We start from the raw sequence: 107,388 nt of genomic DNA, 5'->3' as shown, positions 1-107,388 counted from the left end.
AGCCGCTTAATTGATTTTTATTTTTTGTACTGTCTACTTGACGGGGTGCAGTTCACTTTTGGAACAGCCTCTCTATTTTTTTTCTATTTTTTTATAGGAATGGTCACTTCCAGATCTTTCAGATATGTTCTATTCTTGTCATTGCCGCCGACAACCTTCCAATCCTTGGTCTTCACAGTAAGTGTAAACGGCTTGATCGTGATCGATTTCGTATTGCCGTCAAAAGGGGAATACAGCTTATCAATGTGATATTCTGTTTTGGGTTCGCTCCAGAAGTACTCGACCCCATCTGGTTGCAGGACATTTCCTTTGTCGTCCACAAGCTCATAATAGACCATGCTGGCGCTGTAATCGCCCGTTTGCTCCGGAGATTTTGGAACCGGGCCCTTACTGTCCAGAACGAGACGGGTAGACACTGGCGAACTAACCAGTTCCTTGACGGTATAACTGAACTGTCCGTCCGATTTGGAGACCTCCGGCTTCAACACAAGCGAGTTATTCTCTATCTTCACGGGAGTTTTGAATTCAAAGGTTTCATTCACCTGTGTGACATCCGCCTGAATCGTGAGCTCGAATTGGTCAGGCAATTTCAAGCCATGTGTCAATTCAACTTTATAAGCAACATCGTCCTCTACAGAATAATCCCCGAAGCTGCCGCTGTCATATTCAATTTCTTGTCCGTTAACAAGAATGGTTGGCCTTTTAATATACCCTTTAAGATGAATCGGTTGTTTCTCAAAGTCAGAATCGATAATTTCGCCCTTGAACCCCTCTTCAGATAGATATGAATAAGCAGCAGTTGGCGGCAAATCTGCCCCTTCACGCTCCAACACGAAGGATAAACGGGTTCCATCGTAGAGCAAACTAGCTAACTTCAGCGTTACTCCATCATGGGTTACACTCAGGTTGGGATCAGATACGATTCCCTGGTTAATGGCAGTATCCAGAGCTTCTTTGCTTAATCCTTTAAAAAGATCGCCAAACATTGGAATATTTTGTAATGTTGCAGCCATTGCCGGCGATACAAATCCCGTACCAATCACACCTCCACCTAGTATTGCTGCGACAGATGCGACCAAGACGGTTCTTCTCATTATATTTGGTTTTCGTTTCGAAGATCTTCTTGTCAGTTCACTCTCTCCAATTTTATTCATAATTTGATCACTCCTGCTTTTGTTTGGTAATGACGATTCACGAATCATTTGTTCTATTGCATCCATTTCAGCGAATTCCGTTTGTTTCGGCCAATGTCCCATGTGCCATCTCTCCTTTTTGGCTTGTACGTTCCATCAGTTTTCGACGCAATCGTTCATATTTTTTCCGTATTGTGGCGGGCTTGAGGCCCATAATTTCGCTTATTTCCTCAAAGGTGTACTGTTCTACCGCCTTAAGGAGTAAAATATGCCGCTCTTCCGTTGTAAGATAAGTCAAAAGCTCATAGACCACTGACTCGTGGCGTGAGATTTGCAGCGCAGGCTGCTGCTCTTTATAATGTTCGATCAGCTTGAGCCAGCGGCTCTGCTTTTTCTTTATATTAATCAAATGATGGTAGGCTATCTTATACAGCCAAGCAGAGAAGGATACTTGTCTGCTATACTGATGAAGATTTTCATAGGCGCGAATAAAGATCTCCTGAACGGCATCTTCCGTCTCCGTATGATCCTTCAGAATATAGTAGCAGTAAGTATACATTTGCCGTTCAAACTGGATAATGATCGCTTGGTATGTCTGTGTGTCTCCTGCTTGGACCTGTTCTACAACCGCTTCAATTGCATTCCTTTTTCCTTCCGCTTCCCCGGGGATGGTAGGCTGCAAGAGATCACCTCCTTTCTCGTATACCTATATAACAATCTCAAAATGCGATTTTGTGACACTATCTTTTTATTGTGGCGAATTATAGTAGCTTTACTCATCTCCAATTGGAAAAAACCGCCAAAATTTCATTATGGTATTATCCCCTTTAAGTAGACACTCAAAAAAAAACCTTGTGCTATCATGAGGAACAAGAGTGAACTTGGAGGGGATAATACCACCACTTTCCGAGATCGCTTGGGCTTTAATGAAGTTGATACAAAATGAGTTTACTACTCTATGATGCTATGAGTTGTAACTCTTTTTCGTTAATGCTAAGAATTAACCTTATATAAAAAGAAAAAGCGTCGTCATTAGACGGCGCTTGCATCTATAGTTCCGGAAATAATGAACTTGTTTTGCGCATATTGTTCGTTCAGGAAGATCGGTGCCCATCCAAATGCACATCCACTTCTGTCATCGGCTTCGTAGAGGTTAATTCAACGACGTACATCTTGCTCACTCCCGACTATCGTATGTATGAAGGAGTATGTTCCCTCCTCCTGCGTTTCGTTATATATGTGACCTCTATTAAGTATCAGGGATTGTCTTCTTAGAAGTCAACAACCGCCAATATCACATGGAATGCGACATTGACGGTTGCGTATAGATGGTATATACATTAATCAGGTTGCGGTTCGCCTGACAACAGCCCTTTATACTCGTGCCAGCGTCTGCAGCCCGACCGTGTTCAAGAAGTTCCACGGCTTATTGAAATGAGGCTGGAAGAAGAAGTCGACAACTGCCAGCCCATCCATCGTCATCTTGTTCTGAATGCAGAGTGACAGCGTATTGACGGCAGCCGTCAAGTCGATTTTCGATGCCAGCTGCGCGCCGACGATGCGTTCGCCATCCGCTTCGCACACCACTTTGAGCATGACTTCCTCATGAGTCGGCATGAACTCGGGCCGGTAGCTGTCTGTTATTGTGCTCACTTTCACATTCATTCCGGCAGCAAGTGCCGCTTGCTCCGTTAAGCCTGTAGAAGCGATGTGATGATCATAAATCTTAATCCCAGACGTCCCTTGCGTGCCAAGCGAGCGGATACGCGGCTCCACCAGGTTGCATGCGGCAATCGTGCCCATGCGGACGGCATTCGTCGCCAGTGGAATGTACGCGGCTTGACCCGTCGGATTGTACTGTACGGCACAGCAGTCCCCTGCGGCAAATACATCAGGCTGGCTCGTGCGCATATATTCATCGACTACGATGGCTCCATTATCCAGCATGTCAAGCTGGCCGCGGAACAGCTCCGTGCTCGGCTTGAAGCCGATGCAGAGAATCACGAGTTCCGTTTCATACTCGCCCTGATTGGTAACCACCTTCGAGACGCGCCCGTCGGTTCCTTCAAATCGAGCTACCGTTTCTCCAAGCGCCAGCCGCACGCCTTTTGCCCGCAATGTCTCTTCTACGGGAGCCGTAAATTCAGCATCCAAGTATTTCGACATCACCTGATCGCTCATGTCGATAAGCGTCACTTCTTTACCGTTCTCCTCGAACGCTTCAACAAGCTCGATGCCGATATAACCTGCACCAATGACGACGACACGGCGGGCATCCTGAGCTTTTTCAATAATGGCATTGGAATGATTATAATTTTTGCAGAGCATAATATTGTCAAGGTCGATACCTTCGAACGGCGGCACAACCGGCCATGAACCCGTCGTAATAATCAACTTATCGAATGTATCCTCAAGCTCTTCTCCCGTCTCCAGATTGCGTACGCGGAGCGTCTTATTGGCTGTGTCTGCATCAAGCACATCGTGGCGCATCTTCGTGACGACTCCAAGGTCGGCAAGCTGATTCGGCGAAGAATAGAACAGTCCTTGCGGGTCTTTCACGACGCCGCCCACATATAAGGCGATGCCGCAGGACAAGAAGGAGATATTGTCGTTTCGTTCATATACGGTAATTTGAGCTTCAGGGTAACGCTTGGCCGTTTGGACGATAGCGGCGGTGCCTGCATGTGTACAACCGATGACTGCAACTTTCATAGTAAGTTCCTCCCTTATGTTCAAATCAGAATTGTATTGAAAAGGTGAAAAATAATAATCCATGTGAATGTGAATACCTTCACTTACTAAACTAAAAAATATTGCGTCCTGTGCTCGTTGTATGACATTGTTCATTGCATCAACCGAACATACTTTTATTATATTCGTTTCTTTAGCCACGACAACCTCGCGCAAACGCTATCATTTGTCTAATTTGTGAAAATAATAACATTCACAATGTATAGCGAAAAAAATGTGATAAATATTATAGAACGTTCTTTCGATTCGTTCGCTCGCAGCTAGGTGTATTCATATATTTACCATTTTTGATCATGGTCCAAATCCTTGGTTTTTATATAGGTTTGTATTAAAGTATACGGGGTCTGCATAATTATACTTTCAACTCGAAGGAGATTATATACATGACACCAACGAACGACCCACAGTCATCCGCTCCCGTACGGGGCGAAGGCTGGACAGGGATTTTGCGATTTGCCATCCCCTCCTTGCTAGGGCTTTTGCTCTTCGTCGTGCCCCTGCAATGGAATGGGGAAGTAACGGTTCCCATTGCATTTTTGGCCAAAGCAATTCAGCATGCATTAGCGCCATGGCTGCCGCTGGCCGCCGCTATCGTCATCGTGCTTGCTTGGATCGGGACGGCTTACACCCGCTGGTTCGCGCCGAAGCGCCTGCTTGCGCTTCCATTATGGAAATCCATGTTTCACATTACCCCCTTCTGGTTCGTCACCCGAACGTTGGGGATGATATTTGCGCTGTTGACATACTTTCAGATCGGTCCTGACTGGATAGGGTCGGAGAATACGGGCGGAATGCTGCTAAGCAGCTTGATTCCCGGCCTGTTCGTCGTCTTTCTGTTGGCGGGTCTGCTGCTCCCGCTGCTTGTTGATTTCGGGTTGCTCGAATTTTTCGGAACGCTGATGACGAAAATTATGCGCCCGATATTCACCTTGCCCGGTCGTTCATCCATTAACTGCATGGCCTCTTGGCTCGGTGATGGCACGATCGGAGTCATGATGACGAGCAAGCAATATGAGTCGGGTTATTATACGAAACGGGAAGCGGCTGTTATTGGAACGACCTTTACGGCCGTCTCGATTACGTTCAGCTTTATCGTGCTGTCCAACGTGAATATGGCGCATCTGTTTCTGCCGTTCTACGCCACAGTGACGTTCGCGGGTATGGTCGCAGCCATCATCATGCCGCGCATCCCGCCGCTCTCGCGCAAGCCGGATACGTATTACGGCGAAGTGCAACAAGCCGAAGAAGAAGTGATACCTCCTTCGTGGAAGCCATGGCGCTGGGCGCTCCATCAAGCGGTCGGCAAGGCGAAGCAGCATGAGGGGACGAGATCCTTCCTGCAGAACGGAAGCAAAAACATCATTGACCTGTGGATTGGCGTCATCCCGGTCGTTATGGCTATCGGCACGCTCGCGGTGGCGATTGCCGAGTTCACGCCGTTGTTCAAATGGCTCGGCTGGCCGTTCATTCCGCTCCTGAATCTATTAGGTGTGCCAGAAGCGAATGCGGCTTCACAGACGATTCTCGTCGGCTTTGCCGATATGTTCTTGCCTACTGTGCTCGCCTCCAATATAACAAGCGAGCTGACCCGCTTCGTCGTCGCGGCGCTGTCCGTAACGCAGCTCATTTATATGTCAGAGGTGGGTGGTCTCTTGCTCGGCTCCAAAATACCGGTCAATCTGAAGGATCTTTTAATTATATTTGTGCTGCGCACCCTTATTACGCTGCCGATTATTACATTGATTGGGCATCTGCTGTTCTAATAGAGGTTGTTCAAAAACCCCCTATTGATCACGAAATAACCCAAGATGTGATTCGACATCGAATCTTGCAATTCACTCTTGAGTCCGGTGCTCATGTAGTCTCGCCTACACTGCGCTGCTCCTTACAAGTTTTGCGGAGCAAAACTCGCTTCGGGAGCATACGCTTCGAGTTCTTGCTACCTTCTCGGTGCTGAACAGTGACTTTTTCAATTCGCACTAATGCGAAATCGCTCGAAAGGCCCCTATCCGGTGACGGGAATCCCCGTTTTTTGCTTGGATATGGGCTTTTTTATATATTGCTTCCCTTCCTAAAAACGATTATCGTTACATCATTCATTTCGAAAGGGTTGTTCAAGGTAAACGGCGCTCAATACTCCATTAACCTGCACTTTTGCAGTTTGCCGTCACTTTATCACCAGTCTTCTAGAAGTGCTGCGAAAACAGCCTCTTTACCGTCAGTCATCACGCATCCCGCTGCGCTATCTCTACTTCATTCGCTCGCTCCTTCTTCCGCTATCATCCCATGGCGGCAACGGGAAGCACGCTGTACCTATCACGAACTGACTCCTGTATAGATGATATCATATACATATTACCGCCAGAGAGAAAGGAGCTTGTCCATGAACGGCAAAGATGCCGCTAGCACGAGCCCTGCATCCGCAGCGCTTCGGCCGCAAGCTAGCCCGCAGCAGACGACCGTGTTCCGCATTCTGCTCGCCATCAGCTTCGTACACTTGTTCAACGATTCGATTCAAGCCGTCATCCCGGCCATATTCCCGATTCTGAAGGACACGATGAACCTGTCCTTCACGCAGATTGGCTGGATTTCATTCGCTATCAACTTTACGGCATCGCTCATGCAGCCTGTCGTCGGCTATGCGGCGGATCGCAGACCTACGCCGGTCCTCCTGCCGATTGGGATGGGATTTACCTTTACCGGTGTGCTCCTGCTCGCCTATGCGCCGAATTATTGGATGGTGCTGCTTGCCGTTATCTTCGTCGGCCTCGGTTCCGCTGCCTTTCATCCAGAGGGCAGCCGGGTTGCCCATATGGCCGCCGGAATGCGCAAAGGTCTGGCGCAGTCCATCTTTCAAGTCGGCGGGAATGCCGGGCAGTCCTTGGCGCCGATGCTGACGAAATGGGTGTTCATTCCGTTCGGTCAGATTGGGGCACTCGGCTTCACGATTATTGCAGCCGCCGGAATCGCTGTGCAGATGTATGTAGCCAAGTGGTATCGCAGCATGCTCGATGCCGGCTACACGTTCAAAAAGCGCCATCAGGCAAGAGCGATGGACCCTGCGAAGCGCAAAAGCATCCTCTGGGCGACAATCATTTTGGTCGTGCTCGTCTTTGTCCGCTCGTGGTACGGGGCTGCTATCGGGAGCTACTATGCATTCTATCTGATGGATGCCTATAAGCTTAGTCTCGATAATGCGCAAATTTATATTTTTCTGTTCCTCGCCGCTGGTGCGGTTGGAACGTTCTTCGGCGGTCCGCTTGCCGACCGCTTCGGCAGACGCAATCTGATTCTCGTCTCCATCGTCGGCACGGTGCCGATCGCGCTGGCGCTGCCGTTCGTCACTCCATTCTGGGCTGCCGTCCTGTTGACCTTGAACGGGTTCATCCTGCTCTCCAGCTTCTCGGTGACGGTTGTTTATGCTCAGATGCTTCATCCAGGCAATATCGGGACCGTATCGGGGCTCATTACAGGCTTCGCATTCGGTATGGGCGGTATTGGCGCACTCGTGCTTGGTTACTTCATCGACGGCTGGGGCATCACAAACGTGATGATCGCATGCGGCTTCCTGCCGATTCTCGGCCTGTTAACGTGGCTGCTGCCTAACGATGCGACGCTGGATGAGTGGGCGAAGGAATTGCCTGAGGATTAATTATTAATGGACGCAAGCGAATAACGCAAAAAACTGGCACCGCTATCTAAAGAGACGCTTGCTCTCCGATAGCGGTTCTTTTATATGTCATATATATATATTTGTTCATGCATCTGATGACATTCATATGCCGTGTATGGTAACGTAACACATACCATTATTTAGACACATTTTAACAAACAGCCCCACTGGGGACTTGCGGCGGTAGCCGCTGAGATCTACAATATTGTCAACTTCCCTAACTGATATATTTTACAGCACACCTTATTGGTTATCGAATAAATATATTCATTGGCAACAGGATGGAAGACAGATGATTTCAACACGGAGGTGACGGAGGATGTCGCAAGAGCAAGACGGGAAACAAGCGATCGAAGCGGTCGAAGAGCATCAGGCTTGCCAGGAACAGCAGGAAGAAGAGGCGGAAGAGTCTGAAGACCGCGAGACGATCAAACACCTCCAAATGGCGATTCAACAAATTAATGAGCTGTATCAGCGGCAACGATATAAAGAGGCGCTGCTGGGGACCGCCCGGCTGCAGCAGCAATATCCGGAGCATCCAACGGTTATGTCGCTCGCTGCGATGGTCCACAAGCCGGTAGCGCCGGACAAAGCGCTGCATTGGGCTGCGGAAGCGCTGAAGCGCGATATTTATCAACCGGATGCCTGGCGGGTGAGAATGTCGGTGTATTACGACCGCGGGGAATGGAGCGCATTCGAGACCGCCGCTCGGCAGCTCGCCCTCGTGGCTCCAGACGACCCGACGCCCCATTTGCTCCTGGCGCAGTACCAAATGCGAAGAGGCGCGCTAGAGCAAGCGCTGCTGTCGCTGGAACGCTGCATTGCCATCGAGCCTGCCGGAATTGCCTATGCCACTTACAGCTATGTACTCGCCCAATTGGAACGTGTTCCGGAATCTAAAGAAGCTGAGCGCAAAGCGCTCGAAATGAACGAAGAACATGCGTATACGTTCATGCAGCTGGCATGGGCGGCAGACCAGCGCGGGGAACATGAGCATTCCCTCAAATTCATGGGAGAGGCGGTTCGCCTTGATCCTGGCGATCAGCAGGTGCGGGAAGAATATATGGATGCGCTGCAGAAGACGCACCTGTGGTTTCGCCTAGTGTGGTGGCCGGCACAACTATTTCAGAAGCTTCAGCCCTTCATTCTCCTTATCATTTGGGTCATTTTCGCCATCATTCAGCCTGCTTTGCTTATCGGCTTCATTGTGCTTCATATTGCAACGTATTGGCTTAGCCGCTTTGTCGTGAATTGGAAAGTATACGGTCGGCCGTGGGTGTCATAAGGCACCCTCTCGGCCTGCGCGGGTGGAACCGTTCAGCTTATGCAATCGTCGTCAGAATGACGCCTACGGCAATCAGCACGACCCCCATCGTTCCCCAGATCGACAGCTTCTCCCCCAGAAACAGAAATGCAAATCCGACAGCCAGCACGACGCTGAGCTTGTCGATGGGAGCGACCTTCGCCACATCCCCTTTTTGAATGGCTAAAAAATAGAACAACCACGACAACGCTCCCGCCACACCGCTTAACACGATGAATAGCAGCGCCTTGCGGTTCGCCAACACTTCGCCGATTTGCGTCAGCTTTCCTTGAACGGCTATGACGCCGATCAGAAACAACGCCATAATGACGGCACGGATCGCCGTGGCCGTGTTTGAATCCACCTGCTGCAAGCCAATTTTGCCAAAAATAGACACGAACGCAGCCATTACGGCAGAGGCCAAAGCAAACCAAAACCAACTTCCCATAGAATTCCCTCCCCTCTTCACCAAATAATAGTATCATGCTCAAGTCGGCAATGATTTACGTACATCGAACTGATGCCGAACTTATCGCAATATATTGAGAACAATTATCAATTATAACAAAAGAGTGAGGTTCCCAACACCCTTTTGAAATAGGAAAATGTTAATAAGTTAAAAACGGTCATTTACATACGTTGCTGGAAACGATATACTAGTGAACGTTTTGGTTCAGGTTCGGGCAAAAGCATTTCATAAAGCATACACCAGTAAAGTTGAAATTAGGAGCCGTTCCTTCATGATAAGTTCTATAAAAAGGAGACGTTCACATGACTGCTTGGCGAAAGCGAACGTTGCACTGGACTCCGGCACGCGTGCTGGTGACCGGGTTTCTGTTTATTATTACGATAGGCACAATTTTATTGAAATTACCGATTTCCACCGCACCGGGACATTCCCTCTCGATCGTTGACGCTTTGTTCACGGCAACGTCCGCCGTGTGCGTTACAGGGCTAGTGGTGGTCGATATCGGGACGACCTTCTCTGCGTTCGGACAAGGGGTCATTATTTCACTCGTTCAAATTGGCGGCATCGGCTTCATGTCCGTGGCGCTGCTCTTCTACTTGATGCTCGGTAAGCGGATATCGCTGCGCGAACGATTGATCCTACAGGAATCGATTAACGCGAACAGCATGGAAGGCATCGTGCGCACGATTAAGCGCGTCATCATCTTTGTATTTGTCATTCAAGGCACCGCAACCGTTATTCTCATGCTGCATTGGTCCAGCCATATGTCGTGGACACAAGCGTTCTACTACGCCCTGTTCCATTCCGTGTCCCTCTTTAACAATGGGGGCTTCGATCTGTTTGGGTCAAGCTTTCAGCAGTATGCGGGAGACTTCTTAACGAACTTAGTCGCTTTTCTGCTCGTCTTGTCTGGCGGGCTCGGCTTCATCGTGTTGGCGGAGCTGTACGATTATCCGAAGTCGCGCCGGCTGTCGCTCCATTCGAAAGTCGTGCTGTCCATGTCAGCGCTTCTAGTCGTTGTCGGAGCCATATTTATATTCATCTTTGAAGTAACGAACCCGAATACGCTCGGATCGTTAACATGGGACGGCAAGCTGTATGCGTCGTTCTTCCAATCCATTTCCGCGAGATCGTCCGGGACAGCGACGCTTGAAATTGCCGATATGCGGCAAGTGACGCAATTCTTCCTCATCATATTGATGTTTATCGGAGCATCGCCGGGATCGGCCGGCGGCGGAATTAAGACGACGACGTTCGCCATTCTGCTGGCGGCCGTGTATGCCATGCTGCGCGGGCGTGAAGATGCGGTATTGTTCCGCCATCGCCTCGCCAAAGACCAAATCGTGAAGGCGTTGACGATTATTTTCCTAGCGCTGTTCATGGTGCTGTCCGTGTCCATGCTGCTTGCCGTAACAGAGGACGAGCCGTTCATCAGCATATTGTTCGATACAGTGTCCGCCGTAGCCACCGTCGGAATGTCCATGGGATTAACGCCGGAGATGACGCCTTTCGGCAAGCTGGTCATCTGCATGACGATGTTCATCGGACGGATCGGCCCGATGACGCTCGCCTATGCGCTCGGCAACCGCAAGGAGCAATCCTTGTTCCGTTATCCGGAAGGCAAGATTATGATTGGGTAAGGAAAAAATGAAGAGGCAGCAAGCGCCGGTGCGCTGCTGCCTTTTTTCGTGCTTTTTGCATATATGGAAATACAGAACGATTAGGAAGCCGTCGGAGCATCGCTCGATAGCACGGACTCTTGTTGCGCTTTTTGCTTGCTTGAAGGAATGAGCAGATTCAGAATCAGAGCGGCGAGCGCGCCGACTGTAATGCCGGAAGACAGGACGTAGACAGCGAAGTCCGGCAATCCGTCCAATGCGCCTTGCGGCAGCACCGTCACCGCCATCGTGAGCAGAATCGGCACGCCGATAATCATCATGGCCCGCTCATCCAAATCGACGAACTGGATGACCTTCAGCCCGTTCACGACAATCGCTACGCAGACGACGCCGAAGATGCCGTTAATGACAGGCTCTGGAATGCAAGTAATCGCAGCCGACAGCTTCGGCATGAGACCCAGGGCGATAAGAATTCCCCCTCCGGCCATAATCGCCATCCGGCTTCCTACACCCGTCACCGCGATAAGCCCTGCATTGGAGGAATAGCCGGTCATCGGCGTGCCCCCGAACAATGCGCCGACGAAGCAGCCCAAGCCTTCTCCGGCTGCCGCGCGATTCAAGCGCTCATCCGTCAGCTCCTTCCCCGTAATGGAGGAAATGACGAACCATGTTCCCGTCGTTTCAATCAAAATAATAAAATAGACAAACATCATCGTCAGAATGGCACTTAAATCAAACACGGGTGCGCCAAACGGAAAGAAGCTCGGCAAGGAAACCCAGTCTGCGTCGGCTACCGGCGCAAAATCAACCGTTCCTAAGAAAGATGCCACCACAGTGCCGACAACGATCGCGACAATGACCGAAATGAGGCGCGATACAGTACCTAGACCTCTGGATTGACGTCCCAGCAGCATGCATGCGATAAGCACACCTGCAGATATAGCGGCGATGAGGATGTTCGTCCACAGATCCCCTGGCGCTCTATAAATATTATTCATGCCGGTCGGCATGAGCGAAATGCCTACAATTAGAATGACCGTACCGCCTACAAGCGGAGGGATCACACGGCGTACCGCCTTGGCGAACCATTTCAGCGGCATGCCTAGCAGAATCATCAGCAGCGCGCCGGGAATGAGACTTCCTGTCATCGCGCCCAGCCCAAGCTTGCTTCCGATAGCGCCAATAGCGCCGATTGGCACATACGATGGTCCTTGTACGACAGGCAGCCGTAAGCCGAAGCCCGTCTGAATCAACGTCGCAATTCCAGTTCCAAGAAAGCACATTTGAATAAAAAATGAAGTGTCAGCTGCGCTTAACGAAAGCAATCCGGCAATGATAATGGGCGCAATGTATAAATCCATCGCCAAGACGTGCTGAAGCCCGAGAATGAAAGCTTTCCCCATACTGATCTTATCGTCGACGCCGACGACAAGCGTATTTGTCTTCGCTGGTTGTTCCATGAGTGATATCAGCTCCCAATTTTCTGTATCGTTCCGTATATGATTTTTATCACAACCTGATTATAGTGCGAAGTTTTATTTTTGTATAGGAAAATTACGAATATTTTTTAGTTTTATATTTAAATTGTTCGTCTTTAAGGTTGACTGCAACGTCTATTTTCCCTAAAATGAGCTTATGTAACGCTTGAAAAACGAAAGTACCAGTAAGGAGTCATTTAGAGTATTCACTTCCAAATAAAGGGGACTAATGAAATCATGATCGTCAACGACGCCGTATTGCACAATGAATGGATAGTGGCCTGCCGTGCTCAGGACCTTCAGGAGAAGCCGATGCAGGTGCTGATTATGGGAGAACGTGTCGTCTTGTTCCGCACAGAAGAAGGGGTGCATGCCTTTAAAGATTTGTGCGTGCATCGTGGTGCGGCGCTGTCGCAAGGCTGCGTAAAGGATGGAAAGCTGGTCTGTGCCTACCATGCATGGGAATTCGACGCTTCCGGCGCCTGCGTAGGCATTCCGCAGCTCCCGAAAGAGCAGGCTATTCCTACCAAAGCGCATGCAATCACATACGGGTGTGAAGAACGTTATGGCTTCATTTGGGTCAACCTTGGCCAAGCGGACGCGCCATGGTTCCCATTCCCGGAATACGGTGCCGCCGGATGGCGCAACGTCATCTGGGGACCGCAGACCGTGGCGGCGAAGCCACCGCGCATCGTCGAGAACTTCTTGGATGTCGGCCATCTGGCTATCGTCCATGAAGGCTATTTGGGGGTTGAAACGCATACGGAAATCGGAGATTATCGTGTACACCGCGTACCGGAAGGCATCCGTTCCGAGGAAATCGCTATATTCCAGCCAGATCCGGATGGTTCGGGGCAAGCGAAGCACGTGTATTACACTTATGAGATCGCACGTCCGTTAACGGTGAAATTCACGAAGCGCGACAACGAGACCGATCATCTCATGTCCATCGTGCTGACGGTGCAGCCGAAGGATGCGGACACCTCAATTGCATATGGAGTGCTCTCTTTCAATTACGATACCGGCATGGCTGATGAGGAAATAACGAGCTTCCAGGATATGATTTTCGCGCAGGACAAGCCAGTGGTTGAGAATCAGAAGCCAGAGGATTTGCCGCTTGACCTGCAGGTGGAGCTGTCGCTCAAATGCGACCGTGTCAGCATTGCCTACCGCCAATATCTGAAGGAGCTCGGCGTCGTCTGGGGAACGGCCTGAGACAGCGATGACCGATCACTTAGTCTGGGGCCTGGAAAGGTGCCCAGGCTTTTTTGCATGCAATGTGATCGACTTCGTCTCCAGCACGGCACCGACGTCCAACCTTTACCCCATATAACGGATGAATTCCGCAGCGGGTTTTCGTGGAGACGCAGCACTCGCTTTTTCTATTCCGCGGTGGAGCCCGGAGTAAGTTCCATTGGAAAATATACATTGAAATGTACGGACTCGGCGGCTAAACGGCATGTAGACTGTAATTTGTCCAATGGATCCGGCTGTTTTTCAGCCATTAGTGAGGATGGAGTGTCGAATCATTGGAAGAATTCCAATGAAACCTACCATAAAGGGATATACGCTGCTGTTTCACTGGACACAATCCAATGGATGAGCAAGTAAATAACTAGTTACTAAGATGTCATCCAACCTGAGCAATATGGAGTATAGTAAGAAACATGTGATGGACATGATCATTCATTCTATGAAAAATTACGGCTAAACACTCATCGGCTTCCCTCACGGGAGCCGATGAGCCTAGCGCACGGCTATATTACCGCCAACTTACTCCTAAGATTAACTCAAGTTGCCCGGTACCGATTTGGATACGCGTCCGGTCTTCACGCATGCAGCTTGCGCTGCGGGACGGATAATTTTCATGCCTGTCACCTCCTTGCAATGAGTGGAGCGGTACGTACATTCAGCCTCGCTAGAGCAGAACGGCCGCATTCGCTCTGTGCAATTCGTTCTATACATCCACCGCCGCTGCCGCTTCCTCGGCCTGCGTCTGCAGCCAAATCGTGCGCAGCACCTTCTTAATTTGGCGCTTCTCGTAGGAGCAAGGACGGTTGCCCGAACGCATCCGATAGAGCGGACAGTGATTGCCTTGGCATGCCGGGCGGAAGAAGCAAGCCCGACACTTCTCATCCGTTTCTTCTCCAGACGTCGTCCACAACGCCAGCTTGTCCATATCCAACTCCAGTTGGCCATCTGCATGAATGCGACCGAGTTGATTGTTCACTTGGTCGATGGCGACCGAGCATTTGTACAGCTTGCCGTCCGAACCGACAATCATCGAGTTCGGCTTCGCCGCGTAGCAGACCGCCCCGGTCGGCAGCAAAATGTCAGAGATGAAGGAACTTACGTTCAAGCCTTCTTCTATCGCCCGCTCGTTGAATTCCCAAATCTTCTTATCCTTAGTCCGATCATCGCAGACCGGCAGCGTAAGATCGTTCTCGCCGCCCATGCAGCCGACCGGACGAAAATACACTTTAAAGCGTGGATCGTCCGCGAACAAATCGCGCAGCATCGGAATGAACCGGTCGACCGCCTCCAAGTTGCTGTTGTCGAAATTGACCCGCAAATTGATCTCGAACGGCCGTTCCACAGACTTGAGCGACAGCAGATTGTCTACAATCCGCTGATACGTTCCGCCCCCGCCATGCAGGCCGCGGCGCACATCATGCGCCTCCTCCGGCCCGTCCAGCGTAACCATCAGGCGTTCCACACGCCAGTCGAGGAGCTGCTCGAACCGTTCCCGCGTCAAGAAATAGCCGTTGGTCGACATTTCCGCGTTGTAAGTCACGCCGTACTTTTCACACGTCGATATAAACGACTTGGACAGCTGCTCAATAATTTGCGGAACTAATAGCGGCTCGCCTCCATGCCAACTAATCGTCAGCAGATTAAGCGTCTTCGCACGCTGCTCGATATATGCTTCCAGACCGGCAATGACCTCTTCGTGCATTCGGCCGCGCGGAAAAGATTCATAGCAGTAATGGCAGCGGAAATTGCATGCCTCCGTCACGAGCAGCACTAAATGCATCGAATCCAACTGGTGCATCGCGTGATGAAGGAACTCGGCCCGGCGCAGCTCGTCCGTGTCCGCCTGCACGAGAAATCCATGCTCGATCAGTTGGTCATGCAGCCCATCCTCCGATTGATGCGCCGACTGGTTCGGCCGCAGCCACCCTAACACGCGCTCCCGCTCTTCCGGCGAGAAAGAAGCTAGGGCACCAGAGTAGCTATTGTATAGTACGAGACCCCCATCATCCACTTGCGTTTGCGCATTGAAGCGCGACGGGCGCCATTGTTTCACTTCTTGATTCATCAAACGTTCCCTCACTTGTTCTGTCTAGATCTGTAGTATCGACAACTATATATCATGCCGTGATACGAGGCGGCTCACAATGACACCTGTCACGTTTCTTGTGAATCAATGCACGCATACTCGATAGGCAAGTACAAAAAAGAACCCTGATCCTCTTCGTATGAAGAAGCCGGGTTCCCGACACGCGCTCGCGCTATTTCAGCTTAATGCTGGCACTATCCGCCTCATTTCCTCTCGTCAGCTTCTGGAACTGCATCAGCATGGCTGCACGCCATGGGAGCAGCATACCGAACGCAAGGATGAAGAAGATGGAGGCGCTTTGCGAGATAGACACGTGCTGTTCCACCACATCATGCAAAATGAGCCGTAAAATCAATAAGGCAATAATCACAATGATAAACATGTTGGAACGTTTCAAATATATCTCGCCGCCGTTCATCTCGAACTTGGAAGTGCGTATCAGCGGATACGAGAAGCAGATCGCACCGACTAGAAAAGCGGCAATTCCCCACGTCCACGGAATGCGCATCGCTGGAACGACAAACATTAAAAAGCCGGTAGCCATTCCTATAGGCGGCATAATTATTTTCTTGGCGGACGTCGGCTTATTGGATGCGCGCAAACGCAGCACAATGACGGCCGTTCCAGCAAACAGCGAAACAATTAACGATAGAAGCTGCGACGACACCATGGCTTGTGACATGGCAATTCACCTCGGTATGTTAAATAATAAAAATAATCGATAGGCACGTCTTGCAATCTTTTGTCTATGATTTATTTTACATGATTATGTCCTTTCTTACAAAAGGTTCGCCTGTGCTCAACACTCCCACAGATCCAATATCATACAGAATAGAGATGCCAACTAATTTCTCACACGAGGAACACACAAGAAACGTATCCTAAAAAAGAAGGCGACCTCTCTCCGATTAAACCGGGAGTGATCGCCGCTTCACAAAATGATAAGGTTATATCCGCTTTCTTTTGTAGCGGGTCACAATTACGCAAGCCAGGCCAAGCACCGCCAAAGAGACGACAGTCGTGACGGCTTCCTGCATGCTGCCTTGCGTCGTGCTGCCGCCTTGTCCGGGTGGCCCGCCCGGGCCTCCGCCAAAGCCGCCGGCTCCTCCTGGTCCGCCTTGGCCTCTTCCAGTACCAGCGGCGCCTCCCGCTCCACCTAGGAATCCGCCGGGTGGCTCCATTCCACCTTGCCCATTGCCCAATCCATTGGCGCCCTCCGGCACCACTTGCTCAGCCTGTCCGTTTGGAGCGCCAGCGCTCTGATTATTCTGAGCAGCGTTGTTGCCTTTATTTGCTTGATCATTCCGGCCGTTCTGGGCAATTGCCTCCCCAGCTGCGGCAGCATCGTTATTGCCAGCGTTATTCACTCCCGGCATCCGTTCTCCTCTGCCTCCTCCCGGACCGCCGAAGCCACCGCCGCTTCCACTCCCGTCGCCAGAGGATGCAACTGTACCGTCAAGCTGCTGGGCGATATTTTCGACCGTGCTGGCATTTGTATCAGTCAACTGCTCTACAGCTTTTTGATACTGCTCAAATGTGTAGAAAGCAGTCGGATCCTGTTCGACACTGGCAGATATCATGTCCGCTACTTGCTGTACCCGCGCCGCAAATGACTCGGAAGACAGATACCCCTCGATCGAAGTGCTGATCATTTCATGATACATATCCTTGTATTCATCTACGGCGAGAAGCTTCGCGATAAGCGGCCGTTCTGACAGAGCACCTTGAGTAGGCTCATCTATCAGCACACTCGCCCCTCCCGGTCCTCCCCCGAAAGCCATATTATAGTCCCATGGCAGGATCGAAAAAACACCGTCATTTTCATACAAATAATAGTTTTGTTTGTTGGATCCAAGGTAACTGTCCCAATTGACGGTAACCACATTGAGAGCGATGTATTTCAGCACTTCCTCCACATCGAGCACCTGTTCATAATCGGAACCGTTGTTCAGTTCATTTAGCATGTCGATTAAAGCTTTGCCGTTAGAAGCTTTGGATTTCAATACAAGCCCGGAATAGGAAGCGGCATTATCACCCAACCACGACAATTCGGTTCCGCTGCCGTTGAACTCTGCTTTGTACAGATCCCCATACGTATTGCCGAAATTCCGTTCCAGATAAGCGTCACCCACTTGTTCCACCGACAAATAACACCCTCTCAGTTCCCCATTCACATATACATTTACGAAGGAGAATCCAGGCGTGGGCAGCCCCATTTTCTCAGCAAGCTCATAGGTTAGAAATTCCTTCATATAAGAGGCATCACTGTAATTGTTGTTTAAGTTAATTTTGCTGATACCGTACAATGTCTGATTCGATAAATATTCGTCAAACGACAGCTTAAAGCTGTATCTGTCAGAATCGGAGTTGACCACGCTTCTTAAGCTTAGATTTCCTTTGGTCCTTATGCCCACATTGTCGAGATGAATACCGTTATAATCGACAGCAGCTATCTTCATCTCTTCTGCCGAGGCATTGTCCAACATATCTTGAAAATCATCTTCGTCTAATGTAATTTTCACGTCGACGACTTTATCCTTTGGAAATACATTTTGATTGATCTCGGCGATTTTATCGGATGAAGAAGGACTATCCATAACTTCCATTGCTCCATCCTTAAAAAAGGTCATCATTCCGGCTGTGATAATGATGAGCAGTGCAACGCCTGCGCACAACATAATTGGTAAGGCGGATTTGAATCTCATGTTCCCACCTCCTGTCATTGAGATACATAATCGCCGCTGTAGCTGATTAACACAGCATTGCTCACTCCGGATAGCTTCGTAATTTCATTAACGAAACGTGGATCATCCTGACCCAAGCGAACCTCCACTGTCATTTCGACGCCAGAGTCCGTGACCGTTTTTTGCTTCACGTTAAAGCGTTTGACCAGCGAATTAAGCTTCTGCAGGATAGCCTGTTCACTTTCAGCAGAATCACAGTTGACTACGAGCAGATAAGGCGTCTCAAAAGAAGCACTTTTAATGAAAATAAATAACACCATGCCAACAATAACGGAGCCGATAACGGCCAGTGTATAAAATCCTGCACCAGTGACAATGCCAGCCACGGCCGCCCAGAACAGGAATATCAGATCCGTAGGATCCTTAATCGGCGTTCGAAAGCGGACGATACTCAATGCGCCTACCATCCCTAGCGACAGCACCAAGTTAGAATTTATCGCGATGATGACAAGTGCGGTTATTAAGGTCATGCCAATCAGCGATACGTTAAAGCTCTTGGAATACAGCACGCCGCTGAACACCCGCTTATATAACAAATAAATAAAGAGTCCGATGACGAATGCGATAGACATCGTCAGCAAAATGGTGATGATACTAATGTCCGAGTTGAAATTTTCAAGCACCGATTTTTTGATAAGATCGGAGAAGTTGGTCGATGTATTCTGATCCATTATTGATCCTCCCATGTGTTGAATTTTAAATATTTGCGGCAAATCACATACTTAGAGTTAGATTGCCGAATCAATCCTTCGGTCTGAATTGCGGTTCGAATGTATTCAGGCAGAAATTCGTCATACTTTACCTCGAATACGATGGCATTGTTATCATAGGCATCAATCGTGTTCAAGTCTGGGTTGAAAATGTGGATGGCGTTTAATCCTGTTTTTAGATGCTTGTCGAACGTAATTCTTACATTTCCCGCCCTGGATACATACGCCTCACGCACGTAATCGACGATAACTTTGGGTCTTAGCAGCCTGTTCTTTATCTCGCGGTATACCTCAAACAGCAGCGGTCTTTCCGGAATGTTGAGCACCTCGTAATGTCCTGCCAAGATGGAGTCCACCATTTCTCTGGTTAGCGGTTCTTTCACTTTGGCAATGTAATCGTTAAATTTGATTTTTTTCTCCAAGTGAATGACACGATCCGAGAAGTTGTAAATCCGGATCCGATATTTCTCCCGATCCCGGACTCCGCCCAGCTTCTCATGCAGCGCTTTGTTGTCGATATCATCGAAATAGAGGCTGCGGATATGATACTCGCCACTCACTTCAGCATGCTTGTCCCTTTGCAGCACATTGATCAACTGTTGACGGATGATGTGATACTGATGATGGTTCATGTGATATTTTAATTCGTGACGGAACTTTAATGACGGATTCAATGGATACACCTCTTTCTGCTAAATGGATAATTCCGCATGGGCGAGGCCTGGTACGGCAAGGTACAATGGTGTACGGGACATAGGTGCATACTTGCTGCATCTGCTGCTTTACAAACACTTTACAATGCGTAACCAATTTTTCGCTGAATAGAACCTGAATGCAAACTGAAAGTTTTCAGCATATTTCATTTTGGGGTTGAATAAAGTGCACCGTTACGATTTGATAAAGAGAACAGCATATTTAAATGAGAGGAGCGAGGAGCATGGGTGGAAAAAAGAGAATTTGGGTACTCGGAGCGATGCTAATCATGTTCATTGCAGCAGCTTGCGACTCAGAATTGTTGCAGGCGGAGGAAGCCGCTTCGGTGAAGCCTAAGTCGCTTGTGACCACGTTCAAGGGCGATCCCCGCGCGAGCCGGTCCTTCACGTGGCATACGAACAACCCCGATACGGCAGCCATCTTACAAATAGCCAAAGGGACGCACCCCGAAGCATTAGAGGGGCAACAGGTTATTACGATAAAGGGGACGACGACTACAATAGATATTGGCAAGGGTCGTCTTCAAGGGGTTCATAAAGTAAATGCGGATAATCTTGAGTCGGGAACCGACTATACGTATCGTGTCGGAAACGGCGATCCTGACGGATGGAGTGAACCAGCCACGTTCACGACCGAAGCGGAAGGATTGACCGATTTTACCTTCATTAACGTTACCGATTCTCAAGGTGTGACGGACAGCGATTTCAAGCTTTGGGGACATACATTAAATCAGGCATTCGGGAAGTTTCCAGATGCGCGGTTTATCGTGCATAATGGCGATCTGACAGAGAATCCCGAAGACGAATCGGGGTGGGACTATTTTTTCAAGGAAGCGAAAGCGTGGTTGACGCGGTTCCCTCTCATGCCGGCGACAGGCAATCACGACGAAGTAGACGAGAATGCGGACCGTTATGTATCGCATTTCAACGTTCCTGACAATGGGGCAGATGGCTCTATTCCAGGGACAACCTACTCGTTCGATTACGGGCCCGTCCATTTCGTTTTTTTAAATACAGAATCGAATATAAAAGGGCAAACCAAATGGCTGCGCCAAGATTTATCTGCCACAGATAAGTCGTGGATTATCGTAGCTCTGCATCGCGGTCCGTACGGCGGCAATCAGGATAAATCCATACTTAAGCGATGGGTTCCCGTGTTCGACGAGTTCGGCGTCGATCTGGTGCTGCAAGGACATAACCATGAATATTCTCGATCGTATCCTTTGAAAGACGACCAAATCGTTGCAGAAGGAAAAGGAACGGTCTATGTCGTGACCAATGCTTCAGGAGCAAAATTAAATGTGAAGAAGAAGGATAAATATTATCATCAAGTCCATTTTCAGCCTGACAAGCAAATGTTCGCGGGCATTCGCATCAATGGCGACACCCTGACCTACCAAGCATACGATATTGACGGAACGAAGCTGGACGAATTCGTGCTCAAGCATTAAACTGCAGCCAACACGATGACATCCCACTTGAAAAAGCTGAGGCGACCAAGTTCGCCTCTCTAACTCCGATGCTCGCGCTCCCCTTCAGTCAGAGCAGCTGCCTGCGATGGTGTTTGCGACTTCACCCTTCTGCTCGTTCTCCCCCTGAGTCAGGACATCTGACCGGGGACGGTGTTGCTCACTTTACTCTTCTGCTCATTCTCCCCTTCAGTCAGAATATCTGTCCTGCCACGGGGTTCAACTCTGCTCTTCTGCTCACTCTCCCCTTCAGTCAGAACAACATCTGGCCTGCCACGGGGTTCAACTCTACTCTTCGCTCACTCTCCCCTTCAGTCAGAACATCTGTCCTGCCACGGGGTTCAACTCTACTCTTCCGCTCACTCTCCCCTTCAGTCAGAGCAACTGCCTGCGATTGTGTTCGCGACTTCACCCTTCTGCTCGTTCTCCCCCTGAGTCAGGACATCTGGCCGGGGACGGTGTTGCTCACATTACTCTTCTGCTCATTCTCCCAATCAGTCAGAACATCTGGCCTGCCACGGGGTTCAACTCTACTCTTCCGCTCACTCTCCCCTTCAGTCATGACATATACCGGCAAGTGAGTGTTCTTTTTGCTGCTCTCCCGGTGAATCAGAAAGGATAACGGACACAAATCGTGAAATTAGTAATCTACATTGCGAGAAAAGGCAGAGATTTGGTTGGCTCACATGGTGAAGCATTTCTGAACATTGGGGAGAGTGGAGCTAAGGGCATAATAGCCAGCAGTTCACCGAGGCAAAAATTAAATATAGAAACCAGGGGGGGCGTTCAACAAATCATATGATTGTTCAAAAAGCGCACTTTTCCTAAATTGTTGCTTCATGAGTTAGAGCACTTGCCTCTCAATTAGTAACGTTCCTGAGCATTGAGGAGAGACCACACCAACACACTAAAAAAAAGACAGACCGTCAGACCATAAGTTCTGACGGTTCTGTCCCTTCAAACATGGATCAGTGATGGCACATTGTATCTACTGAAATGCTTCTCTCGTCTCAACACTATCAGCCGATCGCCTACTGTCCTTGAGGCCTCGTTCTGCGCGTCGCTACCGCTTCATGCGGGTCATCTGGCCAATAGTGCTTTGGATATCGTCCTTTTAAGTCCTTTTTGACGTCAAAGTACGTCGTCTGCCAGAAGCTTGCCAAGTCCTGCGTCACCTGCACCGGGCGCTGTGCCGGCGAGAGCAGATGCAGCGTCAGCGGCACCTTGCCCATCGCGATGCGCGGCGTCTCCTTCAGGCCGAACACTTCCTGCAGTCGCACGGCCAATACGGGCCGCTCTGGATCGCTATAATCAATCGCGATGCGTGATCCGCTCGGCACGGCAAGATGCGTAGGCGCCTCTTGCTCAAGCTGCTGCCGCATGTCCCAGGGCAGCATGGATTCGAGCACGGCGCTGACGTTCAGCTTCTGCAGATCGTCACGGCTCTTCATGCCGTAGACATGTGGGCCGAGCCACTCCTCCAGCGTCGCGAGGAGGGTCTCGTCACGGGCATCGGGCCAATCAGGCCAATGCCCGTGCATGAATTGAAGCCGCGCCTGCAACTGATGCGCGTGCTTCGTCCATGGCAGCAGGGCAAGCCCCTCTTGGGCGATGCCCTGCTGAAGGGCGCGCAGCACCGCGTCCGCGTCTGGCGCGGGGTGCTGCGCGTCTTTGAGCATGAGCGCACCAAGGCGAACACGCTCGCGGGCACGAACGGACTTCGTCGTCCGGTCCCACGCGATGTGCGCTTCGCGCGTCATGTCAGCGGCGAAGTGCTGTTCCAGCGTGGAGCGCTCTAGCGGCGTCGCAAGCAGGATGCGGCTGTCAGCGCCCTGATCGTCCAGATGCAACGCGACCAAGTAAGGAGACTGCGCCAATGGAGAATTCGCAGCCGCTGCTTGCGAGAATGCCGCACCGCGACCGTTCCGCAGCAGATAGCGCCCGTCCGCGCGCCGCTCGGCTATTCGGTCCGGATAAGCGAACGCGGCCAGCAGACTCCATGCCTGTGCTTCATCCTGCACGGCCTCCGGTCTGGACATCTGCACCGGATCGGTGCAAATTTGCTTCCCCGTGCCAATCCCAAAAACACGCATATACTGCTCCGCCTGCTCACGTATGCGGTGAATCGCTGCTGTATCTATCTGCTCCACTCGCCCGGCGAGGCGCTGCTTTCCGCCCGCGGCGTGAATGAGCGCCTCCATACGAAGGCGCACATCCGGGTCTGGCGGCCCAGCACCGGGGCCGCTGCGAACAATGTCGCGCTCACCAAGCAGCGCGGCCAGCTGGCATGCCGTCTGCCCCAGCCCGAGCGGCACGGCCTGCACGATCATATGCGCGAACCGTGGGTGCAGGCCGGAACGGGCCAGTGTGCGGCCGTGCGGCGTGAGCGCCCCGGCAGCAGTCAATGCCCCGAGCTGCTGCAGCAGCTCTGCAGCCTGATTCAGCGCCGGGACCGGCGGCGGCGTCAGCCACTGCAGTTCAGCGGCTTCGGCACCCCACACCGCAAGCTCCAACGCCAGCGGCGTCAAGTCGGCGTCAAGCAGCTCCGGTGTGCCATGCGCTGGAAGCTGTGCCTGATCCTGCTCCGTCCAGAGCCGGTAGCAGACGCCGGGGCCCAGACGCCCCGCCCGCCCACGCCGCTGATCCGCGGATGACCTGGAGACAGGCACCGTCTCCAGCCGAGTCATCCCCGTTCGCGGCGAGAAGCGCGGCACCCGCATCAGGCCGCTGTCGACGACGACGCGAACGCCTTCCACGGTCAAGCTCGTCTCCGCGATCGCGGTGGCAAGCACTACCTTGCGGCTGCCTTTTCGGCTTGGAGCGATCGCTGCGTCTTGCGCCTGCGGTGAGAGCTGCCCAAATAGCGGTGCAATATTTACCTGCGCCCCTGGCGATTGCGCCCGCAGCGCCTCGGACAGCGCCTCTTCTACACGCCGGATCTCACCCGCTCCCGGCAGGAATACCATAACGTCGCCGTCATGGCGGGAAAGGGCCATCATGACGGCACGCACAGCCTTCTGCTCCAAGCGGGCATCGTCCCGACGGGTTAAATAATGCGTATCCACCGGGTAACTGCGCCCACGGCTTTCTACAATCGGCGCTCCACCCAGCATGTCGGATACAGGTTCCGCTTCCAATGTGGCCGACATGACCAAGATGCGGAGATCGTCACGCAGTACTGCCTGTGATTCAATTGCGAGCGCAAGCCCTAGATCCGCATGCAAATGACGCTCGTGGAATTCGTCGAAAATAAGGAGACCGACCCCATCTAGTGAAGGGTCGTCCTGAAGCATACGCGTCAGAATCCCTTCCGTAATGACTTCTACTCGGGTTTTGGCGCTAACCTGCGTATCTAAGCGCACGCGATAACCGACTGTGTCCCCGACATTCTCTTCGAGCGCCTGCGCCATGAAGCGCGCAGCCGAACGCGCAGCGATACGCCTTGGCTCAAGCATCAGGATCCGCTGTCCTTGCAGCCACGGCTCCTCCAGCAGCGCAAGCGGCACTCGCGTCGTCTTCCCTGCGCCCGGCTCGGCCACAAGAACCGCCCCTGTGCGCTCCGACAACGCCTGCTTCAGTGCCGACAGCACTTCATCTATAGGTAAATGCGTATGCATCACAATCACTCCAACCATAGAAAACTGCACTTTTGTCCATTATACCCCTGTCCATCATAGACAAGATAGCTTTGTAATTCCAGTAGCGACAGATAGCTCGCAGCTCACAAAATGCAAGAAAGCCGCTCCAAAGAGCGGCATCTAGCCAGAAGGTCTGGCAGCTTGGTCAGAGAGCGATGTTACGATTGCGTTCCTACCTTGGCTTGCATACCAAGCGAGTAGGTGCTCGGATGACGGCGCATCAATACAGAGAAGCTGATCATGACCGCAAGGATGACGGTACTGACGATGACAAGCGAAGTGGTGACAGACAGTGTATCGGTCAATACCCCACTTACGACAGGACCAAGCATCATGCCGACGGCATGTATCATATTGAACAGCGCGTACGCAGCACCGTAATCTCCGCCCGCGTCATCTTTGTCGACAATACTGCCGAGCGTTGGCAGCGTCGGCGATAACGTGAAGCCGACCGCAGCACCGATAAGGCATCCTGCAAGCATCATAAGCGGCACGGTGCTCGCCATGACGATAAGCGGCAGGGTGATTGCCAATCCGGCCAGGCCGAACAACATGAGCCGGAACGGATTATAACGCACGGCAAGCGAACCGGAAATCGGCGCGATCAAGCCGTAGCATAAGGTCATCGCACCGAAGAGCAGGCCAAGCGTCAGCGGGGAGAGCTGGAACCGTTCCGTCACATACACGGGAAGAAGCGGCTCAAGCATCGTCAATGTTGTCTCCGCCAATAGAATGACGCATGCAATGAACAGCACGGTGCGATGGCGCAGGAGAGAAAAGGTTCCCCCTTCCGCAGGGCGGTCCATCCGCTTCGGCTCACGCAGCAGAACAAAGACTAATATAGAGATAAGCGTCGTTAATCCCATTGCAAACCAGAACGGCGTATGATGGTCCCCCACTTCGAACAGCCAGCCTCCGATGGGAGCGCCGAGCAAGGAACCGGAGGAAATGCCAGTCATGGCAATCCCCATGACCGCTCCGCGCATCGGGCCCGGGAACAGATCCGCCAGCAAGGCCAATGCCGCCGTCCAGGACGCTGCCGCTGCCAGACCCTGAATGAAACGGGCCAAGATGAGCGTCATTGTCGTCTGAGAGAAGACGAACAACAGCGTGGCAGCAACCATGCAGATGAGTCCCAAAATAATCGTCTTGCGCCGCCCGAGACGATCGGTAATACGACCGAATATCGGCGTGGTCAAGAACAACGCCGCCGCATAGCTTCCGAATAAAATACCCAGCGTCGTTGAAGACATCTGGTATTGTTCCGTGAAATAAGGTACGACAGGAATGAATAAGCTGTACAGCAACATGTCAACGAACAAAATACTAATAACCAATACAAGGCCAACCCACTGCGTACGTGTCAGTTGTCGCAGTAACGACATAAATCCCACTCCTAAAACTATTTCGTTTTTTTAAGTTTTATTACACCGAACCAGCTCTTATCGGATTGGCTCAGCAGAGACGGCACCGTCGCCCTTTTAGAGCTAGGCACACCGTCTCTGCTGAGCACGTCCTCACATGCATCATCTCTCAGTCAATTCATTATCACGCGGAACGAGTCCGTACATAATGACATCGGCAATGGCTTCCAATGCTTCAGGCAGCGAGATGTTCTGCTGCGCGAAAAACCGCTGATCCAAAGTCGAATTCACTGCATCCAGAATGACCTTCATAATAAAGGCCGCGTTTTGCCTGCGAATCGTCCCTTCTTCCATCCCTTGTTCAATAAGAACACGCAGCGTATCCCAATCATCCTTCAGCGCCTCGTCAATCTTCACCCACTGTTCCGGGTAGACGCGCTTCATCTGTTCCAAGATGCGAATATCGTATAGTTCAAAGTGATTCGGCAGAACGGTCATCACGGCTTTCATCTTATCCATTAAAGATAACGATTTGTCCTCAATAATCTCGTTCGTCTTCGCGTCGCTCTCTTGCAGCGTCTGCTCGATGATCGTATCGAGCACTTCCGCCTTCGAAGAGAAATGCTCGTACAGCGTACGCTTGCTAACGCCCAGTCTCCGAGCCAAATCGTCCATCGTAAACTTGATGCCTTTGTCCTGAAGCTCTTCCATAAAAGCCTTCATAATACGTTCGCGCATGGATATGAGTACCACCTCCAAAACGGTAGTGTTAATGGATTGTCAACAAAACTAATAAAACATTAGTAGTTTTCCTAGTTATTATATTATGCATTATAGCTTATGACGAGCTTTGGCTGCAAGCTAAAAAAGGACTCCCCTAAGGCTTATCAGCCTTCAGGAAAGTCCCTTCTCCTATCGTTTATTATTCGTGATGCCGCTGCAAGAACTCGACCATGGCGCGATATACGCGCATTTCATTTACCTTCTTGGAGAATCCGTGCCCCTCATCATCCAGTACAATGTACTCGACATCACGGCCCTTGTCCTTGAGCGCCTGAACAATCTGATCCGACTCCGCCTTGACGACGCGCGGGTCGTTCGCTCCTTGAATGACGAGCATCGGGTTGGTCATGCCGTCCAGGTACGTAATCGGCGAATCGTAAATAAAACGCTCCTTGTCCCGCTCCGGATCGCCGACCCAGCGCTCCATCAGCGGCTTCCAATGATCCGGCACGGAATTATAGAACGTGAACAGGTTGCTCACGCCAAAAATATCGACTGCCGCCCGGAAATAGTCGGCATGCCGGCCATGAAGCAGCAGCGTCATGTAGCCGCCGTAGCTGCCGCCGACGACGAACAGGCGCTCCTTGCTCGAAATGCCCTGCTCGAACAGCCAATCCATCGCAGCGACGCAGTCGAGGCGCGGTCCTTCGCCCCAGTCGCATTCCACCATCTTCGTGAAGGCGCTGCCATATCCGGTGCTGCCGCGGAAGTTCGGCGCGAATACGTGGTAGCCCTGTGCCAGGAAATATTGGAACATGCTGCGGAATTGCTTGCGCTCCGCCGCCTGAGGTCCGCCGTGCGGCCAAAATATCGTATAGCCGTTCGCCTGCTCCTCCTTCGCCCGGAAGAGAAGCGCTTCTATCTCCATGCCGTCATAAGAGCGGTACGTCACCACGACCGGCTCGACGAGCTGCTCATGGGCAAGCCCCGTCACAACGTTGCGGGTAAGCGACTTCCAAGCTCCCTGCTCATATTTATAAATGTTCGCCGGAGAAGAAGCGCTCCGTCCTAGCACATACAGATTGCCAGAACGCGCGGACTGCAGCTGATCGACGACTGCGACCGGAAGCGGCAGCTGCGTACACTGTCTGGAATCGTAGTGAATGAGATATAAGCGGTCTTCCACTCCTTTTTCCGTAACGAGGTACAAGCTCCGGTTCTTTTTATTCCATTTCAGAATCTTGGCGCTTTCTTGCGGAATCCGGCATACTTCTGTAAATTGGCGGGTCGGAATATGATACTGCGCGACATAAGCGTAATCCGCATCATAATCCGTCAGGAACACAATCGTATCGTCATCGATGAACGACGCATCGCCGGAAATGTGAACGGCATCGGCCGACGGGGTCAGGCACAGATCCTCCGTTTCCGTACGCACGTAGTTAACGCGGTATGTATTGCCGTAAGATTTGGCATACACGAAGCGCTGGCCATTCGGGCTGATGTCGTCGAGATCGGTCAATGTGCCGGTCCCCTCGAGAATAAGCTCGTCTTCCTGCGTAAGCAAGTTGTAGCAGCGGCTGTTCAAGAAATTGGGATTGCCGCGGCTAGTCGAATAATACATGCGCTCTCCGTCTTCGGATAGACGAACGAAGAACATCTTATCATTCTCGCCCGCTTCGATGAGCGCAAGCGGCGCACCGCCGGATGGAAGAAGCGCATGGATATGATAGTTCTCGTTCCCGTCATGATCGAATCCGGTCAAAATATAGCGTTCTTCCGGATCAACGGCGATAAAGTCGCTCGCTTGATTGCAATATGTGAGCGGGTACGGAAACAGAGTATCCCCATTTAAATCCACTGCCCATAGGTTAAAGTGCCCGTTCATGTTGCTGCTGAACACGATGCGGCTTTCATCCGCACTTACTGTAAACTGCCGAATCACATACGTCTGGAAATATTGCTCTACATCCGGCTTCGGAAAACGTATCATATCAGTTCCTCCTTTGCGCCAAATCGCTAATCGGGATGAAAATTCATCCCAAAGTTTGGCATTCAATCTTTTTTATCATAGCTTGTAATTGAGTGTCCTGTAAAGTGGCGGCCTAACGCACAAACAGCCGCAGCGACCGCACTGCGGTTGCTGCGGCCCGTAAAGAAGCATGTCATTTATCGGCCGGTCTATTATGATATCCGTTCTCTTCGTACGGCTGCAATTTATTCAACCACTGTTCTTCTAACTTTTTCAGCCGTGACACATATTTCTTCCGATCCTCGTCATTTGCGACATACTCTTCTTCCGGCTTCAATTCTTCTAACAGATGGAACTCGAAGGCATCCTCCCCATCGCGCTTCCAGTCTTCACTCAGTCTCTTATTGATATGGCCGCCCATATTTAACGTGAAGTAGAGACCGTTCCGCTTTCCTTCTACATTCATGGCACTTGCTATGAACCATTTTCCGCTTTGTTTATGCTTCAGGCCGTATACTCCCATCAGCCGATGGGAATGGGCGTACAAATTACCCGCCTGCTTTCTCTCTTCTGGTTTCATTGTATTGCACCTCTTTCATATCTATTACACTGACTTCAACGCGTTTACTTCATCACCCAATACGCGCTGCCATCGGGAAGACGATCCATGAAGCCGTACTCGATCAAATACCGACGCAGCGTGACGTAATCGTCGTCATGTACCGTCTTCAGGATTTCGTTCACTTCCTTCTCCGTATACCGCTTCTGCGCATCGAACCGCTGCATCAAGTGAGTCAAAATGACGATCTTGCGCTTCTCCTTCTTCGGAAATTCGGAAATCGGCCCATCCAATCCCTCCGTGAAGTACTGATGCAAAATTTTTACCCGCTCCTCCTCCGTCACCGCATAGCGCTCGTCGACCATCGTGGCCGTCCGGTGCGCATGCACGAACTTCGGCCGCTGGTCTGATTTTGAGTCGGCCAGCTCCATCAACGCCAGGAACAGCTTCGCTTGCTTCATCTTCTCGCGCAGCGTGAACCGGTGATTCCGAATCGTGGAAGCGCTGCCCCCGCCCATCAGCTTCAAAATCTCGTTGTCGCTCCGGCCCTCATGGAAATGGAACAGCAGCTCCTTCTGCAGATCGGTAAGTCCGGTCAGCTTCTTATCCAGCGTGAGCAAATAATGGAGCATGGACGTATGCTGCTCCGCAATGTGCAGCTCTGTATATTTTTTCGCTTCATATAACACGTTCTCGTGTTGATAAACGATACCATTCGTGAACCGTTCTCCGCAGACGAGACACACGTACTCTTCAGCTTGCGCATCATACATATACCCCTTCTTCAATTCATCGATCGATGCGTTCCAAAATAGATCCGATATCGATTTATCCATAAACATTCACCCTTATTGTTTGGTTAATATATAAACATTATATTTTATTGTTTGTTATTATGCAATCCCACTTATCCTGAATGCAAAAAACACACGCCCCGCCCTAAAGCGATCGCATGCGTTTTGTATGCTCCAACGAGCTTCTAATTTATATGTATGTACGCGGGTGATGATGCTCAGCTCTGCCTACAGCACGCAACGCCATAAAAGCAAGCATATGAATACCGAGATCCAGGACACCAATCCGAACATGACGACGATTTTATTTTCGCTCCACCCGTATTTCAGACTGAAATGATAATAGATGGGCGCCATGCGGAAGATGCGCAACTTCGTCCTTTTGTAATACCACACCTGCAGAATGACCGATAACTGCTCCGCCAAGCTGCATATATAGTTGAATATACAGTTTGCACGCGCTACTATTGTTTATTGCTCCACCGCGCAACCAGCGGCAGAATAAGACCGAGGCCGAGCAGAATGAATGGCGTCAAAATATTTAGCGCAAATTGGAAATACCATTCGCCTGTGAACGTCTCGACCTTCGGGAACATGCCCATAATGCAGGCGAACGCCGTAAACACAAAGCACCACAAGCCGATCGCAAAGCCGACTTTGCGGTTTTTCACGAACTGGTAGTCCGATTGGAACTTGTCTGCCAGCTTCATTAAAGCCATGAAGGCCGCGAATACGAACAAGTAACGCAGAGGCATGACGATCGAGTTCAGATCGAGCAGCCAGTTGAAAAGCGAGTTCATGTTGCCGATACCGAGCGCCGGAATGACAATAAGAATGCCGACGAGCACGGCCGTCATGATGTAGCCATTAATCGGCGTATTGCGATCGTTCGTTTTCAATAGACTTTTTGGAACGAACTTCGCATCCGCATCCAGCAGCAGCATCTTCAACGGCGCATCGATCGAGAACGCCAGCGACGATTGCGGCTTCTGCGCCAAATACGGAACGTGCACAACCCAATACGTCCATGCGGCAAAGTAAGCGATCGTCGGCCCCATCGTCTCTTTAATCCACGAGCTGACGCCGCCTTTGCCGTCCTTGAAGGTGGACCCCAATTGGCCGACCATGAGCGCATAAGGCACAAAATAGAGCGCGATGATAAGCACCCATGAGGTGATAACCGTCAGACCTTGGTTCGCATAATTATTGACAACATTGCCAAAGCCCCATACGGACACAAAAGCCATCAAGGCAATGTTATACCAACGAAGCTTTTTGCTTTCGTCGCTGCGGTTCATGATGTAAAGCCCCTTTCACGAAATTAACAACTTTAACCATACATGTAAACACATGTTTCATCAGTATACAATCTGGGTTTCATCGGAACATGCTATATTTTTTTCCTTTTCTTCTTACTTTTAGAGGTATTCCTGAGTTTTATTATCCGATGATCGTATGGATCGCATTCATAGGACATTCATTGGCACGTAAATGATCAGGAAGCAAGAATGGCATGGCAAAAAGCCCTAAGGCTCAACCTTAGGGCTCATGCATCCAATTCCTATGTTGTCATATACCTGATAGTCCCATCAGCGCATCAATGTGCCGGGAAAAACACCATTTGAATGGCGAAGATGACGCCGAACACGTACAGAATGGGGTGAACTTCCTTGCCTTTGCCGCTGAACAGCTTCATCAACGGGTATGTAATGAAGCCAATCGCAATGCCTGTCGCGATGCTGGAAGTGAGCGGCATGCTGATCAGGATGGCGAACGCCGGGAATGCTTCATCGAATTGCTTCCATTGAATCCGCGCCAAGCCGTCCATCATGAAGCAGCCGACGATAATAAGCACCGGAGCCGTAATAGCCGGAAGCGACGATATGCCCTCAATAATCGGCGAGAAAAAAAGCGACAAGAAGAACAACCCTGCTACGACAGCAGAGGTCAGTCCTGTCCGTCCCCCCGCAGCCACGCCCGCAGTGGATTCCACATAAGCGCTTGACGGCGTCGTGCCCATTAATGATCCGGCCGTCGTCGCGAGCGCGTCAGCCATCAACGCCTGCTTCGCGCGCGGGAACGTATTGCCCTTCATCAGACCTGCTTGCTCGGCTACGCCGATCATGGTCCCTGTCGTATCGAAGATCGTTACGAGCAGGAACGCGAATACAACTGTATACAATCCGTGCGTAAATACGCCCGCAATATCCAAATCAAATAATACCGGAGCCGCAGGCAATGACACGAAGCCTTTGAACTCCATCATGCCCATGAAATAACCGATAACCGCTGTTGCAGCCATGCCGATAAATAAAGCGCCGTGCACTTTACGAGCCATTAGTATCAATGTAATGAACAAGCCTGCCAAGGTCAGCGCCGTGATCGGCTGCTGTAAATCGCCGAACGCGACCATCGTTGATTCATTCGCTACGACGATGCCGGATGATTTGAGCCCGATAAAGGCGATAAACAAGCCGATACCTGCTGTAATCCCGAACTTGAGCGATACCGGAATCGATTCAATCAATGTCTCGCGCAGCTTGGTGAACGTCAGCAGCAAGAAGATAACCCCTGCCAAGAACACTGTTCCGAACACGACTTGATAGCTCACGCCCTGAGAAGCGACGACTGACGCAAAATAAGCGTTCATGCCCATACCAGGAGCGACGGCAATCGGGTGATTCGCAAATAGTGCCATATATAACGTACCGATAATGGCCGAGATAACCGTAGCCGTGAACACTTGCTGGAACGGAACGCCGGCGCTCGACAAAATCGCGGGATTGACGACGACAATATATACCATGGTCAGGAACGTCGTAATGCCCGCCGTGACCTCGGTACGCGCATTCGTACCGTTCTCTTTCAACTTAAACCATTTTTCCATGACAATCATGCTGCCCCTTTCACACCATATTCATTGCATATGGCAGAAAATTGGTCGTTCCGCCTTGGCGAAAGTCACCTTACGTATCCTAGTCGAAAGCCGATTTTTTGTCAATGATATTGTCGATTTATTCGTTTTTAGGTCAATTAATTCCCCGGGAAATGCAGTTTTGAAGATATTCGTGTCGATTATGCGAACAATATCGCATATTCAGAAAGAACCGAGAAGTACAAGTTCCACAAGAAAACTGCATCGGAATCGTAAGCTCTTCAAGAGGGAATGCAAGATTCGATCTCGAGAAGGTACCCGAACATCTTCATGATCAAAAGAGTCCATTTTGAACATCCTCTCTTAGTATTCCTTTACGGAGTAGAAGCTCATTCATGCCTTTCCTCGACCTTGTCACCTCTATACTGCATTATTTCTACCCTTTATTCGGACATATTCATCCGTCTAGGTGCTCCATTCAGCCTCCGTATTGCTCCACTCATAGAAAATATGAGGACGTACGGGCCTTAACCGGGTTATGATGGATTCATCGAGAACGACGAAAGGTTGGATGTTGATGAACAAAACAGCGAAGATGGCGCTGCAGACGGCGCTCGCCTTCGGACTAGGACTGCTGGCAGTCATGGTTTTTAAGAACATGATTCAATAACGAGATATTATCTAAATATTTCATTATTTTATAAAAAATTATAAATTCCAGGGAGAGATGTTACATTGAATTCATCATTCGCAATTTGGAAACGACGCACGGTTCAAGTGATGCTGGCATCCGTCATTTCATTGGGCGCCATGCTGTCATGGGGACCGACTGTATACGGGGAAGCTGCACATGAAAATAAGACCTCGGCAGCTTCCGTAAGCGGCACGACATCCACAGATTTCAGACAGAAATGGGAGAATTGGATTCGCGAGAATGCGTACGCCCTAGATACGATTCAGCCTGCTGAGATGAAAGACGGACAAATACAGCAAGACAGCTTCGCTGATTTGGACATGCTGAAGCCGTTGCTGTTGGACAAAAGCATCGTTTACTTAGGAGAAAGCTCGCATGGCGTCGCCGAATTCAGCTCGGCTAAGGCGCGGCTCATTCAATTTTTGCACGAAGAACTGGGATTCAATGTCGTAGCCTTCGAATCTCCACTCGGGAATGCGGCATCCGCATTCGGCAACGTGAAGACGAAGACGCCGGAAGAGTCGTTGAAGAAATCGATTTTCCCGCAATGGTGGACGGAAGAGACGCTGCCGTTGTTTCAATACATAAAGGACACGCAAGCAACGGACAAGCCAATGCAGTTGGCGGGCATCGACATGCAGCCGATGGGACCGACCCTGGCTGGCGAATGGATGGGCGACGAGAATCTCGCGACTCGTTATATCGAAACAGAGAAGTCGCTGTGGAAGTGGATGAGCGAGGAAGATATGGCATCTTATAAGATAGTAAAGCCTGAAATGCTTAAGGTGTACAAGGATGTCAAGGCGAAGGTCGCCGAGCGCGAGGCGCAGCTTGCGAAGCTGTACCCGGACAACCCCCATTTTATTGCCATGGCGAACCGGATGCTGGACGACCGTATCCGCATCGTGGACGAATACATTGAACTCAGCATCACAGCAAACCAAGCAGTGAAGACCGGGGATTATGCCGCAATGACGAAGATGATGGAGTGGCGCGACCAAGCGATGGCGGACAACCTCCTCTGGCTGGCAACGGAAATCTATCCAATGGAGCGAATCGTCGTCTGGGGCCACAACGCGCATATCAGCAAGGCAGAATCAAAAATGAAGCAATCGTTCCTGCCCGTTTCAGGCCGCTTCATGGGTGAAATCATGCAGGAGACGATGTTCGGCCCTTACAGCTATACGATTGGATTATATATGGGCAGCGGAACGAACGCGGATAACTTAGGCGAGTCGATGGAAGTGCAGCCGCTTCCGATAGATTCGATGGAATCGATTATGAAAGCCACGAATCGTCCGTACACATTCGTGGATATGCGATACCACGACATCACCCCGGGCAACTCATGGATGGCCGAGCCGCGTTCCGCGCTCTACTTCGGCTTGCTGCCGGAAGTTTTCGTGCCGCGCGAGCAGTATGACGGCATCCTGTACATCGACAACGTGAAGTCGCCGACATTCCTTAAATAGGGACAAGCATGACATATAGAATCTTATACTAAAAGCACATGTTCAAAAAGGCCTTTTTCGACACCGAGAAGCACAGGTTTTCTCAATTCGAGCGAGTCTCTCTGAACAACTTCAACAACATATGGGGAGGTTTCATCATTGAATTCATATAAAAAGGATTGGAAACGCCGGGGAACGTCCTTGTTCCTCGCGTCGGTCATGGCATTCGGCACCCTGCTGTCATTCGGAACATCGGCGCACGGGCAAGAGGTATCGAAAGAGGGAGCGGCAGCCGGCACGACACTGGCGGCAACCTCGCCCGAACGGGCACGCACAAGCACGGAAGCGCGTCAGGAGTGGAAGGAATGGATGCAGCAGAACACTATTGCGCTCGACTCTATTCAGCCGGAGACGGCGAAGGACACGGTTGTGCCGGCGGAACGGTTTACAGACTTGGAAGCTTTAAAGCCGCTGCTGCAGGATAAGCGAATCGTATATTTGGGCGAAAGCTCGCATGGCGCAGCGGAATACAATTCGGCCAAAACCCGCCTGATTCAATACTTGCATCAAGAGCTCGGCTTCAATGTGGTTGCATTCGAGACGAATTTGGGCAATGCCGCCTCGGCATACGGCAGCATGACGACGAGAGAGCCGATCGCCACGATGAAGGATTCCATCTTCCGCATCTGGCGGGTGCAGGAGAATGTGCCATTGTTCCAATATATGAAGGATACGCAGAAGACGAACACGCCGTTGGCGCTTGCCGGCTTCGACATGCAGCCGCAAGGGCAGCTCATCTCCGGAGAGTGGATGGGCGATGAGAAGCTTGCCAAGCGTTTCCAAGAAGCAGAGTTAGAGTTGGATAAGTGGCAGCAGTCCGAAGATGTCGACGCTTACCGCCAAGCGAAGCCGAAGCTGCTGGACGTGTACAAGCAGGTGCGCCAGCTCTTGCCGAAGCGCGCGGAAGCGTTGCGCAGCCAATATCCGGACAATCCGCACATTGTGAAGCTAACGGAACGGGCTTTGGACAACCGGATTGAAGTGGTCGATCAATATATGGAAATTTCGATTCCCTCCACCTCGTTCCTGAATGGGAAATCGGCTGATTACATGACCATTATCCGTTCTTCGGAGTACCGTGATCGCATGATGGCAGACAATCTGATCTGGCTGGCCGCGAACGTCTATCCGAACGAGAAGATTATCGTATGGGCGCATAACGGCCATATTGCCAAGAACTATTCCAAAGAGATGAACTCGCTCCCGCGCCGCCATATGGGCGAGCTGATGCAGAGCACGAAGTTCAAGGACGAGAGCTACGTCATCGGCCTGTTCATGGGCGGAGGCGCAAACGCGCACGTCGCCGGGGGATTCTCCGATGTGCTGCCTCCGATGGCGCATTCCGTGGAAGAAGTGATGAAGAGCGCAGGCCATCCTTACACCTTCGTCGACATGCGCTATCAATCGCGCGTCCCGGGCAACACTTGGATGACGCAGCCGAACATTTCGTATTACGACGGCGTCATGCCGGTCAGCAGCATCCCGTTGGAGCAATTCGACGGCATGCTCCTTATCGATAAGGTCCATTCACCGGATTATTTGAAATAATCCGCATCATTCAAAAAGGCTGCACCTTCAAGCAGGCAATCTGCTTGAGCGTGCAGCCTTTCTCCATTTACAAATAAGAAATCGTAGAACCGCAATACTCGCAAGTCACTGTCGCTCCTGGCGGCACGCTGTTCTGTGCGCCGCAGCCAGAGCAGGCAATCATTTTCGGAAGCCGGGACGGCGGGACACTAGCGGCTGCCTCGGCCGCAGCCTGGCGCGCTGACTGCCCCCGGTCTTCTTCCCGATCGTCATCATCCCAATCCCCATCTTCCTCCTTATGTGATAGAAGCGGATTGTGCATGAATTCCATAAATGCCGCTTGCTGCAACGCATCTTGTTCTGCCGCCTTTTTGTTAAGCTTCCCGCCTGCCCGATACATCATCACGCCGGGAGTAAAGACCAGAACCAAAAATAATAGAAATAATTCCAGTTTATCCTTCTGCGTAGACCAATATAATGTTATCACCATCACTATTATCCCGAACAAGAACAGGAATATCCCGCCGAATACGCGCAGCACATTGCCGAGACTGGATGTTTTTCGCCGCACGACGATCCCCTGCTGATGCATTGCTTTGATTGCATCCGCTTTTCTCTTCATGTTCTCCCCGGCCTTGAACAACAATACTCCGGGTACACTTATTGCAAACACGGACATTAGCATTGTCTCAATCTTATATGCGCCATCAAATGATGACCAGTTTATGATTAAAGATAAGATGATCAGCACTTGGATGAATAGCATCATTCCGCCTATTCTTTGCAATATGGTGCCGTTGCGTCCCTGCATGCCGATTCTCCTCCCCTCTAAGAATACGAAATAATGGAGCCGCAATATGGGCAGGCTGCCTGCACCTTGGTTCCTCCTCACCCTATTTCATAATGGTCAATTGCTCATTGCGGAGCCGGATCGCATTCGACAAATCCTGAATCATGCCGCGCAATTCCTCTGCAGAATAAAGCGTATGCCGCTCCCGCACGGCCGAGCGCACGCCAGCTTCCAGCCGGTTGGCTTTCTCCATCAACTGCGCCTCCTCCAGCACCATGGCAGGAAGAGATACCGGATCGCTATATTTGACTTGGTCTTCCAGCTTGCGCAGCAGTTCCAGCATCGTCTCACGTTCCGCATGCTCCCAGCCCTCCAGCTCCAGCCGTGCTCCATGCACGACGAGCTGCAGCTGCTTCATCGATTGCAGGCGCATCCGCTCATCCGTTACCAAACGTCCACCGAACACTTTAGAGAGGCCCAACAACAGCGCAATCACGAGCGCCACCGCAAACGTAAGCAACTGAATCCAGAGATACGCTTGCGCAGGTACGTCTAAAATGATCCAAAATAAAACGATATGTATCAGTACGGCCAAATCATAGAAAAACAGTACGGTGCCTAAGGACAAATACGCCGGAACGGCAGCCTTGAACTCAGGTCCGCCCTTAAGCAGCTTGAAGGAGAACAGATAGCTAAGCAATTCCGCCAATACAAGTGTGCCTAGCGACAGCCACCAGGAGAAATCCCGGGTGTCGATTTCACTGAAAGTGAAAAACAAAGCAACCGTGACGGTTAATATCGTCAGAAAAATCGCCGTCGTTATCCAATTGTACTGCGTGTCTTGTTTCAATGTGGACCCTCCCTTCTACGTGAGCTTGTTGCCGCATTCCACGCAAAATTTTTGCCCCGGTTGCACTTCGAGGTTGCACTGGCTGCACGTCAATGCCGTCTCACCGCCGCAATGCGGACAGAAATTGACCTCGTCCGGCACCGCTTTGCCGCAATGGCGGCACGGGACAGGCATGGCTTGCCCGCATTCCACGCAATGGGTCTGCTCCGGCTGATTGTCGGCACCGCATTGCGGGCACGGATTATATGGATCACCGCAATTCGGGCAGAACTTGGTGTGGCGCGGCATCCATTCATCGCACGCTTGGCACTTCACCTCCGCTGGCCGCCCTGTCCCACCCGATGCTGCGAGTGATGTGCCGCACCCCGTGCAGAAAGAGGCATCCTGCCGGTTTTCCCGGTGACACTTGGAACAGACCTTATCGTAAGCTTCAACCTGAAGCTCATCGGCCAGCCGCGACACCGCGCCTCCGATTGAGCCGCCAACGCCGTATCCCATGCTGAGCCCAATCCCGGCCCCCATAAGATCCGATTGGATGCCGCCCTCATTCTTCGCCGCCTGCCCGAGCGTATCGAACGTGCGCTCCTGTTGGTAGGTGAATCCGATGATATCCATTTCCGCCCTCTTCGCTAGCGCTTCCCGCAGACGTATCGTGGCCGGGTCATCCTCCGGCGTATTGACGGAATCAACGTAGAAATTAAGCAGGCGAATGCCGTACTCCTCGAATGCCGGCGCCACCCGTTCTTGAATATGCTTTGAAATGTCAGATATGTACGCATTGATTTCCAAGATGCTAATTTTTCGATGCACGAAATAGGAAGAAATAAGCTCGTGAATGTTCATCATCAACACGCCGCGGAAATAGTCCGTAAGCGTCTCTTGATTGAACTCCGGCAGCGTTCCGACGAGCTTGCCAAGAAATTTGCGGGCGTCATCGACTTGAATCCCGAATTGGCCGAAAGAACGCACCTTTACAAATAGTTGATATTTCGGGTCCTGCAACTGAAGGGGTGCGCGCGTACCCCACTTAATATTGAGAGAATGAAGCTTGTTGACATACCATACCTCCGCCGTGAAGGGTGAGTCCCCGCCAAAAGGCAAATTGACGATATGATTGAGAATCGGAATATTGGCCGTACTTAACGTATGTCTGCCGGCTGTATACCGATCGAGCGCCTGCCCGCCTTTATATAAAATCGCTTCCTGTGATTCGTTAACAATAAGCTGCGTCCACGTTCCGAGCTCATGGTTCGGATATTTCCACGCGAACACATCAGGTGAACCGTCATATTTGATAACATCAATGATTGCCATGCCCGATTATACCTCCGTCACAAAAATGTATTATGGAGCAACACGCCCCTCTATAAGTTCATCCATTACTTTTATACTAAGAAGAAGGAAGCAAAAAGCATCCGCGATGCGCCCGCATTCCTAATCTCTTACATTGCGGCGCCCGTTTCTATTATAAATGACAGCCGTATCGGAGCCCATCCTAATACTGGAAAACATAAAAATAGTTCAAAACAACTATCTTCATGTTTTTCCAATACTATGATAATACATCAACCCCCTGCTCGTTTTCATACAAATAAGTTACAGTTTTCTAATAGAAATCATATAAAAAAAGACTTACCTCCCTTGCGGATGAAAGGAAGGAATAAGCCTTTACACGTTTCACGCACCAAATAACTAAGCTTCATCTGAGCTTGGCCACACATTAACATCTTCAGCGTCCAGAACCGCTTCAATCTCATCGCCGTCGTACACGGCCATATACCCCCGGGGCAGCGCCAGCACTTGCAGAAGCGACGGCCGAAGGTGCAGCAGCTGATAAATATAATACGCCTCTAAGTCTTCATCTTTGACTGCTCCATCAACAGGTCCAATATACCAGCCTGAATCTCCATCCCCGCCATTTTGAGTCCGTTCGAGATATACGCGTTCTGTATCCATTACACCTTTGGCAGCAATGATTTTATCTTGGAAGCATGCCGCTTCTCCTTCAAGCTGCAGCCTCTGCAGACAATAGTTCTGCTGCAATTGTACAAACAGCGAAGCAGTCAGATCGTCGGTTTTATCCACGAATGGATTTTTGTCATACGCAGGCGCCATAACGGCAACATCTTCACCACGCTGGGACAGATGAAGAATGGTCCAACCCACCTGAATATTTGCACCGTCTTTTAAATGCCCTTCCTCCTGCTCCAACTCCTCAAATATTTGCAGGAGCGAATCCGCTGCCACGGCTAATTCCTCTTTGCATGTGACATGAAATGTCCGCGTGCCTATCCTTTTTGACCTCACAATCATTGTTATAATCTCCTTTTAGACGCATAAAGGTTAATTCTGAGTTAAGTATGTAATTGTATTAGAATTTATTCTACAAATATCTCATAAGCCCTTTAATTTTCAATTTACTGGTGAAGTTAGGGCCTGACCATCCCCACTGATCTGTAGACGAGTTCTACCCTCGTTCATTCCCCCTCTAACTTTTTTATCTGTTAGGAGTTTGTCCAGGCGCTCCTAGTTGGTTACTCCAAACCTTTAAAATATTTTAATTCCGCTCTATTGTAATCAATCATAGATAGAAAAAATTCAGTAACGTTCTTTGTATGCTTATCATCGTGATCCACTTCTTCAAGTACAAAATTCTGTTGGGTTATAGCCTATACACCAATTCTATTATTTACTTTAGGATTATTTAGATTGTCTACTTGTTTTCTTTACCTCTTGCTTGCTGGTAGTACATTCAAATCTGTTCTTGAGTGGCTTCATGCCTGAGTGAGCGATTTGGCCTGCCTTTCCTTCTATTGCCTTGACCTGTTTTGTCATTGTCTTTCTTCCTCCTTTAATTTTGGTATGCAAAAAAGCTCATCCCTACTCATAATTCAAGTTGGAATAAGCTTTTGAAGATTCATTAGGTATTTGTTAAGTTGTTTTGTGTATGGCGCTAGGATTGTAAATCGAGTTTACACAAAATCGTTGACAGACCCTCTAGTATAACTCTAATTGTTTCTTCTGACTTTCTGCAATTTGCCTAAACGGTTCAAATAAATCGTTAATTTTTTTAGTAAATGAAATTTCTGCTAATAAGCACTCATTTGAATTTATTTCATTTAGTATACTGTAAAAATCCTCATACTCATTTATTGATGATGCCGTTGATATATCATCTTCGTCACTTAATTTATCAATTAAATCACGTAGACTTATTTTATTCTCTAGAAATTGGATATAGTAATAGCCAACTATTGCATCACTTGGTGAAGATTTGTTTTCTTCATAATAGCATTCTTCGAGCTTTTTATAACTTACCGCCGAACTCAATTCTTCTATATCTTTGGCTAACGAAACTTTACATATCCAATCTTCAACCTCGTTTTTCTTTAATATTTGTCTATCAGCCCACCCCTGCCAATCTGATTTAGAATAGTATCCGCTTACACAGGCTATATATAAATAGTGCCCTATAGTCATTTAATACCTCCTTGGAGTCTCTGGATGCAATCCTGGGATGCCTTTTCCATGTTGAGCTGGGTCTGTAGCTGGGTTTGCATGATAATGAGGATTTGTATGTGTTGGAATATCTGGCCTTCCATGGTCTGTAAAATCATTATACCCGAGACGATTGAATTGCCTACACCTTTGGCTAGCCCGTTCCAGTCCTCGGTATCTATCATATGTTGAATTCTTTGTCCATCGGCTTCTGCCTCTGCAACCAGTTCATCCCATGCCTTTTCAGGATTGCTTACCCATTTCCATGCTTCTGCGGCGGTGCCAGTTACTACATTCGCCGTAACCCCGATTGGGTCGTTAATGACGGCCTTTGCCGTATCCAGCGTCGATTTGACCGCTTCGGTACCTCCAGCCCACGCCCCTTTCGCCGCATCAAGCGATTTGTCGAGAGCCGTAGGCTGATATACGACTTCACCTTTTTTCAGGGGTACATATATCCGTTGCCCATTGAACATGGTTATCGTTTTATAACGCATCCGGTTCTTTATCCGCTGAGTCATTTCTTCTTGCGATTTTGTGCGTGCTCGTATTTAGAACCATTCCTAATGGCTTAGACAGTACATTTTGAGCAAAAAAGGCTTACTCCTACTCATATTTCAAGTGGAATAAGCCTTCTATGTTTATCAAGTTGGCCAAAAGTGTCTGGTTTGTTTGTTGTATTGTACTATTTTGCTGTTGGAGTTGTAAACCCGAGAGTTGATTAATCGTAAATAATAAACACTCTATCCCCACTGTCATTTGCCTGTTCTAAAAAAGTAATGATGTCACTTGTAAGCGCCGGAAGCATAGAAACTATATTTTCCGATGCCTTAATCCCATCTTCCGTTAATCTAATCACATCAAACGATCTGAACAATTGTATTGCTTCCTTAATATTTTTTATTTCCCAAGGGCTTTCCTCATACCATCCTTCGTGAATATAATATTCATGTAAAATTCCATTTTGAATTGGAACTTGTTGCTCAATCATGAAATTTAATAAGGTTTCAAAGTATCCGTTCCACACCCTTAACTCGAGCCTTTCAGTAATATTTTCATACATAAATACTAACTCAGGCTCTCCCTCAAATCCAACATAATAGGAATCGTTTATAACTGTCGCTTTCATAAAGTTACTCCTTCCAATGTCCTTGATCCAAAATTCTTACTTGCTCAGGGGTGGCAGTTCCTGCTTTTCTAGCAGCTATAGCATCATACCATTTGTATCCTTCCACCCACTCATTTTCCCCTATCTTAAAAAATGACTGTGGCTTCTTACCGCCACTCCCCGGGATGGTTCGCTGAATAACCCAAGTATTTCCTTGATCAACAGGAGCACCAGGAGTCCTAGAATGCCATCTCACTTCGTACTTATATGTTCCGTCATTCCAATTATAGGTTATTTGTTCATACCCATTATTCATTGATTTAGCTTTCATATTTGTATTCTCTGGAATTTCGACAGGTGCTTTTTGAGCATACTGCTTTGATATTTTTAATTGTTCTTCTGTACTCATTTCAGAAAATTTTCTATCGGCAGCATTTGGCGTCCCCTTATTCGAACTTTTCTCGTTCTTTCCGCTGTTTCCTTTTCCGCCACTGCCGCTCTTTAATTTAACTACCTTGCCGATTCCCTTGTCCGTTATCCCCGAGACGATTGAATTGCCTACACCTTTAGCTATCCCGTTCCAGTCTTCGGTATCTATCATATGTTGAATTCTTCGACCATCGGCTTCTGCCTCTGCAACCAGTTCATCCCATGCCTTTTCAGGATTGCTTACCCATTTCCATGCTTCTGCGGCGGTGCCAGTTACTACATTCGCCGTAACCCCGATTGGGTCGTTAAGGACGGCCTTTGCCGTATCCAGTGTCGATTTGACCGCCTCGGTACCTCCAGCCCATGCCCCTTTCGCCGCATCAAGCGATTTGTCGAGGGCCGTAGGCTGATATACGACTTCACCTTTTTTCAGGGGTACATATATCCGTTGCCCATTGAACATGGTTATCGTTTTATAACGCATCCGGTTCTTTATCCGCTGAGTCATTTCTTCTTGCGAGTGGTTACTCTGCATTTTCCGGGCAGCCGTAAGCACTTTGCCAATTAGGAAATTCGAGCCTAGTCCTATCTCTCCTGCTTGAGCAAGTCCGCTTCCTATTGCTTGCATGCCCTTCGGCGCAAATTTCCCTCCTGTGGCTGCCAATCCCACGTATGGCACGCTCGCAGCCAAAGATAGCCCAGCTCGCGTATAATCACCACGGGCAGCCGATATTCCAGCGTTCGCCACACTGGCTGCCTTTCCTACGACCGGTATCATCCCGACGACATCCAGCGCAAGCTGGACCCCGTCAAGAAACTTATCCAAGAGGCCCTTCTTCGGCCCCTCCGCAGCTTCCCCATTTTCCCCGGACTCCGGTTCCAAGTCCTTCACATAGACGGGTGCTTTTGTCAGTCCTTCGATTCGAAGGCTTGTCCCTTGGATATCCGTCTCCCCGTCCAGCACGATACTGCTGCTGCCACACAGCAGATACACAGCCTCTCTCGCTTGAATATCCAGTTTCTTGTCGAGCTTGAGCTCCAAATCCTTCTCTGTATGGAACACGATCGCTTGTTTACTGTGAATCTCAATGCCCTCATGTTCATCCATCTTGACGAAAACATGGTTCTCATTGGCCGTCAACACAAGGTCATTGCTTCCGAATTTCACTTCCTTGCCGAAGTTGGTTCCCCAATACTTTACGCCCGGGTTTGCCATCTTGGGTGAATCCTGTCCACCTCTGCGGACGGAATTCAATGCAACCACTTCTTCCTCCTGACGGCTCGGAAAGTACACCTGCACTGCATCTCCAACCTGAGGCATGCAGTAGAACCCGCTGTTTCCTTCCGCCGTGTATACGGAAGAGTACGGGAACCAGTATGCTTCTTGCTTGGCTTGAGCCGAGTCGATGTTCAAATGCACCTGAACTTTATCTTTCGTGACGTCAATGATTTTTCCTTCCAGAGACGCCCCACAAATATCGGGATTGGTCATCGGATTCTGCCGGATACCCGTTGCCGGCCGCAGAAGGTATTCGTAGATGAAGGCCCCTTCGTTGAACCGTGCTGTTGACTCCATCACGGTTAATTCCTTGTCCCTGAATGCAATGCGGTCCCCGATGGAATAGTAACGTTCGGTTTCGATAGAGTAATTCGTAACGTCCGTTTCTTGCAGAACGTCGTTATTGTGCCAATCAATTAGCGTTCGCATGACGCTGTAATGAGCATTCGTCAGGGAATCAGCCTTGCCGTCTGGCACGCCTATCCAAAACTTTGGGGAATCCGCCGCCGCTTCGGGGATGAGGACCGCTCCGAAGCGGGAAGCCATTCGTTTCAGAAACTGCCAATCCGTTTCCTGATACTGCAAGATGAATTGGTTTAATGAGGCGTTGTCAAAGGCAAGATCAATATAATCAGAGCCTGGGTATTCAGAAAGGATATGATGGACGAGCTCCTGGTACAACATGTTTCGATTCTGGAAGGAACGCGTTTTCAGCTTGATATCCATACGCGATGTATGAGATATCCCTTCTAGTTCCAAATAGTAAACGCCCCTAACCGCTTTAACCGCCATGTCAGAGACTACACCGTGGAACAACGTTTTGACCGCATTTCCTTCATCGATCTCTTGAATTTGGATCGTGTCCGAACCACTGGACATATCTATGTATCTATCTTTTTTCTCTTCCGGAATAATTGCCGTAAGATGCAGATGTGCATGCTCGTTTACCTTTTTTTCAATTTGAACGCTGCTGAGGGTCTGTATTTCGTAAGGTGACACAAGCCGGATGTGTTCATACCCGATCAGCTTGCTTGCTGTGCTCACATAATCCCCCCTTCACTTGGGTGGTAAAGCAGTTCAGAATAGATACCTTACAGTCGCGATAAACAACTGAAACTCATTTGGTATCAGAGCCAGAGGCCACAACCTTCTCACGGTATTCTTGCAGTACTTGGTTGTAAGCTGTTTCCTCCATATCTTGATAGCCAGTGAAGAATACTTTTTCGATTTGGCTGTGATCAAACAAAAACGATTGGTTAGGATCAATATTTCCTTCTGGATAGAAGCAAGCAATATAATCCCACAGCTTTTCGCTGTCCCCCGTCTTTTGCAGCCTTCCATAAATCATAACTCTTTTCTCTCCGCCCTTTAGCAGAACAACAGAACCGTTGGGCAGCAATCTCATCGTTTCATCACGCTCCAATCGATCCATATTAATCATTTAAGTGAAATTAGCTAATATACCTATTACTCCAACCATCAACAATACAGCTACAACAATAAAGATACAGGCAAGTACCATTTTATGTTTATCGGGGTCATTTTTTGTTTTGATATATGCACCAGCTAAAATACATACACCTGCTACTAAGCTGCAGAAAATGGCTATCATTTCCACCATCCACAATTTATCTGACATCAAATTATAGTTTTTTAATATTTTATTTATGCCCAATAGGATACCGCCTACACCCACAAGCACCATACCTAAAACAGCAACTTTTGGATAGCGATTTGGTTCTTTTACAACAAGTCTTATTGTAATGAAGGCACAACTGAAAACCAGTATAACGAACAATGGCCACGGTAAATAGCTAAAACTCATCCCGTCCACCTCTCCTCATTTTCCAAACCATTTTTCCTTAAGATAGCTTACACCTGCACTTACTCCCACGCCCACAACAACACCTATCCCTATTACTCCTATAACAGGAGCTCCAAGTGCAGCAGCTCCTGCACCGACAGCTCCCGCCACAACCGTACCGCCAATTGATAAACTAGCAGCACCCACCAGATCACTGCCTTCATATTTCTGAAAGTCTTCATAAACGTCCCACCCAGTTGATAAAACAGCAGCTGGACCTGCAAATTTAGATACTCCTTTAATCACACCTGCGCCTCTTCTAAATTTAACACTCTCAAATTCAGCAGCTGGCCCAAGCCCCGGAGCTTTTGTTACATAATGGGTTCGGTCACTGATTTTATCGATTACTTGTTTTCCGGCTATAGCATCCGCAACTCCAATACCAGAGTTTTTTATAAAATCCTTTTTCAATTGCTCCTGCCAGGTTTGAGCCGCTTCTTGCTCGTTTATGTCTTCTAACAGAGAAGCTCCCTCTAGATTCTGTCCATCATCCTCAACTCGGATTTGCCCGCAATACATGCACATATTCGTTGAATCATTCAACAATGCCGGGAAATTGTCAACCGCCTTGTCTGACTTCCCGCCAATCCACGGCATGGTAACCATTGGCATACAAGGCATTCGCGTCAAGACGCCATTACTCGCTGCCGTCGCCGAAGCAACAGCTGGATTCATTCGACTGCCGCAAGTTCCAAATGGCATAATATTGATGTTCGGGACGTGGTCCATCACATTCATAATGGGCTTGCCCTTCACGTACACGCCATGGCTCATCTGCATTTTCAGTCTGCTCTTCTGGGAACCGAAGCTGCAGCTCAGTATTGCCCCCGCAACGACATAGCTTTTTTTGTCGTCGCTGCCCGACTGGGGTATCATCCCCATCATATCTTTTTCCGCACTCATTGCCGTTCACCTCCTGCTCCAATAGAAGCTAGGCTTCATTTTCAATTTTCTTTAGCTTCAGCCCATTGAAGTCTCGTCGCAGAATGCTCTCTGCTAGAGCCAAATTCACCACGATGATCGTCTCCCTTATACCATCTAATTGGAATAAAGGCGCTTTCCCCGCCCTCGTTCTATCAATGACGAGCCTCTTTAGCGTGTCGTTTCGATAAAATTCGCTCTGCGGCGAGAGGCAATTGAGACGCTGCGGAATCATGAGCCAGTACACATCCTGCCTCATCTGAATCATGTCGAAGATTCCAACCGGGCGATATTTTTGCCTTGGCAAGAACTTGGCTATCAACTGCTTTAGCTTGTCCGACAAGAGTGGAATTGGCCTCTCGATGAAATCTACATATTCGATGTGATCACGTTGTTGAACCTGAAACTGCAGTGTCAGACGATCCAATTCACTTGCTCTCGCCTCGGTTAGCATGTCTTTATGGACTATCTTCGAAATTCCCGCTGGTACAATGGCATCCGGGATGCGTTCATCCTGCGAGAGGATAAAATAGCTCATCTCCCGCCTCCTTTCCCTTCACATTTTCCATAGCACCTGTGCCTGTTGAATCTCGTTCAAGCGAACGCTCTCTCTCTGTTTTACAGAAAACACCGCATTTTTTATGTTCGCTCCGTCAAAGACGGCATCAATTACATTGGCATCGGAGAAATCTGCACCATACAGCCGCGCTCCTGTGAAATCGGCTCCTTCTACATTTGATCCGGCAAAGCTTAATGCCGATATACCGGGCATATAGAGAAAACGCGATTCCTCCCAACCGTTCGATCCTTCAATATCACGGAAAACGGCTCCCTTGAGATCGCAATCGCGGAATTCAGCGCCATGAATCTTGCAGCGGGAGAAATCTGCCCCCTTCAAGTCGGAGCCAATCCACCTTGTTCCAATAAGCACACAGTCTCGCAACAGGCTATGCGACAGGTTGCTGTCAATGAAATCGGAATAACGAAAGTCGAGTTCCCCGTAGTCCCCATCTGTCAATTTAAGATTCCGAAATGACTCGTATGCATACTCACCATCGCTTTTCTCGTCCAGCCATGCCTTGACGGCTTGCGGTGCCTGCTCCCGTTCGTCCCGTTTGAACACTGCCTCACTAATATCCATATATTCTCCTACCCGGATCTCGAACACGGGCTCCTTGACGATATCCTGGTACTCCTTCAGTTGTACCGTTCTTGGCAAGGCATATCTCGCCAATGCAATGACGTAGCGATGAATGAAAAGCGCTTCGTGGAGCAGAATTCTTTCCAGAACAGGGATAGTCACTGCTCCCCCATACAGCTGACGGCTTGCAGTCAATCTCTTAGCCAATATATCCAGATGGCGGAACGCCCACGTGGCATCATAGCTCCCTGCACACGGCGCACCGTCAAATAACCAGTTGGTATCCATGGCCTCGACGAGGTAAGTGTACCTTCCTTCTGCAATTTCAGTACGCAGCATGGAATACATCAAATATCCGATGGCACCTTTGTCTCCCTGATCCTGCGCATCCGTTATCGTTCGGCACATATCCGTGAAGGAAGAAATAAACTCTTCGACAAGCTGCTCCTTATGCAACTGAAAATCCCTCTCCAATATAAGCAGCATGTTCATCCGTTCCCGCCGTACGACATGCTCCCGGAAATGGGCAATTGACTCGGCCTTGTCCACTTCATCCCCCCTTAGTTCGTCTTCAATTCCTTCCCAATAATCGTGGCATTTCCGTCCAGCTTAATGCTGCTCTCCTTGCACGACATGCTGATTTCGTTTTTGGCCGATATGACGACTTTCTTCCCTGAATCCATGAGAATACTATCTTCTGACGTAATTTTGATGTTTTTCTTGCTGAAAATCTCAATTCCGTTTTTCTCATTCAACCTGATAAAAATCTCGCCGTCTTTTGCAGTAATCACAATCTCGTCCGGGCTCATCATCAATTCCTTGCCGGAAGCTGTTCGGAAATATTTGATGTTCGGGTTGCCGAGCTTGTTGGTCCCGCCCTCCGTCGAGTCTTGGCGGACTGAGCTGCTTGCCACGCCCTCTTCCTCTTTGTCGCTTTGGAAATATATGCGCACGGTATCGCCAAGTTCAGGCATGACGTACCAGCCGCTATGCCCTTCTGCCGTGTACACCGAAGTATACGGAAACCAATGGGCCTCGCCCTTGTTCTGCTTCTCATCGATATCCAAGTGCACCCTTACCTTATCTTTGGCGACGTCGATGACCTTGCCTTGCAGCGAAGCGCCGACAATCTGACGATTGTAAAGCACCTTCTGACGCAGGCCTTTGTGCAAACATAGCACGTACATATGCGTCAGCAGACCGTTCTTCACTTCGGTCCGCGCCTCACATACGTACAAGCTCTTGCCTTTGAACCCAATCCAACTGCCAAGCTCCAGCACCCTGTCCGTCTCCACCTCATAGTAGATAAAGTCATTCTCATCCACATTCGGAGAATCGTTTTCGGCAAAATAACGATATGTCGTCATTCGCTTTCTGACCGTATAATGGTAGTCTTCCAAACGGGTTTGGGAGCTGCTCTCGAAAATGCCAAAGTAGAACTTGGGGCGATCGAACACCGCAGCCGGCATTAAGCTCGTATGGTAGCGGGACGCCATTCTTTTGAGAAACTGCCAATCGGTTTCCTGATATTGCACCGTGAACCGTCCCAATCTGGCATTGTCAGTAGCCTCATCCACCACATCCATGCCCGGATAATCCAATGCAATCTCATCCAGCAGCTTCGGGATCGTCATGGCCTTGTTCTGGAAGGATCGGCTCTTTCGTTTCACATCCAGCTTATAAGAATGAGACACGGCTTCCACCTCAAGATAATAGATGTCACGTACGACCTTGATCCCGATATGGAGCACGATACCGCTGAACAACGGTTTGCTGCCGCCTTCCTCATCAATTTGACTGATCTCGATGGTTGTGTCGGCGTCGGTCATCTCCACATAGCTGTCCTTCAGTTCCTCGGGCACAATGCCTGTAAAAGTAAGCCGCGTATGCTCGTTAATTTTTTTCGTCAGCTTCAGCTCCTGCAGATTGACGAGCCGATAGGGGGCCACCTGCAAATTGTGATAAGTCAGAGCGGATTGACTCATTGTTCCGTCCTCCCTTCCTCCGATTCGCCGATGACGAGGGAATCCATGAGGCCCCGGGCAATCGGCTTCCAATGCTTCATTTCCTCTTCTGTGCAATTGAACGTGCAGAGCAGCGCCTTATGCTCCAACTCGGCAAAGAACATCAAATTATACAAATTGACGTTCAGGGCAGGAGCCAGAAATTCGCAATACCCTACATGCTTCCCACTAATCTCACGAATGCCGTCTTCGTACCACTGGAGAATGGGCTGCGTTCGCCGCAGGATCTGAATCATGGCCATCGTAAACTCTTCCATTTCTTCTTCCGTCAAGGCATGATCCGTATGGTTGAATGCGATATTAATGGAGGTGCTGTCATTCGTATATATTAAGTCAGGCCTTCGTTCTGACGGGTATTTCATGGCTGCGGCTTGGGGTGGCATCGGGTGAAACGTCTTGGGCAGCGGCACACGTATTTTTCCGTCCAATATCCATTCTTCCGTAAACGGTATCGTCGCCCCGTCTATCTTCAGTACAGTCTGGTGGACAAGGATGGGTTGATCCGGTTGTATTAAATATTTAGTATCCTTATCCGCAGCCTGCTCTTCACGCCCTTGGTCTCCATATAACATGGAAATGATTTGTTCATCCATATGCTCCATATCGCTCATTTCCTCACCTCTCGTTCATTGCCCCCCTATTGCTGGCATCTTCTTGCATCAATCCACTATAACCCGCTGTCTTCCGCCGTGCCGGACATCCGGCGCCAGCGCTCTGCCGCCCCCCGCTTCGCCGAGAATCCGCCGCAGGCCCGCAAATATCCTTTCATTGGTCAGCTCCCTGTAGCTCGTTCCGAGCCGGTGCCCGAGATAATGCTGGATGACATCCCGCTCCACGGCCCCGCCGTTCAGGCACAGCATGGCGAACCCCGCGTCATAAGCGTGATCCGTTCCGCTCTTCAACAGTTCATTCGCGAAGTAACGCGTGATGAACGGAGACAGCGTGCTGCGCCCCAAGCCCGCATACGGCACATGGATGACGTTGAACGTATTGTATTCCGTCGCCAAATCAACGAAGCTTTGGTAGTCCGAACGCAGCCGAGCGCCTTCCTTCAGCTTGAAGCGCCCCAGCTCCAGCTCGTCCGGCCGGACATGGACGTTGTCTTCATCGAGCATGATCTCCCCTGGAAGCGTGGTGAAGTCACTCAATACCTGTTCCGCACGAAACTGAATTTTGAGCACCGTCTCCTTCCCGTTCGACTGGTAGGGAAGCTCGAAGTCGCGCTCCAGCGTGTATAAGCGGCCATCATGCTTGACGATGCCCCTTGCAATCGTCAGGCTGCTTTTATTAACCTGAACCTCGGCCCCCGTTACAATCCCATCGGAGTGCCGCTGATAGGCGATGTCGACGAACTGTCTCGGGTAATCCCGCAGATTCTCGAGCATGCCGGTCTTCAGAATCCGCCCTTTATGGAAGTGTGGAACCTGATGTGTAAACAAGACGCTCCCCCCTTTCCCTCACACTCCGTTATTTCAAGCCATCGAAGAAATCCAGCTCCGACAAATCATTTTCAAAGGCATTGAACTGCTTCCTGCCCATGTACAGCTGCTCGTTGAGCCGCGCAACCGGTACCGTATCGAAGCCCCAGCTGCCATCGCCTGCGAACACGAACCACTTCGCCTCCCCGTTGGCGATGGAGTCGGTATCATCCTGAGGAATACTATCGCCGAACTGCGCGGCAATCTCCTCATACAGCACGGGACGATAGCTCGCGAAATCATTCTGGTATACTGCCGTATGCCGCAACTGTCCGTCGCCCCCGCGAATATGGAACTCGATCTCGTGCGCGCCAAGCGGCCGCGAGATCGAGCCCTGCGCCTGATCCAGCCGTTCGTAGCCGGAGATGAGCATCTTCTCCCGGCCGGTATGGGTCCAGGCGCTGACCGAATACGGAACGACAGGCGCATGATTCGTCAGCCTGGCTTCAATGAGCCCCGACTTCCGGGCGCTCAAGTATCGCAAGGCGCCCCGCAGGCAGGCCAGCTTCAGATCCGGCACCTTCCCCGAATCCTCCGCCTTCTGCCGGAACTCGATCGCCCGCCCGGGCACGAATTCCTTCAGCGCTTCCCGGAATACGTCAATCCGGCACGATTGGCCCGTCAGCTTGATGATAGAATAATCCTGCAGTCGGCCGTCGCGGTAGAACTCATCCAGGAACTTGCGGACGATGGCGTAAATGTCCCCCCGGATAAGCTGGTTCATCTCCTGAATGTTGAACACGACGTCCGGCGGCTCGTGCACATCCCGGAATTGTCCGTTCTCCCGCAGCGACAGGCACCACCGATCTACGGCGGTAAGGTTCAAGTCGCTCTCCTGCCGGCAGCCGTGCCCCGAATGGAAACGGCTGCGCAGAATGCCCGTCTTGCGGAAAAACTCCTTCTTCATGCCGTCGGCCATCTCCCACAGGACATAGAAATTGTTCCGCACCCGTTGGTATTCATCGCGGGCCCGGTTCTCGTATTCCTTGAACCGGGTCGGCAGGAAGGCCTCCGCCTCGCGGTAGCGTGCGTCGAACTGCGCATAGACCGCTTCTGCGCCAAATTCGTCCACGTGGCGGTAGATGTCCGTGGCCGGTATATCGATTAAGTCATCGATATCCGGCAGGATACCCCCGCTGCCGTAGAATCCGGCGAATGCGATCTTCATGAATTGCATAATGCGGTATGTAATGTTGTTGCCGCCGAAGTTCGTATCCCCGTTCTCGTAAGACGTATGGATATCGAGCTTGTAGGCGATATGCCCATCCTCGATGCGGAAGCGGCATGACGACAGGTCGGTCGTTCCCCCGCCGCAGTCGATAACGAGCGCTTTGTATTCCTCTCCGTCCATGAAGCGATGATGCTCCATCTGATCGGCGATCGTGTTGTATAGCACGGCCAAGCCTTCATCGAGCGCATCGCCCGTCTCAATGTTGTATTCAGGCAGGATATCGGCGAACATGTCGATGAACTGCGCCTTCAGCTTGACCGGCCCGGATAGATGCAGATGCTTGAAGCGGCACTTGAACTGATGCTCGGCCATACGCACCACGTGCCGCATATACGCCCGCAGCATGTCGCTTCTCGTCACGGGGGCCGCATTCCCTTGACTATCCGTCACTTCCTCCAGCCGCTTGTAGTTGTTCACCCAGCGCTTCATGCCGTGAAAGACGGACGCGCTGCCGCTGTACCCGCTCTTCTTCTTGTCCTGCAGCGCGTCGTAGCCGAAGTTGAATCGGATACGCTCCGGATCGGAGCAATCGGCGACTCCGATAACCGTCGGCAGCACCTCGATCCATTCCGCATCCTTGGACATCGTGTCGGGGAACGACACATAGTTGATGCGATCCAGCCGGATGCGTCCGTTCAACAGATCGGTCGCGTTGGGCGAAGTCACATATCCGCTGTCCAAATACGCTCCAGCCGTCGTATTGGACGTTCCGAAATCAATCGCCAATACGGCATCCGTCTCTTCCAGCTCGCGGATGTCCAAGTCCGCGACCGGAACCTTGTAATAGTACAGGTTGGCGGGCGGCAGCGGCTTGTCGCGATAATACGTGTGATACATATATTCCGACACCTGCTTCTGGAAGAAGAGCAAGCTGTATTGACGGTTCGCCGTTTTCTTCACTTCCGCGTCTTCGCCCATCAAGAGGCAATACACCCCTGGCTTCGCTCCGTCCTTCACCAGATTGAGGATAGCGCACAGCTCCAGATTTTCGTTGACGAGCAGAACGTTAGATTCCGTAATCGCCTGCCCGGCTTCGACCTGATATCCGTCGAATCGATCCAGCTTCAAGCCGGAGTATAGTGTAATCTTCGCCGGAATGCGGATGCCGCCGCCATCGGGAAGAGGCGTGCCCAAATAAGTCCTTAGCGCCGCCTCGACCCGGGCAAATCCGCCCGGCTGTATGTGACTGATAAGCAGACTTTCATCCGCGCCCCGGTATTTCATAACGGTCGCGATCAGTCCTTCGCGATCCAGCGTATGAATAAGCCCTTCGACCAGCTTTTCTTGATGGCAAATGTTCCGGAGCTGGAACGTCGTCATTTCCGACAGTTCCTCCCGGTTATATTCCGCATGCTTCCGGCCGTCTTCCCTGCTTGCCGGCTGCGTATAAAGCCTGTATGAGTATCCGCCCATCATTGCCCCCCTCCCAGCCTCGCTTCAAGAGGCTGCTGTGCTGAACGGTTCACTTTTTGTCCGCACTTCGCTTTTTGACCACGCTTAATAGAGCGAAATGCCGCCCAATCGCATCGTGTCATCCACATCGATGATGCCGAAATGGTCTCGCCAATACACTTCCGTATGGAACCGCGCCGGCAGGAACAGCTCCTTAATCAATTCGAGCTTGGCCCGAGCCGTATCGGTCTCCTCCTGTCCGACATAGAACAGCAGCTCATCCTTGTCTTCGCAGTTCGCATAAATCGTCGAGCGCCGGAATATGTCCCGCAGCGTATCCTTGAGCAGGTACACCGCCTCGCCCGTTTCGTACAGACGCAGCACATTGCCGGCGATAGCCTCCCGCTCCTCGCGATCGAACAGCTTGATGCCCTCGCTAACGCGAGCGCCGAATCGGCCCTCCTCCATGTCACGCAGCACGAACTTGATATAATATTCCCGTCTGTTCATGCCCTGGACACGGTCGATGCCCGTCAGGAAGTGCAGCACGATGTCGAACAGCGTGTTCCGCAGCTCCACATCCTCTTCGTTGTTAATATCGAACATGTCCTTGAACAGGTCATAGAACCGATAATACGGGTTGACCTCGACCTGCTGCTCGACCGTCCGTGCGTTGAGGTCCTCCAAGCTTAGCTCCATATAGGGCGAATACACTTTGGCGGGAGCGAACCGGATATTGTTCACGTTCAGACCGGATTGCTCCGCCTTGATGACCAGATCCCATATATAATTCACGCCCATTCCCCTTCGCACTTGTATTCCGGAAAGTACATCTGCACTTCGGACACGAGAAAGCTCATCAGGTCATGCAGTATGAATTGCTCGCCTTCTACCGCATTCAGCGCCCGGAAGCCGAGCCGCATCACTTTCTTGTCTCGTTCTGTACGCACATTGTCACTAATGAACGGGTTCATCTCGTACGTCTGCTCTGTTCCGCCCACCCGTTCCCTGATATCCACATGCTCCAGCTGGAGCATGCGGGCAGCATCGAAGGAGTGCACGATCCGCAGGATTTCACCCTTGGCCCGCACGATCTGCGCTTGCCTGCGCGCATACTTGCCAATAAAGCCGTCCGTTCTCCGATTGGAGACCAGCTCGTATTCAAGGCTGCCGATGCGTGAAGCGACCGGTTGTGAAATTTTCAGAACATTCCACACGCCCGCCCGCTCCTGCGGCGAGACAATCGTCAGCTCGTCCCGCGTGCGCTTGATGTAGCGAATGTTGTCTTCATTGCCTTCCACGAGATAGCCATGCTCGCTGCCCGTCTTGTGCAGCGACAGCACATGCTCGAAGTTGACGCGGTCGGATGCGGGAACCGGGAATCCGCTGTTTTTGATGGCGAGCTGTTCAATGTTCCAGAGCGGAACGACATCGACCCGCTTATGCGGCTCGAATTCCTCCAGATCGACCGTAATCTCGTAAATCTCGTCTTCTTCCCGCAGCGTATCCTCGCAGTCCGTGAGCAGAACGTCGAAAAACTTGTGCGCATACGGATGATTGACCGTTTTCCATGGAATGCTATTTTGCTGAAATACATGGTATAGCTTTTCAATCTCATTGATGTATAGCCGGCTTTGCGACAGCCGCACCTGAATGGCGCAGCTGCCTCCGGACGTCTTCATTTCCCCACGGAACGTTCTCTTTCCAGCCAACAGATCTCGCAGCGCCGCGAAATCACATTGCAAAAACAGCGTAAACAGCAGCGCTTCCTCCTGCCGTTGGACATGTGCCACTAGGCTGCTCATATCGATGTGCTTCCGCGCCGCATCTTCCGGCAGCATCGGGTGCAGAAAGTCGTGAATCGGGTCCAGGTCGTCACGGCGGCACATCGAGACGAAGATGTCATGCTTGTCCTCGCCGTCCTCCACCTCGTCGAACACCTTGCGCTCCATATTCCGGTTCATCTCTTCCTGATATTCCACCAGATTCAAGAACAATCCGGTCATCAACTGCTTCAGCAGCTTACGCTGCTCGAGATCCTCCATCTTGCTTAACCGATCGTGTACGATGTCCTTCATGGCGATTGACGAGTTCCCTCCTTCTGCGGTTATTCCCCGCTGTCTTTGCCATCCGCCGCCTCCACTTCCACAGCAGAGGCCGCACCTCCGACGTCCGCAGAAGTCGCCCCGGCGGCGGAGCCGAAGGAGCCCGAGGAGCCCGAGGATGACCCGCCAGCAGACGACTGCTTGGCACTCCCGGCTCCATCTCCCGCTCCTCCTCCGTTGCCAGAGGCTTGTCCTGCGCCAGCAGTGCCAGAGCTGGAACCGCCCGCTGCGGGCTGCGCTTGCCCGGCGCCCGATACCGGACCACCAGCGGCGTTACCGGCTGCAGCGGCTCCACCACCATCCAAGCCAGCAGCCGGTTGACCCGGTGGCTGCACAGGATTGAGCTTATCGACCGCCTTGTCAATCTTCCGCTCCATGCCCAGCACCCGTTCCAGCATGTCGATTTCTTGATAGATCTGCTGGGCGGCAGAGTAAGCGTCAATAGCTCCTACATAATCCTGCGCGGCAAACTGCTGATCGCCCTTCTTCTCGTACTTGTCGCCTTCCAACAGCCGCTTCTCCTTCTTCAGCCCGGAGACCTTGTCCTCCGCTGCATCGAGCTTCGCGCGAATATCCTTCTCGCCGTCCGCATAGCCTTCCTCGATAGCCGCCTTACGCGCCTTCTGGTAAGAGCTGCGGGCGCCGACGTAATCCTGACTTTCGAACTTCATGTCCCCCTCCTGCACCCAGCTCATAATCTGCATGTACGTGAGGGAGCGATCCATCTTGTCCTCCAGCTCCTTATGATTGAACTCCTTGTACGGCTTCGCTTCCTCCTGCGCCTTCCCATATTTGTCCAGCGCCTTGGCGAAGTCGCCTTCCTTAAAGAAGCCATCCCCGTCCACCATAAGCTGCATCAAGCGCTGCCTTTTGCCGAACATATCGCGATGAATCCGATCCTTCAGCCGGATGGCCATATTGCGCGCTTCGCTGTATTCCTTGACGGCCTTCGGATAATCGCCGTCCTTCATGTACATGTCCGCATTCTGCGAGAATTCGAGCATGTTCGCTGCGTTCTCCGCCTTGCGCGCGGCCTCCTTCACGAAGAAGAAGGTCGCGCCTCCTCCCGCAATGAGCAGCACGATCAGCGCCAGCAGCCACTTCTTCAGCAGCCGCCATTTCCGCTTCGGATCTTCCTTGAACACCTTGTTCGCATACACGGCGACGGCGGTATAATTGTGCACCGTTCTCCGTTGCTTGCTAAGCAGCACGTCCTCCAGCGTATCGGTGAAATCCTCCGGCTCCTTCGCTTCCGCGAGCGCATCGATCATTTCCGTGCCGTTGACGTCCTCCCACAGCCCCGGCGTGCAGAGCAGCAGGGCATCGCCCTCGGAGAGCGGAACCTTCTTGGAGACGAACGGCTCGAAGCCATCGGGCTGACCCATATAGTGGATCAGGTTGTGACGCTCTTCATGAACTTCCATTGCTTCTTCCGAGATTTCCCCGGCATCCGCCATCATCTGCGCCAGACTCTGATCTTTGCTGCGCGCGAACAGACGCCCGCCGCGGAAATGATACAGCCGAGCATTACCCGCCACCGCCCAGACGATCTTCGCATAGTCGGTCACGACCAGTATCAAGCTCGCCTTGAGCCGTACTCTCCGGCTCTCCACCTTCAACCATTCGTGCGCCTCCTGCATATATTGCTTCAGCCGCAGTGGAGACATCGTCGGCTTCTCAGTGAATCGCCTGAGGATGCTCTTGACGACCATCTCGGCGCTGTCCGCTTCCCGGTCCGCATCCAAGCCGTCAGCGATAACCCAGCAAGCCATATCATCAAGCTCAACGTAAGCAAAATAGTCCTTATTATGTAGAAAAGAACCGGCTTCTGAGACGAAGCTGGTCTTGAATTCGCTGTTCTCCTTTCTCATTCGTACCCCCGCTTCTCCTGTTATCCGCATGCACGCTCATTCATGGAAATCCCCCGAAGCCAGGAACAGCCGCTTCAGACGTTGTCCACAATGATAACGGTCGCGTTATCCTGATTCGCCAATCTCTTCTGTTCGATCGCTTCGATGATCTCCTCGGCGGCATCGTGGGGCGGGAGCGGCTTGGACAAAATATGCTCCATTTCCACTTCCGTCAGCGTATTGTATACTCCGTCGCTGCACAGGATGACCCGGTCTCCCGGCTGCAGCTCAAAGGGATCGCTCCCGATTTCGATACTTTTGAAGTTCTCGTAGCCCAAGTAATTGATGAGCCGCCTCTTCATCGGGTGCTCCAACGCTTCCTCCCGCGTCATCTCTCCCGTTAAATACCGTTCCTGCAGCACCGACTCCAAAGTGTGCTTCTCGTTCATCCGGATGAACTCCCCGTTCCGGAACACCATAATGATGCTGTCGCCCACGGCTCCCCAGTGTAGACGATCGTCCGCAATGACGGCAGCCACAAGCGTCGTTCCTCCAGTTGCCCCCTTCAAATTCCGCAAAATTTCCGTATTGCTCACCTTGGCCGCCTTTGTGAAATAGTGCTGGACATCCCGGATGTCTTCCAGCTTCAAGAATTCGCGGATGAATACCGTCACGGCAAGCGTGCTCGCCATTCTGCCGTGCGCAAGGCCGCTGATGCCATCTGCCAACACGGCCGCCGTACCGTGCACAGTGGTGACGCTGGAGAAATAATCATCCTGCTCCTCCCGGGCACCGATGGTCTGGCCGTTCCCAATCGGTATGCCCGCTGGCTCGCTGCTTGCCGCTTCCGTCATCAGGCGGCGCCGTGCCCCGAACAGCAGCAGGATCGCTGCAACGGAACCCAGCACGATCAAATACGGCACCCAATCCTGTACTTCCATCGTGGTCATCATCCCTAACCCATATCGTTATTCCATTCAAAATGGACGCCGCAGAGCGCAATAAAGATGAACTTGCTGCGGCCGAGCTGTATGACGTCATAGGCGGCCAGCTCTACTGGCGAATAGACGGCCTCGTTGTTGTGGTAGGCAAGACCCGACGCATCCCCTGGCAGGAGGTAGAAGTTGCGCTTCTTCGGGTCATAGACGATGACCGCATGGTTCCGCCGCGAAATGGCATTGTCCCCAAGGATGCGAATGTGCATTTCTTCGGAGCGGCCAATAAAGTTTTTCTCCGCCATAATCCGATAATCCTGACCGAGCTGCGGTCCTTCGATGCAGACGAGCCATCCGGTTACCGGCTCGATGCCAGTCGTCTCGCCCAAATAAGGCATCGTCTTCTCTTCTTCTTCCGCCCGCGCCGGCTTCTTCACGTCACCGCTCGGCGCTTGTTCCACCGAAATGCTGCAATAAGGGCATATGCTGCCATGTTTTCTTGTGCTGAACATGTGTCCGTTTGCGCATCTTGTCAGACTCATCCTGTTCATTCCTCCGTTACTTTGATCGATGCTTGAATGGGTGGTGCTATTTCGCTAATATCCGCGTGTTGGCAATGCAGATGATATCCCCGGATTCAATCCGGTAAGGCTCTTCCACCTCCAACCGGCTTGCCGTTCTGCTGCCGGCTTGGCGTATGCCGACGCCATTGTGGGAATCCAGATCCTCGACGAACCAATTCCCCGAAGCATAGTTCATTACCGCGTGATGCTTGCTGATGAGCGACGCGTATTCCGAATCGGACAAATCTATGTCAACCTCGCTTTGCGCAGAGTTCTTGCCGATGAGCAAGGATGTTTCCCCATGGATGTACCATTCCTTTACGCTCTCCCCCTCTTCGTTCAGAAGGACAAGCTTGGCAATGGTTGCGCCTTCTTCCTGTAGGAGTGTGCGGCTTCGGACGCGCCGAACGGCATATATCACCACGGCTGCCGCCAGCAGGACACCGACCGTCACCTTCAAGACAGGGTCTATATTCCACACATACACATAGAACAGTGCGGCCGCCGCAATGACGGCAATCAACAAATCAATGACGATAATCCAACCGGACCTTTCCTGCTGGTACGGGTGACGCTTTGCTTGCTCAGTACCCGCTTCATTCCTCACGTTCCATTCCTCCGTTACTCCAATGAGCCCTCAGGGGCCCGTGCAAAATCAATACGTATCGGCCATAACAACGAAAAAAAGGCCCCGAACATGAGCAGAATGATGTCTCATGCATCACACATCACTCCACCTTACAAAGGTTGTTCCAAAGTGCCCTTTTGATCATGAAGCATACCCGTTTTTAAAATAAAGAGCACACTAGTAATCCCTCGCCGTTATTTCTTCTTCATTCCAAAATATCGTTGAAACAGATCCGACGTATCGATCGGATTGGCTGCTCCCTTGCCGCCATCCTTATTGCCTGACGGCCGCTTCGTCTTCGGATCGAAGCCGAAGAACCGCGCAAAGTCAGCCTCCACGTTCCGCGGATCGAAATTCGCCCGTGCTCCCTGTGCTGCCGCTTCTCCTCTGTCCGCCCGCTGTCCTTCCGACTGAGCGCCACGTTCCCGGCCGGGACCTTGTCCTTGCTTCTTTCCGTCCAACCGGTCATCGTAGGCTTTCCTCGAGGCCTCATCCTGCAACACGGCATACGCCTCATGAATCTGCTTGAACCGCTGCTCCGCTTCGGGACTGCCGCCGTTCACATCGGGATGGTGCTGCTTGGCGAGCCGCCGGTATGCCTTCTTCAGTTCCTCCGGCGCCGCATCCCGCCGTACGCCCAACAGGTCGTAATAGTTAACCATCCGCCTCATCCTCGCCATTCATTAGGATAAAATTTTAAGAGGCTAGAAGCCTCTTAAAATTTGTTGTCCGATACTAGTAACGAGTACACGCCGTATCCTTATTAAGCAGGATAACCGCCGTCAATCGTAGCGTGTTCGGTTTTGTCCTTCTTCTGTTTGATGTAGAGGCTGAACGTACCGACCCCTTCTGTGTCGCCGTAAGTCTCGGTGTAGTCCACTACAAATGCGTTCGGGAAGTACACCTTGCGCACTACCTGATCCGCCGCGATAACTTCCAGCGTCACTTTACGGTAGCAGTCCGACTTCTCAGCCGGAACGAGAGACCACAACGCCAGCTTCTTCGTATCGTCGGCGTTGTCGCCATCGGTTGCCGTGATGATTTTGCCGGAAATGCGCATCGTCGCACCTACGTCTGTCGATCTCGCGTTGGAATCGTTCGGCGTGTCGGTGTCATAGACTACTTGTTGAATGTTGTCCATACCGAGTTCGATTGTTTCTGCACCTTCTACTCTGAGAATGAATCCCATGAATAAAACCTCCTTGAATTGGGTTGAAATAGGTTCCGAAAGCACAGACCGCTTTCGGGATTTATGTTTGAAGGTGAGCTTGGATAAGCACACCTCTAACACACGTTTCCATATGCCGGTCATGCTTTGACTGGCGTCGTGCCTTTCGTAATCATGACTTCGAGGTTCTTCACGTTGCCGTTGAACACGAGGTCAATGTGGCACAGGTTGCTCTTGTCGTCGATTATATAGGACATGTCGTCCCCGTCTTGAATGATGGAGTTGACATACCCACGTGTACCGAGCCATTTGCTCTTTTGGCTGCTCGGGTTGTTGCTGAAAAATTTCACGATGTTCTCATGCTTGAAATCACCCGTCTGGAAGCGGAGAATGCGTTCGATGTACGTACTGACAAGCGTCTTGTAGAGCGAATCGAAGCCATTCTCCGTCATCGCCATGCTTCTCGCTTTGTATACCGTAATCCGCTTAATATCCTTGTCCTGCAGCTGCGCATTCTCGGAAGAGAAGACGAAGCCGAAGTTTTTGCGGTTGATCGCATCTTTGATGTTGTTCGTGAATCCGGTAATTTCCTTCGCCATCGTCGTGACGGCGCGCAATGCATGATCGCTGGCCTCGATATCGAAGCGCACGCCCGGGTATTCCCTGCTAATATTTTTGAACGACTCGCGCAAGTATTCAGGACATTGGTACGCGGCGACAATCCCAGCGGCAACGTAAGCTGCTCCCACGTATACGCCTTCGATCCACAGCTTCAGAATGTCTTCCTTCTCCTGTGACAATTTGACGCCGTGTTCGGTTTGCAGCATACGGCTGTCAATGATGACTCCGGATTTGTCCTTCGGAATAACCGTGAAGTTCGGGATACACGGAATGGCAAATTCGCTGTATTCCTTGCGGACCATGACGCTGCACTTGTCGATGTACTTATCGAGACCTGCGGTCGCCATGCTGCTGAAGGTCGTCTCTTCTCCAGATTCGAAGCTGAAGAAGACCTGCACCTTGTAATCTTTGACGACCTGCAAGAGCATCGTCAGCGATTCCATCGTATTACCGTCCTGCTTCACGACTTTCCCGTTGCCCCGGAACCGCTCGCGGGTGACCTTCACCTTGCCAGCAGACTCGAGCTCAACGGAAGGCACGATGCCGAACCAGATCGTATCAGAGAACTCATTTTTGGAGTTCACCGTGTTCAAATACGTTTCCAATCTCGGAATATTGCTGCTCTTAACCGTCATGTCGAGCTTCGCATTCGTGATCAGGAGCGATGGCTGCATCCCTTTGTTCTTGGTCGCGTATTGGTCGAAGAACATTCTGACACCCAATATTTTTTCCACCAAAGGTTTAACCGTTTTAACAAAATCGTCCTTGGCGTTCTTGTAAAATTCCAAGTAGGTGTTATAGTTCTGCACTTCTGTCTCCGTATCGACCTCCGTCTGCACGACAGGCAGCGGACAGAACGTACGCACGACAAGATCCTTCACGTAGGAGGACGGCGTCTCGGTAATCGACTCGTAATCTTCCTCAAATACGTTAGCGAGTCCGGTGCCGCTGCTGTCATCGAGCAGCATCAGCTCGGTGTTCTCGTTCTTCGGCGCTTCGATAATCTTCAGTTCCCCAGCCTCACCGATCGTGAGCATGCCGATTTGAATCGCTTCGGACTGATTCTCTTCCCGCGATCCTCCGAGCAGAAGCCGTGTCTTAATATCTTCGATTGCGAGCGGAAGCATCGCCATCACGTTGTTATAGTTCTTGCTCGCATCCTCGAACATGGTGTTCAGCTTATCGCCGAGGTCGAGCTTCTTCGGATCGCCGTCATCCAGCTTGTCGTGCTGGCTGTACAAGTAATGAATCTCCTTCCGCACCTGGCGGATATCGTCCATTACCTTCTTCGGCGAAATCATGTCGAGCAGATTCTCGAACCTGAAATCCACATTCGTAATGCCTTGGCTGCGCTTCGTGTCGATGAGCGTGAACAGCATTTTCAGAAAATCGTTGCTTTGATCGATTTTGATTTCCGAAACGCAATCGTCTGCAATGCCTTCCGGCTTTTTCAAGGTGTACATCACTTTCTGGTTCGCTGCGTTGTAGAATGAATAGACGCTCGGCGAGAATTTGTCCAGAAACTCGTCAAAGCTGCGTACAAGCAATTGCTCGTTGACTTCCTTGACTTTGTCGTCACTTAGACTGTCAATCCCTTTGACATCGCCTACGATGGTCAGAAGGTCCAGCATCTCCGGGTTGATTTCCTCGAAGAGCATGGCGCGGTTCGTTTGATTAATGATGTCCATAGTGTTCAGCACAAAAAGTGGCAAACCGTCTATCGCGCGCACCTGCACGCACCGGCTTGCAAATCTTCATGCTTCCTCCTCTCTATTTCGTTGTGATAGTCTCTTCGCACTAGCTGTGTGAGTATCTCTATCGCAAAAGTACTGCTTATTCAAAAACTAGGAGATTAGTTCGACACAATCTTATATAGACCCATCCTTTTTTGTAAATATTTTTAATAAAAGGTACTAAATAACTATGAATCTCCTTATTTCCCCCAACAAAGAACGATTTTTTACAAATCCTCTTCAGTTTTTAGGTCGTATTACCGATGTTATATTTTGGGACGGCGAGCTGAATTCTCCTATTGTCCCGACCACCTTCCTCATTCTCCCAATTATTTCGGTACAATCTAACAAAATGTTTATATCGTTACAGAAAAAAATATTTTTTTATTTTTAGTAAAAAGGTGGTATCGCGATATTTATGAGGAGAATATGGGGATTAAATCCTATTTTTTCACTTCTTTTGGCCTGCGCCGTATGGCTCGCTGCATCGGTCATGGTGCCCATCCGATATGCCGATGCGAAGGCCGGTGCGGAGCAAGGGATCGATGCTGTCTTTGTTATGGACGTCAGTTATTCGATGAATGAGACCGATAAAGAAGGTATTGCGGCGGAAGTCGTCAACATGTTCATGGACATGAGCGATTCGGAGCGTACCCGCATCGGGTTCGTTGCCTATAATGACAAAATCGTCGCCTCAGAACCGCTCACTTCGCTCGCGCTGCCTGGACAAAAGGAGAAATTAAAGCGCAAAGTCGGCAGTTTGCGCCGTTACGGATATACGGATCTCGGCCTCGGCTTGAAAAAGGGCGCGGATATCGCAACAGCCGGCACGGGAAAGAGCGGCAAGCCCTTTATCATCCTGCTGTCCGACGGAGGGACCGATTTTGGAAATACCTATACCGGTAGAACGGTAGCGGATTCGAACAAGGATGTGGAACGTGTCATCCGTCAAGCCAAAACGAAGGGCTATCCCATTTACACCATCGGTCTGAATCATGATGGTTCCGTCAATGAGAAGCAATTAGAGCAGATTGCGTCGGAGACGGGCGGCTCTACGTATATGACGAGCAGTGCGGAAGATCTGCCGGAAATATTCAACCGAATCTTCGCCGATCAGATTCAATCCGTCCTCGTTCCCATCGCTGCGGTTACCGCAACCGGAGGAATGCAGGAAGTGAAGGTGAGCCTTCCCAACTCCAGCATGTCGGAGGCGAACATCATCCTGCTCTCCCAGAACCCGCTGAAAGAATCACAAATCTACTACAGCTCGAAGAACGTCAGATTCTTCAAGTCTGGAAAATATACGCTAATGAAAATTGTAGAGCCGCAAAAAGGGGAGCTGCTGCTGAAGTTCAGAGGGACTGCCAGTGACGTAGTGAAGGTGAACCTGCTCGGCAGCTACAACATGAAGGCTGGCGCGGATCTGGCATCCAAAGAGGCAATTAAGGGACAGCCGGCCGCTTTTACCTCCCGTCTATATTCGTTCCAAGGCAAAGCGTTGGAGGACAAAGACATATATCACAACCTGCAAGCGGAGCTCATCGTCAAGGATCGGAAGACGAATCAGGAAGAACGGGTTCCGATGGATAATAACGGGGCAGGCTTTACGGCAGAATATCGATTCCCGGTATCCGGAATATACGATTGGAAGGTCGTCATGAATGGGCCTCATTTCTTCAGAGAAACTGTGGGCAGTCATCTGGATATTACGAATAAGGCACCACTATCCACCGGTCTGACAGCAATCGAGATCTCGAAGGAGGACGGCGAGGCCAAGCTGGATTTCAGCCGCTACTTTACTGACCCGAACGGGGATGAATTAACGTACAAGATTGCTGCCAACCAACGTGAAGAGCAGATCGAGGCTCACGTAGATGGAACATGGCTTATCCTGTCCCCCCTTCGTTCCGGTTCGGCCGTGCTGACCATCACGGCGACGGATCCGGAAGGCGGCACCGTCACGGGCGATCTGACTATTGCGATCTCTTCCGTGTGGGATCGTTACTTGATTATAGGGGGCTGCGTGCTTGCTGCACTGATAGCTGCAGGGGCATTATTTGTGCTGCTGCGGCCCAAGCCGGCGTTCACCGGCAGGCTGGAGGGTTATTTCCTCAATACGGCGAGCGGCAATGAAGTCCCCGTCAAATATTGGCCGCTCACCTCCTTGGGCAAGGCGCGGCGTGTAAGCCTGCAGCAATTGTTCGCCCGTCTAGACGTGAACGAACCGCTGCCTGAAGCAGCCCATATCGTATTCGAGGCGGGTAAGAACGGCACGCTCCGGGTAAAGCATCGTACCAATTGCACGGTGGCGAAGGGCCGCACGCCGCTGAAGCCCAATCACACCGAGATCCTCGAATATAATGACAAGCTGTACATTACGTTCGAAGACGGAATTACGGAGATTGAGCTGCGCTTCAAGGCTGTGAAGCCAGGCTCCGTGTCGTATGCGGATCCGGCTGCATTCCAAGCCCGCAACTAGACTGTAGAGCGCCGGGCTCACGGCAGAGGCTCTTGTGCGCGGAGCCGCGCAAGAGCCTCTGCCGCGCAAGCACGGCTGACTGGCACGGGATTCCGTAAAAAGGCGCCAAATGTCGCACTGTTTCGCGGCTTGGCGCCTTTTTGCATATGAGCTCCAGTACGTATTCCGTCGTTAGGCCTTCTAGTGTGCAGCTTCCGGGACCAGGCCCTTCCAATGCACGGATTCCGGGGTTAAGCCTGCTTGCGTCCGGGCAGCTTCTGCCGGGTGTCGTCTGGCTGCTGGCGCTTGCCAGGCAGACGTTCAATAACAGTCCGCAGCAGTCGCTCTGTATGCAATGCGGCTTTCAATCTCTTCATGGAAGAGTGTCTCTTGTCCGGGTTGACGGCAAGCCCTCTTCGAATGACATGCGACATCAACGGGCTGACGCTCCGGTTCCAGCTTCTGACGGGATCGATGCTGTCGTCGAACAGCCGCCGTGTCACATCGTTCGGCGCCCGGCCGCATAGGCAGAAGTATAACGTCGCCGCAAAGCTGTACACGTCGGAAACGACGCCCTGACGCGACTTTTCCGAATAAAATTCAAGCGGAGAATATCCCGCGCTCGTAAAGATTCGGTGTCCGGTCCGCTCATAATATACCGCCGATCCGAAATCCAGCAGCATTGGCTGTCCGTCCTCCCCGATGATGACGTTCGCCGGCTTGATGTCGCGATGGATGATGCCTTGGGCATGAACGTATTCAAGCGCATCGATGAGTGGCAGCATCGTTCTGTGCAGGAAGTCCGCCATAGAAGTGAGTTGTCCTTCCTCGATGTAACGGTCGAGTGACACTCCCTTGCAATATTCCGTGACGATATAATGCGTGCCGTTCTCCTCGAAGTGATCGAGATAGCGGACGATGTTCGGGTGGCTCAATTGTTGGAGCACCTTCGTTTCCATCAGGAACGCTTCACGCAGCTCGTCATACTGCCTTTTGGCAGATGGTATTCGGCACAGCACGGTCCGCTTGTCCAGATCGCGAAGCGCCAGCTGCTTCGGATACGACTCCTTAATAATGACGGCTTGCCCGCTCTCCACATGGCGTCCGGTGTATATCATCGCCAGTTCGCTGCGGGAGACCGTTTTTTTGACTTTGTATGTATGATGAAGCACTACATTTCTGTTCAGACATATGTCCGCATGTTCCGGTTTCACAGGCTCCTCCCGATACTCATAGCCTTTTGGCTGCGGCAGATTTCCCTGCCTTCTGTCCACTAAGGCGCGTAATTATATCCTATTGTAGCATAGCGCCCATAATTTTCTATGTAATTTATCATCCCTGCAAAATTCGTGACAATTGCATTTGCTCCAAGAACGCAAAGTTTTCAGCCTCTCACATTCCACAGCGATCATTCGCGAGCTGCAAATGTACATTTAATGTACAGGACCGTCCTCTACTGCCTGCTTTCCCTAGCTGACCGAACAATATGAAAGGACGCCTCACTCAGCGTGCCCTTTCTGTTCTTTCATTTATTTACGGGCAATAACAATTCCGGTATCTGCTACAACACAGTTGCGTCCAGCCTGCTTAGCCAAATACAATGCTTGATCCGCCTGAGCAATAAGCATACTCGGGGTGTCATCGGGCAGCGTATGTTCCGGGAGCCTCGTTGCGGTGCCCAGGCTGCATGTCACAATCGAGCCCACTTCGGAAGCGGTATGAGGGAACGCCAACGACTCCAGATACACACGGATCGCCTCCGCCACTTCCATCGCTTTTGCAGCATCCGTCTGCGGCAGAATGACGCCGAATTCCTCTCCTCCATATCGGGCCATCACGTACAGCGGATGGATGACCACCGTTCGGATCGCTTGTGCCACCTGACATAAACATTCATCTCCAGCAAGATGTCCGTACGTATCGTTATACTTCTTAAAATAATCGATATCGAGCATAATGAGCGATAGCGGACTCTTCTCCCGCTTCATCCGCTCCCATTCCTGTTGCATCATCTGATCGAAATAACGGCGGTTATATACGCCGGTAAGTCCATCCGTGTAGGAAAAGTCGGTCAGGAGCCGATTCGCCATCTGCAGCTTCTTGTTCGCTTCCTTCATTTGCTCCTCAGCGACGATTCGCTCGGTCACATCGCGAAAATAGACGGATATCCCGTCACGGGACGGATACACCCGAATTTCAAGCCAGCGGCCGCGCAGCTTGTCGTATTCGGTAAATTCCACCGGCTCCCCCTGATCCATGACTCGATGACACATCTCGGACAGCTTCGTCTTCGCTAGTTGCGGGCTTATTTCCCAGATAGACTGCCCCTTCACTTCATCAAACGTAAAGCCGTAGTATTTCTCCGCTTCTTTATTCGTGTAGGTATATCCCCACTGTCTGTCCACCGCGAAGAAGGCGTCCGTAATACTGTCCAGGATGAGGGCCACTCGTTCTTGAGATTGCTTGAGCGCGCTCTGCGACATAATCAACCGCACATACAGACGATTCATCTGATGAAAGAAGACAAACAGCACCACCGTCGAAGATATAAGCGAATTGACGCACGACAAATACCAACCCAAGCTGTAACGGGCCCCCGCGAACTGCGTAACCGCAAGATCGAGAAATAACATAAAGACCGAGAGCAAAAGCCACAGATGAAGCAGGCTTTGCCCCCTGGTCATCACATACAAATATACAAGCGCCGCCAGATTCATCAACGACAATACAGGACCTATCCCCATCGTAATCAGTTCGTTATATTTCCCTCCCCGTATAATGACGGGCAAGAGCTCATGATGCTTCGTAAGCAAATAAGTCAATCCTGCAAGGATGACGATGACACCGCCAAAAATGGCGCCTGACCCGGCCTTGCCTTTGCGCTCTGTCGAGGCAAAGCTCCATCTTCTCAAACTGAACGCATACATGAAAACGCCTAATGGAAACCCAGCATGCCAGCATATCCAGAACCAGATGGGCGACTGCGGCCCTGCATTAAGCAGTCCCTCCTGCGCAAACACTTCAGGAAAGGTCAGAATTTCCGGTATCGTAATTAGACCGGAATAAAGAAACGTCGCGGATAAAATCAAAATCGGTTTATATCGCGTCACCTGAAATTGAATATAGAGCAAATACGACGTCATGAAATAACCAAACATAACCCATGCGATAACGATGGACATAAACGGCTTAATATGAATCAATGGGGTCGACGCAAAAGGAATGGCAATCAGTGATATGACGAACATGACGGACCCGATAATGATGGCCATCAGCTTCTGCCTGGGGGCAGCTGGGGTATTAATAAGACTTGTTAGCGGGTCGCGCATGCGCATCATCGATGTCTCTCAACCTTTCTTCCAGTCGTTCGCCTCACCTGTCGACGAAACAAAGCATACCTCATCATAGTAACATAATTCTGTAACCTGCTTCGCAGTCAAGAATGAAAGCAACCCTACACGATGTGTAGGGTGCAGCGGACAAGTTATGCTTCTAACTACTACCCGAAGTTCAGAAGGTTCAAACACGCCTTCATTTTTCAACGAGAATGGAACAGAAGCGCCGATGAGAAAACCTCTATCAAGGCCGTTCAAAGATGAACGACCGCGTACAGTGGCACGTTCAGACTGACGGTGAATCGCTTTACACGCCCCTTTGCTTCATTCTCCCCTTTCATCAGGAAGCGGCACGCCCAATGACGAATCTGGTTAACTACCATCAGGAGGGGCACGTCCAATGCCCCCTCTGGATCACTGCTGTCATGATCGACCGCTTCATGGCAGGATATACGAATCGGCATGTGTCTTATCCTCGACATTCCCCCTCCTGACTGTATGGGAGAATGAAGCTAAGGATCATTGTACGGAAGACCGACAACCTATTCTCGTTTGAAAAGGACGGGGGACTGCCTTTCTTAATGATCAAAAAACGCTTACGGCCTGGATAGCCATAAGCGTCGATATTAGCGTACTAGCGAGTTCTCTTATTGTTCCTTCTGCCTGCACTTGCGGGTGCTTTGCCTTTGCGATTCGGCGATGTAGCGCTGAATGCGCCGGATGATCGCTTCCGAGACGTCGGCTTGGCCCCCTGCCGCTCACTGCGGCGTTCTGGCCCCGCTTGTCCTTGCCATTGCCGCTCACTGCGGCGTTCAGACCCAGATTGCCCTGGCCCTTGCCGCTCACTGCGGCGTTCAGACCCAGATTGTCCTGGCCGTGCCTGCTTCCGCTGATCCCGCTGCGGCTTCTCGCTCCTAGCGTGCTCCCGCTTCGATGATCCCGGCTTGCTGCCGTGGGCTCGGGAACGTTCGCCGCGACGTCCGCGATCGGCTTCATTGCTGCGGCGCTTGTCAGTCGCACGAGTCCGACCAGACCCACCAGTCCGACCAGTCCGACTAGACCCATCAGTTGACTCAGTCAAATCAGTTCCACCGCTTGCTCCGCGTTTCTCCAGCTTCTGCCCGATGCCTCTCTCGATGAGCTCCAGATACACACGGTCCCTCGGCGCGGCGAACGTAATTGCATACCCGTTGTTGCCAGCTCGTCCCGTCCGTCCAATTCGGTGAATGTAGCTTTCCGCATCTTGCGGAATGTCGTAGTTGAACACATGTGTTATACCTTCGACATCCAATCCGCGTGCGGCCACGTCTGTGGCAACGAGCAGCTGCATCTTCACATCGCGGAAGCGCTGCATCACCTGCTCTCGCTTCGCTTGCGACAGATCGCCGTGCAGCTCATCCGAATCGTATCCCTGCGCAAGGAGCGCTTCGTTCAACGTGCTCGCTCTGCGCTTCGTCCGGCAGAAAATAATGGCCTGGTACGGACGGTGTTCGTCAATAACTTGGCACAATGTCGCCTGCTTCGCCCGATCGCTCGTCTCGATGAGGATCTGTCTAATCCCTGTTAAGGTGACGCGTTCGCTGCGGATCCGAATGTCGACCGGCTTGCGCATGAAGCGTTCTGCGAGCTGCCGCACCGTTCCCGGCATCGTAGCCGAGAACAACAGCGTCTGACGTCTGGAAGGCGTATTTCGAATTACCTCCTCCACTTCGGCCAGAAAGCCCATATGGAGCATTTGGTCAGCCTCATCAAGAACAAGTGTGTCCACATGCGACAATTGTATCGTGCCCCGGCGCAAATGATCGAGCAGTCTGCCTGGCGTAGCGATGACGAGATGCCGCCCGCCCTGAAGCTTCTGCATTTGACGCTCTACATCCTGTCCACCGTATACGGCCAACACTTTTACGCCGTTCTGATTGTCGACGAGCTTGCGGACTTCCTTCGTAATCTGCAGAGCCAGCTCGCGTGTCGGCGCCACAATAAGCCCTTGAACATAGGGCTTGCTCACATCGATTCGCTGCAGCATCGGAAGCAGAAACGCGAGCGTCTTGCCTGTACCCGTCTGCGCCTGCGCCACGACGTCCTTGCCCGCCAGCACGACGGGAATTGTCTGTTGCTGAACGGGCGTCGGAACGGCAATGCCGTTCTTTTTCAAAGTCTGATTAAGTTCCTGCTGAACCCCTAGTTGTATAAAGCCTGACAGATAGGCCACCCCTTTTCTTTAACTCTCAGACGAGTTGCCGCCCGATTGCGTTGTGTGAATAATGGTCTTGACCCTGCCGACTTGACCGTCCTGCAGGCGTACCTTGATTCCGTGCGGATGGTACGGTGAGTTCGTTAATATATCCTTCACCTTGCCGCGAGTCGTCTTCCCTGTTCGTTGGTCCTGCTTTAACACAATGTCCACTTCCAGACCGGCATGAATATGTTGACGATGCTGTCCGTTATTTACCATACGTAACCTAAAGCTCCTGTCCAGCGAAAAACCGCATTTTAATTTCGATGTTAGCTGCTGTTTTCCAGCGTTATCCTCCATATTATACACGTTATTATGCATATGGTATAATGAACAGGTAAAATGGATTCCGATCCATATTCAGGAGGAAACATGCTGACGTTTGAACAAAAATTAGCGGTGATCGAGTCCTTCTCCGAGCTGCAGCGCAAGGACGTCTCGCTTGGACGAGTGAACTTCCATTATGAAGAAAGCGCATTGGATAAAAAAACGGTCGTATATCACCTGCATCCGAACGGAAATGGCTTCGTATACGCCGGGAATCTGGAAGGATATGCCACATACCCGAAGGGCATGGTCAATATTCGGGACTATACGGAAGAAGAGCTTCGCGCCTTGATTCAGGCATCCATCGATTCGCTCGCACCAGGAGCGTATGCGGAAGGATCCGCCTTGAGAGGCTTGGGCGAGAAGATTTGGATCAATCAAGACAAAGAGACGCTGGTGCTCATTCATGAGCATGATTTATGGAACGTCTATGCTATGTCCAATTTGGAAATGGCCTTTGAAACTTACGAAGAAGCCGTGGAATATTTGCATGAAGAAGGGTTTATTCAATCCAAATAACAGTGTATACGCTCTTTCCATCAGGGAGAGCGTTTTTTATTTTGTTTGTGCTTCACCACTCACTTCCCACCGTTTTCCCCATGTTACAGGATAGCCGCTCAAAAAGCCACTTCCGGTGCTCTGTGATGATGTACCGTCTTTTTCACACTGAAAGAAAGCCGAACGAACGTATGCGTGAAAATGATAGAGTTTCCAAGCCAATGCGCGTTACAATAGAGGAGGCTTTTGGGTAATGAGTGTAAGTTTCATGTCATGATAGATAATCAACAAGAGGAATGATAGCGATGGGTATGGAGAGAAATTTGAAAATAATCGGCACGGGGGCATATTTGCCGAAGCAGCGCATCACCTCGGAGGAGATGGATCTGAAGCTCGGCGTTCCCGCCGGTTGGTCCTTGAAAAAGTCAGATGTGCGCGTGCGATATTTCGTTGAAGATGAAACGGCTGCCGAGATGGGAGCACTCGCTGCGCAAGCCGCTCTACAGGACGCGGGGCTCACGTTCGCTGACATCGACTGCATCGTATGCGCGAGCGGAACGATGCAGCAGCCGATTCCATGTACAGCCGCATTGATTCAACAAGCAATGGGGCAAGGGCAGTCCGGGGTGCCGTCCTTTGACATTAATTCGACCTGTCTCAGCTTCTTGGCGGCGTTCGACGTCATGTCGTATCTGATCGCCGCGGGACGCTACCGGCGTATTCTCATTATATCGACGGAGGTCGCCTCGGTCGGCCTGAACTGGGAGCATAAAGAAAGTGCGGTGCTATTCGGCGACGGCGCCGCTGCGGTCATCGTCGGCATATCGGAAGAGCACGAGCAATCGCGAATCATCGCCTCCTTAATGGAAACTTATAGTGCTGGGGCCTCGTATTCCGAGATACGCGGCGGCGGGACCGGACTGCACGCCAAGCACTATGACGATACTCGGATGCACGACTATATGTTCCATATGGACGGACATGCGATTTATAAAATGGCCTCCAAGCTATTGCCCGACTTCCTTGAACGGCTGCTCGGACCGGGGAATACGGCGATGTCGCAATTTCAGCTCATTATCCCGCATCAAGGCAGCGCCATGGCGATGCGCCTAATTAGCCGCAAGCTGGGCATTGCGACGGAACAGCTCATGAACATTACGGCGGATCATGGCAATACGATTGCCGCCTCCATTCCGATGGGATTGCATGAGGCGATTCGCCAAGGGCGGATGCAGCGCGGCGATCGCATTTTGCTGCTTGGCACCTCTGCCGGACTGTCGCTGGGAGGGCTGGTGCTTGACTACTAGCAGCGTGTCTAGTGGCGTTCCGCGGGACAGTGCTCGCACCGTCCTTATTACCGGCAGCCGCGCCCCCGTCTCCTTGGCGCTGGCGCGGCTATTGGGCGATGCCGGGCACCGCATCATCATGGCGGACAGCTTGCGCATGACGCTCGGATCCGCCTCCCGCTATGTCTCGCGCCATTACCGCTACCCGCCGCCCCGCCACGAACCAGAGCCGTTCCATGCCGCAGTAGAGCGCATCGTGATAGACGAGCAGGTGGATTGCATAATTCCGACCTGCGAGGAAGTGTTCTATCTGGCGCAGAGGCAACGGACATGGCCTAACGGGTGCGAGCTGTTCGCGCCGCCATGGGAGATGCTCAGACAGCTGCACCATAAAGGAGAGTTCATTGAGCTGGTCCGGCAAGTTGGCTTGAAGACACCGGCGACGCGGCTGCTGGCATCAAGAGAAGAGGCAAGTGACTATGTGCGGAAGCTTGGGGCGGATACCGCCGTGCTCAAGCCGGCTTACTCGCGCTTCGCGAGTCGCGTGTTATTCGTAAGCGCTGACCATGACCTGCCTGCCGGCATGCATATATCCCCGGCCCACCCTTGGGTCGGGCAGCAATATATTCGCGGCGCGCTGTACTGCACGTACAGCATCGTACGCGACGGAGCTGTACGTGCGCATGCTTGCTACGCTTCCGAATTCACGGCGGGCGTGGGCGCCAGCATCGCCTTCAAGCATGAGCCGCAGACGGATTTGCTGGCATGGGTACGCCGGTTTGTCGCCCCGCTTCGTTATACGGGGCAGATTGCGTTTGACTTTATCGTCACGCCGGAACGGGACATCTACCCGATCGAATGCAATCCCCGCGCGACAAGCGGCATCCATTGCTTTACGGATTCCGATCGGCTGGACAAGGCATTCTTCGGAATGAATGATAGTGCAGGTCACGGTACGGATAACGGGACGAGTGATTGCACAGATGACGGTACGAGTCACGATGCGAGTCACGGTGCGCATCTTGGTGTGAATCGCGGTGAATCCCGCCCCATCGAACCAACGTCCGCCCGTCCTGCCATGTTGACGGCCGCTATGCTGGCATACGGCTGGAAGCATCCGCGGCGCATCTATTGGCTGACGCAGCTGTGGAAGGGGCGCGACGTCATCTTCCGCTGGAAGGACCCGAAGCCGCTTGTTGCGCAAGTCGTCATGCTGCAAGGCTTCTGGCGGGAGAGCCGCAGACGCTCCATCTCGCTAATGGAAGCAACAACATCAGATATAGAATGGAATGGTGAATGATGAGCCGACGAGCGTTAGTGACGGGAGGAACCGGGTTTCTCGGGCAGCGTCTGGCCTTCAGGTTACTCGAAGAGGGATATGCGGTCAGCGCCATTGGCCGCAATGCTCGCGCAGGCCATGAACTAGAGCTCATGGGTGTCCAGTTCATTCCGCTCGACCTGTGCGATGCTGCTCGGGTCAAGGAGGCATGCCGCGGTCACGATACCGTGTTCCACTGTGCGGCGCTTTCTGCCCCATGGGGCGCATACGCGGACTTCTATGCGAGCAATGTCATCGGCACGCGCCATGTCGTGCAAGGCTGCGTAAGCGGCGGAGCCCGGCTCGTGCATGTGTCGACGCCGAGCATCTACTGGAATTGGCGCGACCGCCTGAATATTTCGGAGGCGGAGCCGCTGCCTCCGAAGCAGGCGAATGCCTACGCCGCTACGAAGCTGCTCGCCGAACGGGAAGTGGATCAGGCCGTGGAAGAAGCGGGGCTGCACGCCATCACGCTGCGGCCGCGTGCCATCTTCGGACCGGGCGACCGCGCCATCCTCCCGCGCCTGATCGAGGCGAACCGGGTCGGCTATATGCCGCTCATTCGCGGCGGCCGGTCGCTGCTCGACGTCACGTACGTCGACAACGTCGTCGACGCGTTGCTGCTCAGCGCCACAGCCTCTCCGGCCGCACTCGGCGGGAAGTACAATATTACGAACGGCGAACCGATGCTGCTGAGCGATATGTTGGCGAAGCTGTTCGCCCTGCTTGATGCGCCGTTCCGCCCCATCCCGCTCGCCTACCCGATTGCTTCGGCGGCGGCCGGCCTGCTGGAGCTTCACGCCCGTTGGCTTGCCGGAGGCAAGGAGCCGAGGCTGACCCGCTACACGGTCGGGCTTATCGGCCGCAGCCAGACGCTCGACATTACGGCAGCTCGCGAGAAGCTGGGATATAAACCAAGGATCAGCATTGAGGAAGGCATGAGGCAATTTGCCGAAGCATGGACACAGGAAGGAGGTGCAGCGCTTCATGGGAGATAACCTAGAGGTTAGAACGGAAGTCCAATTGAACTTGATGACTGCCGGCTACTGCACACATCGGGAATGGCTTACGATCCAAGGCGGCAGCTTCGGTTCCGTTCGCTTTCCCGCCATGTTCGCTTATATCGAACACCCGCGGCTCGGCACCGTCCTGTTCGATACAGGATATTCCGAGCGCTTCTTCCAGGCGACGTCGGCCTTTCCTGCGAAGCTGTATCGGTGGACGACGCCGGTCTATATCTGCGAGGAAGAAACTGCGGCCCACCAGCTGCGTGCGCTCGGCGTACCACCCGAACGCGTGCAGAAGATCATTTTGTCGCACTTTCATGCGGATCATATTGGCGGTGTGCGCGACTTCCCGAATGCCGAGTTCTATTATTTGCGCACAGCCTATCGCCCCCTTCAGGACATGTCCACTTTCAGAGCCACGAAGGCAGGCTTTCTGCCTGAGCTATTGCCGGACCGGTTCGGAGAACGATCCCTTCCGATCGAAGAGACATGCAGCAAAATAAGCTTGAACGAGGGATATGCACCCTTCACGGAAGGATATGATCTGTTCGGAGACGGCAGTGTCATCGGCATCGACGTATCGGGGCATGCGCCAGGTCAGCTTGGCCTGCTTCTGCGCGCCACGGGGCAGGAATATTTCCTCTGCGCCGACGCGGCGTGGTCGACAGCTGCCTATGCATCGCACCGGCTCCCGAAGCCGATCGTCAAGTGGATAAAAGCGGATTGGCGACAATATAAGGACAACCTTCACCGGCTGCACGTTCTGCACCGTCAACGGCCGGAGCTGCTCATTATTCCGACGCACTGCCGGGAAGCCGAGCAGCGATATGTATTAGGGTCTGAAATTAAGGGGGATGCCCGACGTGGATAAAGGAGCGATGATCGCCGCCTGGGAATACATCCGCACGAAGTACGGGCGGCGTTGGAGCAGCCGGGAAGCGCTGGAGCGGTGGCAGCATCGTAATGTGGTGAAGCAACTGCGGCGAATTGTGCCGCATTCTCCCTTCTTCCGCGAGCGCTTGGGTGAACTTCCCCTTGAACAATGGCGCGACATGCCGATTATGAATAAGTCGACGATGATGGAGCATTTCGATACGCTCAATACCGTCGGCATTCGGAAGGAGGATGCGTTCGCCGTGGCGCTGGCCGCAGAGGAAAGCCGCAATTTCACGCCCGAATGGAACGGCATTACCGTGGGCATGTCCTCTGGCACATCGGGCAATCGCGGCCTCTTCCTCGTCAGCGCGCAAGAGCGCATGGCATGGTCCGGGGCGATGCTCGCCAAGGCCTTGCCTGGATCCGTACTGGCACGGGAGCGCATTGCGCTATTCCTGCGAGCCGACAGCAACTTGTACGGCAGCGTGAGCAAGCGGCGGCTGCAGTTCGCCTTTTTCGACCTGCTCGCCCCGTTCGGGGAGCACGTCAAGCGGCTGAACGCATACGCTCCTACGCTGCTCGTCGCGCCTCCGTCCATGCTCCGCATGCTCGCGGACGCGCTGGCACAGGGCCAGCTCGCGATACATCCGCGCAAGCTCTTTGCCGCAGCGGAGGTGCTGGATCCGCTGGATGAAGCAATTATAAGCGCAGCGTTCAAGCAGCCTGTACACCAAATCTATCAATGCACGGAAGGATTTCTCGGCATCACGTGCGAGCACGGGACGCTCCACTTGAATGAAGACCTCGTCTGCATAGAGAAGGAATGGCTGAACAAGCATTCACGCAAGTTCACACCCGTCATTACCGACTTCCGGCGTCTGACCCAGCCGATGATCCGCTATCGGCTGGACGATGTCTTAACGGAGCGAAATGAGCCTTGCCCGTGCGGCTCACCATTTACCGCGCTAGAGTGCATCGAAGGGCGGCACGACGATATGTTCTACATGCCTTCCCTGCTGGACGGGACGCTCACGATGGTCTTTCCCGACTTTATTCGCCGTGCGATCATGTCCGCCTCTTCCAAGATTGAGCACTATGCCGCGGTTCAGCATGCGCCGCAGCACATTACGGTAGCGCTACAAGTGCCTGCGGAACACCGGGCGGAATGCGAACGGAACATTGCGCAAGAATTGAGCAAATTGTGTGAAATCGTTCATTGTGCAGCGCCTGACATCACATTTACCGATTGGAAGCAGCCACCTGCGGGGCACAAGCTGCGCCGGATCGAGAGGAAGTTCAGACCATGAGCACCGTAGTTCTATATGACGCGACCAATATTGGCGAGCTGCCGTGGCCGAAAGATGAAGAGGGAAAGGCAGCCCAGGCGTGGATAGAACCGTGGATACAGCAGGGGCCAGAACACTATGTAGACAATATTCAGACCCGTATGATGGCGCTCGTCATCGAAGGCCAATATGTGCTTCCAATTACCGTCAATGAGCAAGAGTACGACAACGCATACGTGTGCTCGCCATATACGCATTATGTCTCGTATGCGAAGCAAGAGCTCGGCATGCTGAAGCAGCCGCTGCTGGAACGGCCGCTTGCGTGGCTGCTACACGGCATCGGGCAAGGCATGAAGCTCGCACGGTGCAATCGCGTCGTGCATGTGAACAACTGGCTGCTGTCCACGAACCTGTATCCTCACATGACGGCAGAGCATGTAACAGCTATTATCGCCATGCTGCAAGCTCGGTTCCCGGATTACGCGATCGTGTTCCGTTCGTTGAACCGCTGCTATTATCCCGAGCTATGCCAAAGCATGGAGGAAGCCGGATGCTCGCTTGTGCCAAGCCGCCAAATCTATCACCTGGATACACGCCATTCCCGCACCCAAAATGCCAAGGCAAGGTGGTTAATCAAGCGGGATGAAGGACTGCTTGCGAAGCACGGATACGAGACGGTTCAGCATGACGAACTGATCCCAGCTGATATTCCACGCTTGGTTCAGCTCTATAACTTGCTTTATATCGATAAATATTCGCCGTACAACCCGCAGTTCAATGAACGCTTCTTCGCCCACGCATTGGCGGACAAAACGCTGCGCTTCGTTGCCCTGCGCACAGCTGCGGGCCGAATTGACGGCATCCTAGGTTATTATTGCCGCGGCGGCATTCTGACGACGCCTATCTTCGGCTACGATACCGCCCTTCCGCTCGAGACTGGTCTTTACCGCATGCTATCCGCCGTCCTGTTCCGCGAGGCGCAGCAACTCGGCATGCAGTGGAACGAGAGTTCAGGCGCGGCGCAATTCAAGCGCAACCGGGGGGCTGTTGGGCACTGGGAATATTCCGCCGTCATGAACCGGCATCTGCCAACGTACCGCCGAAGCTGCTGGTCATTCGTCTCCTTTGTCGCCAATCGTATCGGAGTTCCACTGATGGAACGCAACAAATTATGAGCACAAAAAGAGTGAAGAGGAAGGAGGAATCATGTTGACATCGCCAAATACAGAATCGAACCGGCCCGCAGCTTCCCCTTCGCGGCCAATCGCTGTCGTCACCGGTACATCCAGCGGCTTCGGCCTCTACACGAGTGTCGCGCTGGCGCACGCCGGATATGATGTCGTGGCGACGATGCGCAACACGGCCAAGCAAGAGAAGCTGCAGGCAGAAGCGCTGGCAGGCGGCGTCTCCGAACGCATCCATGTGCTGCCCCTTGATGTTACCGATGCGAAGAGCGTTGAAGCCGCCTTCGCCCATATCCGGCAGCACTACGGCAAGGTCGATCTGCTGGTGAACAATGCGGGCTATGCGGCAGGCGGGTACATTGAGGAAGTGGACATGGACGCTTGGCGCGCCCAGCTGGAGACCAATTTCTTCGGCACGGTCGCCGTAACGCGCGCGGTGCTGCCCATGATGCGGGAACAAGGCAGCGGAACCATTGTCAATGTAAGCAGCATTAGCGGCCGGTACGCTTTTCCGGGCTATGCCCCTTATGCCGCCTCCAAATTCGCCGTCGAAGGCTTCACAGAGGCGCTGCGGCTCGAGATGCTTCCTTTTGGCGTGTATGCCGTGCTTATCGAACCGGGTGCTTACAAGACCGACATATGGGGAAAAGGGTTCTCTTCCATCCAAGCACGCGACGGTTCACCATACAGCAAGCCGCTCCAAGCGGTGCTGCAGTTCTCGAAGCGCAGCGCCGAGACGGCTCCGCCTCCGCAGGAGGTTGCGCGTCATATCATCAAAATTGCGCGTACCCCAAGACCGAAGCTGCGCTATTTCATGGGTCGGGGCGCCGCTCCCTTGCGCCTTATCCGATTGTTTCCTTGGAAATGGTATGAACGGCTCGTACTATGGGCGTTAAGGCGCTAAACAAGGAGGCTGTCACCGCGTGGATATCGGGACACAGCCTCCCTTTTGCTTTTACTCCTGATATTAACCCTGCTTGTTCAGCGCATTCATGATCCACATACCATTCCTTCATGCGATGCAATTCTCCGGTCGTCTCCTCCGCAATCGATACGAGCCGTCTGCGTTGAACATGTAGTGCTCCATCGAGCGATAATTATCGCCGGAAATGGAGTCGATGAAGCGAGCAATGCAGCCGCGCATGCCATCATATTTGCCATTGGCCGTCTCGAAGTCCTCCCCCAAATAATAGGTGGCTCCGACATGACGCTCATACTCCTCGAAGGGGCCCGCTCCAATAGCGTCCTTCGGATTCACGTAGTTGATGATTGGGCCATCGAAATCACCGCTTCTCGCTTGTGCCGCCAATCCGTCCGGCAGTAGATTCATAACGCTCGGCGCGCTGTACGTGACCGCGTCCCATCATGCTTGGCGGCAGCATATTGCGCCAAACCGCCGCTACTTCTTCTTATCAGCTACCGTCTGCGTGAACAGATTGCCGTCCAGGTCCACATCAAACGCCTTGCCGAATCCGACGACATAGCGACCTTGTCCCGGCGTCAGCTCGAATAGGGAAAAGTCGAGACCGCGCAGGACATTCATCAGCTTTGCGCTGTGACGTTCCTCGAACAGTTCAAAGATGGAATCAGATCCCTCGTTACCGATATACCTCGGCACGCATCTCAAGCGGACGCGCTCCAAGCCGAACAAGTTCGGCGATTCCGATTCATCCGCCAGCAGCATGACGTGAAGGCAAGTGCTGTGCTCGATAAGGCGGTAATGATCGGCGATTCGGCTAATGTATATGTATAGTTTTCCGTCCTTCTTGACGAAAGGGGCGTAGCTTACAAACGGCTCCCCGTGCTCATACGTCGAGCTGATAATGAGCGTCTTCCGGTTATCTATGAACTCAAGATAATGCTGCTTATACTTTGCGAGATCTATCGTAAACTCCATACAAGCTCCCCCCATTTATCACTTTCATAAGTGATTATGATAATCATTATCAATTAATTATCATTTATAAAGCTACCACGTTTATCCCCGCAATTCAAGCTGCAATGAACGCGCAAATTTGCTTCTGCAGCCAGATGCGGGATCATCCTGCAGCGTGAGAGCTTCCTGCCTGCCACATGGTATATTTTCCTGGACTCTAAAACAAGAAACGGCAAATTCGCAGATGAGATGAGCTGCATTCAAAAGGTGAAAAATGATGAAGTCAGGGAGCGGCGCCGTGCGGACGCGGGGTCTGCCGCAGCATACAGCCGCGCCTTGGGGGCGAATATGGATGTCGCTGCTGCTGAGAACGACACTGTTTGCATGTATCGGATTCGTATTTACAGGGATATGTGCTCTTATGGGCAGTGATCAAGCATTGCGTGATGCGGAGTAGCGGTGGCCGTTCCAGGAGATTCTCCCCAATGCGGTCACGTGGGTCGTGCTATGCTATCCTCGTGATTGAACAAAGAAGGCCTTCCTTATAACAGCATCATCCACTTCAGCAAAGAAAGATGGAGCAGCGATATAGGCGAGGCCCTTCTGTATCTTATTATTTGGCTTAGGCGTCAGCATTATTGGGATTACGCACTACGATACCATCTGTGCTGGAACGGAGAGCGCGCAGATCCAACTTGATGATTTATTTTATTTCGCAAGTCGCCTTTAAATACCAACTGGAGCGACTCCGACTTTCTGAAATCATCTGGCGTAACGAGCGCCGCGGATTTGTTGACCAGCTTCATTCCGCTCTCCTGAAACAGCGCCGCGACAAATTGGGAGCAGAAATATGCGTTCTCCCGCTCAATATGTAGGTTAAATGGAATGCCGAACAGGCCCAGCAAATTGTATTTATATTGCTCCTGGCTCTCTTCCATTTGCTGTACGCGCCTGCGGATCTGCTCATATCTGTCGCTCGTTACGCTGCAGCGATATAGAGCGCACAATGTAGGCCGCCTGTCAGCGCGAATGAGGCTGCCATGAACCTGCTCCTTCACAAATCCGCCAACAAACGGATTGACCGAATGTCTGCGCCCGAAGCTGTATATCTCTTTCAAATCTGCATCGAACGCAACCGACACATGATTAAGCGGAGCTTTTGTATACATTTTTATCATTTTGGACAGCAACGTCCCTGTATCTGTAAGAAGAATATAAATATTCCTGTCGCTCACTATACTCACCAACCCATATATTTCTTTGTTTCTTCATTGTATAGGTTGAATGAGCTTTCCAACACAATCCTGCGTCGGGAATATAACCTAGACTAACGTCGGGGTTAGAGAAGTAAGCCTTATTCCGCATCCATAACGGCGCTGCAACTTTCGCGTATAATTAGCTCCGTCGGAATTAGCACCTTTTTGCCGATCGTGCGGTTCTTCTCGATGCGTTCGAGCAGCAGATCCAGCGCCGTCTCCCCCATAAACTCGCTATGCAGCTTCACGGTAGTCAAGGACGGCATCATAAATTGGGCTACGGTTATATCGTTAAATCCAATAACGCTAATATCGTTCGGCACGCGCAGACCCTGCTCTTGAATCGCGCGGATTGCGCCGATTGCCATCGAATCGTTGGCGGCTAACACCGCGGTGCATGTCGTGCCGGAAGCCAGAAGGCTGTTCATGAGCCGGTACCCGTCTTCTGCCGAGAAGGAACCGATCTGCACCAGTGCGGCATCGAATAGGTTCGCATCCTTCATCCACCGTTCGTAGGCCTCTTCCCGCCGATCCGCCAGCACCTGCCCGTCCACTTCGTCTCTTCCGCCAACATAAGCGATCCGTCGATGTCCGAGATCGTGTAAATACGTCAGCGTCCGATTGACCGCATCGTACAGATCCACCATGACAATATCGCACCGGTGATCCCACGGAACGGCATCGATGAACACGATATTGGGCGTTAAGCCCCATAGTTGACGGATCTGTTCCTCGTTGATGGGACCGATGACGATCAAGCCGGACATCGATGGGGCAGACAGTTCCGGATCGTCCTTGAATCCCTCCCACAGCTGAACGTCATACTCCTGTGCAGCCCCTTCTATCGCAAGTCTCATCGCTAAATAATAGGGGTCATTCAATTCTTCGCTCTTCGTATAGGTCATTACAATGCCAATTTGCTTCTTTTTCACAACCGTCTTCGATGAAGACGAGTTCCGGCTGTCGGCGCCGTCGCTGCTCTTGACCCGTTTGAATTTGCGGTATTCCAGTTCTTCCGTTATTTCAAAGATGCGCCGCTTAGTCTCATCCGACACCGATAACGTCTGATCGAAATTCAGAACCCGGGAGACGGTAGAAATAGACACATTGGCCCGTTCCGCAATATCTTTCAATGTTGCCACTATATATCAACTCCATATACCAATACTTTCATTATCACGCATTGTCATGCACAGCTATCCCCTTGATTGTACTTTGTTTTTTAGTAAAAATAAATATGATTTAGTAAATAGACCCATAACAACGAAAACCCGCCACCCTGTCGGATAGCGGGAATGGGGCTTATTCCATCGTTTTCAACGTTTCTTTAGCCTTCATAATATCGGATACTTCCTTGTTGGAATACACGGATAGCTTCAAGCTGAGCTGGAACGGCTCGAACTTGCAACGGTATTTATCCAGTTGGTTCTGGCCGCAAGAGTTAGATCCGAGCCCATTCTGCTTATAATCGAGATTCAGCACGATATAATCTCTCTTCTGCAAGTCGATCGTATGCCTGGCAGCATCCAAGTCATCCACTTCGTAGTACACTGCGCTGAAGTCCAGCTGCGGATAACCGACAGCCATCAGTCCCGCTCCATAACGGTCCGCAAGCCGCACCCAACGGCAATCGGTATGATTTCCATTCTCCTGCGGATACACATAGTCAGTGAACATCTCATCGACTGTCCGCTCATATACGCCAAATAGATTCGCTTGCTTCGAATCGACGTACGATTCTCCCGGCCCGCGGCCGTACCATTTTCCGAATTCGCATGCTTGATTCAGATGCATGGACACTCCGATGCGCGGTATCATTTCAGGCGCATTTTGAATCATGCCCTCAGGCACGCCGCTCACTTCAAAGAGCAGGTCGCCGTTCGGATAGATCCGGTAATGATAACGGGAACGATAGTGCCACGCAGAGTTCGTCGTGCCGTTGATGGTCGCTGCAGTAAACCGCACATAGTCCCCGGCATGCTCGTAGGACACATCCTCCACCATTTCATGCATCAGATGCATGAAGGTTTTCTTTTTATAATCTTGTACGATTTCCATATCGTTATCGATCGTTGCCCGCCAAAATTGAAGCTGCGGCCCTTGCTCCACGATGACTGTGCCGTTGCGCTTCCATGATGTCATCCGGCCTTTGACTGTATCAAAGCGAATTTCAAAGTCGTCCCCGCGCACGATGAGCTCGCAGTGCTGCTCTTCAACCTGCAAGGTGCCGCTCGGTTCAATCACGAATGGTTCGGTCTGAATCGGCAGCATGAATTGGGCCGTCGCCAGCTCATGTCCCTTCGGTGCCCAGCGATATTCACGGTTCAAAATGTATGATATATTCAAATAGTAATCCGTGCCAAGCTCCGGTTCAAAGTCGAGCGAATAGTCAAGCTGAATGTCACGGCTGGAACGGGCTTCAATCCTTGACAGGTCCGCTTGCCCGGTCTGCAGAATTTCATCGTCCTTCACGATGGAATAGATGAGCGTCAGATGATCCAATGGGGCAAAGTCATATTTGCTCTCGACCGTAATCACGCCTTGGCGCAGATCGACCGCATGGGTATGCACGGGTTCGATGACCTTCTTATACTCCAACAGCCCCGGCGATGGCGTGCGATCTGGCATGATGAGTCCATCGATGCAGAAATTCCCGTTCGTCGGATCGTCCCCGAAATCACCGCCGTAGCGGTAATACGTGCGACCGTGTTCATCGACGCTCCGGATGCCGTGGTCGAACCATTCCCATATGAAGCCGCCCTGCAGCTTGTCATGGGCATAGATCAGATCCTGATAATCCTTCAAGTTCCCTGGACCGTTCCCCATTGCATGGGCATATTCACACAAAATGTGCGGTTTCGTGGACGTCTCGATAATGTTCTGCATCGTCTTCCTCGTCGGGTGCTCCAGCCACGAGTACATCGTCGAATATACATCCGTCACTTCCGTCTCATAGTCCCCTTCATAATGCACTAAGCGGGTCGGATCCAGTTCCTTCGTACGCTGTGCCATCGCCTTGAAGTTATGCCCGAAGCCAGATTCGTTGCCTAACGACCACATCACAATGCAAGGATGGTTCTTGTCACGGTGGATCATCCTTTCGATTCGATCGACATAGGACAGCTCCCAAGCCGGATCGTCGGAGAGCCAGTTGTAATTGCCCGTTAATTCGAACCCGTGGCACTCAAGGTCAGTCTCGTCAATGACATACATGCCGTACTCGTCGCACAACTCATAAAGATACGGAGCGTTCGGGTAATGCGCCGTACGTATCGCGTTAATGTTATGCTGCTTCATAAGCACAATATCTTTTACGATATCTTCCTTCGCTACCACGCGGCCAGTTACCGGATGATAATCGTGCCGATTGACCCCTTTCAGCTTAATCGCGACGCCGTTGACGGTAAACGTATCCCCTTTTGTCTCGATTTTGCGGAATCCGACCTTCTGCGGCACGACTTCCACAACCGAATCCCCTTCCTTAATCGTTAATAGCAGGGTATACAAATAGGGCTGTTCAGCGCTCCACAGCTCCGGCGCTTGGACATGCTCCCGAATAGTTGCGCTTGCCCCCGCTTCTATCTCACCGGATAGCACAAGTCGGCGGGAAGCATCCAGAAGCTCGTAAGCCAGCGTAAGACCAGGCTTGGCCCCGCGGATTGCGGCGTTGATCTGCAGCTCCGCTGCTGTGTAATCAGAGTTCAAATCCGTGACGACGCTATAGTCTTCCAAGCCCGCCAACGGCTGCGTGTACAAATCGACATCGCGGAAAATCCCGCTCAGCCACCACATATCCTGGTCTTCCAGATACGTGCCGTCCGACCATTGGTATACGCGGACGGTAATTTCATTGTCTCCGTGTTGAACATAGCCGCTAATATCAAATTCCGCCTGCAGGCGAGCGCCCTTGCTATAGCCGACCTCCTTGCCATTCACCCACACGTGAAAGGCCGAGTCTACGCCATGGAACCGCACGATCACCTGCTGATGACGGAGCCAGTCCTCGCCGATAGTAAAGTTCCGTTTATAAATACCGGTAGGGTTGTCCGTCGGTACATATGGAGGACGGATCGGGAAGTTGTACCACAAGTCGGAATAGTGCATGTTTCCGTAGCCCTCAAGCTGCCAATTGCTCGGAACAGTAATCTTATCCCAACCCATGCAATCGAACGAAGGCTGTTCAAAATCTACAGGCGAATACTCGGGCGCTTCAAGGAATTTGAATTTCCAAGTGCCATTCAGACTTTTGAAATGATGGGTATAGGCCGGTTGATTATATAACGCCTTCTGTCTATCTGGATATGAATAAAAGAATGCCCTTGGTTTCATCCGATTGACATGAGAAATCAAAATATTTTCCCATGTTTTTACGTTGTTCATGTTAGATAGCCTCCTTTTGTTTCCCTGTTGTGGATAAATATGATTACGTTCATAGCGTCGCCAGCGAATAACCGCAAAGCCCATAAATATAATGAAACCGAGCACGTTGAAGAGAAGTGTAAATATTTGATCAGCCTCTTAATTGCAATCGTTTACAATGAAACTTTACCATTTGTTTTACTTGTTATCAATATCTTTTAGTAAAACTTTTACCAATAAGGTGACGCATTTATATCTCACATGTGCGTTTTAGTAAAAAAAAATAGAATAAAATAAACCAGCCTTTTTTAGGCTGGTTTAGGCTATTGTGAAGCCCCATTAAGGTTGACAACGAAACAAATAGGGGTGGAGGGGGGCCGCTGGAGAGACCAGGCGATCGCCTTTGAATCCGAGCCATCCCCGTACAGTTTCATCCCAATGAGTTAAAGTGCCTGTTCAAAAAGGACACTTTTCAGCACCGATATGTATCACCTTTTACCGATTAGACATCATCCATTTGCCCCGTCTCCGGCGGCTCCAGAAGGTCCATGCCACATCGGTCAAGAAATAGAGCATAAACATAGGACACAGCATGTTCCATACGACCGACAAATGACCATATAGCGCCGCTACCCAAGGCTGAACCCAGTGTACGACGGCAAAGGACAGGAGGAGCCAATAAAGTGAGAACTGCAAACATAAATGTCCGTGCAGCTGAAGCGGATACTCCGAGTAGTCCCACCATTGACGGTAAAATACTTTCTGCAGCATCAATCCGCTTATATATTCGACGGCCGAGGGGATGATGAAGCATAAGAGGAGCATGGTGCTCCAATGCGCTCCCCGCTCCGCGTAGAGCAACAAGAGGACCGGTGCAATACCGTACATCGGTTTGAATGGTCCCCATAGGAAGCCTTCTTTCCAAAAGGTTCCCGTCGTGAACCAACTGTATACTTGTTCCAATACCCATCCGCCAAAGGAGTAGAGCATAAAGTAAAAGAGGAGCGCGAGCGCATCCTCCACTCCAGAGAGAGCCGGCTGAAATGGAATAGATGGAGTGAACAGATTCATAAGGATGACCAACCTTTACGTGAGATGTGAATCTCCCTTATTATGGTTCGCCATCCTTACATTATTCCTCTTGCCTATCTATGAAGGTGCTTCACAAACTGTCGTTACCAGCTTAGACCACGTTTTTTTCATTTAGGCTCCCAATCGGCAAAAAAGGCCGGGGATTATCCCCCGACCTTGATGTATCATGCTTACATCTAAAAATTGATTTGGATCAGTTTTATTATTAGGTTCGCCGAAGGTTTGGCGTTCCAGCTTTGTTTCTTGTCCCACCCATTGGATTTAGTACAATGAAAACAGCTCTTGGACCTCATTACGGTAGATTCCATTGGAATTCATACAGTACTTTGCCATTCATTCCGCAGAATTCGCTGAACCCAGCCAGATCCACTGTATAAAATACAGTCCACATGCCGTTTAGCCGCTCAATCGATACATTCTAATGTATATTTTCCAATGGGACATAATATTAGCCCTGCAAGCCTTTCTTCACCCACTCGGCAACCGTTACAGTACGCTTCGCTTGGTGCATGACCGCTTCGCGCACATTCTCTACCATATTGCCATCCTGGTCCACCGTAACACTAGTTCCGTATGGATTGCCGCCTGCGGCAAAGATGCTAGGATCCGTATACCCAGGTGTAGCTACAATTGCTCCCCAATGGTGCATCGTAGTATAGAGAGACAGAATGGTCTGCTCTTGGCCGCCATGTGGATTCTGAGCGGAGGTCATTGAACTTACAACCTTATTAGCGAGTTTCCCTTGGAACCATAAGCCGCCTGTCGTATCGAGGAATTGCTTCATCTGAGCCGGCATATTGCCGAATCGGGTCGGAATGCTGAATATGATCGCATCAGCCCACGTCAGGTCATCATGCGTCACGACTGGCACGTCCTGTGTGGCATCCACATGGGCTTTCCAAGCCGGGTTGCCAGCGATCACGGATTCTGGAGCCAGTTCCTGCACCTTCACTATTTTCACTTCTGCTCCCGCTGCCTTCGCACCTTCTGCTGCCATTTGTGCCAATTGATAGTTCGTTCCAGTGGAACTGTAATAAATAATCGCTAATTTGACATTGGACATGTAAGACACGCTCCTTTAAACGTTTTGATTTATGGTTTCTTCGGATATAACGGATAGTCTACTTCTGTCGGAACTTCAATGAGGACTATCTGCAATCCGTTGGCGCCTTGGGCGGCAAAATGGACCTGACCGTCTTCTTCCGAACGAAGAACGAGGAAATCCTTCTCCTCGAATGATTGTGCGCCAGCATCATCGGCGGAGCACTTCCCGCCGCCTCTCACGGCTAGAACTGCCAGTGTTCGGTTAGGGCATAGAGAGTGCACGTATGAAGCGCCCGGCGCCAACGATACGTCCCACATCCCGGCATCAGCCACGATATGAATGGGAGATGACCCGCCGATGACGGTCTTCACCGTCACTCCCTCTTGCTCTTGCTTTGGAAGCTTATGATCCTCATATGCGGCGTACTGTGGATCTCTGCGCAGCGCGTCCCGAATATTCGGTTCAAACCAGATCTGGAATAGCTCAGCGTCTGGGCCTACGAGTCGTTCCTGATGATATACACCAGAACCCGCCTGAATGAGTTGGGCGCCGCCAGGACCAACTATGCTTTCCGTTCCGAGCGAATCTCCGTGATAGGCTTGCCCGTGAATGACATAAGTGAGAATTTCAAACGCCTGGTGGGGATGCGAGCCAATAAAGCCTTCCACTTCCGCATGCGCCCATGCCCAGTAAAATAGCGGACCCAGTCGATGTATGGCCGATCCTTCTCCGGAAAATCCAATGGGCTTCTGCTCGATAATCGTGCCTCCATCGAACTCCCCAGAGCCTTGCTCGGCTGGAGTCAGAACGCGAAGTTTCATCTTGGACACCACCTTTCATCATTGTTACCCATTGTCTATGAAGTATGAATTATCACGAAATCTATAATTACGAATTCGAGATATCTGCCAAAAAAAGAACGAGTTCAACATTTATCTTGAACTCGAGATAATTATAGATCGCCATTCCATCTATGTCAAATCGAAAGTCGATAAAACTTACAAGTTGCTTATCGTTTCCACGAGGTGCTCTTCTTGAAATGGCTTGATGATGAAGCCCTTCGCTCCGGCGCAGAAGGACTCCCTTATAAAATAACTCTGTCCCATCGCTGACACCATGACGACGTTGGCCTGTTCATCATTCATGCGGATCTGACGCAGCGCAGCTAATCCGTCCATGCCCGGCATCGTAATGTCCATCATTACAATCTCGGGCTTGAGACGCTCGTACTGCAAGACCGCTTCGTTGCCATCGGCCGCCTCGCCTATCACATCATAACCATTGCGCTCTAATATATTTTTTAATACATGCCGCATAAACAGCGAATCGTCAACGACGAGCACCTTTTTCATCATGCACCTCTCCAATGTTCCCCGATTTACCCCCGTTCTGTGCCAGTTGCTTCACGACTTCAGCCAATGCATCGATGATGGTCAAATCGTACTGCTCATGATTGGAATAGAAATAACCCATTATATCTGCGTCAGACCTTTCCATATCCTGATACGCTCTGGGCACTTTCATTGCCGCATACACGTCCGCGACGGCAGCCAGCCGCCCAATCGCTGGCACTTCCATCCGGCCGGCTGGATATCCGCTTCCATCTGCGCGTTCGTGATGATATAGGCAGAGGTCCACAATGTCCTTCTCCATACCGAGCTTTCGCAGTATGCCCACTCCCTCCGCCACGTGCCCTTCCAGCTCATCCCGCTGGGATTGGTCCAGCTTCTTGTCCGATTTTAATATATCATCCCCCATGGACAGCTTGCCGATATCATGAAGAAGCCCGCCGAGATACACATCATCAATGCGCATATGCTGCAGAAATGCGCCTTGGAACCGTAAGTGAATCAATAGTTGAACCGACGTATATCCCGTAACGAGGGAATGCATTGCCGTATCGGCATCCCGGCATTTCAACGCTTCAAATAAAGCCTGGGCCTGCTGCCACTTGATCTGCTGGCGATGATTCCGCTTCATGTTCGTATAGAAGCTTCTCGACAGTTCCATTATCATGCAGTGTCTCCCTTCCTAAGCCATTTGCTTCCACCGTAACAAAAGACCGTTCCGATGCATAGCGATCTGACCGTTTTGTCCAAGCGCCGTCCACAGACGATGTTCATGCGTTTTCCAGTCCGCAAGCCCGGCTGTCTGTCCTCAACCTGTCCACAGCAAAAAAGAACCACTGACGATGTGTGTAATCGACAATAGTTCCACTTGGTGGTTACTGGATTCAATTCAATTTGTCCAATGTTGTCTTGTTGTCCTCCAACCAGGCCAGATGCTTCTCTAACCAGCGAATCCAATGGGCTTTATCTTTGGACTTCCAATCCGCATGATCCCAGTTCAACAAATACCTCTGTTTGAACAAGCCGACAATGAACGGATCTTCAATCGAAATATGAACGTTCTCTTCCCCAGAGAACGCTTTGTGCCCTGATGGCTTGACACGGAGCTGCACTTTCAACTGATTGTCTTCAAACAGGATGAGCCTGCTCACCCGCTTATGCTCCATATCTTGTAGATTGTACACAAGCAAATTGACGGTGGGATACCCCAGCATATGTATAATATGTTTGACGCATTCGATACGATCCTGTACCGAGAAACACAGATCGACACCGAACAACGTCATTTTTCCGGTTCGCACAAATTGTATGAAGCTGCTCTTGGCCAGCTTGCAGTAAAACTTATAACTGGACATTTGGGTTAACATGAGCGCTCTTTTTTCTCGCATATTATGAATCAGTTCATCGCGGCTATTAGTAAATGAAGGAACCTTCAGATGCTCCAGCATGCGTTCGAACAGCTTGTCAGGCATGAATATGGATGGAATGGTGCGAGTTAACAGATACATATCACCCGCCAGATAGTTCCAATGCTCCGCATCGGTGGTGATTGCCGGATCTTGATCATACGTGCGGATGAGCCGCCTGAATGTCTTCAAAACATTGCGATAATAGGTCAGCATCTGGCTTACTGCCTCTGTGTTGCGCACGATAATCGTCAGATCAAATCCCTGTTCCTGCAGATTATAACTTAGTAATGCTCCAACACCGGATATGACGGTTACTCTATCAATGGATACCATCTTATAGTTGCTATTCGGCATGAAGTAGTTGATTTCGGGGCATTCGAGATACACGGCTATCAGCCTTTTGAACGAGTCGTACGAGATCTCATCATATAAATCGTGGATATACCCGACACTAAGCTCCCATCCTTGCTGCGATAGCTGCTTGAGCTGACGGATGAGGCCCTTCCGCATGTCTTCAGGTTCATTCAGCAAATCACTCCCCCACCGCACTATGCTGACTAACTGTTTGTCCGCTGAATCTCCGGCCTTGCCCGCTTCTTTCAGCATATCAAGCAGCGCTTGATGGTAGCTCTGCGAATTGCAGCAAATTTCGGCACCAATGGGAAGATGACATGTCCCATGCAAAGGTTGGATTGAATGTCCATCCGCTTCCGCCAAGAAAGGACTGACTTCATCTGATTCGTTGGCTTGGAACGGCCATGATGCGTGATTGCGCTTGGAAAATTTGGAGAGCGTATACGCGTGCTGCAAAGCGTGCTCCACCCATTGCTCGTATTGTTTCTTCCGAGGCATGGAAGAATGACTTTCTTCCGGTTCGGGAGCGTAGCACAGCAGCAGCGGTCTGATTCGGTCCTCCATCGGGGAATCGGGCACGATGAGCCCGGCGATTTCAGCGGCGATGGAATGGCACAGGCTCGTCATGTTGTTCTGCTGCGGCATCCGCTGCCCGGTCATCCATTTATATACCGACGACACTTCGAAGTGAAGCGCATGCGCCAAACGCCGTGCCGTCAATCCAGTAATGTCCATCATCGTCTTGAGGCATCTGGAAAAGCTCAGTCTGTCACTCATTTCATTTCATCTGCTTTCGTCATTGTAAAAATAAGACTTTAGACTCATGCGTCCATTATATCATCGATTGCACAAGAACAATAAACTTTGCGCACGAACACCATTGGCGCACAGTCCAAAAAGGGGCGCAGCAGCCCCTGGATGACAGCTACTCGCTCATAAAACGGTTCGTAAATTCAGCGCTGAGAGGCTCATTATCCGAGAACAAATCCGGGAATACGTGCAGCATTTCAAACAGAAGGTCTGTCATTCGCACCGTATTGCATACTCGCGCTTCTGCATCACCGAATGTTCCCTTATACATGACGCCTCTCTGCTCGAATACATCTTCTACCTTCCAGAAATGCTCCGACCAATTCTTCCCATAATGTCTCCGGGAAGGGACCGGTATCTCCGTACCGTCAGGCAGTACGGTGTACAATAATTCTGGCTCATTAGACACCCGCCCGGGAATGTCGGCCCATTCCTCCACCCCGTGCATGAACGTATTCCGCCGCAGATCGACGCCAATGAGCAGGATGGCAGCCTCCCGGTCCAAGAGCTTTCCCCAGACCGATTCCCTTGCGCAAGGCGTATCGCAACGTTCGTCTCCAGTTGTAAAGGCTATCGCATCTGCTCCTAATGCCGCTACCGAATGCGTCGGATGCCAAGAGCGAACCACGCCTTGACGTTTGCGGAACAACTCCGGAAGTATGCCTATGCAGGACGGAGAAGCATCCACATGGAACTTCGGGTTGTCCGCATTAATATTTGCCCACGTATGGGTGGGAAGCACCAGCAATCCATCCTTCATATACTCCGACAGTGCATTGAGCACCGTATTAGCTCCGTGTTCCACCTCGCCCATGCTCTTTAACGAAGAGTGAACGAGCAGCGTGCCATGCTTGTCGATGTCCAGTTGCTCCAATTGCTTCATCAAGCTTGCTTTCGTATGCACAGCAATCCTCCTCTATAGTCCCATTGCCAATAGTATACCTGATTTTGAAAGGTACGTATTGACATGACGAAACACCAACGACTACTAAAAAACAATCCTGTGGGAAATGCCGCCATGACCAACCAACCATAGAGGGAAGCGAGACGCAAGGATTGCCTGACGTCAAGCCGACCACGTGAAAAGAAGGTGTTGGGTACATAACCGCGCTGGGTGAAAGCATCATGATCTGAAAAAAGACGGAGTCCGCCATATTGGCAGAGACTCCGTCTAGTGTTGAGGGAAGCCATCCGCTGTCAGCGGGCGGCAATTCTCCGGCTAATGAAAGAATCGAAGCCGGCTTTGATGACGGCCACAATCGGTACGGATATAAACATGCCGATAATGCCGAACCATCCGCCGCCGATAATAATTGCGAGTATAATCCAGATCGGGCCAATCCCCACCTTGTTGCCCAAAATTTTGGGTCCAATGAGGTACCCGTCCAATTGCTGCACCAGGAAAATGAACAGAACAATCCACAATGTCTGGGCAGGGGACACGAACAGCGTAATGATGCCGACAACGACCATACCCATGAACGGCCCGAAATACGGAATGACATTCGTTGCCGCCACAATCAGGCTGGATAGCAGCGCGTACGGCGATTGCAGGATGAGCAGGCCTGCAAACACAATGGTGCCAATAACCGTCGCATCCAAGATAACGCCGACGAAATATTGTGAGAAGATGTTGTCCGTCCGCTTGACGATCGCAATAATCGAGTCAGCCCGCCCCTTGGACAGCAGCGCATACAATATTTTGGTAGAGCCCCCGCCAATCTTCTCCTTATCCTTCAACAGATAAATCGAAATGATAAAGCCGATGACTAAATTAAGCAGCGTGGAAGTGAGTGAAAGCAGACTGGACAGCAAATTGTTCAAAATCAACTTGAGAAAGTCGCTGATTTGACTAGAGACGGAACTCAAGTACGATCCGAGCTTCTCGCCTAATCCCGAACGGATAAACCATTCTTGCTCCAGCACATTCGATCGTATCCATACGTCAGTGCTCGCCAGATAGCTCGGCATGTTGGTAAGGAGATTGCTGACGCTGGTGATGACCCTTGGCGTAATCACCGTGATGCACAGCACGATAATTCCCAAAAATAACGTGTACACGAGCAATATGCTGTACATTCGCTTCAATCGGGTCTTAGCCAGCAATGTTCTCTCCAATACGTTCACGAGCGGCCGCAGCAAATACGCAATGAAAAAAGCAATGAAGAGCGGCGTAAGCATGGTTAAAAATGAAACGACAACGCCCATTACGTTATCGATATTGTCAACAAGCTTGTACAGCACCAAGCCAATAGTGAATAAACCTAAATAATATAACGTTTTCCGATCCTTGAACATCGCGACCTCCGGGACTGTAATTTTCTCTGCACACAGATAAGTATATATGGATTACGTTTTGAACTACAAATCGGTTGCCGATCATAAAACAAGCCGGCATCTGTTGATACAGACACCGGCTTGCGGACGAACGGGAAGGGGATGAAGCTTATTGCTTATAGTCCGTGTTCAATTTGAACAACCTTTCAATATCCAATTAGGCGTTATTTTGGTCTGCAGCACGGCCGAACATCATCCGGTCAAGAGAAAGCAAGGAACTGCCGCTTACGAGCAAATGCAGAGACATCGCCATTAACGCCACATCGAGTTCGTAACCGCCGACGAAGCCCATTGACCATTTGACCGTCGCAACCGCGCCCAGCATGATGATAAAAAATGCACCGGAAACGATGCGCGTACCGAGGCCAAGCACCAAGCAGATGCCCCCTACCAGCTCGATCGCGGCAACGACATACGCCATAAATCCAGGAATACCTACGCTGTCGAAAAATCCGGACGTATTTTCAATCCCACCCTGGAATTTTTGCAATCCGTGCACGAAGAAAATAATACCAAGCACCAGACGAATAATTAAAGAACCTGTTCCTTTGTTTGCAAACATAATGAAATCCTCCTCATTTGAATGATTGTACATTTTTCAAACTACATACTGTAGTGCTATATGATAAAAAGTAGTGCTATATGATAAAAAATTAGGACAACGCAACAATAAACATAGCGCACAACACAAGCAGCACCTGCAGCGAGATCATCGCCGGCGTAAACGGCAGCTTCCACGAATCATCCGTCTCCGGTTCGACTAGCTGTTGAATGCGGTAGTTGATCGACGTGTCAGCAAATGACACATAGGAGAACGGCATCGGTGCCGTTTGGCCGCGTTTTAGCATTTTGAACAGGGCGCTTCCCAAGTGTGCCGGTGTCCCAAGCCGACTGATCGCATAATGGTCCGCCAGCACTTCTCTGACGATTTTATATTTTTGTCTAGACCATTTCAGGATCGGAAGGTACCACATAACCGATGCGAACAGTGATACCGCAAAGGTCTTAATCGGGTCTCTATGCTTCTGGTGATACATCTCATGATAGATGACCGCTTCGAGCTCATTGCTGTCCAACAGCTCCATCAGCCCGGTGGAAATAATAATTCTCGGCTTCCACAAGCCCATCGTAAACGCAATCGGCGCGTGATGATCAATGACGATGATGCGTTCTTTACCACCGTTATAGGAGTAATTGAAGGCTGTGGTGTGCCATTCATGCCGATAGGTCTTTAATCTTTTATAGGCATTCTTGGAAAGCACGATCTGTCTCACTACAGCGAACAGCATTAAGAACAACGTATAAAAGACTAAAGCATCAAGAGCGTAAGCAAACGTGGACAAGCCGTAATTCTGCATCAACGTCGAGCATACCTCGACGAGGTTAAAATGCAGTTCCCAGCCTGCGAGAACTTGCATCGAGTACATCCCCATCTGAAATAGAACAATTGCCGCAATCAGAACGGACGACCCAAAAATCAGCTTTGATCGATTATTCCACATGGATTACGTGTCCTTTTTCCACTGTTTTATTTTTTGCTCGAGCTTATCCAACAGTCCTTCATCTACATCCTCCAATGCATCGAGCATGTGATTGACCACAAGAGGGCCGAATTCATCCATCAGCTCGTGCGTCAGCTCCTTGGATTGGGTATCCAGGAACGAGTCGCGGCATAACACCGGGCGAAATAACGAAGTTCTTCCTTCCGTCCGCTTGAGCAGAATCCCCTTCTCTACCAACCGGTTCATCACCGTCATAACGGTATTGAAATTGACATTCTTCTCTTGCTCCAGCTTCTTCTGAACATCTTTGATCGTCATTTCGTTGCCATCCCACAAGATGTTCATAATCTTGGCTTCCAGCGGCCCGAAGAAACGATTCATTCCGCTCTCGTGAAACTTGAAGTTCTGAATCTTCATCACAGCACGACCTCCCCACTACGAATTGTAGTGTGAAACCGCAGGACATGTCAAGTATGTCCATATTTAGGTATGATTATGCTCAACAAGCGAGCCACCTCCATCCATCGCTTGTATAAGGGGAATGGCTCGCTGTTAGTGAAAAGACTGCACGTGAACAGGCTCCAGCTTACATTCTACAATATCGGCGAGAGCAGGCGGGAGATCGATTCGACGAAGCGGCTGCCGATGCCTCTCCGCTTGTATTCGGGCCACGTCAAGAGGCGCGCATCCCGCATATCGTCTTCGAATATACGCTCCAACCGCGCACCGATCCCGTCGTCATAGACGAAGGCATTCACTTCGAAGTTCAACTCGAAGCTGCGGTGGTCCATATTGGCTGTGCCGACAGAAGCCGCTTGCCCGTCCACCACGACCGTTTTGGCATGGAGAAATCCTTTCTCATACCAGTAGCACTTCGCTCCCGCGCGGAGCAGCTCTCCCAGATACGAATTGGAGGCCCACTGCACAACCCGGCTGTCTCCTTTTCTCGGTATCATGATGCGCACATCCACCCCCGATTGGACGGCGACCTTAAGCGCTGTGAGCACACTGTCATCTGGCACTAAATACGGCGTCTGCAAGTAGATGCGTTCCTTCGCCTCAAAAAAGAGCTTGATCATGCCGTTGCGGATTTGCTGCTTGTCCGAATCCGGTCCGCTCGCCACGATTTGTACAGCCTTGCTGCCGTTCGTATTGATATCCGGAAAGTAGGTTGGAGCAAACGGAATATATTGTTGCGCCGCAATCGACCAATCAAGCATGAACTGCGCCTGCAGCCGGTGAACAGCATCTCCCTTGAGCACAAGGTGCGTGTCGCGCCAATGCCCAATTTTCGGGTCCAGTCCCAAGTACTCATTCCCGATATTGAACCCGCCGACAAAGCCTACCTCTCCGTCGATGACCGCAATTTTGCGGTGGTTGCGGTAGTTGACTCGCAGATTTAAATACGGAATCCGGGACGGGAAAAATCGATAAACCTCTCCCCCTGCTGCCCGCAAGCCTTGCAACGCGTCCTCCTTCAAACCAGGCGAACCGATGTCGTCGTACAGCAGCCTCACCTCGAGCCCTTGCTCTGCTTGGGCTGTCAAAGCATCGATGACCCTTCTGCCCGTCTCATCCCCTGCCAATTTGTAATAGAGCAGATGAACATGGTTCGTAGCGCTATGTATGCGTGCAATGAGCGCATCAATTTTTTCATGACCATCCGTTATAATGTCGACCTCATTGTTCTGCGTTAAAGGCGAGTAGTTGTTCGCCAGATTCATGTAAATTAATTGCTCATATTTCTGATTGGAAGGCTGTCGATAAAAAAACTCCCCTTGCTGCATCTGCCGTACCTGAACGGCAATTTCATCTCGTACGAGCCGCTCGGTGCGCGGCTTTATTTTATATACTTTTCGGCGCGCCAGATTTTGTCCAATTAAAATGTAAACGAGAAAGCCAACGTACGGCAAGAATAGCAGCAGCATAAGCCACGCCCATGTTACGCCGACGTTGCGCCGCTCCAGAAAGATGATGACCGCCGCAAACAAAAAATTGATAACGACAATCCACTTCGCCAAAAAGTTGATTGCTTCTGACATCCACATTCGTATGGTTCTCCTGTTCTATGACTGTTCCTTGTTGTTCAGCGGCAGCCAGCGAAGCACATCCTGAATCCGGGCGTCCCAATAGGCCCAATCATGCGTACCTGGACCCTCATCGTATGTGTAATCAAGAGCCGTCTGCCGTACCGCATCGCGGAATAATACATTATCTTCATACAAGAAATCCTCGGTGCCGCAGCATTGATACAGCATCGGCTTTGCGCCTTCTGTCCGCTCACATTGTGCGAGCAGGTGAAACAAGTCATTCGGGGTATCCGATATTTTCTCTTGGCCATAGACCAGCTTATAATCCATCGGCATCATATTATCGCGGAAGTACGGGTTCGCCATATTGACCGCGCCGGATAAGCTCGCCGCTGCCGCGAAACGGTCTGGATGGGACAGCGCCCATTTGAATGCGCCGTAACCGCCCATGGACAGCCCGGCGACGAAATTATGTTCGCGCGCTGGAGATAACGGGAAGAAGTCCCGTGCAATCGCAGGCAGCTCTTCCGTCAAAAATGTCCAATATTTATACCCATAAGCCATATCGGTGTAGAAGCTGCGCTGCACTTGCGGCATGACGACAGCGATCCCCAGTGCGGCGACATACCGCTCAATCGAGGTGCGCCGCAGCCAAGTCGAATCATCATCCGACAGTCCATGCAGCAGGAACAGCGTAGGATGAAGCTGCTTGGACACCGCGACATTTTCCATCCCGTACTGAGTCGTCGTGTTCTGTGGCAGAATGACGGTCATGGACGTATTAAACCCTAATGCTTCGGAATAAAAACTGCAATTGATCAGTGCCACTACTCTATCCCCTTCCACGTTTTCTTTAAGAGGTTGCTCAAAAAGCTCACTTTTGAGCACGAAGTCAATCTAGAAGCACATTCGACATCGAATCTTATAATCACCCTTGAAGTCCTACATTTATCATAACCGATATTTTACCAACACAAAAGACGTGCCCAAGCCCCTCCTCCTCATCACACAGGATAAAGATAAGGATAGGCTTGAAGCACGCCCTGCAAGCAAATAATTTGCGTTTAAACGACTTCCTTCCGGACCCCTCCGCCCGAGAACTGGCTGTTGTACAGATCGGCGTAGAACCCGTCTTGTTCCAGCAGCTGCTCGTGGTTGCCTTTCTCTATGACACTGCCTCGATCCATGACGAGAATGAGATCGGCATCACGAATCGTGGACAAGCGGTGGGCAATGACGAAGCTCGTTCTGCCGTTCATCAGCTCATTCATTGCCTTCTGGATATATACTTCGGTACGCGTATCTACGCTGCTTGTCGCCTCATCCAGAATCAATATGGCCGGGTCGGCCAAGATGGCGCGGGCAATCGTCAAGAGCTGCTTCTGACCTTGCGATATATTTGACGCTTCTTCATTCAGAACCGTATCGTAGCCGTCTGGAAGCGTGCGGATAAAATGATCGGCATGCGCTGCCTTAGCAGCCCGGACTACATCCTGCTCTGTAGCCCCTGCTCGGCCGTAAGCGATGTTATCACGAATGGTTCCGTTAAATAGCCACGTATCCTGCAGCACCATGCCGAACATGCTGCGCAAGCTGCCGCGCTTCAGGTCAGTGATGTTCACACCGTCAATCGTGATTGCCCCGTCATTAATCTCATAGAAGCGCATGAGCAGGTTGATGAGCGTCGTCTTCCCTGCGCCTGTCGGTCCGACGATAGCGATCGTCTGGCCCTGCTTCACATCGATATTCATGTCTTCAATCAACATCGCATCTTCCTTATAGCCGAACTGAACATGCTCGAAGCGAACATCGCCTTGCGGCTGAGCAATCGTTGCCGCGTTGGCCGCTTCCTGCACCTCCTCTTCCTCGTCGAGCACTTCGAATACCCGTTCCGCAGAAGCGATGGTCGACTGAATCATATTGGCGATGTTGGCCGCTTGGGCAATCGGTTGGGTGAACTGTCTAGCGTATTGAATGAATGCCTGGATATCCCCGATTTCAATCGTTCTCTTCGTGACAAGAACGCCGCCGACAACACAAATTAACACATAGCCAATGTTGCCAATGAAGGACATGAGCGGCATTATCATACCGGAAATGAATTGAGAGCGCCAGCTGGAATCATACAGCTTATCGTTAATTTTATTGAATTCATCTAGCGATTTGTCTTCGCGGCCGAATGCTTTAACGATTTTGTGTCCGGTGTACATTTCTTCGACATGTCCGTTCAAATGTCCGAGCGAAGTCTGCTGACTTTTAAAATGCTTCTGCGAACGCTTAGCAATCATTATCGTGACCACGAAGCTGAGCGGAAGCGTCAGGATGCAGATGAGCGTCATTAACGGACTAATCGTCAGCATCATCACAATAACCCCGATAATCGTAATTACCGATGTAATGAGCTGCGTCAAGCTCTGCTGCAGCGTGCTGCTTATATTATCGACGTCATTCGTCACCCGGCTCAAAATTTCACCATGAGTGCGCGAGTCAAAATATTTCAGCGGCAAGCGCGACAGCTTAGCATTGACCTGCTTCCGCATGTCGTACACGATGCGCTGCGCTACGCCAGCCATCAAATATTGTTGAATATAGCTGAACATGGCACTTACCAGATACAGTCCGATTAAGACGAGCAGTATTTGCCAGATGTACTCAAAATCGATACCCGTGCCTGTCATCAAACCCTCGAACAGCTTGGTCGTCGCCTTACCCATAATTTTCGGGCTGACAATGGTGAATACGGTACTAAGCACCGCCATAATAAATACGGTAATCAATTGGTATTTGCGAGGCTTTAAATAGCCCATCAGTCTTTTCAATGTGCCCTTGAAATCCTTCGCTTTCTCTGCCGGCATCGACATACCTGGACCCATCGGTCCTCTATGTCCGCCAGGCTTCGGCCCTCTTTGTTGTTCACTCATGCAATCTCCTCCTCTGACAGCTGTGAGGATACGATTTCCCGGTATACGCTGCAGGAATCCATCAGTTGCCTATGCGTGCCGATCCCTGCAATGCGACCTTCATCCAGTACGATGATCCGATCGGCGTCCATGACCGTGCTTACACGCTGTGCTACGAGCAGTACAGTGGATTCAGTCGTCTCTTCTTTCAACGCTGCGCGCAGCTTCGCATCGGTCTTGAAGTCCAGTGCGGAGAAGCTGTCGTCGAACACGTATATTTCCGGTCTCCTTACTAGCGCCCGCGCAATGGACAAGCGCTGCTTCTGCCCGCCTGATACATTCGATCCGCCTTGCGCAATCTCAGAGTCGAAGCCGTCCTGCATGGCAGAAATAAACTCGGTCGCTTGAGCAATATTCGCAGCATGGCGTATTTCTTCGTCTGTCGCGTCTTGCTTGCCGTAGCAAATATTATCGTTAATCGTGCCTGTGAAGAGCACGGCCTTCTGTGGAACGAATCCAATCTTCGAGCGCACGTCTTGCTGCGCCATCTCGCGTACATCTACGCCGTTAACCATAATGCTGCCGCTGTCCACGTCATAGAAGCGCGGAATGAGGCTGAGCAGCGTAGATTTACCTGAGCCGGTGCCGCCAATAATTGCCGTCGTCTCGCCTGGGCTTGCGCTGAAAGAGATATTGGAAATTGCCGGTTGTTCCGCGCCCGGATAGCTGAAGGTTACATCGTTGAACTCGATGTATCCACGCTCGCGATTCGCTTGCTTCACCTGCGCAGCATCCTTGATATCCGACTGCATGTTCAGCACCTCGTTAATCCGGGCGGCCGAAGCGGAAGCACGCGGAATCATAACAAAGATGATTGAAACCATAATGAGTGAGAACATGATTTGCATAGCGTATTGAATGAACGCCATCAAGCTCCCTACCTGCATATGTCCATTGTCGATGCGAATGCTGCCGAACCAAATAATCGCAATGGTAGAGAAGTTCATCGCCAACATCATGAGCGGCATGAGCGAAGCCATGATGCGGTTGACCTTCACCGCCGTGTTGGTCAAGTCCTGGTTGGCCTCATTAAAGCGTTCCTTCTCGTGATCGATGCGATTAAAGGAGCGGATAACCCGGATGCCGGTAAGACCTTCGCGCAGCACCAGATTCAATTTGTCCAGCTTCACCTGCATCGCCTTGAACAGTGGAATTCCTTTGCTTGCCACCGCGAAGATAGCCAGGGCAAGCAGCGGTATGGCAACCGCCAGCACAAGCGTCAGCTTCGCATCCTTGGATACGGCCATAATGATACCGCCGATACACATCATCGGTGCGCTGACCATCATGCGCAGTATCATAATCAACACTTGCTGCAGCTGTGTAATGTCATTGGTCGTCCGCGTAATAAGCGAAGCCGTCCCAATCTTGTCAAACTCCTGCAACGAGAAGTTCTCCACATGGGCGAACACCTTGCCGCGAAGCAGTCTGCCGAATCCCGCGGCTACCTTGGATGACAAATAGCTCGCTCCGATCGAGCAGATCATGCCCCCAGCTGCAACGAGCAGCATAAAGCCCCCGATTCTCAAAATATAGGGCGTATCCCCTTGCACAATCCCCGTATCCACAATATCCGACATCAGTGTCGGCAAGTATAAATCGGACAGTGACTGCACAAAAACAAGCGCAAGCACAAATCCGATCGGAATGCGGTACGGTCGTAAAAATCGAAACAATTTCATCATGCTTCATCATCTCCGCTCGACTCGATATCCTCTAAACATACGGGATTTTCCTTGTAATACGTAAATACTTTGAACAACAAATCCGCGAGGAGATTGCTCTCCTCTTCTCCCAAATACGAAATTAGTCCATTAAAAGACAAGTTAAATACCGCCTCTGCCTTCGCGGTCACCTTCTCCCCCTTGTCGGTCAGCTTGATGCGAACCGCACGGCGATCGGAAGGGTCGATCGTGCGTTCCACCAATCCCTTGGTCTCCAGGCCTTTTATAAGCTGCGTAATCGTCGGCGAGGTTACGTGCAGCAGACTGCTGATTTCCGACACCATCATGCCGGGCGTGTTCGGCTTCATTTTCTTTTTAATACAGAACATCACCGTCATCTCACTCGGCTTATGGCCTTCTATCGTACGACGATTCCACTCCGCCTTGTTGAATTGCATAAAAGCCTGCAGCAATTTATGCGCAGTTGTGTTATCCGTCATCTCAATTACCACCTTGAACATTAGTTAGTATACCTATTAATTAGGTATCCAATTTATTTAGTAACCTAATTATATTTCCGTATAAAATCAATGTCAAACGCATTCCGCCGCCTATTTTTTCCTGTTGAGTTGACGTAAATATGGCAGGCTTATACAATGTAGAGAATTCAACCGAATATACCGTTCTTCGTATAACATTGGAAATATGGTCCAGCCGTCTCTACCAAACTACCGTAAATAGTTTGACTACGAGGAAGAGAGCGCTTGTGCGCGGAATTTCATATCCGCAACGACAGGCGTGTTCTTGTTCCTTGCCGTCAAACTCTAGTTGCTGAACTAGAGTTTTTTTGTTGTACTCGCATCGATCTGGAACAGGTAAATGGTAAACCAAAGCTATCATCCTATAACGAGCAAAGGAATGAGAATAGAATGAATGGGAGCAAGCAGCATTGGAAGAAACGAATTTCTGCCGCTGGCAGAACAGAACCTGCCGAGCTTGTCATTACGAATGGACGAATTATCGATGTATTCAATCTGGAAATTATCGAAGGGGATGTCGCGATTGTGGACGGCGTCATTGTCGGCATCGGCGGCAGTTATGAAGGCGTCCGGGTCATCGATGCAGAGCAGCGCTACATCTCCCCATCTTTCATCGATACTCATGTTCATATTGAATCCGCTATGGTTACGCCGGCAGAGTTCGCTCGCGTCGTACTCCCTCACGGCGTCACGACCGTCATTGCCGATCCTCATGAGATCGCGAATGTGGCGGGCACGGACGGAATTCAATATATGCTCGATGCCTCTGACAATCTGCCGCTTGACGTATATGTCATGCTGCCATCTTGCGTCCCGGCTACTCCGTTCGAGCATGCCGGCGCGAAGCTAGACGCAGCCAGCTTAGAGCCGTTCTACTCCCATCCCCGCGTATTGGGATTGGCCGAAGTGATGGACTATCCTTCCGTGCGCCGCGGCGATGACGGAATGCTTGATAAATTGTTGTCCTCGCACCAACATGGCGGGATGATTGACGGTCATGGCGCGGGACTCGATGAAGAGGCCATCAATGTGTACCGTGCGGTCGGGGTTCGCAACGACCACGAGTGCGTTACGGCCGAGGAAGCCAAGGTTCGGCTGCAGCGAGGCATGTACGTTATGATTCGCGAAGGCTCCGTCGCCAAGGATGTCGAAGCGCTCATCCCTGTGGTTACCGCGAGCAATGCCCGCCGCTGTGTATTCTGCACCGATGACAAGCATTTGGACGAGCTGCTGCAGGAAGGCAGCGTCGATCATAACGCGCGTCTGGCTATACGCTGCGGGCTTAATCCGCTACAGGCCATACAGATGGCTTCCCTTAATGCGGCAGAGTGCTTCGGACTCCATGCTACAGGGGCGATCGCTCCCGGATATGAGGCCGACTTGCTGCTGCTCGACGACCTGGAGCATCTCTCGATTGCCCAGGTGTATAAAGCAGGCATTCTGGTCGGCGCGAACGGTCAATACACCGGGCCGCAGTTGCAGGCCGCCGAGATTCCGTCCCGGCTGCTGAAGACGGTCCACCTGCCCGAGATAACGGAACGGGAATTGCAGATACAGCTGCATGAAGATCGCCGCTGCCATATTATCGGCATCAATCCGAATAGCCTCATTACGACGCATCTCATTGAGGAAGTCGATACGGTGGACGGATGTTTCCACCCATCCGTGGATAGAGACCAACTGAAGATCGCCGTGTTGGAACGGCATCACCATACCGGATACATAGGGCTCGGCATCGTCAAAGGCTTCGGCATCCAATCTGGTGCAATCGCTTCTACCGTGGCCCATGATTCCCATAATCTTGTCGTGGCGGGAAGCAATGATCAGGATATGCTTACCGCCGTTCAGGCGCTGCGCCATATGGAGGGCGGATTGGCCGTTGCGAGCGGGGGCATCGTGCTCGCGGCCATCGAGCTGCCCTTGGCCGGATTAATGTCCACCGGCAATTATGTCGAGGCGCTTTACCATATGAAACAACTAAATCAAGCATTATCCCAGATCGGCGCTTCAAGCGAGTTCAATCCGTTTGTCACGTTGTCCTTCCTGTGTCTGCCCGTTATACCCGAGCTGAAGCTGACGGATATGGGATTATTCGATTTCTCTACCTTTGCGCATATTCCGGTGTCGGCAGAGAGCACCCGCACCCCTGATTACGTGTCGGGCTGAGTCTGTTCCTCCGAAGCTGAAGTTGCAGCCGCCTTCGCCGCGCCTTTGCCGCGAATGGCGGCCACAGCCAGCAGCAGTGCCGGCAGCACCAGTCCTAACGTAATGGCATGCAGCGCCCAGGTCGTATACATTTCGAACCAAAAGGACGTATTCGGAGAAATC

91 protein-coding genes, 2 pseudogenes and 1 riboswitch (1 of these 94 only partly in view) are annotated in these 107,388 nt (G+C 51.2%); of the genes and pseudogenes, 19 read left to right on the top strand and 74 right to left on the bottom strand.

What is annotated here, in order from left to right; translation table 11 throughout:
- Positions 1-83: 83 nt before the first annotated feature.
- From LQV63_RS13830 to LQV63_RS13820, 3 genes are all read right to left on the bottom strand, one after another.
- Positions 84-1,256, bottom strand: a complete 1,173-nt coding sequence (locus tag LQV63_RS13830) for a DUF4179 domain-containing protein (RefSeq protein ID WP_233697153.1) — start codon at positions 1,254-1,256, stop codon at positions 84-86.
- Positions 1,222-1,815, bottom strand: a complete 594-nt coding sequence (locus LQV63_RS13825; protein WP_233697152.1) for an RNA polymerase sigma factor — start codon at positions 1,813-1,815, stop codon at positions 1,222-1,224. Before LQV63_RS13825 ends, LQV63_RS13830 begins: the two co-directional genes overlap by 35 nt.
- Positions 1,816-2,507: 692 nt before the next feature.
- Positions 2,508-3,845 (bottom strand): FAD-dependent oxidoreductase, encoded by a 1,338-nt coding sequence (locus LQV63_RS13820; protein WP_233697151.1) that lies wholly within the window; start codon positions 3,843-3,845, stop codon positions 2,508-2,510.
- 422 nt (positions 3,846-4,267) lie between these two features.
- Here LQV63_RS13820 and LQV63_RS13815 point away from each other — a divergent pair, with 422 nt between their 5' ends.
- The 3 genes from LQV63_RS13815 (at position 4,268) to LQV63_RS13805 (ending at position 8,842) form a co-directional block, all read left to right on the top strand.
- Positions 4,268-5,647 carry a YjiH family protein gene (locus LQV63_RS13815; RefSeq protein WP_233697150.1) on the top strand — a complete coding sequence of 460 codons (1,380 nt, stop codon included), beginning with the start codon at positions 4,268-4,270 and terminating at the stop codon, positions 5,645-5,647.
- Between the two features lie 620 nt (positions 5,648-6,267).
- Positions 6,268-7,536 (top strand): MFS transporter, encoded by a 1,269-nt coding sequence (locus LQV63_RS13810; RefSeq protein WP_233697149.1) that lies wholly within the window; start codon positions 6,268-6,270, stop codon positions 7,534-7,536.
- Positions 7,537-7,876: 340 nt separating this feature from the next.
- Positions 7,877-8,842, top strand: a complete 966-nt coding sequence (locus LQV63_RS13805) for a tetratricopeptide repeat protein (RefSeq protein WP_233697148.1) — start codon at positions 7,877-7,879, stop codon at positions 8,840-8,842.
- Between the two features lie 37 nt (positions 8,843-8,879).
- On the opposite strand, the gene LQV63_RS13800 is transcribed toward LQV63_RS13805, so the two are convergent.
- A complete protein-coding gene (locus LQV63_RS13800) occupies positions 8,880-9,308 on the bottom strand; it encodes an EamA family transporter (RefSeq protein WP_233697147.1) in 429 nt (142 codons plus the stop codon).
- 323 nt (positions 9,309-9,631) lie between these two features.
- Here LQV63_RS13800 and LQV63_RS13795 point away from each other — a divergent pair, with 323 nt between their 5' ends.
- Positions 9,632-10,969, top strand: a complete 1,338-nt coding sequence (locus LQV63_RS13795; RefSeq protein WP_233697146.1) for a TrkH family potassium uptake protein — start codon at positions 9,632-9,634, stop codon at positions 10,967-10,969.
- A gap of 80 nt (positions 10,970-11,049) precedes the next feature.
- On the opposite strand, the gene LQV63_RS13790 is transcribed toward LQV63_RS13795, so the two are convergent.
- Entirely contained in the window at positions 11,050-12,408 is a 1,359-nt protein-coding gene (locus LQV63_RS13790; RefSeq protein ID WP_233697145.1) for a nucleobase:cation symporter-2 family protein, read from the bottom strand.
- 255 nt (positions 12,409-12,663) lie between these two features.
- On the opposite strand from LQV63_RS13790, the gene LQV63_RS13785 reads away from it, so the two are divergent.
- The gene (locus LQV63_RS13785) at positions 12,664-13,641 is read left to right on the top strand and encodes an aromatic ring-hydroxylating oxygenase subunit alpha (RefSeq protein WP_233697144.1); all 978 of its coding nucleotides are present in this window, start codon (positions 12,664-12,666) and stop codon (positions 13,639-13,641) included.
- Between the two features lie 570 nt (positions 13,642-14,211).
- Here the strand turns inward: LQV63_RS13785 and LQV63_RS13780 are convergent.
- From LQV63_RS13780 to LQV63_RS13755, 6 genes are all read right to left on the bottom strand, one after another.
- Complete coding sequence (locus LQV63_RS13780; RefSeq protein ID WP_233697143.1) at positions 14,212-14,391, bottom strand: hypothetical protein; 180 nt, start codon at positions 14,389-14,391, stop codon at positions 14,212-14,214.
- A complete protein-coding gene (locus tag LQV63_RS13775; RefSeq protein WP_233697142.1) occupies positions 14,384-15,745 on the bottom strand; it encodes a radical SAM/SPASM domain-containing protein in 1,362 nt (453 codons plus the stop codon). Before LQV63_RS13775 ends, LQV63_RS13780 begins: the two co-directional genes overlap by 8 nt.
- A 193-nt stretch (positions 15,746-15,938) precedes the next feature.
- Positions 15,939-16,448: a CcdC family protein gene (locus LQV63_RS13770; RefSeq protein ID WP_019419436.1), complete on the bottom strand. Its 510-nt coding sequence runs from the start codon at positions 16,446-16,448 to the stop codon at positions 15,939-15,941.
- A 265-nt stretch (positions 16,449-16,713) separates the two neighbouring features.
- A complete protein-coding gene (locus LQV63_RS13765; protein WP_233697141.1) occupies positions 16,714-18,471 on the bottom strand; it encodes a CotH kinase family protein in 1,758 nt (585 codons plus the stop codon).
- A gap of 14 nt (positions 18,472-18,485) precedes the next feature.
- Positions 18,486-19,181, bottom strand: a complete 696-nt coding sequence (locus LQV63_RS13760; RefSeq protein ID WP_233697140.1) for a DUF4956 domain-containing protein — start codon at positions 19,179-19,181, stop codon at positions 18,486-18,488.
- Complete coding sequence (locus LQV63_RS13755; RefSeq protein ID WP_233697139.1) at positions 19,181-19,894, bottom strand: polyphosphate polymerase domain-containing protein; 714 nt, start codon at positions 19,892-19,894, stop codon at positions 19,181-19,183. The genes LQV63_RS13760 and LQV63_RS13755 overlap by 1 nt, the downstream gene beginning before the upstream one ends.
- 263 nt (positions 19,895-20,157) lie before the next feature.
- Between LQV63_RS13755 and LQV63_RS13750 the strand changes: the two genes are divergently transcribed.
- Positions 20,158-21,384 (top strand): purple acid phosphatase family protein, encoded by a 1,227-nt coding sequence (locus LQV63_RS13750; RefSeq protein ID WP_233697138.1) that lies wholly within the window; start codon positions 20,158-20,160, stop codon positions 21,382-21,384.
- Positions 21,385-22,433: 1,049 nt separating this feature from the next.
- On the opposite strand, the gene hrpB is transcribed toward LQV63_RS13750, so the two are convergent.
- The 9 genes and pseudogenes from hrpB to LQV63_RS13705 form a co-directional block, all read right to left on the bottom strand.
- Positions 22,434-25,019, bottom strand: coding sequence for an ATP-dependent helicase HrpB (gene hrpB / locus LQV63_RS13745; protein ID WP_233697137.1), 2,586 nt, complete (start codon positions 25,017-25,019; stop codon positions 22,434-22,436).
- 179 nt (positions 25,020-25,198) lie between these two features.
- Positions 25,199-26,425, bottom strand: coding sequence for an MFS transporter (locus tag LQV63_RS13740; RefSeq protein WP_233697136.1), 1,227 nt, complete (start codon positions 26,423-26,425; stop codon positions 25,199-25,201).
- Positions 26,426-26,566: 141 nt separating this feature from the next.
- Positions 26,567-27,142, bottom strand: coding sequence for a TetR/AcrR family transcriptional regulator (locus LQV63_RS13735; RefSeq protein WP_233697135.1), 576 nt, complete (start codon positions 27,140-27,142; stop codon positions 26,567-26,569).
- 184 nt (positions 27,143-27,326) lie between these two features.
- The gene (locus LQV63_RS13730; protein WP_233697134.1) at positions 27,327-29,120 is read right to left on the bottom strand and encodes a S9 family peptidase; all 1,794 of its coding nucleotides are present in this window, start codon (positions 29,118-29,120) and stop codon (positions 27,327-27,329) included.
- Between the two features lie 172 nt (positions 29,121-29,292).
- Positions 29,293-29,679: a GIY-YIG nuclease family protein gene (locus LQV63_RS13725; RefSeq protein ID WP_019419426.1), complete on the bottom strand. Its 387-nt coding sequence runs from the start codon at positions 29,677-29,679 to the stop codon at positions 29,293-29,295.
- A 44-nt stretch (positions 29,680-29,723) separates the two neighbouring features.
- Positions 29,724-30,494 carry a DUF2087 domain-containing protein gene (locus tag LQV63_RS13720; protein ID WP_233697133.1) on the bottom strand — a complete coding sequence of 257 codons (771 nt, stop codon included), beginning with the start codon at positions 30,492-30,494 and terminating at the stop codon, positions 29,724-29,726.
- A gap of 186 nt (positions 30,495-30,680) precedes the next feature.
- A pseudogene (locus LQV63_RS13715) lies at positions 30,681-30,878 on the bottom strand (phospho-N-acetylmuramoyl-pentapeptide-transferase); the annotation flags it as partial.
- A gap of 38 nt (positions 30,879-30,916) precedes the next feature.
- Positions 30,917-31,750 carry an amino acid permease gene (locus LQV63_RS13710; protein WP_233697132.1) on the bottom strand — a complete coding sequence of 278 codons (834 nt, stop codon included), beginning with the start codon at positions 31,748-31,750 and terminating at the stop codon, positions 30,917-30,919.
- Positions 31,751-32,049: 299 nt separating this feature from the next.
- Entirely contained in the window at positions 32,050-33,339 is a 1,290-nt protein-coding gene (locus LQV63_RS13705) for an NCS2 family permease (protein ID WP_026010866.1), read from the bottom strand.
- Positions 33,340-34,062: 723 nt separating this feature from the next.
- Here LQV63_RS13705 and LQV63_RS13700 point away from each other — a divergent pair.
- Entirely contained in the window at positions 34,063-35,493 is a 1,431-nt protein-coding gene (locus LQV63_RS13700) for an erythromycin esterase family protein (RefSeq protein WP_233697131.1), read from the top strand.
- Positions 35,494-35,631: 138 nt separating this feature from the next.
- On the top strand, positions 35,632-37,080 hold the full coding sequence (locus LQV63_RS13695; RefSeq protein ID WP_233697130.1) for an erythromycin esterase family protein: 1,449 nt from the start codon (positions 35,632-35,634) through the stop codon (positions 37,078-37,080).
- Between the two features lie 67 nt (positions 37,081-37,147).
- Here the strand turns inward: LQV63_RS13695 and LQV63_RS13690 are convergent, their stop codons facing one another.
- From LQV63_RS13690 to LQV63_RS13565, 27 genes and pseudogenes are all read right to left on the bottom strand, one after another.
- Positions 37,148-37,870, bottom strand: a complete 723-nt coding sequence (locus tag LQV63_RS13690; RefSeq protein ID WP_233697129.1) for a hypothetical protein — start codon at positions 37,868-37,870, stop codon at positions 37,148-37,150.
- Between the two features lie 82 nt (positions 37,871-37,952).
- On the bottom strand, positions 37,953-38,699 hold the full coding sequence (locus LQV63_RS13685; protein ID WP_233697128.1) for a hypothetical protein: 747 nt from the start codon (positions 38,697-38,699) through the stop codon (positions 37,953-37,955).
- A 15-nt stretch (positions 38,700-38,714) separates the two neighbouring features.
- Positions 38,715-40,013, bottom strand: a complete 1,299-nt coding sequence (locus tag LQV63_RS13680; RefSeq protein WP_233697127.1) for an SPFH domain-containing protein — start codon at positions 40,011-40,013, stop codon at positions 38,715-38,717.
- A gap of 378 nt (positions 40,014-40,391) precedes the next feature.
- Entirely contained in the window at positions 40,392-41,012 is a 621-nt protein-coding gene (locus tag LQV63_RS13675) for an immunity protein Imm33 domain-containing protein (protein WP_233697126.1), read from the bottom strand.
- 387 nt (positions 41,013-41,399) lie between these two features.
- A complete protein-coding gene (locus LQV63_RS31420; RefSeq protein ID WP_267934028.1) occupies positions 41,400-41,534 on the bottom strand; it encodes a hypothetical protein in 135 nt (44 codons plus the stop codon).
- Positions 41,535-41,696: 162 nt separating this feature from the next.
- The gene (locus tag LQV63_RS13670) at positions 41,697-42,179 is read right to left on the bottom strand and encodes a hypothetical protein (RefSeq protein WP_233697125.1); all 483 of its coding nucleotides are present in this window, start codon (positions 42,177-42,179) and stop codon (positions 41,697-41,699) included.
- Positions 42,176-42,694, bottom strand: a complete 519-nt coding sequence (locus LQV63_RS13665; protein WP_233697124.1) for a hypothetical protein — start codon at positions 42,692-42,694, stop codon at positions 42,176-42,178. The genes LQV63_RS13670 and LQV63_RS13665 overlap by 4 nt, the downstream gene beginning before the upstream one ends.
- 224 nt (positions 42,695-42,918) lie before the next feature.
- Positions 42,919-43,326 (bottom strand): hypothetical protein, encoded by a 408-nt coding sequence (locus LQV63_RS13660; protein WP_233697123.1) that lies wholly within the window; start codon positions 43,324-43,326, stop codon positions 42,919-42,921.
- 4 nt (positions 43,327-43,330) lie between these two features.
- Positions 43,331-46,057, bottom strand: coding sequence for a contractile injection system protein, VgrG/Pvc8 family (locus LQV63_RS13655; RefSeq protein ID WP_233697122.1), 2,727 nt, complete (start codon positions 46,055-46,057; stop codon positions 43,331-43,333).
- Positions 46,058-46,130: 73 nt separating this feature from the next.
- Positions 46,131-46,418, bottom strand: coding sequence for a DUF4176 domain-containing protein (locus tag LQV63_RS13650; RefSeq protein WP_233697121.1), 288 nt, complete (start codon positions 46,416-46,418; stop codon positions 46,131-46,133).
- 36 nt (positions 46,419-46,454) lie between these two features.
- The gene (locus LQV63_RS13645; protein ID WP_233697120.1) at positions 46,455-46,838 is read right to left on the bottom strand and encodes a hypothetical protein; all 384 of its coding nucleotides are present in this window, start codon (positions 46,836-46,838) and stop codon (positions 46,455-46,457) included.
- A gap of 510 nt (positions 46,839-47,348) precedes the next feature.
- A pseudogene (locus LQV63_RS13640) lies at positions 47,349-47,759 on the bottom strand (DUF4280 domain-containing protein); the annotation flags it as partial.
- Between the two features lie 49 nt (positions 47,760-47,808).
- On the bottom strand, positions 47,809-48,336 hold the full coding sequence (locus tag LQV63_RS13635) for a serine protease (RefSeq protein ID WP_233697119.1): 528 nt from the start codon (positions 48,334-48,336) through the stop codon (positions 47,809-47,811).
- Positions 48,337-48,354: 18 nt separating this feature from the next.
- Positions 48,355-49,488 (bottom strand): pentapeptide repeat-containing protein, encoded by a 1,134-nt coding sequence (locus tag LQV63_RS31795; RefSeq protein ID WP_233697118.1) that lies wholly within the window; start codon positions 49,486-49,488, stop codon positions 48,355-48,357.
- A gap of 11 nt (positions 49,489-49,499) precedes the next feature.
- The gene (locus LQV63_RS13625) at positions 49,500-50,924 is read right to left on the bottom strand and encodes a contractile injection system protein, VgrG/Pvc8 family (protein ID WP_233697117.1); all 1,425 of its coding nucleotides are present in this window, start codon (positions 50,922-50,924) and stop codon (positions 49,500-49,502) included.
- Entirely contained in the window at positions 50,921-51,574 is a 654-nt protein-coding gene (locus LQV63_RS13620) for a hypothetical protein (protein WP_233697116.1), read from the bottom strand. The genes LQV63_RS13625 and LQV63_RS13620 overlap by 4 nt, the downstream gene beginning before the upstream one ends.
- Before the next feature lie 48 nt (positions 51,575-51,622).
- Positions 51,623-52,402, bottom strand: coding sequence for a DNA and RNA helicase (locus LQV63_RS13615; RefSeq protein ID WP_233697115.1), 780 nt, complete (start codon positions 52,400-52,402; stop codon positions 51,623-51,625).
- 28 nt (positions 52,403-52,430) lie between these two features.
- Positions 52,431-55,085: an Hsp70 family protein gene (locus LQV63_RS13610; RefSeq protein ID WP_233697159.1), complete on the bottom strand. Its 2,655-nt coding sequence runs from the start codon at positions 55,083-55,085 to the stop codon at positions 52,431-52,433.
- Positions 55,086-55,169: 84 nt separating this feature from the next.
- Positions 55,170-55,865 (bottom strand): hypothetical protein, encoded by a 696-nt coding sequence (locus LQV63_RS13605; protein WP_036703120.1) that lies wholly within the window; start codon positions 55,863-55,865, stop codon positions 55,170-55,172.
- Positions 55,856-57,142: a hypothetical protein gene (locus tag LQV63_RS13600; RefSeq protein WP_019419342.1), complete on the bottom strand. Its 1,287-nt coding sequence runs from the start codon at positions 57,140-57,142 to the stop codon at positions 55,856-55,858. The genes LQV63_RS13605 and LQV63_RS13600 overlap by 10 nt, the downstream gene beginning before the upstream one ends.
- A gap of 29 nt (positions 57,143-57,171) precedes the next feature.
- Positions 57,172-59,040, bottom strand: coding sequence for a PP2C family protein-serine/threonine phosphatase (locus LQV63_RS13595; protein WP_233697114.1), 1,869 nt, complete (start codon positions 59,038-59,040; stop codon positions 57,172-57,174).
- Positions 59,041-59,114: 74 nt separating this feature from the next.
- The gene (locus LQV63_RS13590) at positions 59,115-59,960 is read right to left on the bottom strand and encodes a PP2C family protein-serine/threonine phosphatase (RefSeq protein WP_233697113.1); all 846 of its coding nucleotides are present in this window, start codon (positions 59,958-59,960) and stop codon (positions 59,115-59,117) included.
- A gap of 14 nt (positions 59,961-59,974) precedes the next feature.
- Positions 59,975-60,496: an FHA domain-containing protein gene (locus LQV63_RS13585; protein WP_233697112.1), complete on the bottom strand. Its 522-nt coding sequence runs from the start codon at positions 60,494-60,496 to the stop codon at positions 59,975-59,977.
- A gap of 46 nt (positions 60,497-60,542) precedes the next feature.
- Positions 60,543-61,124, bottom strand: a complete 582-nt coding sequence (locus LQV63_RS13580; RefSeq protein ID WP_233697111.1) for an FHA domain-containing protein — start codon at positions 61,122-61,124, stop codon at positions 60,543-60,545.
- Between the two features lie 215 nt (positions 61,125-61,339).
- Positions 61,340-61,807, bottom strand: coding sequence for a J domain-containing protein (locus tag LQV63_RS13575; RefSeq protein WP_233697110.1), 468 nt, complete (start codon positions 61,805-61,807; stop codon positions 61,340-61,342).
- Between the two features lie 101 nt (positions 61,808-61,908).
- Entirely contained in the window at positions 61,909-62,334 is a 426-nt protein-coding gene (locus LQV63_RS13570) for a hypothetical protein (RefSeq protein ID WP_019419348.1), read from the bottom strand.
- Between the two features lie 119 nt (positions 62,335-62,453).
- Complete coding sequence (locus tag LQV63_RS13565) at positions 62,454-64,622, bottom strand: hypothetical protein (RefSeq protein ID WP_026010860.1); 2,169 nt, start codon at positions 64,620-64,622, stop codon at positions 62,454-62,456.
- 463 nt (positions 64,623-65,085) lie between these two features.
- On the opposite strand from LQV63_RS13565, the gene LQV63_RS13560 reads away from it, so the two are divergent.
- Positions 65,086-67,146, top strand: a complete 2,061-nt coding sequence (locus LQV63_RS13560) for a VWA domain-containing protein (protein WP_233697109.1) — start codon at positions 65,086-65,088, stop codon at positions 67,144-67,146.
- A 230-nt stretch (positions 67,147-67,376) separates the two neighbouring features.
- Here the strand turns inward: LQV63_RS13560 and LQV63_RS13555 are convergent, their stop codons facing one another.
- The 5 genes from LQV63_RS13555 to LQV63_RS13535 form a co-directional block, all read right to left on the bottom strand.
- A complete protein-coding gene (locus LQV63_RS13555; protein WP_233697108.1) occupies positions 67,377-68,339 on the bottom strand; it encodes a serine/threonine protein kinase in 963 nt (320 codons plus the stop codon).
- 315 nt (positions 68,340-68,654) lie between these two features.
- On the bottom strand, positions 68,655-70,463 hold the full coding sequence (locus LQV63_RS13550) for an MASE4 domain-containing protein (protein ID WP_233697107.1): 1,809 nt from the start codon (positions 70,461-70,463) through the stop codon (positions 68,655-68,657).
- Positions 70,464-70,714: 251 nt separating this feature from the next.
- The gene (locus tag LQV63_RS13545) at positions 70,715-70,942 is read right to left on the bottom strand and encodes a hypothetical protein (protein WP_233697106.1); all 228 of its coding nucleotides are present in this window, start codon (positions 70,940-70,942) and stop codon (positions 70,715-70,717) included.
- A gap of 152 nt (positions 70,943-71,094) precedes the next feature.
- Complete coding sequence (locus LQV63_RS13540; RefSeq protein ID WP_233697105.1) at positions 71,095-72,615, bottom strand: DEAD/DEAH box helicase; 1,521 nt, start codon at positions 72,613-72,615, stop codon at positions 71,095-71,097.
- Positions 72,616-72,681: 66 nt separating this feature from the next.
- Positions 72,682-72,915 (bottom strand): YwbE family protein, encoded by a 234-nt coding sequence (locus LQV63_RS13535; protein ID WP_019421221.1) that lies wholly within the window; start codon positions 72,913-72,915, stop codon positions 72,682-72,684.
- 153 nt (positions 72,916-73,068) lie between these two features.
- Here LQV63_RS13535 and LQV63_RS13530 point away from each other — a divergent pair, with 153 nt between their 5' ends.
- From LQV63_RS13530 to LQV63_RS13495, 8 genes are all read left to right on the top strand, one after another.
- On the top strand, positions 73,069-73,542 hold the full coding sequence (locus LQV63_RS13530) for a hypothetical protein (RefSeq protein WP_233697104.1): 474 nt from the start codon (positions 73,069-73,071) through the stop codon (positions 73,540-73,542).
- A gap of 284 nt (positions 73,543-73,826) precedes the next feature.
- Positions 73,827-74,828 carry a beta-ketoacyl-ACP synthase III gene (locus LQV63_RS13525; protein WP_019421223.1) on the top strand — a complete coding sequence of 334 codons (1,002 nt, stop codon included), beginning with the start codon at positions 73,827-73,829 and terminating at the stop codon, positions 74,826-74,828.
- Positions 74,818-76,107 carry an ATP-grasp domain-containing protein gene (locus LQV63_RS13520; RefSeq protein ID WP_233697103.1) on the top strand — a complete coding sequence of 430 codons (1,290 nt, stop codon included), beginning with the start codon at positions 74,818-74,820 and terminating at the stop codon, positions 76,105-76,107. Before LQV63_RS13525 ends, LQV63_RS13520 begins: the two co-directional genes overlap by 11 nt.
- On the top strand, positions 76,107-77,123 hold the full coding sequence (locus LQV63_RS13515) for an NAD-dependent epimerase/dehydratase family protein (RefSeq protein ID WP_233697158.1): 1,017 nt from the start codon (positions 76,107-76,109) through the stop codon (positions 77,121-77,123). The genes LQV63_RS13520 and LQV63_RS13515 overlap by 1 nt, the downstream gene beginning before the upstream one ends.
- Positions 77,113-78,003 carry an MBL fold metallo-hydrolase gene (locus tag LQV63_RS13510; RefSeq protein ID WP_233697102.1) on the top strand — a complete coding sequence of 297 codons (891 nt, stop codon included), beginning with the start codon at positions 77,113-77,115 and terminating at the stop codon, positions 78,001-78,003. The genes LQV63_RS13515 and LQV63_RS13510 overlap by 11 nt, the downstream gene beginning before the upstream one ends.
- Positions 77,996-79,315 (top strand): F390 synthetase-related protein, encoded by a 1,320-nt coding sequence (locus LQV63_RS13505; RefSeq protein WP_233697101.1) that lies wholly within the window; start codon positions 77,996-77,998, stop codon positions 79,313-79,315. The genes LQV63_RS13510 and LQV63_RS13505 overlap by 8 nt, the downstream gene beginning before the upstream one ends.
- Positions 79,312-80,469 carry a GNAT family N-acetyltransferase gene (locus tag LQV63_RS13500; protein ID WP_233697100.1) on the top strand — a complete coding sequence of 386 codons (1,158 nt, stop codon included), beginning with the start codon at positions 79,312-79,314 and terminating at the stop codon, positions 80,467-80,469. Before LQV63_RS13505 ends, LQV63_RS13500 begins: the two co-directional genes overlap by 4 nt.
- A gap of 31 nt (positions 80,470-80,500) precedes the next feature.
- Positions 80,501-81,382 carry an SDR family oxidoreductase gene (locus LQV63_RS13495; protein WP_233697099.1) on the top strand — a complete coding sequence of 294 codons (882 nt, stop codon included), beginning with the start codon at positions 80,501-80,503 and terminating at the stop codon, positions 81,380-81,382.
- Positions 81,383-81,490: 108 nt separating this feature from the next.
- Here LQV63_RS13495 and LQV63_RS13490 read toward each other — a convergent pair whose 3' ends face one another.
- Both LQV63_RS13490 and LQV63_RS13485 read right to left on the bottom strand, forming a co-directional pair.
- Complete coding sequence (locus LQV63_RS13490) at positions 81,491-81,808, bottom strand: hypothetical protein (protein ID WP_233697098.1); 318 nt, start codon at positions 81,806-81,808, stop codon at positions 81,491-81,493.
- Between the two features lie 69 nt (positions 81,809-81,877).
- On the bottom strand, positions 81,878-82,375 hold the full coding sequence (locus LQV63_RS13485) for a HugZ family pyridoxamine 5'-phosphate oxidase (RefSeq protein ID WP_233697097.1): 498 nt from the start codon (positions 82,373-82,375) through the stop codon (positions 81,878-81,880).
- Between the two features lie 253 nt (positions 82,376-82,628).
- Here LQV63_RS13485 and LQV63_RS13480 point away from each other — a divergent pair, with 253 nt between their 5' ends.
- Positions 82,629-82,811, top strand: coding sequence for a hypothetical protein (locus LQV63_RS13480; protein ID WP_233697096.1), 183 nt, complete (start codon positions 82,629-82,631; stop codon positions 82,809-82,811).
- Positions 82,812-82,998: 187 nt separating this feature from the next.
- Here LQV63_RS13480 and LQV63_RS13475 read toward each other — a convergent pair whose 3' ends face one another.
- From LQV63_RS13475 to LQV63_RS13385, 19 genes are all read right to left on the bottom strand, one after another.
- Complete coding sequence (locus tag LQV63_RS13475; RefSeq protein WP_019421233.1) at positions 82,999-83,589, bottom strand: hypothetical protein; 591 nt, start codon at positions 83,587-83,589, stop codon at positions 82,999-83,001.
- 119 nt (positions 83,590-83,708) lie between these two features.
- Positions 83,709-84,752: a LacI family DNA-binding transcriptional regulator gene (locus LQV63_RS13470; RefSeq protein ID WP_019421234.1), complete on the bottom strand. Its 1,044-nt coding sequence runs from the start codon at positions 84,750-84,752 to the stop codon at positions 83,709-83,711.
- 160 nt (positions 84,753-84,912) lie between these two features.
- Positions 84,913-87,990 carry a beta-galactosidase subunit alpha gene (gene ebgA, locus LQV63_RS13465; protein WP_233697095.1) on the bottom strand — a complete coding sequence of 1,026 codons (3,078 nt, stop codon included), beginning with the start codon at positions 87,988-87,990 and terminating at the stop codon, positions 84,913-84,915.
- Positions 87,991-88,464: 474 nt separating this feature from the next.
- The gene (locus LQV63_RS13460; RefSeq protein ID WP_233697094.1) at positions 88,465-89,040 is read right to left on the bottom strand and encodes a putative ABC transporter permease; all 576 of its coding nucleotides are present in this window, start codon (positions 89,038-89,040) and stop codon (positions 88,465-88,467) included.
- A gap of 469 nt (positions 89,041-89,509) precedes the next feature.
- A complete protein-coding gene (wrbA, locus tag LQV63_RS13455) occupies positions 89,510-90,124 on the bottom strand; it encodes an NAD(P)H:quinone oxidoreductase (RefSeq protein WP_233697093.1) in 615 nt (204 codons plus the stop codon).
- 29 nt (positions 90,125-90,153) lie between these two features.
- The gene (locus LQV63_RS13450; protein WP_233697092.1) at positions 90,154-90,927 is read right to left on the bottom strand and encodes a pirin family protein; all 774 of its coding nucleotides are present in this window, start codon (positions 90,925-90,927) and stop codon (positions 90,154-90,156) included.
- 177 nt (positions 90,928-91,104) lie between these two features.
- Positions 91,105-91,461: a response regulator gene (locus LQV63_RS13445; protein ID WP_233697091.1), complete on the bottom strand. Its 357-nt coding sequence runs from the start codon at positions 91,459-91,461 to the stop codon at positions 91,105-91,107.
- The gene (locus tag LQV63_RS13440) at positions 91,436-92,122 is read right to left on the bottom strand and encodes an HD-GYP domain-containing protein (RefSeq protein WP_233697090.1); all 687 of its coding nucleotides are present in this window, start codon (positions 92,120-92,122) and stop codon (positions 91,436-91,438) included. The genes LQV63_RS13445 and LQV63_RS13440 overlap by 26 nt, the downstream gene beginning before the upstream one ends.
- 217 nt (positions 92,123-92,339) lie before the next feature.
- Positions 92,340-93,995, bottom strand: a complete 1,656-nt coding sequence (locus tag LQV63_RS13435) for a hypothetical protein (protein WP_233697089.1) — start codon at positions 93,993-93,995, stop codon at positions 92,340-92,342.
- Positions 93,996-94,143: 148 nt separating this feature from the next.
- A complete protein-coding gene (locus tag LQV63_RS13430; RefSeq protein ID WP_233697088.1) occupies positions 94,144-94,932 on the bottom strand; it encodes an AAC(3) family N-acetyltransferase in 789 nt (262 codons plus the stop codon).
- 293 nt (positions 94,933-95,225) lie between these two features.
- The gene (locus LQV63_RS13425) at positions 95,226-96,326 is read right to left on the bottom strand and encodes an AI-2E family transporter (protein WP_019421243.1); all 1,101 of its coding nucleotides are present in this window, start codon (positions 96,324-96,326) and stop codon (positions 95,226-95,228) included.
- A gap of 196 nt (positions 96,327-96,522) precedes the next feature.
- The gene (locus LQV63_RS13420) at positions 96,523-96,927 is read right to left on the bottom strand and encodes a DoxX family protein (protein ID WP_233697087.1); all 405 of its coding nucleotides are present in this window, start codon (positions 96,925-96,927) and stop codon (positions 96,523-96,525) included.
- A gap of 91 nt (positions 96,928-97,018) precedes the next feature.
- Complete coding sequence (locus LQV63_RS13415) at positions 97,019-97,867, bottom strand: M56 family metallopeptidase (RefSeq protein WP_233697086.1); 849 nt, start codon at positions 97,865-97,867, stop codon at positions 97,019-97,021.
- A 3-nt stretch (positions 97,868-97,870) separates the two neighbouring features.
- On the bottom strand, positions 97,871-98,284 hold the full coding sequence (locus LQV63_RS13410) for a BlaI/MecI/CopY family transcriptional regulator (protein WP_019421246.1): 414 nt from the start codon (positions 98,282-98,284) through the stop codon (positions 97,871-97,873).
- A gap of 176 nt (positions 98,285-98,460) precedes the next feature.
- Entirely contained in the window at positions 98,461-99,915 is a 1,455-nt protein-coding gene (gene cls, locus LQV63_RS13405) for a cardiolipin synthase (protein WP_019421247.1), read from the bottom strand.
- Positions 99,916-99,933: 18 nt separating this feature from the next.
- Positions 99,934-100,725, bottom strand: a complete 792-nt coding sequence (locus tag LQV63_RS13400) for an alpha/beta hydrolase (protein WP_233697085.1) — start codon at positions 100,723-100,725, stop codon at positions 99,934-99,936.
- 236 nt (positions 100,726-100,961) lie between these two features.
- Positions 100,962-102,818 (bottom strand): ABC transporter ATP-binding protein, encoded by a 1,857-nt coding sequence (locus LQV63_RS13395; RefSeq protein ID WP_325175882.1) that lies wholly within the window; start codon positions 102,816-102,818, stop codon positions 100,962-100,964.
- Positions 102,815-104,542: an ABC transporter ATP-binding protein gene (locus LQV63_RS13390; protein WP_233697084.1), complete on the bottom strand. Its 1,728-nt coding sequence runs from the start codon at positions 104,540-104,542 to the stop codon at positions 102,815-102,817. Before LQV63_RS13390 ends, LQV63_RS13395 begins: the two co-directional genes overlap by 4 nt.
- On the bottom strand, positions 104,539-105,021 hold the full coding sequence (locus LQV63_RS13385) for a MarR family winged helix-turn-helix transcriptional regulator (protein ID WP_019421251.1): 483 nt from the start codon (positions 105,019-105,021) through the stop codon (positions 104,539-104,541). The genes LQV63_RS13390 and LQV63_RS13385 overlap by 4 nt, the downstream gene beginning before the upstream one ends.
- Before the next feature lie 167 nt (positions 105,022-105,188).
- Positions 105,189-105,290, top strand: a riboswitch (purine riboswitch).
- Positions 105,291-105,450: 160 nt separating this feature from the next.
- On the opposite strand from LQV63_RS13385, the gene ade reads away from it, so the two are divergent.
- The gene (gene ade / locus LQV63_RS13380) at positions 105,451-107,226 is read left to right on the top strand and encodes an adenine deaminase (RefSeq protein ID WP_233697083.1); all 1,776 of its coding nucleotides are present in this window, start codon (positions 105,451-105,453) and stop codon (positions 107,224-107,226) included.
- Here ade and LQV63_RS13375 read toward each other — a convergent pair.
- Positions 107,211-107,388, bottom strand: the final stretch of a protein-coding gene (locus tag LQV63_RS13375) for a GerAB/ArcD/ProY family transporter (protein WP_233697082.1). The gene runs 965 nt beyond the window's last position; only the last 178 of its 1,143 coding nucleotides appear in the window; its start codon lies beyond the right edge, outside the window; the stop codon is at positions 107,211-107,213. The genes ade and LQV63_RS13375 overlap by 16 nt on opposite strands.

It is taken from the genome of Paenibacillus profundus (genome assembly GCF_021369635.1).
GTDB lineage: Bacteria > Bacillota > Bacilli > Paenibacillales > Paenibacillaceae > Paenibacillus_B > Paenibacillus_B profundus.
Note: the sequence above shows the minus strand (reverse complement) of the source record. Positions and strands in the feature narration are given on the sequence as shown.

Coding starts and splice junctions, on each gene's coding strand:
- LQV63_RS13515 (WP_233697158.1), top strand. CDS start 76,107: ATGAGCCGACGAGCGTTAGTGACGGGAGGAACCGGGTTTCTCGGGCAG.
- LQV63_RS13770 (WP_019419436.1), bottom strand. CDS start 16,448: ATGTCACAAGCCATGGTGTCGTCGCAGCTTCTATCGTTAATTGTTTCG.
- LQV63_RS13725 (WP_019419426.1), bottom strand. CDS start 29,679: ATGAAACCAGAAGAGAGAAAGCAGGCGGGTAATTTGTACGCCCATTCC.
- LQV63_RS13490 (WP_233697098.1), bottom strand. CDS start 81,808: ATGAATCTACTGCCGGACGGATTGGCGGCACAAGCGAGAAGCGGTGAT.
- LQV63_RS13625 (WP_233697117.1), bottom strand. CDS start 50,924: ATGAGTCAATCCGCTCTGACTTATCACAATTTGCAGGTGGCCCCCTAT.
- LQV63_RS13645 (WP_233697120.1), bottom strand. CDS start 46,838: ATGAGTTTTAGCTATTTACCGTGGCCATTGTTCGTTATACTGGTTTTC.
- LQV63_RS13790 (WP_233697145.1), bottom strand. CDS start 12,408: ATGGAACAACCAGCGAAGACAAATACGCTTGTCGTCGGCGTCGACGAT.
- LQV63_RS13495 (WP_233697099.1), top strand. CDS start 80,501: ATGTTGACATCGCCAAATACAGAATCGAACCGGCCCGCAGCTTCCCCT.
- LQV63_RS13620 (WP_233697116.1), bottom strand. CDS start 51,574: ATGAGCGATATGGAGCATATGGATGAACAAATCATTTCCATGTTATAT.
- LQV63_RS13775 (WP_233697142.1), bottom strand. CDS start 15,745: ATGAATCAAGAAGTGAAACAATGGCGCCCGTCGCGCTTCAATGCGCAA.
- LQV63_RS13815 (WP_233697150.1), top strand. CDS start 4,268: ATGACACCAACGAACGACCCACAGTCATCCGCTCCCGTACGGGGCGAA.
- LQV63_RS13480 (WP_233697096.1), top strand. CDS start 82,629: ATGATGAAGTCAGGGAGCGGCGCCGTGCGGACGCGGGGTCTGCCGCAG.
- LQV63_RS13530 (WP_233697104.1), top strand. CDS start 73,069: ATGCTGACGTTTGAACAAAAATTAGCGGTGATCGAGTCCTTCTCCGAG.
- LQV63_RS13730 (WP_233697134.1), bottom strand. CDS start 29,120: ATGATACGTTTTCCGAAGCCGGATGTAGAGCAATATTTCCAGACGTAT.
- LQV63_RS13420 (WP_233697087.1), bottom strand. CDS start 96,927: ATGTTTGCAAACAAAGGAACAGGTTCTTTAATTATTCGTCTGGTGCTT.
- LQV63_RS13415 (WP_233697086.1), bottom strand. CDS start 97,867: ATGTGGAATAATCGATCAAAGCTGATTTTTGGGTCGTCCGTTCTGATT.
- LQV63_RS13785 (WP_233697144.1), top strand. CDS start 12,664: ATGATCGTCAACGACGCCGTATTGCACAATGAATGGATAGTGGCCTGC.
- LQV63_RS13705 (WP_026010866.1), bottom strand. CDS start 33,339: ATGGAAAAATGGTTTAAGTTGAAAGAGAACGGTACGAATGCGCGTACC.
- LQV63_RS13385 (WP_019421251.1), bottom strand. CDS start 105,021: ATGACGGATAACACAACTGCGCATAAATTGCTGCAGGCTTTTATGCAA.
- wrbA (WP_233697093.1), bottom strand. CDS start 90,124: ATGTCCAATGTCAAATTAGCGATTATTTATTACAGTTCCACTGGAACG.
- LQV63_RS13500 (WP_233697100.1), top strand. CDS start 79,312: ATGAGCACCGTAGTTCTATATGACGCGACCAATATTGGCGAGCTGCCG.
- hrpB (WP_233697137.1), bottom strand. CDS start 25,019: ATGCATACGCATTTACCTATAGATGAAGTGCTGTCGGCACTGAAGCAG.
- LQV63_RS13670 (WP_233697125.1), bottom strand. CDS start 42,179: ATGACTATAGGGCACTATTTATATATAGCCTGTGTAAGCGGATACTAT.
- LQV63_RS13485 (WP_233697097.1), bottom strand. CDS start 82,375: ATGGAGTTTACGATAGATCTCGCAAAGTATAAGCAGCATTATCTTGAG.
- LQV63_RS13740 (WP_233697136.1), bottom strand. CDS start 26,425: ATGTCGTTACTGCGACAACTGACACGTACGCAGTGGGTTGGCCTTGTA.
- LQV63_RS13780 (WP_233697143.1), bottom strand. CDS start 14,391: ATGTATAGAACGAATTGCACAGAGCGAATGCGGCCGTTCTGCTCTAGC.
- LQV63_RS13390 (WP_233697084.1), bottom strand. CDS start 104,542: ATGATGAAATTGTTTCGATTTTTACGACCGTACCGCATTCCGATCGGA.
- LQV63_RS13760 (WP_233697140.1), bottom strand. CDS start 19,181: ATGGATCAGAATACATCGACCAACTTCTCCGATCTTATCAAAAAATCG.
- LQV63_RS13805 (WP_233697148.1), top strand. CDS start 7,877: ATGTCGCAAGAGCAAGACGGGAAACAAGCGATCGAAGCGGTCGAAGAG.
- LQV63_RS13565 (WP_026010860.1), bottom strand. CDS start 64,622: ATGGACATCATTAATCAAACGAACCGCGCCATGCTCTTCGAGGAAATC.
- LQV63_RS13610 (WP_233697159.1), bottom strand. CDS start 55,085: ATGGGCGGATACTCATACAGGCTTTATACGCAGCCGGCAAGCAGGGAA.
- LQV63_RS13765 (WP_233697141.1), bottom strand. CDS start 18,471: ATGAGATTCAAATCCGCCTTACCAATTATGTTGTGCGCAGGCGTTGCA.
- LQV63_RS13525 (WP_019421223.1), top strand. CDS start 73,827: ATGGGTATGGAGAGAAATTTGAAAATAATCGGCACGGGGGCATATTTG.
- LQV63_RS13585 (WP_233697112.1), bottom strand. CDS start 60,496: ATGAGTCTGACAAGATGCGCAAACGGACACATGTTCAGCACAAGAAAA.
- LQV63_RS13660 (WP_233697123.1), bottom strand. CDS start 43,326: ATGAAAGCGACAGTTATAAACGATTCCTATTATGTTGGATTTGAGGGA.
- LQV63_RS13830 (WP_233697153.1), bottom strand. CDS start 1,256: ATGGGACATTGGCCGAAACAAACGGAATTCGCTGAAATGGATGCAATA.
- LQV63_RS13410 (WP_019421246.1), bottom strand. CDS start 98,284: ATGAAGATTCAGAACTTCAAGTTTCACGAGAGCGGAATGAATCGTTTC.
- LQV63_RS13550 (WP_233697107.1), bottom strand. CDS start 70,463: ATGATGCGCATGCGCGACCCGCTAACAAGTCTTATTAATACCCCAGCT.
- cls (WP_019421247.1), bottom strand. CDS start 99,915: ATGTGGATGTCAGAAGCAATCAACTTTTTGGCGAAGTGGATTGTCGTT.
- LQV63_RS13510 (WP_233697102.1), top strand. CDS start 77,113: ATGGGAGATAACCTAGAGGTTAGAACGGAAGTCCAATTGAACTTGATG.
- LQV63_RS13820 (WP_233697151.1), bottom strand. CDS start 3,845: ATGAAAGTTGCAGTCATCGGTTGTACACATGCAGGCACCGCCGCTATC.
- LQV63_RS31420 (WP_267934028.1), bottom strand. CDS start 41,534: ATGACAAAACAGGTCAAGGCAATAGAAGGAAAGGCAGGCCAAATCGCT.
- LQV63_RS13680 (WP_233697127.1), bottom strand. CDS start 40,013: ATGGCAATCATTGATGTTATCAAATATGACGGTTCACCTGATGTGTTC.
- LQV63_RS13575 (WP_233697110.1), bottom strand. CDS start 61,807: ATGGTTAACTATTACGACCTGTTGGGCGTACGGCGGGATGCGGCGCCG.
- LQV63_RS13720 (WP_233697133.1), bottom strand. CDS start 30,494: ATGGATAAATCGATATCGGATCTATTTTGGAACGCATCGATCGATGAA.
- LQV63_RS13690 (WP_233697129.1), bottom strand. CDS start 37,870: ATGCAGGGACGCAACGGCACCATATTGCAAAGAATAGGCGGAATGATG.
- LQV63_RS13710 (WP_233697132.1), bottom strand. CDS start 31,750: ATGAACCGCAGCGACGAAAGCAAAAAGCTTCGTTGGTATAACATTGCC.
- LQV63_RS13395 (WP_325175882.1), bottom strand. CDS start 102,818: ATGAGTGAACAACAAAGAGGGCCGAAGCCTGGCGGACATAGAGGACCG.
- LQV63_RS13800 (WP_233697147.1), bottom strand. CDS start 9,308: ATGGGAAGTTGGTTTTGGTTTGCTTTGGCCTCTGCCGTAATGGCTGCG.
- LQV63_RS13435 (WP_233697089.1), bottom strand. CDS start 93,995: ATGAGTGACAGACTGAGCTTTTCCAGATGCCTCAAGACGATGATGGAC.
- LQV63_RS13635 (WP_233697119.1), bottom strand. CDS start 48,336: ATGAGCTATTTTATCCTCTCGCAGGATGAACGCATCCCGGATGCCATT.
- LQV63_RS13600 (WP_019419342.1), bottom strand. CDS start 57,142: ATGAAGGACATCGTACACGATCGGTTAAGCAAGATGGAGGATCTCGAG.
- LQV63_RS13605 (WP_036703120.1), bottom strand. CDS start 55,865: ATGGGCGTGAATTATATATGGGATCTGGTCATCAAGGCGGAGCAATCC.
- LQV63_RS13675 (WP_233697126.1), bottom strand. CDS start 41,012: ATGATTGTGAGGTCAAAAAGGATAGGCACGCGGACATTTCATGTCACA.
- LQV63_RS13590 (WP_233697113.1), bottom strand. CDS start 59,960: ATGGAAGTACAGGATTGGGTGCCGTATTTGATCGTGCTGGGTTCCGTT.
- LQV63_RS13535 (WP_019421221.1), bottom strand. CDS start 72,915: ATGGTAAATAACGGACAGCATCGTCAACATATTCATGCCGGTCTGGAA.
- LQV63_RS13735 (WP_233697135.1), bottom strand. CDS start 27,142: ATGCGCGAACGTATTATGAAGGCTTTTATGGAAGAGCTTCAGGACAAA.
- LQV63_RS13545 (WP_233697106.1), bottom strand. CDS start 70,942: ATGTCGAGGATAAGACACATGCCGATTCGTATATCCTGCCATGAAGCG.
- LQV63_RS13795 (WP_233697146.1), top strand. CDS start 9,632: ATGACTGCTTGGCGAAAGCGAACGTTGCACTGGACTCCGGCACGCGTG.
- LQV63_RS13440 (WP_233697090.1), bottom strand. CDS start 92,122: ATGATAATGGAACTGTCGAGAAGCTTCTATACGAACATGAAGCGGAAT.
- ade (WP_233697083.1), top strand. CDS start 105,451: ATGAATGGGAGCAAGCAGCATTGGAAGAAACGAATTTCTGCCGCTGGC.
- LQV63_RS13425 (WP_019421243.1), bottom strand. CDS start 96,326: ATGTTCAAGGATCGGAAAACGTTATATTATTTAGGTTTATTCACTATT.
- LQV63_RS13445 (WP_233697091.1), bottom strand. CDS start 91,461: ATGATGAAAAAGGTGCTCGTCGTTGACGATTCGCTGTTTATGCGGCAT.
- ebgA (WP_233697095.1), bottom strand. CDS start 87,990: ATGAACAACGTAAAAACATGGGAAAATATTTTGATTTCTCATGTCAAT.
- LQV63_RS13650 (WP_233697121.1), bottom strand. CDS start 46,418: ATGAGATTGCTGCCCAACGGTTCTGTTGTTCTGCTAAAGGGCGGAGAG.
- LQV63_RS13750 (WP_233697138.1), top strand. CDS start 20,158: ATGGGTGGAAAAAAGAGAATTTGGGTACTCGGAGCGATGCTAATCATG.
- LQV63_RS13810 (WP_233697149.1), top strand. CDS start 6,268: ATGAACGGCAAAGATGCCGCTAGCACGAGCCCTGCATCCGCAGCGCTT.
- LQV63_RS13450 (WP_233697092.1), bottom strand. CDS start 90,927: ATGAAACTTCGCGTTCTGACTCCAGCCGAGCAAGGCTCTGGGGAGTTC.
- LQV63_RS13570 (WP_019419348.1), bottom strand. CDS start 62,334: ATGGGATTCATTCTCAGAGTAGAAGGTGCAGAAACAATCGAACTCGGT.
- LQV63_RS13460 (WP_233697094.1), bottom strand. CDS start 89,040: ATGAATCTGTTCACTCCATCTATTCCATTTCAGCCGGCTCTCTCTGGA.
- LQV63_RS13560 (WP_233697109.1), top strand. CDS start 65,086: ATGAGGAGAATATGGGGATTAAATCCTATTTTTTCACTTCTTTTGGCC.
- LQV63_RS13665 (WP_233697124.1), bottom strand. CDS start 42,694: ATGCGTTATAAAACGATAACCATGTTCAATGGGCAACGGATATATGTA.
- LQV63_RS13595 (WP_233697114.1), bottom strand. CDS start 59,040: ATGAGAAAGGAGAACAGCGAATTCAAGACCAGCTTCGTCTCAGAAGCC.